The 115343-nt window shown below is 56.5% G+C and carries 102 protein-coding genes and 7 pseudogenes (1 of these 109 running past the window's edge); 47 read left to right on the top strand and 62 right to left on the bottom strand.

Annotation, left to right across the window (positions count from 1 at the left end; genetic code table 11):
- Positions 1-80: 80 nt before the first annotated feature.
- The 4 genes and pseudogenes from WA845_RS23795 to WA845_RS25330 form a co-directional block, all read left to right on the top strand.
- A pseudogene (locus WA845_RS23795) lies at positions 81-200 on the top strand (integrase core domain-containing protein); the annotation flags it as partial.
- Positions 201-252: 52 nt separating this feature from the next.
- Positions 253-450 (top strand): hypothetical protein, encoded by a 198-nt coding sequence (locus WA845_RS23790; protein ID WP_004446090.1) that lies wholly within the window; start codon positions 253-255, stop codon positions 448-450.
- A 29-nt stretch (positions 451-479) separates the two neighbouring features.
- Positions 480-971, top strand: a complete 492-nt coding sequence (locus tag WA845_RS23785; RefSeq protein WP_006700557.1) for a DUF4142 domain-containing protein — start codon at positions 480-482, stop codon at positions 969-971.
- 70 nt (positions 972-1041) lie between these two features.
- Positions 1042-1301 (top strand): annotated as a pseudogene (locus WA845_RS25330) (LysR family transcriptional regulator); the annotation flags it as partial.
- Positions 1302-1426: 125 nt separating this feature from the next.
- On the opposite strand, the gene WA845_RS23780 reads toward WA845_RS25330, so the two are convergent.
- From WA845_RS23780 to WA845_RS23755, 6 genes are all read right to left on the bottom strand, one after another.
- Complete coding sequence (locus tag WA845_RS23780; RefSeq protein ID WP_337322723.1) at positions 1427-2521, bottom strand: nucleotidyltransferase family protein; 1095 nt, start codon at positions 2519-2521, stop codon at positions 1427-1429.
- A 361-nt stretch (positions 2522-2882) separates the two neighbouring features.
- Positions 2883-3455, bottom strand: coding sequence for a hypothetical protein (locus tag WA845_RS23775; RefSeq protein WP_337322722.1), 573 nt, complete (start codon positions 3453-3455; stop codon positions 2883-2885).
- A 138-nt stretch (positions 3456-3593) separates the two neighbouring features.
- Positions 3594-4529, bottom strand: coding sequence for a pirin family protein (locus WA845_RS23770; RefSeq protein WP_337322721.1), 936 nt, complete (start codon positions 4527-4529; stop codon positions 3594-3596).
- Positions 4530-4675: 146 nt separating this feature from the next.
- Entirely contained in the window at positions 4676-5269 is a 594-nt protein-coding gene (locus tag WA845_RS23765; protein WP_337322720.1) for a hypothetical protein, read from the bottom strand.
- A gap of 26 nt (positions 5270-5295) precedes the next feature.
- A complete protein-coding gene (locus tag WA845_RS23760) occupies positions 5296-6336 on the bottom strand; it encodes an Atu2307/SP_0267 family LLM class monooxygenase (RefSeq protein ID WP_337322719.1) in 1041 nt (346 codons plus the stop codon).
- 169 nt (positions 6337-6505) lie between these two features.
- A complete protein-coding gene (locus WA845_RS23755) occupies positions 6506-7168 on the bottom strand; it encodes a hydrolase (RefSeq protein ID WP_337322718.1) in 663 nt (220 codons plus the stop codon).
- 142 nt (positions 7169-7310) lie between these two features.
- Here WA845_RS23755 and WA845_RS23750 point away from each other — a divergent pair, with 142 nt between their 5' ends.
- On the top strand, positions 7311-8183 hold the full coding sequence (locus WA845_RS23750) for a LysR family transcriptional regulator (RefSeq protein ID WP_337322717.1): 873 nt from the start codon (positions 7311-7313) through the stop codon (positions 8181-8183).
- Positions 8184-8208: 25 nt separating this feature from the next.
- Here the strand turns inward: WA845_RS23750 and WA845_RS23745 are convergent, their stop codons facing one another.
- Positions 8209-9126, bottom strand: a complete 918-nt coding sequence (locus tag WA845_RS23745; protein ID WP_337322716.1) for an alpha/beta hydrolase — start codon at positions 9124-9126, stop codon at positions 8209-8211.
- A gap of 283 nt (positions 9127-9409) precedes the next feature.
- Positions 9410-10435, bottom strand: coding sequence for a homoserine dehydrogenase (locus WA845_RS23740; protein ID WP_337322715.1), 1026 nt, complete (start codon positions 10433-10435; stop codon positions 9410-9412).
- A 767-nt stretch (positions 10436-11202) separates the two neighbouring features.
- On the opposite strand from WA845_RS23740, the gene WA845_RS23735 reads away from it, so the two are divergent.
- A complete protein-coding gene (locus WA845_RS23735; protein ID WP_337322714.1) occupies positions 11203-11943 on the top strand; it encodes an SDR family NAD(P)-dependent oxidoreductase in 741 nt (246 codons plus the stop codon).
- A gap of 1016 nt (positions 11944-12959) precedes the next feature.
- Here the strand turns inward: WA845_RS23735 and WA845_RS23730 are convergent.
- Both WA845_RS23730 and WA845_RS23725 read right to left on the bottom strand, forming a co-directional pair.
- The gene (locus WA845_RS23730) at positions 12960-13457 is read right to left on the bottom strand and encodes a nuclear transport factor 2 family protein (protein ID WP_337322713.1); all 498 of its coding nucleotides are present in this window, start codon (positions 13455-13457) and stop codon (positions 12960-12962) included.
- Between the two features lie 37 nt (positions 13458-13494).
- Positions 13495-14967, bottom strand: a complete 1473-nt coding sequence (locus WA845_RS23725; protein ID WP_337322712.1) for an aldehyde dehydrogenase family protein — start codon at positions 14965-14967, stop codon at positions 13495-13497.
- Positions 14968-15474: 507 nt separating this feature from the next.
- Here WA845_RS23725 and WA845_RS23720 point away from each other — a divergent pair.
- The gene (locus WA845_RS23720) at positions 15475-16359 is read left to right on the top strand and encodes a LysR family transcriptional regulator (protein WP_337322711.1); all 885 of its coding nucleotides are present in this window, start codon (positions 15475-15477) and stop codon (positions 16357-16359) included.
- Positions 16360-16523: 164 nt separating this feature from the next.
- Here WA845_RS23720 and WA845_RS23715 read toward each other — a convergent pair whose 3' ends face one another.
- On the bottom strand, positions 16524-16925 hold the full coding sequence (locus tag WA845_RS23715) for a RidA family protein (RefSeq protein WP_337322710.1): 402 nt from the start codon (positions 16923-16925) through the stop codon (positions 16524-16526).
- Positions 16926-18021: 1096 nt separating this feature from the next.
- On the opposite strand from WA845_RS23715, the gene WA845_RS23710 reads away from it, so the two are divergent.
- Complete coding sequence (locus tag WA845_RS23710) at positions 18022-18858, top strand: alpha/beta fold hydrolase (RefSeq protein WP_337322813.1); 837 nt, start codon at positions 18022-18024, stop codon at positions 18856-18858.
- Between the two features lie 291 nt (positions 18859-19149).
- Here the strand turns inward: WA845_RS23710 and WA845_RS23705 are convergent, their stop codons facing one another.
- The 3 genes from WA845_RS23705 to WA845_RS23695 form a co-directional block, all read right to left on the bottom strand.
- Positions 19150-19761, bottom strand: a complete 612-nt coding sequence (locus WA845_RS23705; RefSeq protein WP_337322709.1) for a hypothetical protein — start codon at positions 19759-19761, stop codon at positions 19150-19152.
- Between the two features lie 390 nt (positions 19762-20151).
- The gene (locus WA845_RS23700; RefSeq protein ID WP_337322708.1) at positions 20152-20481 is read right to left on the bottom strand and encodes a hypothetical protein; all 330 of its coding nucleotides are present in this window, start codon (positions 20479-20481) and stop codon (positions 20152-20154) included.
- Positions 20482-20563: 82 nt separating this feature from the next.
- The gene (locus tag WA845_RS23695; RefSeq protein WP_337322707.1) at positions 20564-22741 is read right to left on the bottom strand and encodes a prolyl oligopeptidase family serine peptidase; all 2178 of its coding nucleotides are present in this window, start codon (positions 22739-22741) and stop codon (positions 20564-20566) included.
- 183 nt (positions 22742-22924) lie between these two features.
- Here WA845_RS23695 and WA845_RS23690 point away from each other — a divergent pair, with 183 nt between their 5' ends.
- Positions 22925-23560 carry a TetR family transcriptional regulator gene (locus WA845_RS23690; RefSeq protein WP_337322706.1) on the top strand — a complete coding sequence of 212 codons (636 nt, stop codon included), beginning with the start codon at positions 22925-22927 and terminating at the stop codon, positions 23558-23560.
- 404 nt (positions 23561-23964) lie between these two features.
- On the opposite strand, the gene WA845_RS23685 is transcribed toward WA845_RS23690, so the two are convergent.
- From WA845_RS23685 to WA845_RS23660, 6 genes are all read right to left on the bottom strand, one after another.
- Complete coding sequence (locus WA845_RS23685; RefSeq protein WP_337322705.1) at positions 23965-24852, bottom strand: LysR family transcriptional regulator; 888 nt, start codon at positions 24850-24852, stop codon at positions 23965-23967.
- Between the two features lie 181 nt (positions 24853-25033).
- Positions 25034-26632, bottom strand: coding sequence for an MFS transporter (locus WA845_RS23680; RefSeq protein ID WP_337322704.1), 1599 nt, complete (start codon positions 26630-26632; stop codon positions 25034-25036).
- Entirely contained in the window at positions 26629-27033 is a 405-nt protein-coding gene (locus tag WA845_RS23675) for a DoxX family protein (RefSeq protein WP_337322703.1), read from the bottom strand. The genes WA845_RS23680 and WA845_RS23675 overlap by 4 nt, the downstream gene beginning before the upstream one ends.
- Positions 27034-27218: 185 nt before the next feature.
- A complete protein-coding gene (locus tag WA845_RS23670) occupies positions 27219-29201 on the bottom strand; it encodes an amidohydrolase (protein ID WP_337322702.1) in 1983 nt (660 codons plus the stop codon).
- Positions 29201-29491, bottom strand: a complete 291-nt coding sequence (locus WA845_RS23665) for a XapX domain-containing protein (protein WP_337322701.1) — start codon at positions 29489-29491, stop codon at positions 29201-29203. Before WA845_RS23665 ends, WA845_RS23670 begins: the two co-directional genes overlap by 1 nt.
- Before the next feature lie 64 nt (positions 29492-29555).
- Complete coding sequence (locus WA845_RS23660) at positions 29556-30245, bottom strand: hydrolase (RefSeq protein ID WP_337322700.1); 690 nt, start codon at positions 30243-30245, stop codon at positions 29556-29558.
- Between the two features lie 768 nt (positions 30246-31013).
- On the opposite strand from WA845_RS23660, the gene WA845_RS23655 reads away from it, so the two are divergent.
- Positions 31014-31898 (top strand): AraC family transcriptional regulator, encoded by an 885-nt coding sequence (locus WA845_RS23655; protein ID WP_337322699.1) that lies wholly within the window; start codon positions 31014-31016, stop codon positions 31896-31898.
- Between the two features lie 191 nt (positions 31899-32089).
- On the opposite strand, the gene WA845_RS23650 is transcribed toward WA845_RS23655, so the two are convergent.
- The 3 genes from WA845_RS23650 to WA845_RS23640 all read right to left on the bottom strand — a co-directional run bounded on the left by WA845_RS23650 (position 32090) and on the right by WA845_RS23640 (position 34994).
- Positions 32090-32920 carry an alpha/beta fold hydrolase gene (locus tag WA845_RS23650; protein WP_337322698.1) on the bottom strand — a complete coding sequence of 277 codons (831 nt, stop codon included), beginning with the start codon at positions 32918-32920 and terminating at the stop codon, positions 32090-32092.
- A 301-nt stretch (positions 32921-33221) separates the two neighbouring features.
- Positions 33222-33809, bottom strand: coding sequence for an NADPH-dependent FMN reductase (locus WA845_RS23645; protein WP_337322697.1), 588 nt, complete (start codon positions 33807-33809; stop codon positions 33222-33224).
- 288 nt (positions 33810-34097) lie between these two features.
- The gene (locus WA845_RS23640; protein WP_337322696.1) at positions 34098-34994 is read right to left on the bottom strand and encodes an AraC family transcriptional regulator; all 897 of its coding nucleotides are present in this window, start codon (positions 34992-34994) and stop codon (positions 34098-34100) included.
- A gap of 456 nt (positions 34995-35450) precedes the next feature.
- Here WA845_RS23640 and WA845_RS23635 point away from each other — a divergent pair, with 456 nt between their 5' ends.
- Both WA845_RS23635 and alaE read left to right on the top strand, forming a co-directional pair.
- Positions 35451-36362 carry an AraC family transcriptional regulator gene (locus WA845_RS23635; protein WP_337322695.1) on the top strand — a complete coding sequence of 304 codons (912 nt, stop codon included), beginning with the start codon at positions 35451-35453 and terminating at the stop codon, positions 36360-36362.
- A 184-nt stretch (positions 36363-36546) separates the two neighbouring features.
- Positions 36547-37011, top strand: a complete 465-nt coding sequence (gene alaE, locus WA845_RS23630; RefSeq protein ID WP_337322694.1) for an L-alanine exporter AlaE — start codon at positions 36547-36549, stop codon at positions 37009-37011.
- Between the two features lie 141 nt (positions 37012-37152).
- On the opposite strand, the pseudogene WA845_RS23625 reads toward alaE, so the two are convergent.
- Together WA845_RS23625 and WA845_RS23620 are read right to left on the bottom strand one after the other, a co-directional pair.
- Positions 37153-37707 (bottom strand): annotated as a pseudogene (locus WA845_RS23625) (TrbI/VirB10 family protein); the annotation flags it as partial.
- A gap of 278 nt (positions 37708-37985) precedes the next feature.
- The gene (locus WA845_RS23620) at positions 37986-38609 is read right to left on the bottom strand and encodes a TetR/AcrR family transcriptional regulator (protein ID WP_337322693.1); all 624 of its coding nucleotides are present in this window, start codon (positions 38607-38609) and stop codon (positions 37986-37988) included.
- A gap of 129 nt (positions 38610-38738) precedes the next feature.
- Here WA845_RS23620 and WA845_RS23615 point away from each other — a divergent pair, with 129 nt between their 5' ends.
- On the top strand, positions 38739-39596 hold the full coding sequence (locus WA845_RS23615) for an alpha/beta fold hydrolase (RefSeq protein WP_337322812.1): 858 nt from the start codon (positions 38739-38741) through the stop codon (positions 39594-39596).
- Positions 39597-39739: 143 nt separating this feature from the next.
- On the opposite strand, the gene WA845_RS23610 is transcribed toward WA845_RS23615, so the two are convergent.
- Complete coding sequence (locus WA845_RS23610) at positions 39740-40198, bottom strand: winged helix-turn-helix transcriptional regulator (protein ID WP_337322692.1); 459 nt, start codon at positions 40196-40198, stop codon at positions 39740-39742.
- A 134-nt stretch (positions 40199-40332) separates the two neighbouring features.
- On the opposite strand from WA845_RS23610, the gene WA845_RS23605 reads away from it, so the two are divergent.
- From WA845_RS23605 to WA845_RS23585, 5 genes are all read left to right on the top strand, one after another.
- On the top strand, positions 40333-41286 hold the full coding sequence (locus WA845_RS23605; RefSeq protein WP_337322691.1) for an NmrA/HSCARG family protein: 954 nt from the start codon (positions 40333-40335) through the stop codon (positions 41284-41286).
- Positions 41287-41413: 127 nt separating this feature from the next.
- Complete coding sequence (locus WA845_RS23600; RefSeq protein WP_337322690.1) at positions 41414-41812, top strand: nuclear transport factor 2 family protein; 399 nt, start codon at positions 41414-41416, stop codon at positions 41810-41812.
- Positions 41812-42207: an AraC family transcriptional regulator gene (locus WA845_RS23595; RefSeq protein WP_337322689.1), complete on the top strand. Its 396-nt coding sequence runs from the start codon at positions 41812-41814 to the stop codon at positions 42205-42207. Before WA845_RS23600 ends, WA845_RS23595 begins: the two co-directional genes overlap by 1 nt.
- 504 nt (positions 42208-42711) lie before the next feature.
- Positions 42712-43158 (top strand): hypothetical protein, encoded by a 447-nt coding sequence (locus WA845_RS23590; protein WP_337322688.1) that lies wholly within the window; start codon positions 42712-42714, stop codon positions 43156-43158.
- Entirely contained in the window at positions 43155-43790 is a 636-nt protein-coding gene (locus WA845_RS23585) for an OmpA family protein (RefSeq protein WP_337322687.1), read from the top strand. The genes WA845_RS23590 and WA845_RS23585 overlap by 4 nt, the downstream gene beginning before the upstream one ends.
- Before the next feature lie 383 nt (positions 43791-44173).
- Here the strand turns inward: WA845_RS23585 and WA845_RS23580 are convergent, their stop codons facing one another.
- The 3 genes and pseudogenes from WA845_RS23580 to WA845_RS23570 form a co-directional block, all read right to left on the bottom strand.
- On the bottom strand, positions 44174-44707 hold the full coding sequence (locus WA845_RS23580; RefSeq protein WP_337322686.1) for a lipocalin family protein: 534 nt from the start codon (positions 44705-44707) through the stop codon (positions 44174-44176).
- 202 nt (positions 44708-44909) lie between these two features.
- A pseudogene (locus WA845_RS23575) lies at positions 44910-45050 on the bottom strand (ethanolamine utilization protein); the annotation flags it as partial.
- Between the two features lie 80 nt (positions 45051-45130).
- Positions 45131-46105, bottom strand: coding sequence for a sensor histidine kinase (locus WA845_RS23570; protein WP_337322685.1), 975 nt, complete (start codon positions 46103-46105; stop codon positions 45131-45133).
- A 188-nt stretch (positions 46106-46293) separates the two neighbouring features.
- On the opposite strand from WA845_RS23570, the gene WA845_RS23565 reads away from it, so the two are divergent.
- Together WA845_RS23565 and WA845_RS23560 are read left to right on the top strand one after the other, a co-directional pair.
- Complete coding sequence (locus WA845_RS23565) at positions 46294-49446, top strand: hybrid sensor histidine kinase/response regulator (RefSeq protein ID WP_337322811.1); 3153 nt, start codon at positions 46294-46296, stop codon at positions 49444-49446.
- 862 nt (positions 49447-50308) lie between these two features.
- Positions 50309-50798 (top strand): annotated as a pseudogene (locus WA845_RS23560) (hypothetical protein); the annotation flags it as partial.
- Between the two features lie 105 nt (positions 50799-50903).
- On the opposite strand, the gene WA845_RS23555 reads toward WA845_RS23560, so the two are convergent.
- Positions 50904-51791, bottom strand: coding sequence for an aldo/keto reductase family oxidoreductase (locus WA845_RS23555; RefSeq protein WP_337322684.1), 888 nt, complete (start codon positions 51789-51791; stop codon positions 50904-50906).
- Positions 51792-51909: 118 nt separating this feature from the next.
- On the opposite strand from WA845_RS23555, the gene WA845_RS23550 reads away from it, so the two are divergent.
- On the top strand, positions 51910-52821 hold the full coding sequence (locus tag WA845_RS23550) for a LysR family transcriptional regulator (RefSeq protein ID WP_443111978.1): 912 nt from the start codon (positions 51910-51912) through the stop codon (positions 52819-52821).
- Between the two features lie 82 nt (positions 52822-52903).
- Here the strand turns inward: WA845_RS23550 and WA845_RS23545 are convergent.
- The 12 genes and pseudogenes from WA845_RS23545 to WA845_RS23490 form a co-directional block, all read right to left on the bottom strand.
- Positions 52904-53200, bottom strand: a pseudogene (locus WA845_RS23545) (type II toxin-antitoxin system RelE/ParE family toxin).
- Entirely contained in the window at positions 53194-53502 is a 309-nt protein-coding gene (locus WA845_RS23540; protein WP_144579055.1) for a type II toxin-antitoxin system RelB/DinJ family antitoxin, read from the bottom strand. The pseudogene WA845_RS23545 and the gene WA845_RS23540 overlap by 7 nt, the downstream one beginning before the upstream one ends.
- Positions 53503-53687: 185 nt before the next feature.
- Entirely contained in the window at positions 53688-54911 is a 1224-nt protein-coding gene (locus WA845_RS23535; RefSeq protein WP_337322682.1) for an ATP-binding protein, read from the bottom strand.
- A gap of 536 nt (positions 54912-55447) precedes the next feature.
- Positions 55448-56353: a 5-dehydro-4-deoxyglucarate dehydratase gene (gene kdgD / locus WA845_RS23530; protein ID WP_337322681.1), complete on the bottom strand. Its 906-nt coding sequence runs from the start codon at positions 56351-56353 to the stop codon at positions 55448-55450.
- Between the two features lie 74 nt (positions 56354-56427).
- Positions 56428-57633 carry a pyridoxal phosphate-dependent aminotransferase gene (locus WA845_RS23525; RefSeq protein WP_337322680.1) on the bottom strand — a complete coding sequence of 402 codons (1206 nt, stop codon included), beginning with the start codon at positions 57631-57633 and terminating at the stop codon, positions 56428-56430.
- A gap of 74 nt (positions 57634-57707) precedes the next feature.
- A complete protein-coding gene (locus WA845_RS23520) occupies positions 57708-59345 on the bottom strand; it encodes a hydantoinase B/oxoprolinase family protein (RefSeq protein ID WP_337322679.1) in 1638 nt (545 codons plus the stop codon).
- A gap of 16 nt (positions 59346-59361) precedes the next feature.
- Positions 59362-61452, bottom strand: coding sequence for a hydantoinase/oxoprolinase family protein (locus WA845_RS23515; RefSeq protein ID WP_337322678.1), 2091 nt, complete (start codon positions 61450-61452; stop codon positions 59362-59364).
- A gap of 173 nt (positions 61453-61625) precedes the next feature.
- Positions 61626-62471 (bottom strand): transporter substrate-binding domain-containing protein, encoded by an 846-nt coding sequence (locus WA845_RS23510; protein WP_337322677.1) that lies wholly within the window; start codon positions 62469-62471, stop codon positions 61626-61628.
- Between the two features lie 41 nt (positions 62472-62512).
- Positions 62513-63163: an amino acid ABC transporter permease gene (locus WA845_RS23505; protein ID WP_135856679.1), complete on the bottom strand. Its 651-nt coding sequence runs from the start codon at positions 63161-63163 to the stop codon at positions 62513-62515.
- A gap of 9 nt (positions 63164-63172) precedes the next feature.
- A complete protein-coding gene (locus WA845_RS23500) occupies positions 63173-63841 on the bottom strand; it encodes an amino acid ABC transporter permease (protein WP_337322676.1) in 669 nt (222 codons plus the stop codon).
- Positions 63842-63851: 10 nt separating this feature from the next.
- Positions 63852-64607: an ATP-binding cassette domain-containing protein gene (locus tag WA845_RS23495; RefSeq protein ID WP_003585314.1), complete on the bottom strand. Its 756-nt coding sequence runs from the start codon at positions 64605-64607 to the stop codon at positions 63852-63854.
- 18 nt (positions 64608-64625) lie between these two features.
- On the bottom strand, positions 64626-65099 hold the full coding sequence (locus WA845_RS23490; RefSeq protein WP_337322675.1) for a RidA family protein: 474 nt from the start codon (positions 65097-65099) through the stop codon (positions 64626-64628).
- A 436-nt stretch (positions 65100-65535) separates the two neighbouring features.
- On the opposite strand from WA845_RS23490, the gene WA845_RS23485 reads away from it, so the two are divergent.
- From WA845_RS23485 to WA845_RS23475, 3 genes are all read left to right on the top strand, one after another.
- Entirely contained in the window at positions 65536-66288 is a 753-nt protein-coding gene (locus tag WA845_RS23485) for a FadR/GntR family transcriptional regulator (RefSeq protein ID WP_337322674.1), read from the top strand.
- A gap of 170 nt (positions 66289-66458) precedes the next feature.
- Positions 66459-66659 carry a type II toxin-antitoxin system VapB family antitoxin gene (locus tag WA845_RS23480; protein WP_262622952.1) on the top strand — a complete coding sequence of 67 codons (201 nt, stop codon included), beginning with the start codon at positions 66459-66461 and terminating at the stop codon, positions 66657-66659.
- Complete coding sequence (locus tag WA845_RS23475) at positions 66656-67039, top strand: type II toxin-antitoxin system VapC family toxin (protein WP_337322673.1); 384 nt, start codon at positions 66656-66658, stop codon at positions 67037-67039. Before WA845_RS23480 ends, WA845_RS23475 begins: the two co-directional genes overlap by 4 nt.
- Positions 67040-67125: 86 nt before the next feature.
- On the opposite strand, the gene WA845_RS23470 is transcribed toward WA845_RS23475, so the two are convergent.
- Positions 67126-68232 (bottom strand): Fic family protein, encoded by a 1107-nt coding sequence (locus WA845_RS23470; RefSeq protein ID WP_337322672.1) that lies wholly within the window; start codon positions 68230-68232, stop codon positions 67126-67128.
- Positions 68233-68433: 201 nt separating this feature from the next.
- Between WA845_RS23470 and WA845_RS23465 the strand changes: the two genes are divergently transcribed.
- A complete protein-coding gene (locus tag WA845_RS23465; RefSeq protein WP_443111977.1) occupies positions 68434-70797 on the top strand; it encodes a hypothetical protein in 2364 nt (787 codons plus the stop codon).
- Positions 70798-71299: 502 nt separating this feature from the next.
- Here the strand turns inward: WA845_RS23465 and WA845_RS23460 are convergent.
- Positions 71300-72046, bottom strand: a complete 747-nt coding sequence (locus WA845_RS23460; RefSeq protein ID WP_113082199.1) for an SDR family NAD(P)-dependent oxidoreductase — start codon at positions 72044-72046, stop codon at positions 71300-71302.
- Positions 72047-72085: 39 nt separating this feature from the next.
- Positions 72086-72478: a DoxX family protein gene (locus tag WA845_RS23455; protein ID WP_337322671.1), complete on the bottom strand. Its 393-nt coding sequence runs from the start codon at positions 72476-72478 to the stop codon at positions 72086-72088.
- A gap of 138 nt (positions 72479-72616) precedes the next feature.
- Here WA845_RS23455 and WA845_RS23450 point away from each other — a divergent pair, with 138 nt between their 5' ends.
- Positions 72617-72991 carry a winged helix-turn-helix transcriptional regulator gene (locus tag WA845_RS23450; RefSeq protein ID WP_337322670.1) on the top strand — a complete coding sequence of 125 codons (375 nt, stop codon included), beginning with the start codon at positions 72617-72619 and terminating at the stop codon, positions 72989-72991.
- Between the two features lie 359 nt (positions 72992-73350).
- Here WA845_RS23450 and WA845_RS23445 read toward each other — a convergent pair whose 3' ends face one another.
- The 6 genes from WA845_RS23445 to WA845_RS23420 all read right to left on the bottom strand — a co-directional run bounded on the left by WA845_RS23445 (position 73351) and on the right by WA845_RS23420 (position 81669).
- Entirely contained in the window at positions 73351-74535 is a 1185-nt protein-coding gene (locus tag WA845_RS23445) for an alpha/beta hydrolase (RefSeq protein ID WP_337322669.1), read from the bottom strand.
- Positions 74525-77653, bottom strand: a complete 3129-nt coding sequence (locus WA845_RS23440) for an efflux RND transporter permease subunit (RefSeq protein WP_337322668.1) — start codon at positions 77651-77653, stop codon at positions 74525-74527. The genes WA845_RS23445 and WA845_RS23440 overlap by 11 nt, the downstream gene beginning before the upstream one ends.
- Positions 77653-78732, bottom strand: a complete 1080-nt coding sequence (locus tag WA845_RS23435; RefSeq protein ID WP_337322667.1) for an efflux RND transporter periplasmic adaptor subunit — start codon at positions 78730-78732, stop codon at positions 77653-77655. Before WA845_RS23435 ends, WA845_RS23440 begins: the two co-directional genes overlap by 1 nt.
- On the bottom strand, positions 78729-79346 hold the full coding sequence (locus tag WA845_RS23430; protein WP_337322666.1) for a TetR/AcrR family transcriptional regulator: 618 nt from the start codon (positions 79344-79346) through the stop codon (positions 78729-78731). The genes WA845_RS23435 and WA845_RS23430 overlap by 4 nt, the downstream gene beginning before the upstream one ends.
- A 533-nt stretch (positions 79347-79879) precedes the next feature.
- Positions 79880-81130: an ATP-binding protein gene (locus tag WA845_RS23425; RefSeq protein ID WP_337322665.1), complete on the bottom strand. Its 1251-nt coding sequence runs from the start codon at positions 81128-81130 to the stop codon at positions 79880-79882.
- A gap of 275 nt (positions 81131-81405) precedes the next feature.
- Entirely contained in the window at positions 81406-81669 is a 264-nt protein-coding gene (locus tag WA845_RS23420; RefSeq protein WP_337322664.1) for a hypothetical protein, read from the bottom strand.
- Positions 81670-82439: 770 nt separating this feature from the next.
- Between WA845_RS23420 and WA845_RS23415 the strand changes: the two genes are divergently transcribed.
- From WA845_RS23415 to WA845_RS23375, 9 genes are all read left to right on the top strand, one after another.
- The gene (locus tag WA845_RS23415; protein ID WP_144579075.1) at positions 82440-83390 is read left to right on the top strand and encodes a GlxA family transcriptional regulator; all 951 of its coding nucleotides are present in this window, start codon (positions 82440-82442) and stop codon (positions 83388-83390) included.
- 82 nt (positions 83391-83472) lie between these two features.
- Positions 83473-84288: an alpha/beta fold hydrolase gene (locus WA845_RS23410; protein ID WP_337322663.1), complete on the top strand. Its 816-nt coding sequence runs from the start codon at positions 83473-83475 to the stop codon at positions 84286-84288.
- 178 nt (positions 84289-84466) lie between these two features.
- On the top strand, positions 84467-85225 hold the full coding sequence (locus WA845_RS23405) for an SDR family oxidoreductase (protein ID WP_337322662.1): 759 nt from the start codon (positions 84467-84469) through the stop codon (positions 85223-85225).
- A 61-nt stretch (positions 85226-85286) separates the two neighbouring features.
- Positions 85287-86489 (top strand): MFS transporter, encoded by a 1203-nt coding sequence (locus WA845_RS23400; protein ID WP_337322661.1) that lies wholly within the window; start codon positions 85287-85289, stop codon positions 86487-86489.
- 92 nt (positions 86490-86581) lie between these two features.
- Positions 86582-87121, top strand: a complete 540-nt coding sequence (locus tag WA845_RS23395; protein ID WP_337322660.1) for a carboxymuconolactone decarboxylase family protein — start codon at positions 86582-86584, stop codon at positions 87119-87121.
- Between the two features lie 142 nt (positions 87122-87263).
- Positions 87264-88094 carry an alpha/beta fold hydrolase gene (locus tag WA845_RS23390; protein WP_337322659.1) on the top strand — a complete coding sequence of 277 codons (831 nt, stop codon included), beginning with the start codon at positions 87264-87266 and terminating at the stop codon, positions 88092-88094.
- A 36-nt stretch (positions 88095-88130) separates the two neighbouring features.
- Positions 88131-88850, top strand: a complete 720-nt coding sequence (locus WA845_RS23385) for a hypothetical protein (protein WP_337322658.1) — start codon at positions 88131-88133, stop codon at positions 88848-88850.
- A 179-nt stretch (positions 88851-89029) separates the two neighbouring features.
- Entirely contained in the window at positions 89030-89242 is a 213-nt protein-coding gene (locus WA845_RS23380; protein ID WP_337322657.1) for a heme-binding protein, read from the top strand.
- A gap of 177 nt (positions 89243-89419) precedes the next feature.
- On the top strand, positions 89420-90256 hold the full coding sequence (locus tag WA845_RS23375; protein WP_337322656.1) for an alpha/beta fold hydrolase: 837 nt from the start codon (positions 89420-89422) through the stop codon (positions 90254-90256).
- Positions 90257-90549: 293 nt separating this feature from the next.
- On the opposite strand, the gene WA845_RS23370 is transcribed toward WA845_RS23375, so the two are convergent.
- Entirely contained in the window at positions 90550-91920 is a 1371-nt protein-coding gene (locus WA845_RS23370; protein WP_337322655.1) for an aminotransferase-like domain-containing protein, read from the bottom strand.
- Between the two features lie 259 nt (positions 91921-92179).
- On the opposite strand from WA845_RS23370, the gene WA845_RS23365 reads away from it, so the two are divergent.
- The 8 genes from WA845_RS23365 (at position 92180) to WA845_RS23330 (ending at position 98698) form a co-directional block, all read left to right on the top strand.
- The gene (locus WA845_RS23365) at positions 92180-92662 is read left to right on the top strand and encodes an MSMEG_0572/Sll0783 family nitrogen starvation response protein (RefSeq protein ID WP_144579084.1); all 483 of its coding nucleotides are present in this window, start codon (positions 92180-92182) and stop codon (positions 92660-92662) included.
- A gap of 68 nt (positions 92663-92730) precedes the next feature.
- Positions 92731-93720, top strand: a complete 990-nt coding sequence (locus WA845_RS23360) for a Nit6803 family nitrilase (RefSeq protein WP_337322654.1) — start codon at positions 92731-92733, stop codon at positions 93718-93720.
- Positions 93713-94831, top strand: a complete 1119-nt coding sequence (locus tag WA845_RS23355; protein WP_337322653.1) for an MSMEG_0568 family radical SAM protein — start codon at positions 93713-93715, stop codon at positions 94829-94831. The genes WA845_RS23360 and WA845_RS23355 overlap by 8 nt, the downstream gene beginning before the upstream one ends.
- Positions 94828-95367 carry an MSMEG_0567/Sll0786 family nitrogen starvation N-acetyltransferase gene (locus tag WA845_RS23350; protein ID WP_337322652.1) on the top strand — a complete coding sequence of 180 codons (540 nt, stop codon included), beginning with the start codon at positions 94828-94830 and terminating at the stop codon, positions 95365-95367. Before WA845_RS23355 ends, WA845_RS23350 begins: the two co-directional genes overlap by 4 nt.
- A complete protein-coding gene (locus WA845_RS23345; protein ID WP_337322651.1) occupies positions 95367-96338 on the top strand; it encodes a sll0787 family AIR synthase-like protein in 972 nt (323 codons plus the stop codon). Before WA845_RS23350 ends, WA845_RS23345 begins: the two co-directional genes overlap by 1 nt.
- Positions 96331-96609, top strand: coding sequence for an MSMEG_0570 family nitrogen starvation response protein (locus tag WA845_RS23340; protein ID WP_337322650.1), 279 nt, complete (start codon positions 96331-96333; stop codon positions 96607-96609). The genes WA845_RS23345 and WA845_RS23340 overlap by 8 nt, the downstream gene beginning before the upstream one ends.
- An 11-nt stretch (positions 96610-96620) precedes the next feature.
- Positions 96621-97877 carry an MSMEG_0569 family flavin-dependent oxidoreductase gene (locus WA845_RS23335; protein WP_337322649.1) on the top strand — a complete coding sequence of 419 codons (1257 nt, stop codon included), beginning with the start codon at positions 96621-96623 and terminating at the stop codon, positions 97875-97877.
- Entirely contained in the window at positions 97874-98698 is an 825-nt protein-coding gene (locus WA845_RS23330) for a Pnap_2097 family protein (protein ID WP_337322648.1), read from the top strand. Before WA845_RS23335 ends, WA845_RS23330 begins: the two co-directional genes overlap by 4 nt.
- 291 nt (positions 98699-98989) lie before the next feature.
- Here the strand turns inward: WA845_RS23330 and WA845_RS23325 are convergent, their stop codons facing one another.
- The 5 genes and pseudogenes from WA845_RS23325 to WA845_RS23305 all read right to left on the bottom strand — a co-directional run.
- Positions 98990-100948, bottom strand: coding sequence for a DNA/RNA non-specific endonuclease (locus WA845_RS23325; protein ID WP_337322647.1), 1959 nt, complete (start codon positions 100946-100948; stop codon positions 98990-98992).
- Between the two features lie 10 nt (positions 100949-100958).
- Positions 100959-104138, bottom strand: a complete 3180-nt coding sequence (locus WA845_RS23320) for an AAA family ATPase (RefSeq protein WP_337322646.1) — start codon at positions 104136-104138, stop codon at positions 100959-100961.
- A complete protein-coding gene (locus WA845_RS23315) occupies positions 104135-105886 on the bottom strand; it encodes a trypsin-like serine peptidase (RefSeq protein ID WP_337322645.1) in 1752 nt (583 codons plus the stop codon). Before WA845_RS23315 ends, WA845_RS23320 begins: the two co-directional genes overlap by 4 nt.
- A 1185-nt stretch (positions 105887-107071) precedes the next feature.
- Positions 107072-107536, bottom strand: a complete 465-nt coding sequence (gene tnpA / locus WA845_RS25325; protein ID WP_443111976.1) for an IS66-like element accessory protein TnpA — start codon at positions 107534-107536, stop codon at positions 107072-107074.
- Between the two features lie 156 nt (positions 107537-107692).
- Positions 107693-107853 (bottom strand): annotated as a pseudogene (locus WA845_RS23305) (class 1b ribonucleoside-diphosphate reductase subunit beta); the annotation flags it as partial.
- 125 nt (positions 107854-107978) lie between these two features.
- Here WA845_RS23305 and WA845_RS25320 point away from each other — a divergent pair.
- Both WA845_RS25320 and WA845_RS23300 read left to right on the top strand, forming a co-directional pair.
- Entirely contained in the window at positions 107979-108170 is a 192-nt protein-coding gene (locus WA845_RS25320; RefSeq protein WP_443111983.1) for a site-specific integrase, read from the top strand.
- 102 nt (positions 108171-108272) lie between these two features.
- The gene (locus WA845_RS23300) at positions 108273-109391 is read left to right on the top strand and encodes an N-6 DNA methylase (RefSeq protein ID WP_337322644.1); all 1119 of its coding nucleotides are present in this window, start codon (positions 108273-108275) and stop codon (positions 109389-109391) included.
- Between the two features lie 21 nt (positions 109392-109412).
- Here WA845_RS23300 and WA845_RS23295 read toward each other — a convergent pair whose 3' ends face one another.
- The 4 genes from WA845_RS23295 to WA845_RS23280 all read right to left on the bottom strand — a co-directional run bounded on the left by WA845_RS23295 (position 109413) and on the right by WA845_RS23280 (position 113913).
- A complete protein-coding gene (locus WA845_RS23295) occupies positions 109413-110363 on the bottom strand; it encodes a hypothetical protein (RefSeq protein WP_337322643.1) in 951 nt (316 codons plus the stop codon).
- Positions 110347-112200 carry an ATP-binding protein gene (locus WA845_RS23290; protein ID WP_337322642.1) on the bottom strand — a complete coding sequence of 618 codons (1854 nt, stop codon included), beginning with the start codon at positions 112198-112200 and terminating at the stop codon, positions 110347-110349. The genes WA845_RS23295 and WA845_RS23290 overlap by 17 nt, the downstream gene beginning before the upstream one ends.
- On the bottom strand, positions 112197-113096 hold the full coding sequence (locus WA845_RS23285; RefSeq protein ID WP_337322641.1) for a phosphoribosyltransferase-like protein: 900 nt from the start codon (positions 113094-113096) through the stop codon (positions 112197-112199). Before WA845_RS23285 ends, WA845_RS23290 begins: the two co-directional genes overlap by 4 nt.
- Positions 113097-113481: 385 nt before the next feature.
- On the bottom strand, positions 113482-113913 hold the full coding sequence (locus WA845_RS23280; RefSeq protein ID WP_337322640.1) for a hypothetical protein: 432 nt from the start codon (positions 113911-113913) through the stop codon (positions 113482-113484).
- 273 nt (positions 113914-114186) lie between these two features.
- On the opposite strand from WA845_RS23280, the gene dut reads away from it, so the two are divergent.
- Both dut and WA845_RS23270 read left to right on the top strand, forming a co-directional pair.
- On the top strand, positions 114187-114639 hold the full coding sequence (gene dut, locus WA845_RS23275) for a dUTP diphosphatase (RefSeq protein ID WP_337322639.1): 453 nt from the start codon (positions 114187-114189) through the stop codon (positions 114637-114639).
- Positions 114640-114674: 35 nt separating this feature from the next.
- Positions 114675-115031, top strand: a complete 357-nt coding sequence (locus WA845_RS23270) for a hypothetical protein (protein WP_337322638.1) — start codon at positions 114675-114677, stop codon at positions 115029-115031.
- A gap of 9 nt (positions 115032-115040) precedes the next feature.
- Here WA845_RS23270 and WA845_RS23265 read toward each other — a convergent pair whose 3' ends face one another.
- Positions 115041-115343, bottom strand: the 3' portion of a protein-coding gene (locus tag WA845_RS23265; protein ID WP_337322637.1) for a MarR family transcriptional regulator. The gene runs 189 nt beyond the window's last position; only the last 303 of its 492 coding nucleotides appear in the window; the start codon falls outside the window, past its right edge; it ends in the stop codon at positions 115041-115043.

Below are 115343 nucleotides of genomic sequence, written 5' to 3'. Positions count from 1 at the left end.
CTGTGGTTCGTCGTGGCACCAACCTCATGAACTGACAGGACGGATTATGGCGGATGTATTTTGGCTGGTTGTTGTCGCTGGAGGCCCAAACAGCGCTCCGGCTCATCGACGGATGGATCGAGGACTACAACGAAATCCATCCCCATTCCGCGCTCAAGATGGCTTCCCCTCGGCAGTTCATCAGGGCTAAATCAATCTAGCCGACTTGTCCGGTGAAATGGGGTGCACTCCAAACCGGAAGCGGAGACTGATATGAACTATAGAACCATATGGCCCTTGGTAGGGGCTGCGGCTGTGGCTCTCGCGATGATCGTGGCCGTCTACTTCGTCAGGACGACTCCGGATACAGCACCGTCAAATTCACCAGACAGGGGGCAGACGGAAGACCAAGCACCTGCGGGGCCTGCTGACAGGAATGCGCTGCCGGGCAGCCAGAACACGACGCCCTGACCACAATAGTCATTGAGGGAGAGTTTAACATGAAGCCATTCCATGCCTGCTGCGCCGCTCTATGTCTTTCGATGTTAATGCCCGCTTTCTCGAACGCGCAATCACCCGCGGACTTCACTGCCGAGGCGGCTTCCTTCAATCAGTTTGAGGTGGAGGCGAGCAGGCTGGCGCTTAAAAGCGCGCAGGATGACGCGACGAAAATGTTCGCTAATGACATCATGCGCGACCATGAGAAAGCGCTCGTCGATCTCGGCGATGCTGCTAAAAAGGATGGTACCTCGGTCCCGACGGACCTGAGCGCCGAATATGCCGAGAAGATGAGAGCTTTAGAAACCGCTTCACAAAGTGAGTTTGACCAGGCTTACCTCTCGACGCAGGTTTCGGTCCTTGAAGATGCGAAGACGATGTTCGAAGCCTTCATCAAAACCGGAATTGCAGGCTCGCTACGTGCATACGCTGAAAATCAGCGCGGCACCGTACGAACCTATAATGTGCGTGTTCAGGGCCTGACAAATCCGTGAGTGGCCTACGAGGGCCCAGTTGAGCATACCATGAAATGAGATGCACTTATCGTCGCGGTATTTGTGTCGCTGGATCCCAATTCCGAATGCTGCTCCCTATCGAAGGGAGGTCGAGCAGGATAGCATAAACTTCGGGGTTGCGATCGAGCCGCAAATCACGACAAACGATCTGCATCTGGTGATCCGGACCGCGCTCGCTGGTGGAGGGATCACGTTTCGGCGTTGGATGTCTAGCTGCCGCCATTTTAAGGGTTATTTCTTGACTTCCCGAACCGCCGGAATATGGCGCCTGAGTTGCGAGCACGCATTGACCATGTCCGGGCATACAAAGATGACGTCTCTTCCCAGCGGCAGATGCCCCAGTCTAAGTATAAAAACAGACCGCTGTTGAGCAGATTGGACCCTGGCACACTGTTTGTCTGCGCCACTTCCAACGAAATCAGCAGCCCGGCTTTCTATTCGCCAAACGGAAGTTCAACATCTTCGCGGTTTTTCTTTGCGCCGTCGATTAGGACCGCTTTGAGCCGGTCCGCGTCTGGTTCCGGCAGCATCCCCGCCCCAACGCGGATAGCTTCTTGCCACGCCGGCCCACGCTCCCATGCTTCGTTGTAGACGAGGGCCAAGTCGGCGGATTGCCTTGTCTGCTGCAGTGCCTCAAAAAGCAGCGCGGCTTGGCGAAGGTCTTTCTCACGCTTCGCTGACCCCTGCCCGTCAGTGTGGCGGCGGCTGGCGACGATGAGCTTGTGGACCGCATATCGAGTTGGATCGGGGACAACGACTGGGATGCCGCTTCGGTGGAGCAATATTGTCCTTACGGGTTCCCTGATGAGAAAATCGAGAAAGCGTAGTGGATCCGCGCTGGCACCGCCAAGGGCGGGCATCTTTGCCGGCTGATCGACGTAGTCGTCCGAGCCGCGGTTCGATTTCAAGAATTCCACCCTGTAGCCGTCGACATTCTGAAATGCCGAAGAAGCCGCTGATCCCGATCTATGTGGAACGGGCCGGAAACTGGCGTCGACCTCCTGCAGCAACTCCATGATCGGAGGCAGACTATCTTCAACCTCTCGACTAATGGCATAATCCTGAGCGATGTCCGCATCACCGGTCAGTATGGCAGCCATAGGGAGGCGCACGCCGAGCAGCCCTGAATAGCATTGAAAGGCCACCGTGCCGATGAGAACGCCACGAAGTCGAAAAAGGCCCCCATTGGCGAGAGCTTCGACGATATCGCCCGACATCGCGTCGGGGGAAATCATCCCGCCTTCGCGAGTCAGGGTATTTACCAACCGCCTGCGAGCGCGTAGATCATCCTTGTCCCGCTTATGATCAGATACGCGCTGCGCTATATCCGGATCGTCATCAGGACCAACATAACGACGTTTCGTACCACCGTGTCCATCCGGGATGTCGAAATACCAGTACTTCCTTCCCTTGATGTTCGCCGGAGTGAATCTGCCCTCCGGCGGGAAATCGGCCGTCCAGGCAGCGTCAAGCGAGCGCTGACCCAGCTCGGCGAGCATAGTTTGGTACATCAGATCAACGATTTTCATTAGCTCGATTCCGGCGTTATACTGTTTTTCAAAAACAGTATAACTCTCAAGAGGAGAGCGCAAGGGACCTCGAAACCGCAATTCCGATCCGTTCCTTCACGGGCACGACACAGAGCCTGGGCTTGCTAGCAACACATCCCTGGATGAACGAACCCACCCGCTTTCTCTTGGAGGATGCTGACCTTCAAGCTCTATTGCAAAATCGTCGCGACCACGCCGGTTCTCATGGGTATGAACAGTGCTGAGCCAGGCCAACGTGCCTTGGCTGCGATGGAACCAGCGGGCGACGGGCAGATGCGCCGCAGCATCCAGATAATTGGTGCCTCCATCGCGAGCGGCTTCTCACCGCCGGATAGACAAACTAACGTTCTCTTCGTCCAGGCGAACGTGCGAGGGACGACACGTACAGCCTCGCTTCTTCCGTGAATCTGCGGTCGATCTCAGATGCTGGTTCAATATCTGCCTGGCGGGCATCTATCACCGCATTGATGCGGTCAACTATGTCCGGGTCTGAAACGCGTGCGTGAGCAATGAGAACGCGAACCGCTGTCTTCAATGCAAAATTATGGGCCGAAGTGGAAAGCTGTCGCTGTTCGCTTGCGTCCCGTTCAATGTCCTCTCGGCGATCCTTTTTCTTTCGTAATGTCGCCGGACGACCTCGCTCCCTTTCCCAATGGCGGGCGACAGCTCGCCCCATGTACAGGAATTTCCAAGCCGCGTCTGGATCTCCTCCTGTGTAATTTTCGGGATTTGCTCCGCAGACGCGCAGGAACATGCGACGAAGGACCGCGTCGGCGAAATAGTGGCCCGGCGACCTCCGCAAAACCGGTGATTGGACCTCAGGCTCAACGGTCTTAACGGCAACCTCGATGGCTTCATCGACAGCTGTCAGGAGAGCCTCTTCTGCTTTGCGAATCCGATCAAACTCTTCCATGCTACTCCTCCGCAACCGGCTCTTCGACCGTGTCTATCGCCGAAATGGCTTGCAGTTCTTGATGCCGCTCTATCTGCGTCTTGCACGAGCGCGCGGCCAATCGCTCTGGTAAAGCCAACAGTTCCTGTTACTGCGCGCTCACTCAGGCAGCGGGATGTGTTCGTCTCGGTCGCTGGCAGGTAGATCAAAACGACCTTTGCCCCAATCTTTTGCCCGCCACTCCGCCTTGGCTTCCTCAATGCGCTCCCTAGACGAAGCCACAAAGTTCCACCAGATGTATCGCGGTCCTGAGAACGTCGCACCACCAAGGATCATCAGCCTTGCGCCGCGGTCGCCCGCCGCGACGGTGATACGATCTCCGGGGCGAAACACCATCATTTGCGGCGCCTCGAAATCCTGGCCCGCGATAGAGATTGAGCCTTCGACGATATAGATGCCCCGGTCCTCATGGTCATCGGGCATGGGCAGGCGGGCACCCGCGGCTAAACCAACGTCCGCATAGAACGTCTCGGACAACATCTTCGCGGGCGCAGTTTTACCGTAGGCCGCACCAAGAATAAGCCTGACTGATAACCCATGGTCCTCGATCAGCGGCAGCGCGTGCTTTTCGTGGTGCTCAAACGAAGGCTCCATGTCTTCATGACTGTCCGGCAAGGCCAGCCAAGTCTGAATCCCGAAAAGGCTATGGGGACCAGTTCGCGCGGTCGCAGACGTCCGCTCGGAATGGGATACCCCCCGTCCGGCAACCATCCAGTTCAGTTCGCCAGGACGAATGATTTGGTCTGCCCCAGTGCTGTCTCGATGGTGAAAGTCACCGCGATACAGATATGTGACTGTGCCAAGGCCAATATGAGGATGCGGTCGAACATCGACGCCCTGCCCTGTCAATAATTCGGCCGGCCCCGCCTGATCGAAGAATATGAAGGGCCCGACCATCTGGCGCTTCGGCGCAGGCAGAGCCCGCCTGACCTCGAATCCGCCAAGGTCACGAGACCGCGGGACAATAAGCGTGTCGATAGCATCGACACCTACCTCATCGGGACATCCTGGTTCAAGTGCCGGGTTCCAACTCATTCTCGCTTGTCTCCTGTTGATCGCGTGTATCTACCTGATAATGGTCTTGATGGTGGGTAAATATCTTGTAGGGAGCGCAACAAGATTGCCGTGTCGCGATTACATTCTGAGGGTCCCGCACAAAGCGATTTCTCAGCTTCCAAACGTCACGGTTCATGCTGCTTTTGCATCGCGACAAGCCTGAAGCGGTCGCCGTAAGAACCGCTGCAGATGCGGTTGGTTTCTGCATTAACCTCCTCGTACTTGCAGAGGAGATCACTACCCCTATTCCTGAACTTTTCGGTTCGGCGCGATAAGCGTTGGAAATGGCTTCGATCCTTTGTTGAAGTCGCGGATGGACGATCGAATTGAAGGGGATCCGAAAAGAACGCTTTCATGACCGACAGAGCACCGGCAACGCTGGAATCGAGCTCTTGGCTGATTGCCTCAAAGGGGAGACCGGCGGTCGGGCCAAGGGAGGAGCGGCTGATGATGCAAAAAGAGCACTTAGTCCAGCGCCATCCGGTGCGTCTGATACTTCTTCGGCCCGTGTCGTGATGCCATCTGTTTTTGGTTACGCCAAATGCGATTAGGCTCATGCGCGCGCCGGAGGCGTCTTCTAGATCGCGCACCTCTTCCGCAAACACAGCGGTCCGAAAGACGTTATAACCTCTTGAGGCCAGACTTAGCGCCCTCTCCCGCCCCGGCAAGTGACAAGCAATGACGACCACAGCAGAGCGGTAGCAAGAAGTTGATACCATTTTTAGACTCCACAGTCAGCAGTAGGTCACGCCGTCGCCACGGCAGCCCTAACAGCAGGCGCGACCTCCTTGCCGAGTAACTCAATAGAACGGCGCATCGCTGCTGGTTCCAGAGACGCCGTGCTCATTTGGAAAGTGATGCGCGAAATGCCTCCGAGGACTTGGTCTGCTTGCAGGATCTTTGCCAAGACTGTTTTGGGATCTCCCACTAAAAATGCACCATCGGGACCGGCCATGGCCTCGAATTGCTGGCGGCTCGGAGGTGACCAACCACGCTCCCGACCAATAATCTCGGTCAGGTGCGCCCAACCTGGGAAAAACGTATCCCTTGCGTTGGTATCTGTGTCTCCTACAAATCCCATGGCATGCACACCGACCTTCAGCGATTTAAGACTGTGACCTGATCGAGTTCCCGCCTCGCGATAGAGATCGACCAATGGCCGGAACCGGTCAAAGCCGCCCCCGATAACGGCGACCATCAATGGTAGACCAAGTGCGCCAGCCCGCGCAAAAGATTCGGGACTTCCACCAACGCCGATCCATACCGGCAGGCGAAGCTGATGAGGCCGAGGAAACACCCCTTGCCCACGCAAGGCCGGACGAAAACGGCCTTCCCAAGAGATATGAGTACTGTCTGCAAGTTTTAAAAAAAGATCGAGCTTTTCCGCGAAAAGCGCATCATAGTCGCGCGTGTCGAGCCCAAACAACGGATAGGCCTCAACGAAAGAGCCTCGGCCGACGATGACCTCGGCTCGGCCCTGAGAAATAAGATCGAGAGTGGCGAATTCTTGAAAAACCCGAACCGGATCAGCAGCGCTTAGTATGGTCACGGCGCTAGTCAATTTAATCCGTTTGGTGCGTGCGGCGGCGGCAGCCAAAATCACAGCCGGTGCTGAATCAAGGAATTCGCCCCTATGATGCTCCCCAATTCCGAAGACGTCGATCCCCACTCGATCAGCGGTGCTGACCTCTTCAAGGAGTTCTGCCATTCGATCAACCGCAGTGGGATGTCGACCCGTTGCCGGATCGGTCATTATCGCCGCAAAACTGTCGATGCCGATTTCCATAAGACCTTCTTCGAAACAATTCGTTCTGACAGCGCCGTTCCCGCTGCTGACGGCGGAGATCCAGTTCTTAAGATGCCTAAAAACGGTAAGATTCAGCACGCATTTTAAAGGGGTGGCGCCCAGACAGAGCAGCCCAGGACCGTCCGCTCGACCGCCATCCCTGCCTTGCTTATACGCCGCTGCTAGAGGAGGTCGGTACCGGCGTATGAAGTAGCTGCTGCTCCCAGAGGTAAGCGATACCACTACCACCAACGTGTTGCACGATGACGTCGGTGACCTTCGCGGCCTGCTCTGCACGCGCCCAGTCACGCTGCCACTCCGCCGCGAGGGCTAGCCAGGTCATCACGTTGACACCAGCGGCTATCATGCGCTGAATCGCAACCTGGTGAGCTTCAATCGAGACGCCGCCGGACGCATCGGTGATGACCGTGACATCCCAACCTTCGCCCGCGGCTTGGATCGCCGGCATAGCCACACAGACCTCGGTCCAAAGACCCGCGATGATCAGTTGTTTGCGCCCAGTAGCTTTCACGACATCAACGACCTTCTGGTCCTGCCAGGTATTGATGAATGTCCGGTCGATGATCTCCTGGCCGGGAAACACATCGGCAATCTGAGGGAATAAGTTGCCGCCGCGCTCGGCGATAACAGTGGTAAGAACGGTAGGGACTTCGAAAGCTTTCGCAGCCTTGGCAAGGCCTACGGTGTTGTTGACCACCATGGTAGGCTCGTGGCTGTTAACGTTGGCAAGTTGGTATGGCTGGTGGTCAATCAAGACGAGAACGGAATCTTCCGGTCGGAGCAGCGAATTGAGGCCGTTACGAAAGGTCATGGATAACATCCTAGGTTGGCGGTTCGTTGAGGCAAATGGAGAGATGGTCATCGATTACCATCCTCAGACAGCGTCTCATTCTGCCTTGCGATGCGGTAGTCCCAGATTATGCTAAGCTGTGTCGCAGGATGGGGAACGCACAGTGGATATCGAAGATCTGAGGACATTTGTAGAAGTCGCCGATGCGGGTGGGGTAACGCCAGCCGCTTTCCGTCTCGGCATTTCAAAGTCGATGGTGAGCCGTCGCCTCGCGCGGCTAGAGGCAGATCTTGGCGCACAGCTCCTTTCGCGGACAACACGCGGTACTGCCTTAACCGAAGCCGGCACCACCTTCCGTGACTACGCGGCCAGAATTTCAGCCGAAATCGACGCCGCGCGCGAAACAATCCTTCCAGCGGGTACGTTGCGAGGTCGGTTACGAGTCGCTGCGCCGCTGTCTTTTGGACCGACGCATTTCGCACCTGTTCTTGCCAAGATGGCCCAAGACCATCCACAGCTCCATGTCCAGTCGTGTTATACAGATCGGATTGTAGACATTGTATCGGAAGGCTTCGACTGCGCCATAAGGGTGGGGTATTTGCAGGACTCAAGTCTCATTGCGAGGCGCGTGGGCCCAATCCACGGGAAACTCCTTGCGAGCCCAGACTACATCAAAATGTACGGCTCTCCGGAAACGCCGGATGAACTGCTGAACCATCAAGCTCTCCTGCACGATACAGAAACGTGGGACGTGACTGATGGCGACAGGATCATAACGACGCGTCCGCAGGGTCGTTTCAAGGCCGACAATGCCGTTGCTCTTGTAGCAGCCGCGCTGGCCGGGATAGGCATTGCCAGGGTCCCGGATGGGCTAGCAGACGACCATATAGCTTCCGGAGCCCTTGTGGAAGTTATGAAGCGCTATCCGCCGCCGCCCGGTGGCATCTTCATTATAAGGCCACCGGGCCAGCATCCGGCCAGGAAGGTGCGTGTCCTGATCGAAATGCTACTCGCCTGCTTCGATAGCGGCGAGTAGGTACCCAAATCCATTGCCTTGCCAACTATGTTCGAAGATGTTCCGAATAGAACAGCGCTAACCGCTCCACCGCCTGCTCGACATACGGGTTTTTATAATACATGTCGTAATGACCAGCTCCATCGACCGCGAGGAAGTGCTTGAACTTCGATTTCGAAAGGTCAAAAAGACGACGGCCAGATTCAAACTGACCCGTTGTCCCGCGACGACCCCCGACAATGACCTGGAGAGGCTGTGTCAGCAGGTCGGGTACGAGGCTGAAGGAATCAAAGCTCAAGATGCTGCCGTAACTAGTAAAAAGTATGCGGTTTGTGGAGTTAGGGTGGCGATATGAGGACTCGCGATAGAAGATTACTGCTTCCAACAGGTCGGGGTCGTCAATGCCAGCAGCCTTAGCTTCCTTCAGGGTGTCTGGGATCCACGGATCGCGTCGTGGACTGCCGCCTCGGGCTTCTGATGTCCGTTGTTGCGCAACCTCTTGTAGGGTTTTGCGGAAGTCAGGAAGCAGTCGCCGTAAAGCTTCGCCGATGTCATTGGCAACAACTGTGCCGACCGCCTTGAAGCGCCGCTCCGTGAGAGCCGCCTTTATGGCGTAACCGCCACCGGCGCATATACCCAGTAGTCCGACCCGATCTTCGTCCACGTTCGGCAACGTCATCATATAATCGACGGCGCAGTGAATGTCCTCGACGCGAGAAGCCGGATCTTCAAGATCCCGCGGTTGGCCGCCGCTTTCTCCCTGAAATGAAGGATCGAATGTAAGTGCGAGATATCCATGCGCTGCCAGGCGGCAAGCGTAGATCGCCCCGATCTGTTCCTTGACGCTGCTTCCGGGCGTCGCAAGGATGAGCGCCGGATATTTTCGGCTTCCATCGAATTGAGGGGGAAAATGGAGATTTCCAACAACGGTGATATCCCTATTCTTGAACGAAACGCGCTTCATCTCGCTTGCCTCCTTTGCCTGAGTTGAGCCGATGACGAACCGCCAGGAGGCTGCTTGGGTGATGGAACACTTGCCTAGCAAAGCGGCTATCGTGACCCGTTTGCATCAAGGGATCATCACGACCCGCCCAAGCGGCTTGGCTTTCTCTGCGTAGTCATGAGGCTCCGCCGCCCCCCCGAAGGGAGAAATTTCGAACAATGACTACTTCCAGTCGTTTCCCCCTGCCGGGACGGGCAGCTGATCGGTTGGTCAGACATTTAAACCGGGCTGAGGTGTCTCTCCGTCAAAGCTGCACGACCGATCGGGATTCCGCATGCCTCGCCTCCAAAATATGCTCCAGATCCTTCAGTGCGGCCGCCGCTGTCGCAACTGGTTCTTTTCCTGAGCTGATCGCAACTGTTGTGCCCATAACGTCGGTAGTGATGCGAATCGCCTTGTCTTTCCCTCGAACATTCGCGAAGGTATCGGAAAGAGGTACAGGCAGTATTCCCACTTGGGCCGCGAGTGTGTTGTTAACGAAGTTAAGGCGGCCGAGAAGTTTTGGGACTAGCTGCCGATGGCGCCATTCGTCGATTTGCTCTGCAGTGACTGACTGAAGACCAGCTACCTTGATATCGTCCATTTTGAGATTGGCGCCTAGGCCGAAATTGGCAATAAGCAGAAGCTTACAGGCAGTATCCCATCCTTCGGTGTCGTTGCGAGGATCGGCCTCGGCGAAGCCTCCTTCTTGTGCCTCGCGTAGGGCGATGTCAAAGCCGACCCCGCGGAGCACCATCGCATCGAGCAGATAATTGGTAGTGGCATTCAATATGCCTTCTATCTCCACGAATTGACAGCCTTTAAGACTGTGGTTCAGCATATCGATGGTAGGCAGGGCCGCCGCAGCTGCGCCGCTGAGTTTAAGCATTGCTCCGGAGTTCGTCGCCAAGTTACGCAACTCCGTGCCGCTATGCACAAGAGCGCCCTTCGAGACTACGATCGCGTCACGACCGACGGCCAACGCTGAACGAAGATAGGCAAGGCCCGGCCCTCCTGTACGAAAATCGCTTGGACCCGATTCAATTACTATATCCGCACCACTCTTTTCTATAAATTCGGGTCCTGCGAAACCTTCCTCCAGCGTGCCCAAGTCTTCTTCTTCCAAGCCACCGGTTTTAAACAAGCCAGCTTGTGATCCGCAGACTGCGACCAGTCTAACATCGGCGTCATACACCTTCCGGTATCGCATGCGGCGAGAGAGAAGCAGAGTCGCGGTCGCCCGTCCCACATTCCCAAATCCGGCTATAGCAATATTGAATGTCTTCATCATAAAGGCCTCGTAGCCTGGAATCAGCGTGGCCTAAAATCGCCAGGTTAATAGGTATGTTTGTTATTTCAACGTGAGTAGTGTCAACAAACGCAAAAGTCTGTCGCGCGAACAGGAACGCATCCCCGATCATCGCTCGCGTCCAACGGAATGCGTCTAGTAATGCCAGGGGCAGCAGGAGGCGTTCAGGGACTGTAGGTAGCCGCCATCAAAGACAGCAGAGCCGTAGCGATCGCTGCAATCCAACAAGAGCCGAGTGGAGAAGAACTTCATTAATACCTTGGCTCCGGTCCAACGACCTGCCCAGCCCTAACTGGCTCTTCTCGATGAGCCGCAGAAACGTTGCGCTTGTGGCGAGCAAAAGCGTCTGGGCAGTAGTTTTGATCGCTGCGGCATCCGAAACCAATGGCCCTCGCGTCCATACGCGGCCGAAGTAGATACCAGCCTCGGGCATGCACAAGTCAACTTCGCCAGTCGAAATTTTCTGGCAGCCAGGAAGCCTGTGACCGGAATCCTGGAGCCTGTACCGGCAATTTTGGTAGGATCAGGCAAATATTCGGAACAATCGGGAATGAAGACACCGTCTTTCCTGCTTATCCCTGCCCGTACCGTTCTACGTTCGACAGTGTTCCTCGTTTTGCGACATTGTTTCGCGTTTTCCGCCACTAGGAGATGGCCGCGAGGCGCACGAGATAAAGAACGAGCAAATAGGGCGGCGCAGTTATCTCTCGTGTCCGCCCGGTCGACAAATGTCTTGAAAGGGCAAATAGATGATTGAACTTATGGGTAAGAGAGCGCTTGTCACAGGCGGAGCTCGCGGTATCGGTGCGGCCATTGCCTTGGGACTCGCGGAAAATGGCGCCAATGTTGCGTTTACATATCAGCGCGCGAAAGAAAAAGCCGAGGAGCTGGTCAAGACAATTGAGACCCTCGGGCGTAAAGCTGTTGCCATTCAAGCCGACAGCGCCGATCCTGAAGCGATTGCGCGATCGGTTACCGAGGCAGTTTCGCAGCTTGGTGGAATTGATATACTCGTCAACAGCGCCGCGATCGGGCACATGGGTACGATTGTGGATCTCGACCTCGATGAGTATCAGACCCTTATGGATGTCAACGTGCGGGCACCCGTCTTGTTTGCCAAGCATGTCATCCCGCATCTCGGTAAAGGCGGGCGGATCATTACAATTGGTTCAGGACTTGGAGAAAAAGTACCATTTCCAGGCATAACGCCTTACGCCATGTCTAAAGCAGCGCTGACCTCATTCACACGCGGTCTCTCACGCGATCTCGGTCCGCAGGGTATCACAGTTAATCTCGTTCAGCCTGGATCGACGAACACAGATGCTAACCCGGCAGACGGTGCCGCTGCCGATTTCCAGCGCAGTATGACGTCCTTGGGACGCTATGGTGAGCCGCGTGAAGTCGCCAATGCCGTGGTGTTCCTTGCGAGCCCGGCGGCGAGCGTGATCACAGGCGCAATTCTGAACGCCGACGCGGGTGCACTAGCCTAAGTCCTTGTAGCGAAGGTCGCTGCTGGAATCTGTAGAGCAAGGACTTTTCGCCGGGCATAGACTTCGGCACCCACAAAGAGAGGCGAACCGTTATAGGCTCACCATTGCACCGTGACCGTCGATGAGATGGATTTCATTTAACGGGGGGCTGATTTAGCCCCCGGTGCTCCTACTTCTCCACGGTCTTCCGGCAGCAACTGCTGGCGGAAGACCGTGTTATTGCACCCAATCTTGGAGTTTTGACAAGACAAAGGAGCAGGAAGGGAGCGCGTTGCTTTTACGTTCGAGAATCTCGAAAAGGCGATCGAAAAATGCGAAGATGTCCCCACCATGCGCGTTCCACATTCTGGTTACAGAGCGCCTGTCGGGCTTCGGCTCTTAATGAAGCCACGCGAAACGCATTTCTGCCATCATCTTGCAAAACGGCAATGCCTACGGGTGTTTTAGCGACGGGTGGGGGCGCTGGCAAATTTGCTGGCGTAAGCCCACTCAACCATTTGGGGCGCGTGCCGCACGTCCCTGTCGCCAGACAATCCGTGATCCGCGTGTGGGACTGGCGCTGCTCCCGAGTTGCTCTGTCTTGATCGATATAAGCTCAGCAAAACGTAGATGCCCGGACTGGACACCGAATAAACTCAATCAAAATTGATCTATGATTATCGGAGCAACGTTCGCTCTATCCCGCCTACCAAGCTCATTTTTCCGGTGAACCACTCGTCATTTTTTGAAGTCTGGGGGACGGCATGATCCAGCCTTCTTCCCACCCCGTCCACTAGCCTACCAAAGTGATCTCTCCAAGCAAGAGCGGCACCTTCTCGACACCGGGCGCTTCGAGCTTGTGACCCACCGCCGCCAAGTCGCCAGTCGGATCCGTAACCTCGTGGAGCCAGCGGCTCCCACATGAGCAAGTGGCGGCTACTGACAGAGATGCTTACCTGACCGATATGCAGGCATGTCGTCACACATGCCTGCTTGATGCAGAATGACAGTGAAGTCACAGGGATGTAAAATTTGTCTTATACGGCGATAGGGGATCCGTCCGGGCTTGCCTTTATAATATATTCGCCGCCTTCCCTGAAGCTGCGGACGGTGGCGAACGTATCCTCCATGAACTGCACATACGAGAGCTTGCCGCGCTCGCCACGCGCGAGAACAGAAAATGGCGAAGTCACCGTTTTACCAAGAACGTTTGATGTGTAGGTAAACGTGCCGAAGATCGCTGCGCCGTTGCCGTTTTCGAAAGTATCCTGAATTTCGAAGTTATCCGTCGTCCAGTAACGTCCGACATCGATGAAGGTCTGAACCAGCCCTTTAGTACCTTCATTGGTACCAGCCCAAGGCATGATCCGCTTCAACTCTGGATGCTCGTAATTGAGCGACACATAGATAAAGTCATCTGTCGTGAATTGTTTGACGAACTCAAGGTCAGTCGGGTTCGACAAGATCGATTGCAAGATCGCCAAAGGCGACGTCGGGGACGCAGGCTCGGCTTTAGACAGACTGTTGATAGACATGTTATCTTCTCCTTTTAAGCAGCTTTGAATTAGGCTGTTAGCGTTGCGCCAAGCCCGGTTTGAGCGCGATGTGTTTGTGTTCGATAAAATCATCTAGGGCCGCGAGACCGTTGAGACGGCCAAGGCCAGACTGCTTGAATCCGCCCTCTTCCGTCCCGTCGTAAACCTTCGCCCAATCATTGATCCATACGGAGCCGGCTTCGAGCGCCTGCGCGACTCGTAAGGATCGATCGACATCGCGCGTCCAGATGCTGGCAGACAGTCCGTACTCATTGTCATTCGCAAGACGGATCGCTTCCGCCTCTTCGGAAAACCGCTGGATCGTCAGTACAGGGCCAAAGGTCTCCTCCTGAATGATGGCAAGCGTGTTATCGGAGACTTCCAGAAGCGCTGGCCGGAAAAAGGCTCCCCTCGCGAGTGGGCCATCGTTGATAGGGCCGCCACGTTCGATCACCAATGCGCCGGCTGAGATGGCGGCCTCGACGACCCCATCAACCCGCGCCATGTTTTCGCGGTCAATCAAGGGTCCCATATCGCTGGAGGGATCTGCGGCGGGGCCGACCTTGACTTTACGCAACCGCACAGCCAGTTCCTCGCGAACAGCTTCGTATATCCCATTCTGCACAAGCAACCGGGAACCCGTCATGCAGAACTGGCCGCTAAAGACCGTCAGTGCCTTTTCCAATACCGGCAAGGCCGCCTCGGTGTCTGCATCGTCGAAAACAATCATCGGCGTCTTTCCGCCAAGCTCCATGCCGAAGCGCTTGAGGTACTTTGCCCCGGTGCTGCTAATGGCACGCCCGGTGCGTGTCGATCCGGTAAAGCTGACGACTGGCACGTCCGGCGAAGCCACCAGATAGCCGGAGCCTTCCGGGCCGCTTTCGAAAAACAGATTGATCACGCCGTTCGGCAAATCCTCGGCTTCGGCCATGACCTCCGCCATAACGCTCGCGATCTGTGCCACTTGGGCGGGGAGCTTGATGACCGTGGTGCAACCGGCAGCAAGCGCGGGAGCAAGCGATCGAATTGTCAGGATAACCGGCGAGTTCCAAGGTGCGATCACAGCCCCAACACCCATTGGTTGGCGTAGAACGAGGGAGATGCTGCCGGGTTTTGGCGTTATCACCCTGCCACCTTCAACCAGCGCGGTCGCGGCCGAGTAGCGAAGCTTGCTCGGCACCATGTCCAGTTCGAATGCGGCTTCGCCCTTTACCTTGCCGTTTTCCAATGACAAGATATCGAGCAGCTTTTCACGATTGCGCTCGAAGGCACACGCCAGTTGTTCCAGCACTCGCGCCCGCAGTTCGTGGTCGTGAGCCCATATCGTTTCCCGGAATGCTTTGGACGCTGCTGCCACAGCCGCTTTTGCAGCCTCCAAACCGTTGTCTGGGTAGTAGCCGATCACGTTGTAGGTCGAGGGATCGATCGAAGCTCTTAACTCACCTTCCAGGCACTGAGACCCGTTGATCCAATTAAACGCTCTCCGGTTCGTTGCACTGTGGGATGCCATCTTCGTACCTCCGATATCAGTCAATTCCTGGTCTAAGGGGAAGGAGATCACGGCCTAGCGTTGGTTCGCCTCTGCAGGAGTGCCTCTTCGATTTTGCCGGCTGCTGTGCGGACTGCAGGCTCAGTTATGTTCGTAACGATCGGGACGATTATTATCGTCGCGCCCAGCACGCGATGCGGTAATTGCCAATCCTGCATCCAGTCGGCGGTAAGAGATACAACCAGTAGAACACTGGGATAGACGGCAAGCCAAACCATTAGCGTTCTTTTCAGGCGTTCAAGTACAATCTTCCGCACGTGCGTTATCCTGTAACCTTTATCCGTGACGGGGAGCCGACGGGGAGCAAACGAACAGGGTCGTTTGCATCCGAAGCTGGTCCTCCAGTTCGGCAAGGATCCGCGTCAGCGTTCCAGCAATCTGAATCTGAACGATGCCGGCCATTGACGGAATAGGGATATCCGTCGCATCATACCGGACATAATGTCTGCAATACTTTCGATAGAGTCGTTGAGCGGCCTCGTTGCCTTCTCGGTCGCCGTGGAAACAGGAAGTTTCGCGGCGGCGGGGAGAAAACTCGGTCTATCGGCATCTGCAGTTGGCAAGGCGGTGGAGAGGCTCGAAGCGCGCTTGGGTGTGCGTTTGCTGTATCGCACGACCCGATCGCTCGCTGTGACCGGCGAAGGCGACGTGCTCTACCGATACGTCACACGTATATTAAAAGATTTGCAAGATGCGGAAGCGGAGCTTCATCTTCTGCAAAAGGCGCCGCGCGGCCGTCTGAAGGTTAGCGTACCAACGGTTTTAGGGCGCAAGATCATTATGCCGGCTCTTCGTGACTTTCAGATCAGTTTTCCTGATATAACAACCGATATTAGTCTGGACGACGTGAAAGTGGATGTCGTCGAAGGTGGCTACGATGTTGTCCTGAGGCTCGGCGAACTAGACGACTCAACCTTGCGCGCGCGAAGGATTGGGCCGCACAAGTTCACCACGTGCGCATCGCCCACTTATCTTTCCCGGAAGGGGATTCCTTTAACTCCAGCAGATCTGCATCATCATTCATGCATCCATTATCGCTTTCCGACTACCGGTCGGCCGGAGATCTGGTCATTCAAAAATTCACAAGAAGCAAAGCCTATCAAGCCGACAATCGTCCTGAACGATGGCGAAGCATTAGCATCCGCTGCACTTGGCGGCCTGGGTATCATTCAGGCACCAAGCTATCTGGTGAGTGAGGACGTCGCTGCTGGCCGACTTCAAGCTGTTCTGGAGGATTACACAGAGGATCGCGGCAGCGTGTCACTCGTCTGGCCGCCGATGTCGGCAAGAGTTCCGAAAGTTCGCGCGTTCATTGACTTCATCGGCGAGCGGGTTTTCGAAGAGCTATACTAAGCACGTGCATCAGCGGGCCGTCCGTCAACATTGCGCTTTCGACGGCCCGAGAAAATCGATGACCCAACCCATCTGTCAGTTAGGACCAAATCCGGCTGCTCATTAAACTCGCTTGTGTGACGAGTCGCGGCAATGTCAGCCCCCTTCCTCAACTTCCTTCTGCGTTAATTCAGAATTGCCGTCACGCGGATTTCGATGCGCATTGTTGGCAGGCCGAGCGCTTCAACGCCCGTTTGTGTCCAGATCGGGGGGCGATCGGGCATGTACTTGCGGTAAAGCCTAGAAATTGTTTCGTTAACAACTGGGGGAAAGCCGCCAACGTGGTATGAATTTACATGCACGACATTTTTCCAACTTGCGCCTGCCGTCGCTAGTGTTCGCTCAACATTTTCGAAAGCCTGTTCGATCTCATCCTCGATGGCTTCGGGTATTTCCAAGTTGTCGTTCCATCCTCCTTGTCCCGAGATCTCAACACGATCACCAATTTTTACTGCCTGTGAGTAGTGCAGGAGGTCGCGGAGCTTCTCTCCGTAGCCCGGCGTAATGAACATTTCAGGTTTTGTCATGGTCAATGCCTCTTTGTGGTTACGTACCGTTAAAGTACGGATCGCATGTTAGATGTTGTCATACGCAGCGTATGTCAATGGCCGACCTGTAGGATGCATCTAGCGACCTTGCGACGACAGCAACGGACCTAGATTCACAGGAGGTGGGCGCTTGAATATGCCTCTGCATGCGGGGCAACAATTTCAAAAGCTGCTATCGCCTTCGTAAGCGTGGATGCAGGTTCCGAGCTCCCGGCAACCCAAAGGGCGGCCCTAAGTGCCGCCATTTAACAGCCGCACCACACCCTCTATGTCCACCTGTTTGATTGGCCACCCTTCGCGAGAACTTCTCGCTATAGTCTCCAGCAAGCAGCGGACTGCTTCGGCCGATAGGTAGCCGAGGAAATCTTCGGTGCGGACCGGGTTTCTTGCTTCCTAGAGCAATTTGCTCCTGGGATGAGAGTTTGCGATGTAAGCGGGGTATTTGGTTTTGGCGGCATCAGCAACAGTCTCATAGATGTCAGTCATTGCAATTGGCTGGTCTCGGGATGTCGCGACTAGTAACATGCCGGAGGGACCAACTATAATGTCTCCGCCCCGAAGGAAATCTCTTCGTGTGTCTGCAGACACCGGCAGAAGGTAAGCCCGTTTTTGAAAAAATTGGCCTTCGGGGAAAACTCCTCACATCAGTTGTGCATGCAAAGCCTTCGTAAAAATGCCTTTACCTTCAACGACAATCTCGGCCAATCACCGCATTCGCGGTCGACGCTGCATTGAGCATGAGAAAGCATTCGGCCAGCATAGATCACATAGCAACCCGAGCCAACCACGGCCTGCGTGGCATTGACACGGCCTGAGCCTGTTCGCGTTGCTCCTTTAGCGACACAGTTTCACGCCGGAAGCCACTATCATGTCCACCGCCCGGCTGGCAGGTTGCATGACGGGCGGCGGGTTCCTCGGCCGCGTTCCACGCCTTCCTCAAACCAAGCCAGCAAATGATCGGTCACGAGGTTGCTTGTTTCCACATCAGCGCTGGCAGCAACTTTTGGAGTTTCCAATTTATTCTGCCAAGGCTGCAATTCCCTTCCGCAAAGAAGCCTCGAAAGGAGATATCGAAATGGGTTTTGTAACAACCGATGATAACGTCCAGATATTCTACAAGGATTGGGGACCTAAGGATGCCCAGCCCATCGTCTTCCACCACGGCTGGCCGCTCAGCTCCGACGATTGGGACGCACAGATGTTATTCTTCTTGTCGAGGGGCTATCGGGTCATCGCCCACGACCGCCGCGGCCATGGGCGCTCCGAACAGGTGGATAGCGGACATGACATCGACCACTACGCAGCTGATGCTCTTGCGCTTGCCAATGCGCTAGACCTTCGCAACGCGGTCCACATCGGTCATTCCACGGGCGGTGGCGAAGTAGCTCGTTATGTCGCAGTGCACGGCGAGCCGGCGGGCCGCGTAGCCAAGGCTGTACTCGTTGCAGCTATACCGCCGCTGATGCTCAAAACCGCCGACAACCCAGAGGGCACTCCGATTGGCGTGTTCGACGGTTTCCGCTCGGCGCTTGCCGACAACCGAGCCCAGTTCTTCCGCGACGTGCCGGCAGGCCCCTTCTACGGCTTCAACCGCGCGGGTGCAGATGTATATGAAGGGGTGATCCAGAATTGGTGGCGCCAAGGCATGATGGGTAGCGCGAAGGCGCATTATGACGGCATCAAGGCCTTCTCCGAAACCGACCAAACAGAAGATCTCGAGAGGATCACCGTGCCCACACTGGTGCTGCATGGCGAAGACGACCAAGTGGTGCCGATCGCCGCATCGGCTGAAAAATCCGTCAAACTGCTCGTCAAGGGGACGCTAAAGACTTACCCCGGATTGTCGCACGGCATGCTGACGATCAATGCCGAATTGCTCAACGCCGACATACTGGCCTTCATCGAAGGTTAACCCTGAGCTGGAGCGGGCTCGAACCGCCCCAGCTTAACCGGCTCGACATCTTATCGATATGTGTCGGGCGAAGGACACAAGCATTGCGCGATCATCGACAAAAACATTGTACGTCTGCGAGATTCCCTTCCGCTGTCGGTGTGGTGTTGATTTTTTCTGACAATCTTGGAGGTGAAGCACATGACGAGGATCGTGTCTTCACCTTATGCTGCACGATTGAGCATCGAGCCGCGTAGATATCCATGCGTTACCAATTTAAGGACTCGCTGATAACGTGCAGTGGCTTTGCAATCATCGAATATTGCTGACCTGCTCTGTCCAGCTCGCCGCTGAGAAGAACGCCCCGTGCCTCGTCCGAAAGAATTCCGACGCTGGCTTGGAGTCTTTAAGTTGTGAGACGAACCAAGCGGTGGAGATACCTAAATAAGCCTGTACGCCACGGGTGCAGGTCAATGGGCCGCCTACCTCTGCGGAGTCACAGTCCGGCTTTCCAAGTATGTCATTATGGTTGGCACCCTTAACGAGGCCCTTTACCTTGAGCAAGCGATCGGGCGTTGCGTCGTAGTAAGCTGTGAGGGAATTGAGATCGGAGCCGATCCATTGCCTGTCGGGGGAAATGATGAAGTCGCGTGTCCCTCCGACGTAGAATATTGATCCCGTCGAAGCTGCTTGGAGTTCCTCCGTCAGCACGCAAAGGTCCGCGGGCGAACACCACCGTTGCTGTGGCAGCTGAAAAGCTACAGAGGTCCGAACCTTCCCGCTTGATTTCAACATGGCATTTATCGCTCCTGTTGCCCCTTGTGAATGCCCCGCCGCGCCGATGCGTTCGAAATTGACCCGATTGTAAAACATGCTGTTTTGATCATTGGTGATCCGGTGAAGATACGAGAGGGTATCGAGCACCGTGTCTCCATACCCGGTCCTAGGGTCACGGGTGGCGATAACGACGAAACCCCAACTTGCAATATGTGAGAGCAGGTAATCGTAGACCTCTGGCTCTACGGGTCCGTTCGCCGTCCCGTTGGCCCATAGTATTGCCGGGCGGGGCGCTCCTTGCCCTATGTCTGACGGATACCAAATGTCACAAAGATTGTCCTTGCGATCACAGGGCAAGCTGGAGGTCACACGGGAAGGTTTCGATGGGCCTCTATCAGTATACTGGCGCTCTAGGTCACTAAGAGGGACAATTTTATCCTCGTCGGGGTAATGACTGGCGAACTGTGAAATCAGCAACAGCGCCGTCACAAGCAGGACAAACCTAAGCATCGCTGGCCTTTCCCGCCTTCCAATAGACTAATGTCCGTCGGCTTTCCAGTAAGTATCTATGATTCCCTGGCCGTTGTTTACGATCCGCTGACCGATTTCAGGATCGCCGCCTTGCAACGTGTCGGCATCGCCGCCGCACAGGCGGACGAACGTCATCTGCTGCACGGCAAACATAAAATATTCCCTACTGGTCGGCTCGAGGTCCAGCCCCGCCTCTTTTAGTCCGTCGCCAACCTCGATAGCGGCGTCGTTGATGGCTCTGATGACTTTATCGAGCATATGGCGCTCCGCCGCCTGCTGGATTTCAACAAACTTTCGCTGGTCGGGCGACGGGATAGGGCAGGATGTTTTGGTCATCTCATTTTCCTTAGTCCAGGATTAGCAGGTCGAGATTTCGCGGTCGTTGTGAATTTTGGGTTCGTTTCAGGATTGAATATATTCACCGTTGTTCCGTATCCCCATCTGTGTCGGCGGACACGACCGAGCTAATTTTCAAGCCCGTCCAATGGGCGGCGAAAGCCCACATGTCGGCGTGCTGGGCAATGACCTTTTCGATCGGCATGCCTGCACCATGACCAGCTCTCGTCTCAATGCGGGCCAGACGCGGTTTCGACCCGAGGTCGGCGGCTTGCAAAGCAGCGATGTATTTAAACGTGTGCGCCGGCACGACCCGGTCGTCGGCTTCGGCAGTCGTCGCCAGGATTGCCGGGTAGTCCGCGCCCTGTCTGATCGTATGATAGGGAGAGTAGGTCACTATGGTGCGGAAATTCGGCTCTTGGGACGGATCGCCAAATTCGCTGATCCAGAACCCTCCAGCAGTGAACTTGGCAAAGCGAAGCATGTCCATCACACCGACGCCCGGCAGCGCGACGTCGAACAGATCGGGCCTTTGGTTCGTCACCGCCCCGACCAGAAGGCCGCCGTTGGATTCGCCCTGTACGGCAAGCCCGTTCGATGCGGTGATGCCGGTCTTTTTCAGGAATTCGCCAGCGGCGATGAAGTCGTCGAACGCATTCTGCTTTTTATCGAGCTGTCCGGCGCGATGCCAGGCTCTGCCATATTCCCCGCCCCCGCGGATGCCGGCGATCGCTAATACCCCGCCCTGCTCCACCCAGGCGAGTTGGATAGGATTGTAATAGGGAAGCTGAGGGATACCGAAGCCGCCATATCCATAGAGCAGCGTCGGGGCAGCTGTCGTGACGTCCTTACGGCGTACAATAAAAATCGGCACCTCGGTCCCGTCCTTCGACCGATAAAACCGTTGTTCGGCGGTGATATCGTTCGGATCAAGAGAAGCCTTTGGCTCCGCCCAAGGCTTAACGGTATTGGTCTGCGTGTCATATCGATAGATCGCGGTTGGCGCATCGAAGGCGGTAAAGCCGAAGAACGCCTCCGTGTCGCCCGGATGGCCCTGAAAGCCGCCCGCGGTACCGATACCGGACAACCCGACCGTCCCCTCGAAAGCGCCGCTCATGCTGAAGCGTCGAATTTCCGTTTTGGCATCGACGAGATAGGCGATGAAAAGTCCCTTACCCATCAGCGCGGCATCATTCAGAACCGCGTTGTCGGCATCTTCGGCGACGATCTCAACTGCGTGCGGATCGGGCACGGCCAGGTTAAGCGAGACGACGCGCCGGCGCTCGGCTCCGTCGGTGGTGACAAGAATGAGCTTGCTGCCGTCATTGCCGATGGCAGACCATTCAGCGTCCATATGCGGCACGATCGTCTTCGTCTTCCAATTCCTGGACGCGAGATCGACAACGGTGAGTGCATTTTCGTTCGTTCCCGGTGTCGAGGAGATAGCGAGATACCGTCCGCCTTCCGCGCGATCGGCGACATGCAGCAGGCCCGGTCGATCGGGCGACGAATAGATCAGGCGATCATTTGCCTGGGGCGTTCCGAGCTTATGGAAATAGACGGCATGATTGGCGATGGCCGCGCCTTCAGCACCTTGAACCGGCTCCGGCATGCGCGAATAGAAGAAGCCTGAATTATCCGGAGCCCAATTGATGCGCGTGAACCGGGCCCAGTCCACGACATCCCCAAGTTCCTTTCCGCTCTCGACATGGAGTACCCGGATGGTCCGCCAGTCGCTACCGCCCTTCTGCACGCTGAACGCCACGTAGCCGCCATCGTCTGAGACGCTCCATTCGCCGATCGCATCGGCGTTGTCGTCCGACCAAGAGTTGGGATCAAGCAAAAGACGAACGTTGCCGAAGGCACCATCGCGGACATACAAGGAAGGCTGGTTCTCAAGGCCTTTGTGCAAGGTGAAGAAATACCGGTCACCGCGCTTGCGAGGGACCGTATAGCGCTCGTAATCGAACAGGCGCGTCATCCGGTCTTTCAGGATATCGCGACCGGGAAGCATATCTAGATAGGCCCGCGTCACCTTGTTTTGCGTCTCGATCCAGGCAGCAACAGCCCGATCATTGGTGGCCTCATTTTCCAGCCAGCGGTAGGGATCCACGACGGTCCGGCCGAAGTGCTCCTCCGTTACATTGACGCGCTCCGTCTCCGGATAGGTGATCTTTGACATGTCGTTCTCCTGGGGTTGTGCACATACGCTGCTGAACTGGACGACCAGCGACACCGCGATGGCGGTAGTTGTTCTCATCGATGTTTCCTCGCGAATGGTGTCGACAAGCCCCCTGTTCCTGGCCCGAGTGAACCAATAGTGACACTTAGTGTCATTATTGTGATGCGATAAGTGGCGAGATCCGTGAGCGTATAAGCGCATTATTTTGGTGAAGTAGGCACATATTGCCATATTCTGGGTTTGCTTTAGGCGGAGATCGATATGAGCAGAACGATTCGGCAAGGCGCACACATCGACGTGGCACGCAGCGCCGCGCGTCTATTCCTCGAGAAAGGGGTTGCGGGCACCAGCGGCGACGAGATCGCTGGTGCGGCCGGTATCTCGAGGCGAACCCTCTGGCGTTATTTCCGCACGAAGGAAAGCTGCATCGAGCCGCTCTTTGCACTGACATCGCAACGCTTTGCCGAAAAGCTCAAGAACTGGCCCCTTGATATATCTGTAGAGCGGTTTCTGGAACTGGCCTACGACTTCAGCAAGATTGACGCCCAGGAAATAGAAGACGGAAGGTTGGTCGTGCACCTCATCGCGCGACTGGAGGACGAACCCGCCCTGCTCGAACCTTTTTTCATGGCGACACGAATGACGGAAATGACGATGGCAGGTGTGATTGCTTCGCGACTTGATCTTTCGCCAACGGATTTCGAGGTTCGATTGTGCGCCGCCACCGTGGCCGCAGCCATGCGGGTCATCGACGAAACGATCAGCAGGGCAGCGGTTAAATACGGACAAGTCCCGACCGTTGCCGAGACCAACGATCGCCTCGCGCAAGCGATCCGCCGCGCCAGCACCCTGCCGTTCTGCGATCCGGTGACGCCGCGTTCCTGCCGGAATTTATGACACTTGAGGACTACCAATCAGCTTCGGATGAGAGGCTTGCTCATCTGCCGGACTAACAACGATATTGCTGTTTGGCCGACAAAAATACACCCAGAGCATCATCACGCTCGTGAGCGAGTGGTCAACTTTCTCCGTTGGGGCAAGTCGAGCCATGGATTGACTCCGGATCTGGTCGAGAGTCATCATTCTGGAATTCGACCCAAACCTCGACCGCTCGGTCGTCGGGTAGGCAATTTTCAACCCACCAGCAAATTTCCTCAAGAGTTCGATGAAATTGTTCATCTGCAAAGTTGAACAGATCATTTTGTGGGGTAGTTTTGTTTGCCAATGCCTCCTCCTGTAAAGAAGTGGTCGCGGTAGTTTCCAATAAGCGATGGGCGTTCTTGCCAGCATTTGTGGCAGCATCAGGCATCAATCCTGTTATGCTTATCTTTAAGGAATGACTCGGCTAAATACTCTGAAAGAACGCGCACCTTTCGTGATGGATGCGGATTATTCGGTCGTACGACATGAACATCGGCTTCCGGTACCGCAAAATTATGCATCACTTGGACAAGTGCACCGCTCTCGATGAATCGATGAGTGACGCAGTTTGGGAGATAAGCTATACCCAGGCCAGCGACAGCTGCACTGGCGAGCGCCTCACTGTTGTCTGCTCTGAAGCACGCGTGCGGTCGCACAGTCACAATGTTTTCGCCATCTGCGAACCGCCAGGCTTCATTTCCGACTAAAGCTCGGTGTGAACTTAGATCATGCGGAATCTCCGGTGACCCAAACTGTTGTATGTAGCTTGGACTCGCCACGAGCTTACTGGAAATTCGGCCTACACGTCTCGTGATCAGGCTCGAGTCCTTTAATGAACCGACGCGGATCGCGCAGTCGAAACCCTCATTGATCAAATCCACGAGGCGGTCGCTATAGGAAGCATCGATCTGTAAATGGGGATGATGAAGTGCAATCCGATTAAGTACAGGAGCGAAGTGAACTGCCCCTGACGACAACGGGACAGCGACTTTCAGCCGCCCTCGAAGTACGTTTCCTTGAAAGATGGTCTCTTCGGCCAACTGGATTTCAGCGCTGGCTCGAGCAGCATGGTCTCTGAAGGCAACCCCTGCTTCCGTGAGCGAAGCTCCGCGCGTGGATCGCGCAAGGAGCTGGACACTCAGCTCCGACTCTAGCCTGATAAGCCGCCGGCTGACGATCGATTTGGATACACCCAGCCGGACGGCCGCGGCTGAAACGCCTCCTGCATCAGCTACTTCGACAAAAGTTCGTAGATCTTCAAGTTCCATCTTCAGCATTCCCTATGGCAGTAGTATTTCGCTCCGCGTTGGCCTCAGAGGCATCTACGTAGCCACCGATGACGCACAGAATCTGTGACAAGGAGAGCAGTCTGATCACCTCGTCTCCAACTTTTTGAACAAGTTCATCTGCGAGGCGGCGTATCTTCTTTGGGACCGTGATTTCCAGGGATCAGAGTTCACCTCGCCGGTTGATCGCTAGGAGGTGTCGGACAATGGGCTTGTCCGGTCCTGCATGGTAAGTGAGCACCTTTCCTTGTAGATCGGCATCGGCATTGGAAACTCGCCTGTGTTGGCGAAGGTGCTCCGCCCAGGATTCTACCATGAACCACTCGACGATCTTTTCGGTATCGGCTGGGTCTTCGGTGATGCCCCATCCATAGGCGCCGTCACGGCGGCGTTCCTGGGATAGATGATCAAGGTCATGTAGGAAGGCTGCACGATGGTGCTTTTCCACCTTGTACTCAATTAGGATCAGGACTGGTCCTCGGTCGTTGGCGATCGGTTCCGCAACAAGCGGCTCTGGCCAGTGATTGGACGGAACAAGGTCGGCCTCGCCTGCCGGGAGTTTGATGCGGTGCATGAGGAAACCGGCGACGACGAGACCGGCGGCGCCGATGATCAGGGTCGTCTGGATGCCCACACCCTCGCCGACTGCACCCCATCCAAGGCTGCCGGCGGTCATCGCACCATTAAACACGGTCAAGTAGATCGCGAGACCCCGCCCGCGCACCCAATTCGGCAGGACCGACTGGGCAGTACCATTGAGCGTCGTCAGGGCGGTAATCCAGGCAGCGCCAAGGAAGAGCAGCACGATGACCGCAACGACTTTTGGCGGTGCAAGCGCAAGCACACCCATGACGAGAGCGGTCACGATGGCAGCGGCAAGAAGCAGGCCGTCCGAACTCAAGCGTTCGCGCAACCTTGGCATCACCAGAGCTCCTCCGATCGCGCCGGCGCCGACAGCGCCCAGCAGGGTGCCGTAGAAGCTGGCGTCGCCGCCGAGCATCTGCCGGGCAACCAGAGGCAGTAGTGCCCAGACGGCACTGGCGAACGCGAAGAAGATGGCAGCACGCAGGAGCACCACATGTAGCGGCCTGCTGGAGCGGGTATAGCGGAGTCCCGCCCGGAATGCGCTGAAGAAGTTTTCTTGAAGCGCGTCACCCTCTTTCGCGGCCCGCGGCCACCAAAGAAGCGCTCCGATGACGACAATATAGCTGGCAACGTCGACACCGTAGGTGACACCGGCGCCGAATGCGGCCAGAAGTAGGCCCCCCGCAGCAGGTCCAATCGAGCGCGCAATGTTGATGCCGAGCGAGTTCAACGCCACGGCGCTCTTTACGTCCTCGCGCTTCACGAGTTCCGGCACGATCGCCTGCCAGGTCGGCCCCATCAGCGCGGCACCAACGCCACCGAGAAAGGTTAGGCCAATCAGTGCAGTGACCGAAAGCATAGATGTCTGTGCCAATATCATGAGCGTGATGCTTACGGATGCAAGAAGGATCTGTACGCCAATCAAAAATTTCCGCCTGTCGAGGATATCGGTCAGAACCCCGGCGGGAACGGCTAGTAGGAAGATCGGCAATGTACCCGCTGCTTGGACCATCGCGACGGCCGCAGGTGAGGCAGAAAGATCCGTCATTAGCCATGCACTCGCGACGTCGCGCATGAAGCTCCCGGTGTTGCCAAGGACTGTGGCGACCCAGAGGACTGCGAACACGGGCTGTGCGAGCGGTGCAAAGGTACTGCCGGATGAGTTCGCGGCGCTCACCGGCCCGCACCCCAGTCGAGATCCATTGCCGCGACAAGGACGAATGCACCAGCGAGCCCGATGTGCTCGAAGAAAGCGTTGGTCGCCATCATCCGCTCCATGCCTGGCGCCATTTCCCAAAAGCGCAGAGCAATGAAGGTTGCCAGCAGTGTGAAGCCTGAAAGGGCAAGCGCTCCTGCCCAGCGCAGGAAGCCTGAGATAACCATGGCCGAGGCCGTCAGCTCGAAAATGATAACAGCAGCGGCAAAGAAGGCGGTCGGATAGAGGTTGAAATGGGCCATCTCCGCCAAAGCGCCTTCGAAGTTGAAGATCTTGGTTATCGGACCTTGGATGTAAGCGGCGCAGAGGGCAAGGAGAGAGAGTTTACGGGTGAGCGACGCTGCGAGAAATCTGGGCGGCATTAAGCGAAGCTGCCTTTTGGATGTAATATGATTGATCATGTGCGCTCCTCCTTATTAGTCCTTCGAAAGGACCAAGTTGACAGCAAATCGATAGCGATATCTGCTGCGGCAGCGCGTGCGCAGCGGTTCCTTGGTGTCGGCTACGCGGGCAGCAATTCGGGCCGCCCCGCCAGGACTGCTGATGCTTATACCGCCCAGCAAGAGCAGCCCAGGGCACCGAAGAAGCCTTTGAGATCGGCAATCGGCAGCTTCGATGTCCAGGCACCAGCATGGTCATGGCCATGCACACCGCAATCGCTGGCGCAGCCGCAGGTGGAGATGGCCGTGCGGCGCAATGAGCGGGCGCCGGCGCCATCCGGTTCACCCCAGGCGGCGTAGCCGCCGAACTTGCGCACTGGCGACCAGTCTGGCATGGCCGGCGGAATATTGCTCTCGTCCAGTGCCTTGAAGTCACCGGCGCCATAGACGACCTTGCCACCCACCATCGTCAGTTCCGAGGTAAGGAAGGAGATTTCATCTTCCGCACAGGAGAAGAAGTCCTTGTCCGGCACCACGAGATCGGCGAACTGGCCTTTCTCGATGCGGCCCTTCTTTCCTTCTTCATTCGAGAACCAAGTCACTTTTTCCGTCCACATGCGCAGCGCCGTTTCGCGGTCGAGGCAATTGGCGCGCGGATAAAGCTGCATGCCGCCAACGGTCTTGCCGGTCACCATCCAGAACAGCGACACCCACGGATTATAGGAGGCGACGCGCGTTGCGTCCGTTCCAGCCGAAACGTTCACACCCTTATCGAGCATGCGCCGGATCGGTGGTGTGGCTTCGGCCACGCCCTGGCCATAACGCTCGACGAAATATTCGCCCTGATAGGCCATGCGGTGCTGCGTGGCGATGCCACCGCCAAGCGCGGCGATACGGTCGATGGAGCGGTCAGAGATGGTTTCTGCGTGGTCGAAGAACCAGTTAAGCCCTCCAAGCGGGATATCCTTGTTGACCTTTTCGAAGACGTCGAGCGCACGGCTGATTGTCTCATCATAGGTGGCGTGCAGCCGCCAGGGCCAACGATTCTCGGCAAGGATGCGAACCACGTCTTCGAGCTCGCCCTCCATTTCCGACGGCAAGTCTGGCCGTGGTTGACGGAAGTCCTCGAAATCTGCAGCTGACGCGACAAGGTTTTCTCCCGCTCCGTTATGGCGGAAGTAATCATTGCCCTGCTTGTATTTGACCGATTGCGTCCAGTTGAGGAAGTCATCCTTCTCCTGCTTCGCCTTCTGCGTGAAGAGGTTGTAGGCCAGCCGAACGGTCATCTGGTTCTCATCTGATAGCTTCTGGATCACCTCGTAATCATCCGGATAATTCTGGAAGCCGCCGCCGGCATCGATCACGCCGGTCACACCCAGCCGGTTCAGTTCGCGCATGAAATGGCGGGTGGAATTGACCTGATATTCAAATGGAAGCTTCGGTCCCTTTGCGAGCGTTGCATAAAGGATGGTAGCATTCGGCTTGGCTAGCAGCAGGCCGGTGGGATTGCCGTTGGCATCACGGGTGATTTCGCCACCGGGCGGGTTGGGCGTGTCCTTGGTATAACCGACGGCACGCAGCGCCGCGCCGTTCAGCAGCGCCCTGTCGTAAAGATGCAGAAGGAAGACCGGCGTATCCGGCGCGACCGCATTGATCTCCTCGATGGTCGGCAGGCGCTTTTCGACGAATTGGTGCTCGGTGAAACCGCCGACGACGCGCACCCATTGCGGGGCTGGCGTTATCGCGACCTGGCGTTTCAGCATGTCCATGGCATCGGCAAGCGAGCGCACGCCGTCCCAGCGCAGTTCCATATTGAAGTTCAGGCCCCCACGCACGACGTGGGTGTGGTTGTCGATCAGGCCCGGCAGAACCCGCTTGCCCCTGAGGTCGATGATCTTCGTTTCCGGCCCGGCAAGGGCCATGACCTCGGTATCGCTTCCCACCTCGAGAAACAGACCATCCTTGATGGCGACTGCCGTTGCATTCGGATTGCCGCGATCAAGTGTCGTGACGCGGCCATTGTGAAGGATGGTATCTGGATGCATGATCGCGGCTCCGGGTCTGACGGGATCTGCAGCGCGGACCGATGAAAAGAGCGAGGGAAAAGCAAGACTCGACGCCGCGCCGAGAAGGGTTCTACGCGTCGGCATCAGCTTCTCTCCTCTGCAGATGAGCCATGGCTGCGGGCCAGATGGATGGCCCGTTCACGGCCCTTAGGCAGATGGCCGAACACGTGCGGCTTGATCTGGTTAATCCATGAGATCGCCGCGGGCTCCTTGTTCCAAAAAGTTTTCGCAAGTGGGATAATCTGCTCGCCAACCAGAATGCCGAGCAGGCCGACGAGTGCGATGACTGGAGGGGCGGGAGAGCGGACGTTCAGAAGGCTGTAGACGACACCGACGAGCAGGCCTGCGCCGACAGAGAGAAGATAGACTTTCATGGGATATCCTCCACGATCGCGAAGAAGGTCGTTCCAAGAGTGTCAGGAGCGGCCGGATCAGACGTTACTGAGCTGGGTTCGGACCGATGCGCTTGCCGTGCTTCACGCGCTCTTCCGCGCCGTGAACCATCGTGTAGGCGTAGTCGATGCCCATGCCGTAAGCTCCTGAATGTTCCTTCACCAGCGAGGTGACGGCGTCATAGGTTTCCTTGCGGGCCCAGTCGCGCTGCCATTCCAGCAGCACCTGCTGCCAGGTGACGGGGATGACGCCCGCCTGCACCATGCGGTCCATGGCATATTTATGCGCGTCGACAGAGGTGCCGCCAGATGCATCCGCAACCATGTAGATTTCGTAATCGGCGACATCATGCAGAGCCGAGAGTGCGAAGGTGGTGTTGCACACTTCCGTCCAGAGGCCGGAAACAACGATCTTCTTGCGACCGTTGGCGGCATTCTTCGCCAGGGCATCGCGGACATTCTGGTCATCCCAGGAATTCATCGAGGTACGCTCGAGAATGTCGTTTTCCGGGTAGACTGCCAGCAGTTCCGGGAAGGTGTTGCCGGAGAAGCTTTCCGTTTCGACCGTGGTAATTGTCGTCGGAATGTTGAAGATCTTGGCGGCCTTGGCCAGGCCGACGACATTGTTCTTCAGGGTCTGGCGATCGATCGACTGGACACCGAAAGCCATTTGAGGCTGCTGGTCGATGAAGATGAGCTGGCTGTTCTCAGGCGTAAGGACTTCAAGCTTTGACATCGTTTTCCCTCTTTGCTCGTCGCACAAATGAATTCTCGACTTGCCAAATCGGGGCAGGTTTGCTCCTCGGAATAACGACTACCTATCGATCCCGCCTAATGAGGATCACATACTAGTCGTCGAGGGAAAATCCGCCCGCAACGGCTATATCTTCGTTTCATCAAACGGCCGCTGGGCCGTTGGAGACGGGATCAGCGGCGTTGTTGAGGTGAATGATAATGATCGTCATTATGCCGCGCGTTGCCTGGCTTGCTGCGAAAGCGCCACTCTTGCTGGTTTATCTTGCGTCCGTGGAGGGATCACATGGGGTATCAGGCAACTGAGGAGCTTGCTAAGCAAAAATGACACGGTTGCCCGACCTCAAGCGATTGACGCCGCTTGCGGAGCAGAAATGGTAAATGCATCATGCTTGCTCCGAAAACATAGCTCACTTTCCGTAGCGAGCAGTGAGCTAACAGAGGATAGCCAATCCCCACGTCAGGTGATATCAATGCGAAGATCGAACGGCTTCAATCCGGCTCATACCTATCGTTTGGTGTCGTCGGAAAGATATCACTATTTTTTGGTGTTCTGTCCGTAAAGGGTTATTCGGAATACGGCGGACGCGAAAGTAGACTTAAGACTGGCCAGAAGCCCGCGCGCCCCTCGACCGCCTGTAACGATACCATTTCTGCCACTGGCGCCCAGCATTTGACGGTGGAGAATGTCGCACGACGTATCCGCAATCTGTTCTCTTAGTCCTACGAATAAATGAAGTGGGGATTCGCGTTGAACCAGCCAGCGTACTCATCTTTTGCTCATTGGTACAGCGAGGGCCGTCTTGCCACCTATGTGCGATCAATGAAGTCTGCTGGCGGGATACTTAACCTGCTTGAGGCTGCTCAGCCTGCTGGAGATATGTCGGACCCTGCCGTTCCTGATCTTGTGTTATATCAGGATCTGCTTGGTGGCACACGGGTTAGCGGTGATCTCGGCGCAGGGCAGTTCGATGTCGTGAGTCAATCAGGCGGCTTCTTCCTGGCCGCGCCAGATTTTGCGAACACCGTGATAGTTGAGAAAGAGCATCAGCTCCGAAGCCTATCGTTTCCGGTTATCCGGTGGCAGAATATTCTCGATGAAGGTGCGGGTGGCGCATTTTCCTTTGATTCCCTTGTTCACAAAGGTACGTTTACATCATCAAGAATACGATCAACGATTTTGCACCTTTGGCAACTGTGTGACGAAGAAGGCGCCCCTTCAAGGCTTCTAGCGCAGGCTGCCGGATGCGAGATCTTGGCCGAGCTCTGCCGCTTGACGGGTTCTCCAATGCAGAACGTCCGAGGTGGTCTCCCCTCATGGGCAGAACGACGAACTGTTGAATTGCTTCGCACCCGACTAGCGGACGATATCAGCTTGGAAGATCTTGCCAAGGAGGCGGCACTGTCGACCTTTCACTTCTCCCGAATGTTTAAGCGGAGCTTCGGAGTTCCGCCAAGAGCTTACCTGGCACAGGTGAGAGTAGAAAAAGCATGCGAGCTGCTTGAACATTCCGACCTCCCTGTCACTGAAATCGCACTGGAAGTTGGTTACTCTTCAAGTCAAGTCCTCGCGCGCGTCTTCATGAGGCTGAAACGGTTGAGCCCAAGCGAGTATCGCAAGGCTGCCAGGGACTAAACGTTGACCTTGACTTCGCGTATGATGCGGCAACGGCGCTCTAAGCCCGGAAACCACAGGACCCACAACTTCAAGCTGAACTGGGTAAATCCAAGCCGTCTCACGGAAACGTACGCGTAGCGAATTTCATCCAACCCCGCCCAAGGCACATTTAACCGCGGCTTTGGTGAAGTGACTATCTTCCCGCAGCTTTATCTTAATACGAATTGCAGCAGATCCGCGTTAACGACATCAGGATGAGTGGCGCATAGACCATGCGGAAGCCCCAGATATGTCTTTAATGTCCCATCACTGACGAGGTTTATTGTCTTATATGCCGAATTCCTTGCAGAGACGACCTGATCGTCGTCGCCGTGCAGAATCAGCACAGGCACTTTAAGGGCAGTGAGGTCTTCTGTGAAATCGGTCTCAGAAAATGCTTTGATGCACTCGTATTGGGCTTTCGCACTGCCGGCCATGCCCTGACGCCACCAGTTCTGGATGAGCCCTTGACTCACGCGCGCGCCGCTTCGATCGAAACCATAAAATGGTCCCTCTGCCATATTGAGAAAAAACTGGGCTCTATTTGCGGAAAGAGCCGCGCGAAAGCCGTCAAAAATCTCGATTCCAATGCCGTCTGGGTTTCTGGCCGTTTTAACCATTAAAGGCGCGACCGCACCAATCAGGACGGCTTTTACCAGACGTCCGCGCTTTGCCTGACCCGCATATCGAAGGACTTCCCCGCCACCAACGGAATGCCCCACGTGGATGACCTCCCGTAAATCAAGGGCGTCGACGATTGCAGCGACATCGGAGGCGTAGGTATCGATCTCATGCCCATCACTGACTTGGTCAGAACGCCCGTGGCCACGCCGATCATGTGCAATAACGCGGAAACCGTGCGACAAAAAGAAGCGCATCTGATTATCCCACTCATCCGAGCTCACGGGCCACCCGTGATGAAACATGATTGGTTGAGCGTCTCTAGCGCCCCAATCCTTGTAGAAGAGCTGAGCACCGTCCAAAGCAGTGACTGTCGCCAAGGCCGTATCTCCTTTGTGTTGAGGTTCTGTCCAAGCCGCACGGGAAAAGGCGCGGCGAGAGCTTTTGCCTCGGAAACGTCGAGGATTCGAACGAGCGACAGCGCGCCTTTCCTGTTTTCCCGCTTGACACAATCGACAAAAATAGCGCCACATTGAAGCCTTATGTCATGGCCTGTCGCAAGACCTTTTTTGATGGTGCGTCCCTTTGGTCGTCAGATGCGCCGGATGTGATGAAGCTGCCGAGCCGTCAAGTTATCACTGCTGTATCAGCAACGCTCGAAGCGCTCCACGACCGGAGAACTCAGGCACTGTTGCGGGCGGCCATGGTCGCAGCAGCCCACCACGCCAATTCATTCAGCATGGAATCAAGAGGATGTGATAGGACTTGGTCTACCGCCGACATAGGCAGGTTCTGCCCCAAATGCGAGACCTTCAGAAATTCGCTTCCGCCAAGATGCACTGCGCCGCGCAGGGGAACCATCTGGAGCTCAATGCCGATCCCGCGCAGATGCTCGATAGCGCGCGAAGCTCCGACGCCGCCGTATCCCATCGCAGCCATTGGTTTGCGATTCCATTCCTTGTAGGCTTGATCCAGCGCGTTCTTGAGCGACCCAGGAATGGAGTGATTATATTCAGGTGTGAGGAAAATGTAGCCGTCAAACGTTGCGAGTTTGCTCTGCCAGGCCACGGCGCGGGGATCCTGTGACTGAGTCCACATGTTCGATGCGACCTCGTTGAAGAAAGGGAGATCAAACATCCGCAAATCAACTAGCTCGAAAGTCATATCCTCCCGCGCCTGACACTTCTCAAAAAGCCATGCGGCGGGCTTGTCTGCGAAGCGCGGGTCGCGGGTCGAACCTATGATTATGGCAATGTGGGGTTTGGCCATTTGTCGCTCCCTGTTTGAACGCCTGGGAAGCAATCGTTCTCCATCATACTTGGGACCGACTGCAAGTCTGCCTCTTCAGAGAGAGGCATTAACTTCTGCAACTCAACAATACGAAACGCTTTCATTAGCGACTAGCCCCGTGCAAGGGGACTCTGTGTCCGCATCTTTGGAACGCCTGATAATCGCTGGGCTACGTCAACGCCTGCAGCTTTCACAATGTACCCGCGCCTGCGGCAGCAATGCGAGGACATTCACATATATCCGGCACCCCGGAATGGCCGGCCGACGCTAACGCGCTTCACGATGTTCGCGGCGGTAGTTGCTCGGAGTGGTTTGCCGGTGTTTGAGAAACACTCGAGAAAGCACTTGGCTAGAGGAATATCCAACCTCTAATGCTATTTCCGTGACTGGCAGATTTGACGAGCTAAGTAGTTTGCAGGCTCTTTCCACTCGTAGTTCCGTTAAGAAAAGCCGTGGCGGAACGCCAACGCTTCTTTTGAACATCCTGGCAAAATGAAAGGGCGACATTTTCACTTCCGCTGCTAGCTCAACGAGGCTGATGTCTTCTGACAGGCGCATCCGCATAACTTCTACGCAATGCCGCACGGCCCAAGTCGACAGCCCCCCCGTAGCGGGGGCAAATGGGGCGCGGTGCAGACGACACAATTCTGCCAGGATCTCGCATCCTGCCGCTTGCGCTAGCATTTGCGACGGCGCGCCCTCTTCATCGCAAAGCTGCCACAGCCGACGAAACATTGAATGGATCGAAGGCGATCGAAAGCAGGTGCCGCTGTACAACTGCGGGTCGGAGAGCGAGAAATCGCGGTCTGCCGCGCAGTCAATCATTTTTTGCCAATACTCAATCGAGAACGCGAGTGCGCGAGTATGATGCTTCTCGTCCACCGTGAGCTTGTACCCAGCATTAGGAGGAGCGAGATAAAAGCCATCCTTGATCGTAGAACCTGCAAAAGGGCCGGCGCCGAAATCGCCGCACAAGAGTGTGCCGCCGGCCAGATCTTGATTAATCACCACGCTCGGGAGGGCCATCCGAGACAGATCTCCTCTTGGTCGAACCGCCTCCACCATGTGAAGTGTCGTGCCAGCCGATTTTAAAGTTAGAATATGAGGAGCAACGCTGCCCCGTTTGATCCAGTCAGCCCATGAGTCGTAGGTCACAGCGGTCATGACTGGTTCCTGGATTGGAGGACGGACTTGTTAGCCGGGGCAATAGCCAATCCGACACGGCTCAAAGGTGGGCCTGGTAGCAAGCCAGTCGCAGGGAAGCATACCTTCGCCAGTTAACCGTGCAGGAGAGATAAAGACATGAAAACACACATTGCCACTACTGAATATAACTCTATCTGTCGGGGCAATGCGGACAGAATGTCCCTAATCATGAACTGTTTTAGGCCAGGAAGCCGCGCTCTCACGCGTTGTTCTAATTGAAGCTCCCTCCGGCCGCAAAAACCTAGGCTGCGCTGCTATCAAGAAGTGAAGCATCGATTATCGGTTTCGATATTTGCGCAAGAACCGCAACGCAGAGCAAGCACTGCAACGCGAAAATGTTTTCTCCAAGTAGATTTCTTGTCTTGTCGCCGCCGATTCACCGCCTTGTCTGGATCGCATATCGGGATCAATAGAATGACTACATCGCAATATTCATCTTTCGCGCAGTGGTACAATGAAGGCCCCTGCGCGGCCTATGTGCACACGATGAGCTCTCCTGGCGGGATACTAAACCTTTATGGGTCGATGCAACCGCCTCAGGAGATGCAATATCCCGCCGTGCCGGACTTAGTCGTGCATCAGAACATGACGGTAGGCACTCATCTCAGTGCCAGTCTCGGAGCCGGAGCTTTCGCAGTTGCTATGGAGGTCGGCGGCTGTGTAGTAGCTGCTCCAAATTTCGCCATTGATACGCGCGTACCAAGCAACCATCAAGTTCGCAGTGTCGCATTTCCCGTGGCGCAGTGGGCAAACATACTCGACGAAGCCTCCGAAGGAAAATTGACGTTCGATATCCTCAGGATTTATCGCGGTGCCTTTGTCACTCCGACACTCCAAGGAAAACTTCGAAAGCTTTGGGCCGTCTGTGCAGAGCAGGGCGCCCCCTCGATTCTCTTAGCTCGAGCAGCGGGCTGCGAGATTCTCGCTGAACTGTGCCAGCTTAGCGATGCGGCGTTGCCAGTTGCTAGAGGGGGCTTGGCGCCTCGGGCGGTGCGGCGCTGCGTTGAGTTGATCCACGCACGGTTGTCAGACGAGATCAGCCTCGATGAGCTGGCATGCGAAGCAGGACTGTCGTCCTTTCATTTCGCTCGCATGTTTAAGCAGAGCCTTGGCGTACCGCCACGCGTTTATGTGACGCGCCTACGGATGGAAAGAGCTTGCGACCTCCTTGAGCAGACAGACATTCCGGTAAATGAGATTGCGCTGCAGGTCGGATACTCGTCTCACCAGGCTCTTGCCAAGGTATTTACCAAGAGCATGAACATCACCCCGTCGGATTATCGCCGCGTCGTTCGCGATGCCGCGCGCTCGATCCCGATGCCATAATGTCGTAATCGCCAAATGCAAACGACGGTTTTGAGGTCTGAAGCCAGTCCTTCAACGATCGATCCATATTGGCTTCGATCTCCTCATCGATTACGCGAAGCTGGATCGGTCAATAAAATAGGGAACACCAAATGTCGCCGCTCAAGAGTACCATACTGCTGCGATTCATGCTCGCCGTACCAAAATGACGGGACGCTTTTCTTTCCGCATACGTCCGACTCGCGCGTATCTCGCAGACACGATTGCCTTGATCATGTTTTTCACTGCGACAGGCATCATAAACGAACGTTTCATCGCAGGCATGAGTTGGGATGAAGTTTTGCAAGCCCGTCTGCTCGGCGCTGCTCTAATGGTGCCCGTAGCCCGCCCCTACGGCATTTGGCGGGACTGGATTATGATACGTGCCAAGCCAACCAAAACGTCCCGAATTATGTGGGACAGTTTCGCACTTCTGAGTTTTCAGGTGCCGATCTACGGTGCCATTATCGCACTCAGTGGGGCGACAGGGGGTGGTTTGTTGCGCGGTATACTGGGGGCTGCCGTGATGATGATCGTGCTCGGACGGCCTTACGGAGCATTCTTAAATTTTATCAGGCGACTTTTTGGCCTCCCGCCGGGAGACCAAAAACCGATGTCCTTGAAAGGGTAGCAGAGAGCAGGTCGTTTGCGCGAACGTCTGAGAACTTACGCTGCGCCTCAAATTGTTCGTCCAGAAGCGGTGAACGACGGCGTTTGGTAACTTGTCGTCAGCCCGAAGATGAATTTTCTACCATATCAAGTTCCTCTTCATTCATAGATATACCCCCGAAAACACGATGTTCCGATCTGCCAGAACATTGAACTCGTAGCCCGGCCGGATCTGAAACGTCGGCTGTACATCCATACTGCGTTGACTGTCCGGTCGGCCACTCGCCCGGAGGTCTCGGCGAAATCACGCCTTTCCGTATGGGATGCCGTATCCCGTGACGCCAGCGTCGAGTTCTCCGGAACCGGCATGTCGATGCCAATTCCGACCAGCTCGATAAATGATCGCCGATCCATAAGTTCTAAAATAGTCGTTGTTCACCTTGTCGTTGAAGCAACCGTACCCTTCAGCATCCGTGCCGGCCATGCCGCCGATCTGCAACGTCGATCCGTTCGCAATGATGATGTCTGAACAGACGACAAGTACGCGGCTTTGCCCGAACGACATTTTGCCATCGTAACGGCCCAAGAGTTTCGTGCCCCGCGGGATCAGCCGGCGATGATGGCCTGCCGTGGTGTCATAGACATTCTGGCTGACCTGCGCAGTGATCCGAAGATCGGAATCGATGCCTGTTATCAATCTTGCCGGAACGACTGAGCCCGGCATTGAAGAAATCTTCCTTTGAGCTCTGTCCTTCGGGCTCGACGCTTTAACCACCCAGACCGGTACGCAATGCGTCGGCGTAAGATCAGCGGCGTTTGCGATGGCGGCGGCTGTCGTCGGCCGGGTTCCGCGGCTCTCGCGTTTTCCGACCCCGCGCCCAGCTTGCCCCGATCGATGGCAAGCGGCGCAACGTAGGCACAGTCTCGCGCCTGCAACCGTTATCGGATTTTCAGACTGACCTAGCGGCGGTCACGCTTGCACGCACAACGCCGAATTTATGGATCTGCGCCAGCCCGAGCCGACCGTTGGCTCGAGGCATCAAGAGCTATAAGGCTAGTCTGGCCATTGTTACGTACGGCAGCATCTGCATCGCGGCGGCAAGCTTGGACGGCTCGCTCCATCGCGGCTTTTTCGCCAAAAACTGCAACAAGAAGCGTCGCGCCTTCAATTCGGGCGAGTGCGTCACTTGCCACAATCTCAGCCCGATCTGGAGACATAGCGGACGATAAAATAGAGACTAGTTGCGCCCGAAGCGTTGCGAAAAAATTCTGGACGGCTTCTGTTGCGGCAGGAGTTTCTTCGCTGACGCCATAAGCAAGGTGAAGACCCACGCACCGCTTTCGCTCCGCCAGGTCTCCCGCGATAGCCCTGAGTGCGTTCTCATATGTCACCTGCCAAGGGCCCCCACCGGGGCCCGCGTTTGCTTGTGTGAGCGTTTCGTGCAGGAGAGCGTCGAGCACTTCAGGGACTATGGCCTCCTTGTTCGAAAATCGCATGTAAAGGGATGCTTTCTTCAAACCTATTCTGTCGGCAAGGTCCTGCATGGAAGCACCCGCATACCCTTTTTCGCGGAACAGTTCACGCGCTGCCGCTATGATCTCATCTCTCGTGACCTTCATGCCTTTGCCTTCTCAACAAACCATCTTGAACATAGTACGTCAGCCTCCTATTTACAAACGACCGATCGGTAGTATTTGTGTGTCAGGTCCGGCGGATTACCGGCAATGGCAAAATTGAAGGAGTACAAAATGACTGTGAGTTACAAACGCCAGCAAGTGGGCGACGTCGAGGTCTTTTATCGCGAAGCCGGAACGCGAACAGCTCCTGTTCTCCTGCTACTGCATGGCTTTCCCTCGTCCAGCCACATGTTCCGTGATCTTATACCGCTCCTTGCGGATAGGTATCGCGTGATCGCCCCAGATCTCCCGGGCTTCGGGTACACGCGTGCACCTGAGCGCGGGAAATTCGACTACACGTTTGACAATCTCGCGAAGATTATGGAGGGCTTCACTGAGGCGCTGGGTCTGGAACGTTACGCTCTTTACGTGTTCGACTATGGAGCTCCGACCGGCTTCCGCCTTGCCCTATCACATCCCGAGCGCATCACGGCAATCATTAGCCAGAATGGTAACGCGTATCTCGATGGTTTCAGCGACGAGTGGGGGCCTTGGCAGGCCTATTGGCGCGACCCAACTCCGGAAACCAGAGAGGCCTGCCGGGCTTCACTTTCTCCCGAGGTGATCGAGAACTGGCAGTATCGCACTGGCGCTGATCCCAAACGTCTCGGACCGGACGGTTACATGCTCGATATCGCTTTGATGCGTCGCCCGGCTGCTGAGGAAATTCAGCTCGATCTCATTCTGGATTACCGAACGAACCTTGAGCGCTACCCCGATTTCCAACACTACTTCCGTACGCACCGGCCCCCTCTCCTGGCCGTCTGGGGTCGCCATGATCCAGCATTTATTCCAGCAGGGGCAGAAGCTTATAAGCGGGATCTCCCTGACGCGCATGTCCACTTCCTCGATACGGGCCACTTCGCCCTTGAAACCCATGCGCGCGAGATCGCACAGCTAATGCGAGGATTTCTCGAAGAGCACCTCTAAAAGAGTTTGCACCGTCATCGTCACCCATGATTTCAGTGTCGATGACGGGGCCCGCATTCATTGCAGCGGTGCATAATTCGCCGGAATAGAAGCGACACAGATAGTCGGAGGATGCTGCTAACCCGCCGCAGCCCTTTGGAAAATTATGGCCTTTCCTTAGAGAGCACCTCATTAGCAACGGCCCAGCGATCCGGCTGAGCCATGGAAGCCGTCCGAGACCGCGGTCTACAGTTCCCTGTCTCGCAGGTAATACCATGCATTGCCTGCAGGCTTTCTCCCCATTCGCACATGCTGACCAGCAGAGGCTCCAACGAGAACCCGAGCTCCGTCAGCTCATATTCCACCTTGGGAGGGACTTCCGGATAAATGATCCGGCGGATAATGCCGTCGGCCTCGAGTTCCCTCAGTTGAAGCGTGATCATCCGCGGTGTCGCTGCGGGAACGAGGCGACAGATCGCGTTAAATCTCAACCTGCCATCAAGCAATTGGAAGAGAATGACGGGTTTCCAGACGCCACCAATAACCGAGATCGTCGCCTCGACTGCGCATCCGGTCTTAGTCGCTGTACGACGTCCCCGCGCCGGGGGGGCACTATCATTCATGATACTACATGCTCTCTTTGTACGTACTTACTGCAAAGGCAGATTAATATTATTTAAGTCGAATGCAAAGACGGCCGCATCGTCATTCTGGCGCTTATTTCTGATGGCTGAACTAATACGAGGATATGAATTATATGTCTGAAAACCAAAGACCACTGATTGCGGTGGTAGGCGCAACCAGCAAACAGGGGCGCAGCGTTGCGACGACCTTGCTGGAAAGCAATCAATATCGGGTCCGCGCCCTGACCAGGAACCGCGATTCAGCGGGAGCCCGTGCGTTAGCCGACCTAGGTGCAGAGATTGTTGCCGCGCCGCTTGGGCTCGGTCATCAAAAGGATCTTGTGTCAGCATTCCAGAATGCCGACGGCGCCTATCTGATGACCCCTCAGCTTGAACCGCAAGACAATGCCGAATTTGTGCTCGGCAAAAAGCTTGCCGACGCTGCGGTGGAGGCGGGCGTCGGCCACATCGTCTTTTCGACCTTGAACAATGTCGACAAAATCACCGATGGTAGGAAATACGCCCCGCATTTCACCGACAAGGCTCTGGTCGCCGACTATATCCGCACCTTGCCTGTAACGTATTCCTTCGTGTCGCTCGCATTCTTCTACACGAACCTGCTCGAATATTACGTTCCCCAGATGAAGGGGGATACGCTTCTTATGCCGATCTACCTTCCCGAAGACTTCCGCGCACCATTTGTTGACCCCACGACCGCAACGGGACCCGCTGTGCTCTCCGTTTTGTCCGATCCTGACACCTTCAGGGGAAAGACCCTGCCGATCGTCGGCGAGATGATTTCGCCGCGTGAGATCGTCGACACGTTTCAGACTGTCACGGGCATCAAGGCCGAATATCGCAGCGCCTACAGCCGCGAAGAGCTCCTACATTACTTTCCAGGGTTCGCCGCCAATGATCTCCTCGTGCAGGAGTTGATCGGCATGGTCGAATATGCCGTCGAATACGGCTATTTCGGCTGGGAACAGGATCTGGATTGGAGCCGGCGCTTGAACCCGGACACGCTCACTTGGGAGAAGTTCCTTAAGAGCTCGGGCTGGCGCGGCGCAAAGCATCAGTTCGGGCTGTGACAAGGCCGGCCGCCTTGGGGCAGATTTAATTCCCCCTCCTCTAAACTCCTGCCCCCGCCGCAATTCCCACCGCCGGCCGGACTTTCTTAAGCCTGCAATGCAACCCGAACCAAGATTGTGGACCCAAATGAGCGTTGAAGACAACAAGCGCCTCGTGCGCGCATTTTGCGACCAGTTCAAAACCTCGAATGCCGATGGCCTGATCGATGCTATGACAGACGATGCAACCTGGTGGGTTAATGGCAAGCCTCACCTCTTTCCCTCATCGGGAACAAAGACCAGAGATGAGGCGGCTCGAATGGTCCGCACCATGCTGTCAGCCTATACCAACGGCCTCGATATGCAGATCGTAAGCATCATCGGCGAGGGCAACATGGTCGCAGTCGAATCCCGTTCGCAAGCGACGACCAAATCCGGAAAAACCTATCAAAACGAGTATGCGCTGCATTTCACCATCCAAGACGGCAAGATAGCAAAGCTGCGCGAGTACACGGACTTACTCCACGTTCTTGAAGTGTTTGGGTGATGGCCGGGTTGCCTAGAGAAACATCTTCTTTAGCCAAGGGAGGCCTCGCTCCTTGGGCTAAGCGCAACTGTTTGGAGCTTATGCACGCGAGGCTTTCAGAGCACCTGAGTTTGGACCAATTAGCCGCAGAGGCTGGGCTTTCTCTGTCTCATTTTGCCCGGATGTTCAAACGCAGCGTTGGCGTTCCACCGCGTGTCTACCTAATGCATATTCGGATCGAGAAAGCTTGTGAACTTTTGGAGAGGACGGATATGTCTGTAACCGGAATCGCGCTTGAAGTTGGCTACTCCTCCAACCAGACGTTTGGCAGGGCATTCTTGAAACGAGTTCACGTCACTCCCGGGGACTACCGCCGCGCCTTGCGAGATCAGGCCGTGTTGGCCGCGGCAAGTTAGCGTCAGCGGGGCCAACACTAACTTTGGCCATTGCTCAGACAGATGAAACACTCAACCTCAGCGGAAGTTAGGCCTGGTTGGCATCCGACTAGGTCCGCTGACCAGATAAATCTTGATTGAATCCTTCGCGAGACGTCCACAAGCCCATTCATCTTCAGCGACTGCTGCCAGATGGCAGAATCCAATGCCGCTGAAGCAGAGGGCGACCGCGTTAAACTGATTGCCGCACGAAAATCTTACCATCTCGACAGATTCCACGTCTAAATTGATTGTCGCATCTCGACCAGCGACCGATACGCGGGAGCGATCTCTCCTCGACGGCGAGACCCGTTGTTTGCCACTACTGACGCAACAGGTACTTTCGTAGGCCGACGGCGTTTTCGAGCGCGCTTACTTTTTGCCACAAATATTTCGATAAAAGATTGAAATGCTTTTTCCAGCACCTTTAATGGTCGCAGGCATCGCTCGCTTTGATATCTGTTTATACCTCGGAGGGGACTTTTGTTGAGAAAACTGGCTTTCGTTACGGCGCTGCTTGCAGCGGGGACCGCCCACGCTGCAGATCAGACCTATACCGTCATAGGTGGACAAGTGAGTGTTCCAGTAGGTCTTACTGTGCAGGTCAAAACCGTCACTGTTGGCGACGTCTCAACGAAGGTGCGGTTACTTGCAAGTTTCGACAGTCATCAAACGCTCTCTGTCAACATGAACGACGGCGAAAACGCTTATCTTTCGTGGGGTGAAGGCGAGCAGGATCGGCTGCATATGCGTCAGATTACCGATAACAAGTGGATGCGCATTTCCAATGGAAAGACGATGGAAGGTGACCTTGTCTTCCCCGGCGTTATTCCTCCCGATGTGAAGAAGGTATCGCTCGTCTTCAATCCTGGCAAATCCGGTGATGATACGAGTGCTCCTGGCGTGACGGTGCCCTTGGAACTCAAACAATGAGATGGGCGATTATCCTGTCGATTCTACTCACAGGTCCGGCTGCCGCATCGCAATACTCCGTCACTTTGACGTCCACGCATTCAGATGAGCAGTTATCGACTTTCCGCGAGGTTGGCTTTGCGGCATCTACCTTCAACGAACGTGCCGAGCAAAGCGGTGGCTCCTTCTCGTCTGAGACATCATCCTTTGGCTTGCAGGACATGGACGACACTACGCGAATGAAGACGGAGGGCACGCTCGTCAAACTCAATGCAAAGCAGGTTAATGGCCGCATTCTGGTGAGCCTGCCGAGCGATGTTTTGTTTGACTTTGACAAATCCAACATCCGGCCAGACGCTGAAGCCACACTCCTCCAACTGTCCGAGGTGTTGATCACAATGCATGACAGTCGCGTTGAAATTACGGGTCACACGGATTCAAAAGGGAGCGATGAATACAACGACAAGCTTTCGATCCGTAGAGCCAATTCGGTCAAGGCCTGGCTCGAAGAAAATGGCGTCACCTCAAAGATGACCGCCGCAGGCAAGGGCGAGCGGTCCCCCGTCGCCCCCAACCAAACGGCGTCGGGCGCGGACGATCCTAACGGGCGTCAGAAAAACCGTCGTGTTGAATTGGTAATCGGAGAGAATTGATATGGCGCTTATTGTTTGTCCGGAATGCGAGGGCCGGGTATCTGACAAAGCGTTTGCCTGCCCTGCATGCGGTTATCCAGTGCGCAGTCAGAATAGCAAAAGCGGGTGGCCTCGCGTTATCGGGGGTGTTGCTGGCACTTATATTTCAGCTCAAGCGCTCATCGCGATCATCGTTGGCTGCGTCATGGTTTTATCTTTCGCCGCAATCATGATAGCGGCGATACTTAGTTGATCGAGCGAGATCCATGCTGACTGGGTGCTGTGACAGGCTGAACTGAAAGTGAAATACCATCGAGCGCTTCAGGATGTCACCGATTACGCCGAGCTGATCGCTATTTCCGCAGGGAGTTTCTGTGGCGAAGCGGTGACCATTCATAAAGCGTCTAATGCTGCGTCCACCGCAGCATGTTGACATCGTACCCGAGCGCCTTGACCCTCTCGACGAGCATGTTGCGGATTTTTTTTGTGGGTTTGGGTGCCCGCGTCAAAATCCACAAGTATCGGCCCGAAGGTTCGCCGACAATCGACCAAGAATAATCCGCGGCGTGATCAAGGATCCAGTAATCACCGTAGAACGGACCGAAGAAAGACACCTTTAACTTGGCGTTGCCGCTGTCCGGCACAGTTTTTGCTCTGCCTTCGGATTCTTTGCGCTTACCGGTTATTCCGCCTTCCCGGCAGGTGTTAAGCACGCGGACCATACCGTCTTTGCGAAGTGAGTAGTCAGCAGTAACTGCCTCGCAATCACGCTCGAACTGGTTCTCATAGCGGGCCAACTCGAACCAGTGACCGATGTATCGGTCGATTTCGACGAATTTAACTGGCTGAGGTACAGACGGATTGCCTGAGCGTCCAGCAGGGCTGCAGGCTGCCAGCACGGCGCCTAACATCGTTATGATTGCAATATTGAGTTTCATGCCGTCAGAATGCACTGGGTCACCGAAAGTTCCAGCCGCTCGTTCGCTATGGAGGTTGCGCCCTGCTGTCGCGGAGATATAAAAGTGGCACGTTTGTCAAATCAGGAACTCTTCTCGCGTTTCGGTGCCGACTGCGTCAGAGATGGGTAGAACGGGCGCTCCCGAACATAGGCCGTTTGGCTCCCGTTCAGCCATTGTGGAATTAAGCCCAGTGGGGATTATTGACATAGGCTGTGAGAGCACCCTCGCCCTGTGTGGTGATCGTGACGGACGGCCCCTTCGGCATGTAAACGATGTCTCCAGGTCCCGCGGTCACTGTGCCGTCACTCGTTGACACTGAAAGACTCCTCACAGCCTGAGAGCTGACCAGGATCGATGCGGCAGCCGCCGCGTTGTCGCTGTAGCAACCTGTAATCTCGCTCTTTAGCCGGAAAGATGGCTTTCTTTTATCCTCAATGTCACGACGACGCCGCCCTCGACCCAGTTATAGTCGATGGAACCTCCGAGTTGTCCGGAGACTGTCCTGTGCAACAACTTGCTCCCGTAACCGTCTACCGATCTCGGCGACGGGTCAGCGTCGCCTCCGTGCTCGCTCCAAACAATCTCAACCTCTTCTTCAATCACGGAGCCGGAGATATCGAGCAGCCCTGCATCATTCGACAAAGCACCGTACTTCAGCGAATTCGTTGCTAGCTCGTGGATCACGAGGGCCAGACTGGTTGCGGCCTTCTCTCCGAGACCCATGCGCGGAACAGCGACGCGGATGCGACCGGCAAAAGCGCCGACGTCGTCGTAAGGGGCAAGGAGCACAGCAAAGAGGTCTCCGAGCAGCGCCGCCCTCCCTTGACCATCCGGCAGCGGGCGGACCAGTTCGTGTGCACGGCCAAGGGCCGTGAGCCGCTGGGTCAACTGCTTCGCCATTTCCTCTTTCGTCTCGGTGGTCCGCGAGGTGATGTTTGTCAATCCGGACGCCAGAGCCAGAATATTTTTGACGCGATGGCTCATCTCGCCTGCAAGGAGCTCATGGCCTTCCTCCGCCTGCTTGCGGCCCGTGACGTCGAGAAAGATGCCTGTCATTTTTTCGGTGGCGGCGTCTCCCTCGTTGCCCTGACCCCGGGCAGAAATCCAACGAACGTCGGAAGCGTTCGTCAGAATACGGAAATCGATTTCAAACGGCCCATCAATCGCGCGGGTTGCGACGAACGCCGCTCTGACGCGGTCCCGGTCGGCGGGATGGATTTTTGCGGAAAGATGCTCGAAGGTGAGGTTCGTCTCGCTGGGAATGTCCCAGAGTTCGTAAGCCTTGGCATCCATTACAAACGTGTCGTCATCGACGATCCAGGTCCAGAGTGCCACCCCGGCCGACCGAATGGCGCGCCTGAGTTCCCTGTACTCCATTCGGGTTGCGACGTTCGTTTGCTCAATTTCAAATGTCTCCCGCCCTATACAAAAACTGCCGTCGATCTAGAACTAGCTGGCCAGCGAAGCGTTATCAATGATCTAGGTAGGATCTGCTTTATTGGGATGGAAGTGGAATGGCGTTGGTTTCGGACCGATATCGGGACATATTTGTTGGTGAAGGGGAAATGGCGCAGATGATGCGGCGCCATGATTGGACGAATAGTTCGCTCGGTTGCCCGGACGAATGGCCGCAAGCGCTGAAGGTTGCGATCCGGCTGCTGCTCACCTCGAAATTCGAAATGTGGCTCGGCTGGGGCCCAGACATCGCATTTTTTTATAACGACGCCTATCGTCCGACACTGGGCAACAAGCACCCCAACGCGCTTGCTGTGCCGACGAAGGTATTATGGTCTGAAATCTGGAGTGATATCAAAGGGCGCCTGGAAACCGTTTACTCAAGCGGAGAGGCGACATGGGACCGGGCATTACTCCTGTTGCTCGAACGCGACGGGTACCCGGAGGAGACGTATCACACCTTCTCGTACAGTCCGCTGATCGGAGATAGCGGCAAGGTCGAGGGCGTTTTCTGCGCGGTCACGGAAGAAACCGAGCGGGTCATCAGCGAGCGCCGACTGGCAACGATGCGCACCCTGGCGTCTGGCCTTGCCGTGGCAGACACCGAGGTCGACGTCTTCAACGCGTCACGTGAAGCACTTAAAGAAAACCCGCAGGATCTTCCCTTCTGCGCACTTTACGTTTTTGACGACAAAGGCAATGCGAAGCGCCGGTGGGTGTGTGGTGCAGCCGAAGACGACGTTTTGTTGCCAGTAACTATAACCCGCGGCGCGGGTATCTGGAACCTTGAGCGCGCTTGGCAAAAGCAGGATGTGGAACTGGTAAGTTTGGCCGCTTCTGACGTCGTGCCCTCGGGTCCCTGGCCGAAAGCCCCGTCTCAGGCTGCGATCATTCCTCTGGTCGGGCAAGCAAGCGAGCAACCCAAGGGCGTTTTGATCAGCGGGCTGAATGCACATCGGGCCGTCAGCGACGATTACCTCGATTTCCTCAAATTGATTGCCGGCCAGATCACGTCGCGATTGGCGAGCGCGGAAGCGTTCGAAACAGAGCGTCGACGGGCAGCGGCGCTAGCAGAGGCTGCCGCAATCCGGGAAAAAGCAGCGCTCGCGCTTGAGCATCTCAACCGTCAACTCTCATCAGAAGTGGAACTTCGGACCGCCGAGCGGGACCGGATGCGGGCCCTGTTCCAGCAGGCACCAAGTTTCATGTGCATCCTCAGCGGGCTTGAACACACTTTCGAGTTGGTCAACGATGCCTACATGCAACTTGTCGGTCACCGCAAGCTCGTCGGCCTCAGCGTCAGAGAAGCCCTTCCCGAGATCGCCGGACAGGGTTTCTTCGAATTGCTAGACGGCGTTTTCCAATCGGGCAAACCATATATAGGCCGTTATGTGCCGGTGCTTCTGGAACGGAATGGCAAAAAGCAACCCGATCAGCGCTTCGTACATCTGATCTACCAGCCAATCTTTGACCTCAACGGATCGGTGACCGGGATTTTCGTGGATGGTTTTGATGTCACGGACCAGAAGCGGGCTGAGGATCAGCTTCAGAGCCTCAATCACACGCTTGAAGAAAAAGTCGAGCAGCGCACTCTCGAGCTGAGAACCGCACTTCTGGAGCTTGAGAAAGAAACGATCGAGCGCGAAACCGCACAGACCGCTTTGAGGCAGGCGCAAAAAATGGAAGCTCTGGGCAACTTGACTGGCGGCGTGGCTCACGACTTTAACAATCTTCTTCAGGTTGTGAGCGGCAACCTGCAGCTTCTCGCCAAGGACATCGACGGCAACAGTCGGGCAGAACAACGCCTTCAAAACGCACTCGCCGGTGTCGCCCGCGGGGCAAAGCTGGCATCGCAGCTTTTGGCCTTCGGCCGACGGCAGCCGCTCGAGCCGAAGGTCGTCAATGTCAGGAAGCTCATCCAGAATATGGACGACATGCTGCGCCGGGCGTTGGGCGAGGAAGTCGAACTCGAAACCGTTGTTTCCGGCGGCCTTTGGAACACGCTGATCGATCCAAGCCTGTTGGAAAACGCCATCCTGAACCTCGCAATCAATTCGAGGGACGCGATGGAAGGTCGCGGGCGCTTGACCATCGAGACCGGAAATGCGGTCCTCGACGACGATTACGCCCTTTCCCACGACGATGTCCGCCCAGGGCAATATGTGCTCGTCGCGGTGACCGACACGGGCTCAGGAATATCGCCTGATATCATCGAGCATGTCCTTGAACCGTTCTTCAGCACCAAAACGGATGGGAAGGGAACCGGCCTCGGTCTGTCAATGGTTTACGGTTTCCTCAAGCAGTCCGGAGGCCACCTCAAAATTTATAGCGAAGTGGGGCATGGGACCACCATGAAGCTTTACATGCCGCGCACGATGCAGGCCGAAGACAGCCTGGGCGATCAAAAGGCCATTCCCGTGACGGGCGGCACGGAAACTGTTCTCGTGGTCGAGGACGATGACGGCGTGAGGGAAACATCGGTCGCACTGCTGACTGACCTCGGTTACCGCGTCCTCAAGGCGCACGATGCACAGTCCGCGTTCGCCATCGTCAGCAGTGGTGTCCAGATCGACCTGCTGTTTACTGACGTCGTCATGCCGGGCCCGATGCGCAGCACAGAACTTGCGAGGAAAGCCAAGGCCCAGTTTCCCGGGATCGCTGTGCTGTTTACCTCGGGATACACTGAAAACTCGATCGTTCACGGCGGTCGCCTCGACGCTGGTGTTGATTTGCTGTCCAAACCCTACACCCGAGAGGCACTGGCCCGTAAAGTCCGCCACGTTCTAAACAACGCGCAGCAACAAAGGATTGCCTTGCAACGGATGGAGCGCCAGGAGCTGGCGACTGCATCCGAGCCGGTGGCGGAACAGGAAAAGAAACAGGTTGAAATCCACCCAACGGTCTCCGGAAAACCGCATGTTCTGATCGTGGAGGATGAGCCGCTCATCCTGATGTCGACGGTCGACATGGTAGAAGAACTGGGCCACACGGTGCATGAGGCAAACTCGGCGGAACATGCCCTTGGCGTGCTCGAGACAAACAGGATCGACACGTTGCTGACAGATGTCGGCCTGCCGGGCATGTCTGGAATAGAACTCGCACGAGAGGTGCGGCAACGCTGGCCAAACGTGCGGATCATCTTTGCAAGCGGCGACGACAGCGCGAAAATTACCTCAGGCATTGCAGATGCACATCAATTATCCAAGCCCTTCACCATTGATAGCCTGTGTAAGGTGTTGGGTGAGAGCGACCCGACCGCGTAATCTCAACTTTATGTGCGAAGAACAATGGGCGAGCGCGGCATTCGCCTTGCCCAATGAGCTCCTGTAGCGAAAGAATAATTTGCAACAGGGTTGGAAATCTCAATGCGCGTTGCCCTGTACGGTTCCAACGCCAGCGGGTCCAAATATTATAAAGATAGGACATACGGCCAGCTGAAGGTGTCGAGACCTAAGAAATTCGGGGCAACTTTTAAAAGACGGCGTCTTCGTGAAGTGCAGCGATACCTTCTCTCAAAACAGTGAAGACAACGTTTGTGCGCGCCGAACTCTCGACCTTGTCGTTGATCCGACTGCAGGGCTATGTCGCCTATTGCTTGGGAAGCTCGGAGCTTCATTTTCAGCGAAAAATTTCAAAATTCTGGGAGCTTCGCATCGCTTCAATCTCATCCAGGCGGGCGTTGGAGAATAGACCAGTTTGATCATCTACCGGAAATCGCCCCCGCGTCTGAATGGCCATATCGACTGGACGATGATCAGTCAGGCCTATTGGATTGAAGCCGAGCTGACGGCAGAACTGAAAAGCCGGCTCCGGCCAAGCCTAGATGCAATCATCCGCTGGCTCGGCGCACCTCCAGAGGCCGAAGAACGACGACCGCAAAAGTCGACAGTTAGCTCGGGCAAAATGGCGCCCGCGAGGAAGGCAGCTTCGGTATCCTCAACCAAAGCCGCAATGCGCGGCGAGCGACGGTACCCTTGCCCGGTATGCGTCGACACAGCGCGGGCCTGCGCAAAGAGCGATAAGCCCTTTCCCAGAACCACTATTTGAAGCGACAGAAGATCTGGCGAGCTTTCAGGACGCACTGGTCTGCCATATGCGTCGGTTCGACGACACATATTGGCAGCTCTCGTCCCATCCTTCAAAAACTCGGGCTCCTCCTTCTTCGGACTGAAGCCAATCCGGTTGATTTTGCCCGACCTGCTTGATCTCTGCAAATACCTCGACGCTTATATTGACAGGCATCGTGGAGTTCTGCTCGACGGGGCCAAATATCCCCAAACGCTATTCGTCAAGACGGTGAAGACGACCGGTATTGATGCTGCTTACAATTCGACCACATTCTGGGAGGCATGGCGGACCGTCATCCAACGTTACGGCATCTATAATCCCTATACCGGACAGGGTGCGATCAAGCGCCTCCTACCGCATGGTCCGCATAACCTTCGGGACATTCTGGCGACGCATATTCTGAAGCAGACCGGATCCTACGAGCAGGCGAGCTATGCCATTCAAGATACGCCCGATGTCGTGCAGCAGCACTACGGTCGCTTCCTTCCGCAAGACAAAGCCGCGCTGGCCGCAAAAGATCCTAAATCAGGTTTGGGAAGCTGCGTAAGATCGAACGAGATACTCGGCTCGGATAGTGATGACAGTCTACGTCCGAGCCGACCTCTTCGTTTCGCTCTTGGAAGGAATTGAACCATCAACCTCGACAGGTCCGTTAGATTTGCACAAGCGGGGACCAAGCAGCAACATTATCCAGCTCCCACAGTACCTCCGAGGGAAGCTCTATTGTCGCCGCTGCGAGATTCTCCCGCAGATGGCCTCGTGATGACGTGCCGGGGATCAGGAGAATGTTCGGCGATCGCTGGAGAAGCCATGCAAGCGCCACCTGCATGGGCGTGGCGTTGAGCCGGAGGGCGATGCTCGACAGGGTCGAGGATTGCAGCGGCGAGAAGCCGCCAAGAGGAAAGAATGGGACATAAGACACGCCTCGAGAGGCGAGCGTGTCGATTAAGGCCTCGTCTTTGCGATGCGCAAGATTGTACTGGTTCTGCACACAGACTATCTCGGTGATATTGCTGGCTTCCTCGACCTGCTTGGCCGTGACATTCGACAGTCCGATATGCCGGATCAGGCCTTGGTGCTTCAACTCCGCGAGAACCTGAAGCGGCTCTTCCAACGAACCTTCGGCGGGACCATGCACGTCGAACATGGCGCGGAGGTTGACCACGTCGAGCACATCGAGCCCGAGATTGCGGAGGTTGTCATGAATGGCCTGCGTCAGGTCCGCGCGCGAAAAGGCCGGGTTCCACGAGGCGTCTGCGCCCCTAACCGCGCCGACCTTGGTGACGATCAGAAGATCGCTGTCATAGGGATGCAAGGCCTCGCGTATGATCTCGTTGGTAACATGCGGGCCGTAGAAGTCGCTGGTGTCGATGTGATTGACACCGCTTTCCACCGCCTCGCGCAGTACGGCAATGGCCTCCGGGCGATCGCGCGGAGGCCCGAAAACGCCCTCGCCCGCAAGCTGCATCGCGCCATAACCCAACCGGCGCACTAAATGGTCGCCAAGCTTGTAGGTTCCTGAATTTTCGATAGTGCTCATGGCTGTATCTCCTTGTCGTCCTCAAAAATAGATGTCTGGCATATGCGGCACAAGAATATATAATACGGACAGGTTGTCCGCTTAGACGGACAATCAGTCCCTCAGGTTGGAGAATCGGGTGCCTGACATTACCGACGTCAATGCGTTTCTGCTGGTAGCTCGATCCAGAGGTTTTCGGCAGGCCGCGCGCGAAACTGGCATCAGCTCCTCGGCGTTGAGCGATGCGGTGAAACGCCTGGAGGAAGACCTTGGGGTGAGACTATTCAATCGCACCACCCGCAGCGTACTCCCGACGGAGGCTGGACGTCTCTTGCTGGAGCGCACCGGACCTGCCTTTGCAGAGGTCGCATCCGCAATCGACGAGGTAAAAAGCAGCCGCGGCCGCACCTCGGGGGAGCTCAGGCTAAATGTCCCGATGAGTGCGGCAAGGCTGGTACTGCCTTCGATCGTGCCGGCGTTCTTAGCGGCCTATCCTGACATAAGACTGGAAATCGTGACCGACGAGAATTTCGTCGACATCATAAAAAGCGGCTGCGATGCTGGCATCCGTTATGACGAACGGCTCGAGCAGGATATGGTGGCTTTGCCGATCGGCCCGCGTCAGCAGCGCTACGCCCTTGCCGCATCGTCGCGCTATCTCGCAAGAAGAGGTCGACCGCAACATCCACGAGACCTGCTTTCGCATGATTGTATTCTAGGGCGGTTTTCGGGGCGTGCACTCCCCTCTTGGGAATTCGAATGCGATGGGGAGGAAGTCATCATAAATCCGAAAGGTAACCTCTTGGTCCAATTCGGCGGCGGCACCGATCTTGGCATCGACGCAGCCATTGCCGATTCTGGCATGATTTATATTTTCGAGGACTGGCTAAGGCCACATTTCGATCGAGGAAGCCTGGTGCCGGTGATGGAAGAATGGTGGCTGCAATTTTCGGGCCCGTTCCTCTATTACCCTGGCCGACGCCTTGTGCCCGCGCCATTGCGCGCATTTATCGATTTCGTGAAGCAATCGCACAAGGTCGGAGTAGAATGAGCGGACGCTTCGGTTTGATCTTGAAGATTGGTCCTCGCCTTGATGGGGATCGAACCATCGGCCCCCACACAAACGTGGTCGATCAGCTTAACGGCAGATTTTCTGGCCATTCTTGCGAGCCATGGAGTACGCGAAGAATTCGAACCGTCGTCTCGGCAACGGCGTAAGCGGCAATATATGGCGTGCCATTGATGACGAGTTCGCGTGTCCCGGCAATTCGACCCACGCGCCCGCTGGCAGGAAAATCGAGCTAGCGACGGGCGGCAGCGACTATCCGTTCATCGATCAACACGGCAGCGGCGGGATTATCTGCCTCGATGTATGTGAAGATGGCGTCACGATCCGATAACGCAAATGCAGACCAAGTAAGTTTTACGATTCTGGCACACCCGCTTTAAGGCGGGCCGCCACTCGACGTTTGGCAAAGTGCGCCTCGGCCTCGTCGTCCGATAAATCCGGTCGAGTATCGTTTAACGCTTCGAGCACCTTGGTCCGAAACCAAGCGTCATGCGCCTCACTGCCGGATAAAAGTTCAAGAGGCAGAGCGCCCTCGTTAGCAGTCCGGGTGAGCATGATACGAACCGCATCAGATACCGTGAGGCCCATGCTTTCAAGGACGGCAGAAGCACGATCCCGGACTTCGGAATCAATACGTGTTTGTACAAGAGCGTTTGCGGCCATGGCTGTCTCCAACTTCGAGGAGAATGTAATGCAATTGAATGACGCATTCTAGCTGAAAATTCACGCCGTCATTTCCCGTTCACGGATTTCTTAAGCTCTTGAAGGGAATCGAACCTGAGTCCCATTTTTTCGCCGGACTTCCAGGACCGCTCGCGCGTCTGGAGCCTAGTGAGAATTCCCAGGCGCTAATGCCACAACGCCGAAATTGGAACCGCCGATAATCGTTCTCCAAATGGAATTACCTTGTGGTGGTCGTAAAGGACCATGCCTGATACGAACCGCTCTCCGCATTCTTCGGCCAAAATTCGTAAGCCAGAGAAATCGGAACTTGTGACGGATGCTGCGGCTTTTATCTCGATGCCCACAATCCGCCCTCGCCTGTCTTCAACGACAATATCGACTTCATTCTGCTGCTTGTCACGGAAATGCGAAAACTGAAGTCGTGTATGTGCGGCACTGGCGAGTTTGAGTATCTCCCCAAAAACGAAAGTCTCAAGCAACGCTCCGAACTGCCCTCTGTCGTCCCGCATTCTCTCGAGAGATAGGTCACGAAGAGATGCGAGCAGACCGGAATCGAGGAAATGTATTTTAGGGGTTTTGGTCAAGCGCTTTAGTTTGTTGGAAAACCAAGGTTGAACGGTTCGGGCGAGGAACAGGCTCTCGAATATACCGACGTATTTCTGGGTTGTGACGTGGTTCATCCCGATGGGGGCGCCAATTCTGGAGTAGTTCACGAGTTGTCCCGAATGCTCAGCTAGAATGCGCAGCAAGCGCGGCATTTGCGCAATCTGCTCGATTTGGGCAACATCACGAACGTCGCGTTGAACAATCGCTTGGATATAGTCCGCATACCAGTCGTGTTTGCGGCTCAACGTTTTGCGGCTCAATGCCTCGGGATATCCACCGGCGAGGACCGCAGCCATCAAGTCGTCACCGATGACGGGTTCTCCAGACTTTGGTTCATTTTGAAAGGCGTCGCTCAGGAAGCTGCTGCCCGCGGTTCTGATCTCGCTCTGCGCAAGCGGCAGCAATCGAACGACCTCCATGCGTCCTGCGAGCGAGTCCGCCACGCGTGGCAGCGTCATTATATTAGCTGAACCGGTAAGGAGGAAACGTCCCGGCCGCTGGTCGATATCCACACTTTCTTTGATTGCGAGCAACAGCTCGGGGGCGCGTTGAATTTCATCGATGACGGCGCGATCTATACGCCTTACGAAGCCAACTGGATCCTGTCGCGCTGCATCCAGGGTTGTCGCATTGTCGAGAGTGTAATACTCCATGGCCTCTTTGGCTATCTTCTTTGCCAGTGTCGTTTTTCCTGATTGTCGGGGACCGACGATCATAATCACCCTTGTGTCTAACATGGCATCGGCAACACGTTGCTCGACGAGTCTTGGATAGAGCATCACGGCCTTGTTCCTCTCGATGACCGTTTGAAAATGCATTACTGACTAATTGAAAGTCAAGGTTTGACCATTTGAAATTCATTTGGCGGCTGATTGAAAATAGTGGTCCGAACTCGGTGGCACGAGGTAGGCGAGAGGTACGCAGGCACCGCCTCTCGCTAATCAATTACCCGAACTGATTTAGCTGAAACGCGCCGAGAGGATGGTCAAGAATGATGAGGAAGACAGTTGTGTTTACGCTGAACACGATGCTGAGCCTTACAATGGAAGAATCCAACGCCTTGAGGGAATAGAACCCTCGACCGGGGCATTTTGCGGCATGGCAAAAGCGAACCATCTTAAGTTCTCGGGATCTCTGGTTTTCGCGGCAGGCAATCCAGCGATCCATGTGCGCCGGTTCATTTCATCGACAATTTTCAGATGAGTTGAATTCAGGCGGCGTGGCCTCTTGCTGTCGGGAACTTGCCGATCGACTACTAATTGATTTTCAAAGCATGGGTGGTGCTGCAAGTGGCAGCACCGCTGTTCGACGCTGAACATCAGCGTTTGTGTTTGCAGATCAACATTTCCATCATCGCCATCTCTTCGGCCGATAGATCTTGCAACGGCGCCCTTACCGGACCTGCATCGAAGCCCTGGAGACGAACACCAGCTTTGACCGCGGATACGGCATACCCCTTGGATCGATTGCGTATCGCCATGAACGGGTAGAAAAATTCGTTCAAAATAACTTCGCAACGGCCTCGTTCACCGGCGCGCAGGGCCTTGTAGAAATCGATCGCGAGGCCCGGCACGAAATTGAAGACGGCCGAGGAATAGGTGGTGAAGCCGGCACCGAGATAGGCTTCGGCAAACAGTTCAGCCGTCGGCATGCCGCCGAGGTAGGTGAGCCGATCGCCTATCTTCGCGGTGATCTGGCGCACCAGGCCGATGTCACCGGTACCATCCTTGAAGCCGACGAGGTTCGAGCATTCATCGCAAAGCCTTGCGAGCGTATCGGCCTGCAGCACCGAGTTGTCGCGGTTATAGACCATGACGCCCATGCTGGTTGACTGGCAGACCGCCTTGATATGGCGATAGAGACCTTCCTGGGGAGCGTCGATGAGGTAATGCGGCAGAAGCAGAATGCCATCGGCACCGGCTTTTTCGACCGATCGGGCAATGCCGACGGCGATATCGGTGCCATAACCGCAGCCGGATACGATCGGTGTCTTTCCAGCGGCCTCCTTGGCGACGCGGACGATCTGCGGAATTTCCTCCGGCGTCAGCGAAAAGAACTCGCCCGTCCCGCCGGCGGCAAACAGCGTGGCGGCCTCGTAGCCTGAAAGCCAGTTGACGTGTTCGGCATAGCTCTTGGCGTTGAATTTGCCCTCGCCGTCAAAATGCGTGACGGGGAAAGACAAAAGGCCGGCGCCCAGCACCTGTTTCAACTCCTCGGTCTTCATCATGTACCTCCTTGTCTGCGAGATGCGCTGATCCGGCATCTCTTTCGTTATTTTCCGTTGCGGGGATTGGCGTCTCAGGGCTTCAGCGAGCGAACCATATCGGCCAGTCGTTCGCAGGCCTTCGCGAGTTCGGCTTCGGATGCGGCAATCGACAGGCGGATGAAGCCCGGCGCAGCAAACGCAGCCCCCGGTACGCTCGACAGGCCGAATGTCTGCAACAGATGCGCCGCAAACGCGGTATCGTCACCGAGGACTTCTCCATCGGCGGTCTTGCGGCCAATCAGTCGCTGCACGCCGATGAAGGCGTAGAAAGCTCCATCCGGTGCGATGAAATCGATCCCCTCGATCTCCGCCAACCGGCCGGCCACGATCTTCGCGCGCCCGGCAAATGTTCGGGCACCCTTTGCCACAAAAGCCTGATCTCCGGTCAAGGCCGCGATTGCCGCCGCTTGAGCGACCGGCGACACGCATGAGACGCTTTGAGACTGCATCTTGTTGAGCGTCGAAATCAGCGCTTTCGGGCCGGCCGCATAACCCAGCCGCCAACCCGTCATTGCGTAAGCCTTGGAGACCCCGTTGACGATCAAGGTACGGTCCCGCAATTGCGGGCAGACCTCGCCGAAGGAGACGAAGGGCGTGTCGTTCAACAGCACATGTTCGTAGATCTCGTCGGAGACGACGAGCACACGCGGATGGCGCGCCAGCACCTCCGCAAGTTTGTGATACTCCTGGGCAGAATAGATCGCCCCCGTTGGGTTGGACGGAGAATTCAGCATCAGCCATCTGGTTTTAGGCGTGATCGCTGCTTCGAGCTGCTCGGCCGATAGCTTGAAACCGGCATCAGCACAGCAGGTCAGATAGACCGGTGTGCCTCCATGCAGCGAGACGATGTCGCCGTAAGATACCCAGCAAGGCGTGGGGATGATGACTTCATCACCCGCTTCCAGCGTTGCGAGGAACACATCGAACAGGATCTGCTTTGCACCGTTGGCAACCATTACCTCGTCGGTGGAATAATCCAGGCCGTTTTCCGTCTTGAACTTCCTGACGATGGCCTGACGCAGGCTTTCCATTCCCGCGGGCGCGCCATAGCGGATACCGCCCTTGCGGATCGCTTCTACGGCCGCTTCCGCAACATGCGGCGGCGGTTCGAAATCCGGCTCGCCCAGCGACAGGTCGATAATGTCGTGGCCTTCCGATGCCAGTTTCTTTGCCGCCATGGCGATCGCCATGCTCGGAGACGACTTGATACCCGCGGCACGGTGGTTCTCGAAACTCATTTTCGGCTTCCCTGGAGATTTTACTTGATCGAAGCCGGGCGAGGCCTCTGCCTCGCCCGACACTCTTGGGAGAGTTATCTCGAAGCGACGTAGTCGAAGGCGATATCGCGTTCTGCCGCAGCGACATCCCGTTTGTCAGCCGCCCCGTAACCGCCGCCGCCCGGAAGCTGCAGGATCAGCCGGCGTCCGGCCGGAACATGCTGGCGTCCCTTGGAAGCAAGACGGGTTCCGTCATCTAGCAGCACGGCACCGGCAGCGCCGTTTTCGCCACCTTCACGACCACGCGGCGGGTGATCGACACGGTCGAACATGGCGTTGAAATGCATCTCGTGACCTTCTGTCGGCGAGATTTCCACCACCTGGCCAAGACCGCCGCGGAACTGGCCCGCACCGCCCGACCCGTCGCGCAATTCCTTGCGCCAGAAGATGACCGGACCGACATGCTCGGTTGCCTCGATCGACATCGAATGCACGCCGCTCGGAAATGCCGTGGCGCTCATGCCGTCAAGCGTCGGGCGTGCGCCGGAACCGCCACTGTTGAACAGCAAAACCTCTGCGCGCTGGCCGCCATCGGCAGGAGCCTTATCGCCCTGAAGCGGACGAACGCTGACATGCAGGTTCCACAGCGCGCCCGCGCCCTCGGCCGGGATCTTGCCGGGCAGCATCTTGTGAACCGCACCGAGAACGGCGTCGGGAACCAGATGGCCAAGCACGTGACGCACCGACACCGGCGCCGGATGCTGGGCATTCAGGATGCAATTCTTCGGAGCAGCGACGCGGAATGGCAGGAGCGAATAGTGGTTATTTGGAATATCGGGTGCGATCGCGACCTTCATGCCGTAGCAGGCATAAGCCGCCGAATAGATGATCGGGCAATTAATGCCCTTCGGGCTCGGCCCCGAAGTACCGTCGAAGTCAGCAAGGATATGATCCTCGCCTACATCGAGGCGCACGGCGATATCGATCGGCGAGCCGTAGCCATCAACCCGCATCGTGTTGGAATAGGAACCCTTCGGAAGTGCGGCAATCCGTTCGATCGTCGCGTCATAGCTGCGCTTGAAGATGAATTCGCCGAGCGTCTCCAGATCGTCGAGCTGGAACTCTTCCATCATATCCATCAGGCGGCGATGGCCGATCTCGTTGCAGGCCGCCAACGAATAGACGTCACCAACGACCTGATGGCTCTCGCGCACATTATTGTGCAGGATGTTGACGAGGTCCTTGTTGACCTTGCCACGCTCGGCAAACTTCATGATCGGAACGAAGATGCCCTCTTCATAGACCTCGTTCGCATCCGGCCCAAAACCGCGGCCACCGACATCGACCACGTGTGCCGTGCAGGCGAAATATCCGACAAGCGCGCCGTTGCGGAAGCTCGGCGAAACGACGGTGAAGTCGTGCAGGTGGCCGGTGCCTTTCCACGGATCGTTGGTGATATAGACATCACCTTCGAAGATGTTCTCCGGCCCGATATCGCGGATGAAGTGACCGACGGCTTCCGCCATGGCGTTGACATGGCCGGGCGTACCGGTGACCGCCTGGGCGATCATCAGACCGCCGCGATTGAAGACGCCGGCGGACAAGTCGCCCGATTCACGTACGCTGGTAGAGAAAGCCGTGCGGATGAGAGTGACGGCCTGCTCTTCGACGACGGAGATCAGCCGGTTCCACATGATCTGCATGTGAACGTCGGAAAGTGCATTGGTTTTCATGGATAGGATCCTCCGTTCAAGCGCTCTGCTTGACGCGTACGAGCAGGCAGCCATCGGCCTGCATGATTACTTCGCGGCTGGCGGTAATGATGGTCGAGGTTTCGCGTTCGGTGATGACGGCAGGCCCGGAGACGAAATCGCCCGGTTTCATGTCTGCGCGGTCGACGATCGATGCGGTCTGGAAGCTGCCTTCCTGCACGTCGAAGATCTCGCGCGTGCCACGAACCTTTGCTTCGCCGACCTTTGCCGTCTTGCCGATCCGCTCCGGCGGCGCGACCTTTGAGGTGGCCCGCAGTGACCAGCTGACGATCTCGACATCGAGCCCGTCGATGACGCGGCCGAAGAAGTGTTCGTATTGCTCGTCGAAGAGCTTGCGGAACAGATCGCCATCGGCATCCGCATAGTCACGAACCTCGATCGTCACCGGCACTTCCCAGCCCTGCCCGACGTAACGCATGTAGGCGATGCATTCGAGATCCGGATCGGCATCCGGCGCGCCTGAGCGCACGAAGGATGTCGCTTCCGCGATCAGGTCCGAAACGGTCTGGTTGATCGCGGTCGCATCGAAGCGGCTGAGGCGGCTATAGGCGCTGCGGACACTCTCGAAACCGAAGGGTGCACGCAGGAAGCCGATGGCCGAGCCGACGCCGGCACCCGGCGGGATCAGAAGTTCGGCCATGCCGAGCTTTTCGCAAAGGCGCGCTGCATGGATGGGGGCCGCACCTCCGAAGGCAATCATGGTGAACTCGGAGAGTTCCTTGCCGTTTTCCACGGCGTGCATGCGCGCCGCGTTGCTCATGTTTTCGTCGACCACTTCGCTGAGGCCATAGGCGGCCGTCGCGATATCCGTATCGAGCTTGGATGCAAGATCCGTATCCATCGCCTTGTCCGAGGCCGTGCGGTCGAGCTTCATCGCGCCGCCGGCAAACTCGTCCGGATCGAGACGTCCCAGGATCAGGTCGGCATCGGTGACTGTCGGGTTTGCGCCGCCGCGACCGTAGCAGGCGGGACCCGGCTCTGAACCGGCGCTGTGAGGCCCGACTCGGATCTGGCGCATGCTGTCGATCGTGGCGATCGAGCCGCCGCCGGCGCCAATTTCCACCATCTCGATGACCGGGATGGAGATCGGCATGCCGCTGCCCTTCTTGAAACGCCAGGTGCGTGCCACTTCGAAGGTTTTTGAGGTTTTCGGCGTTTGCTTTTCGATCAGGCAGATTTTTGCCGTCGTGCCGCCCATGTCGTAAGAGAGCACCTGATCGAGGCCATAGCTGCTGGCAATATGCGCCGCAAAGATCGCGCCGCCGGCCGGGCCGGATTCAAGCAGGCGCACCGGAAACTCGATGGCGCTTTCGACGCTGATGATGCCGCCACCGGAATGGATCATGAAGACCGGGCAACGCGTGCCTTCCTGCGTCAGACGAGCAACGAGGCGGTTAAGATAGGATGCCATCAGCGGCTTGACGAAAGCATTGGCGCAGACAGTGTTGAAACGCTGGAACTCGCGCATCTGCGGCGAGACTTCCGAAGAGATAGAAACCGAAATGTCTGCCTTCTTGGCGAGAAGACGGTCTCTCACGATCTTCTCGTGCATGCCGTTCAGGTAGGAGTGGATGAAGCCGATCGCGACGCTCTGATAGCCGGCGGCGATGATGTGATCGCACAAGGTATCGACCTCATCGAGGTCGAGCGGCTTCAGCACGAGACCATCGGCGCCGATACGTTCATCAATGACAAACCGTTCGTTGCGCGGCACGAGCGGCGCCGGCAGAACGATATCGAGATCATACTGCTCGAAGCGGCTTTCGGTGCGCATCTCGATGACGTCCCGAAAACCCTTGGTGGTAATGAAGGCGGTGCGCGCGCCACGCCGCTCGATCAGCGCATTCGTGGCGAGCGTCGTGCCATGAATGATCGTGTCGATTTCGGAAAGTTCGACATTGGCAACCTCCGCCACCTGCCGGATACCCTTGACGATCGCATTTTCGGGATAGGAATAGTCGGTCAGCACTTTGATCGAATGGAGCGTGATGCCTACCTCCATTGCAACGTCGGTGAAGGTGCCACCGATATCGACACCGACCCTGATCTGCTTGCCATCTTTCGCCATTGTCTGTCTCATGCTCCATAAGCGAGCTGTTGTTGCGGCTGCCCGAAAACCCGGTTTTCGGCGTGCAGCGACCTGTCCCCGCCCGCGCGAACAGGCGGGGGCCAAGAGCTCTTCAGTTGTTGATGTTTTCTGTCCGGCGCGGCGGCCTTCGGCCGTCGCGCTGGATCGGGATGTTACTGCTTGCCTGTAAAGTCGACGCCCGGCACCGTGGTCGGGAGTTTTGCGCGGTCGACGCCGATCCATTTCTTGTAGAGCGCGTCGAGAGTGCCGTCATCGGTATGACGGGTCACGAAATCAGTGAGGAAGGCGAGCATTTCCTTGTCGCCCTTGCGAACCGCCATGCCCTGGAAGTTGTCGGCAACCTTGTACTTGCGCTCGAACTGAGCGTCATAGCCCGCCTGCTTGATGACGAGGCCGTAGGTGATGCTGCCGACGATTGCGTCGACCTGGCCGGACAGCAGCGACTGAACAGTCGTCGCATCATCATCGAAACGCTTGATCTGCGTGTTCGGCGGGGCGACCTTGACGAGAAGCGGGTCGAAGGCGCTGCCGCGGTTGACGCCGATCACGTATTTGCCAAGATCTTCGTTCGCCTTGATGGCAGCGTCCTTCTTGCCCCAGACGGTGATGTCGTTCGACGAGTAGGGAATGACATACTGGATGACCTTGGCGCGCTCCTCGGTGATCGTCATGGACGGCACGAGGAAATCGACATTGCCGTTGACCAGCAGCGGAATACGGTTCTGGCCGGTGATGCGCTCGAACTTCACCTTGACGCCGAGTTCCTTGCCAATCAGCTTGGCGATCTCGATGTCAAATCCGTCGTTCTGGCCCTTGGGATCGATGAAGCCCCACGGAAACTGATCCATCTGCACGCCGACCGTGGCTGTACCCTTGGCCTTGATCTCTTCCGGCGTCACGGCGAAAGCCGTGGTGGCAAAGAAGGTCGCTGCCAGAAGCACGGCGGCAAACCCGCCCATGACTTTCGAACGCGAAAGGGTCAATGCTGTATTGAACATGTGGTCACCTCTGGTTGGTTTCTTTTTCATCCGTTCTTGTTTTACCGAGCGGCGTTGAGGCGCCTTTCGATCCTTGCGCTGCAATAGGTCAGGGGTACGCAGACGATGAAGTAGATCAGTGCGACCGCCCCGTAGACCTGCAGCGGCTGAAAGGTGATGTTGGCCATCAGCTGCCCCGAGCGGGTAAGCTCGGTGAGGCCAAGCAGGGCGGCGAGCGCCGTGCCCTTGATCAGGTTGACGAGAAAGCTGATGGTCGCCGGCAAGCCGATGCGGAAGGCTTGCGGAAGAACCACATCAATCATCCGGTGCATGTAACCGATGCCAAGCGCCCGAGCCGCCTCGCTTTGACCATCCGGGACCGCCTGGATGCTGCCGCGCCAGATTTCGCCGAGAAATGCGCTCGTATGCAATGACAATCCGATCGTCAGCGCCATCCAGACATCGACCTTGAGCCCCAGAAGCGGCAGACCGAAATAGACGAAGAACAGCTGGATCAGTAGAGGCGTGCCCTGGAAGATCTGGATATAAATCGCCATCAGGATGCGCAGCCATGCCCATTTGCTGGTCCGGCCCAGCGCCACGGCAAGCCCAAGCGCGCCGCCAAAGGTGAAGGCGAGCAGCGAAAGGACAACTGTCCAGCGTGCGCCTTCGAGCAGAAAGAGGAACTCACCCCAACCGAATTGACGGATCATCTCGCTGCCTCACTTTGCCGGATAGGAGAAATAGACCCGGCCGATCATGCCGAGAGCGATGGACAAGAACTGCGACAGCGCCAGATAGATGACGCCGAGCGTCAGATAGATCTCGAAGCTGCGGAAAGTCTGGGCATCGAGCGTCTGGGCGAAATAGGTCAGTTCTTCCGCCGAAACCGAGGACATCAGGCTGGAGTTCAGCATCATCAGAATGAACTGGCTGCACAGGGCCGGGTAGACCGCGCGGATCGCCGGACGAAACACGATGAAGCGGTAGATATCGACCGTGTGCATGCCGAGCGCCCTGCCCGCCTCGATTTGGCCGGGGCGAATGGACTGGACGCCGCCGCGGACGATTTCCGCCGCATAGGCGGCGCAGTTGAGCGTCATCGCAAGGATTGCGGCCTGCTCGCCGCTCAGGCGAATGCCGATCGCCGGCATGCCGAAGAAGACGAAAAACACCTGCACGAGGATCGGCGTGTTGCGGATCATCTCGATATAGCCGACGGCAATAGCTTTTAGCGCCGGCTGCTCACTCATCCGCATCATCATGAAAACGATGCCGAGCGACAGGCCGAAGATCATCGATAGCGACGACATCTTCAACGTGCCGATCACGCCATCGAGAAGCGACGGCCAGGCAGCAAAAACGGGGGCGAAGTCGAATGTATAATTCATCAGTCGCTACTCAGTGATTGAGGATCTGGCTGAGGAAGGTCTTGGTGCGCTCATGGCTCGGATTGCTGAAGAACACATCCGGCTTGGCGCTTTCGATGATCTCGCCGCGATCCATGAAGATGACACGGTGCGCCACGGCGCGGGCGAAGCCCATTTCATGCGTCACGCAGATCATCGTGATACCGTCGTCGGCAAGCGAGATCATCGTGTCGAGCACTTCCTTGACCATCTCAGGATCGAGCGCCGATGTAGGCTCGTCGAACAGCATGATCTGGGGATCCATGCACAGCGCCCGGGCAATTGCCACGCGCTGCTGCTGACCACCGGAAAGCTGGGCCGGATATTTCTGCGCCTGCTCGGCGATATGGACCCGCTCCAGATGGCGCATCGCCTTGTCCTTCGCCTCAGCGACCGAGGTCTTGCGTACACGGCGCTGCGCCAGCATGCAGTTCTGCAATACCGTCAGATGTGGGAAGAGATTGAACTGCTGGAACACCATGCCGACATCGCGGCGGATATGGTCGGCATTGGAGCCCTTCTGGCTGAGCGTCGTGCCGTTGACCGCGATGCTGCCCTCCTGGATTTCCTCCAGATGATTGATGCAGCGGATCAGCGTCGACTTGCCGGATCCGGAAGGACCGCAAAGCACGATATGTTCACCGCGCCCGACTTCGAGATTGATCCCCTTAAGCACCTGCAGGTGGCCGTACCACTTGTTGACGCCGCTCATGGAGATGGCTTTTTCCGAAATGCTGGTCCCGTTCATGGCCAGTTCCCCTTTTTGTCAGGCTTTAGGTAGGATTTCGAAGATCGCATCGACTTCGACGGATGACCCGCGCGGCAACGAACCAGCGCCGAGTGCCGTGCGCACATGACGACCCTTGTCACCGAAAATCTCCACGAGAAGATCGGACGCACCATCGATGACTGCGGGATGCCCCTTGAAGTCCGCCGGCGCATTAACGAAACCGCGCAACTGCACGCAGGCAACAACGCGATCAAGGTCGCCTTCAAGCGCGGCATGGACGCGCGCCACGATGTTCAGCACGCAAAGCCGGGCAGCCTTGTAGCCATCCTCGGGTGAAATATCCCTGCCGACGACACCGGCATAATGCTCGACTCCATCGATCCTCGGTATCTGGCCCGATACGAAGAGAAGGCTTCCAACGATGCGATGCGATATGTAATTCCCAGAGGCTGGCGCGATCGTAGGCAATACGATGCCGAGCTCTGAGAGGCGTGCGGAGACGACACCCATAGCGACTTTCCATCCGATTTCTAAAGATGCGCCAGAAGCGCAACCATGTTCCCGGAGCAGGTCGTCATAGGCTTGAAGGCCTAGCTGATCGCCTGCTCACTTCTTATCATTTGAGATTATTGAAATACTATCTCTTGTCAATAAGAAAATTAGTGATGCTATCACTCGGCAATTTTTGTCTCGCTATCAAACCTAAACACATGATTTATATGAACATAAATGTGATCATACGACATGAAGGTCACACTATTTAACGCATTTCTCGGATTCTCTTTTAGGGCTATCGAAGTGATCGCGGTGCAAATAAAAATCCAGTGTGCGCACTCCATCAAACAAAAGACGCATCAAAGAGATAGCATCACCGCGATAGGTCGTGCTATCTTGCTTCCCATCAAGACATGCGCAAACCGCCAGCGCCTCACAAAACGGGTGATTTTTGGACACTTTGACGGGCCGAACCATACAGGCACTGAAAACACATATCAGCGAAAACCAACTTTCGGCCGGCATAAAGCTCGGCTCGCTCAACGAGCTGTCACAGCAATTCGGAGTGAGCAGGACCGTTATCCGAGAGGCGGTATCGGCGCTGCGTTCCGAAGGTGTCGTTGAAGCGCGACATGGCGTCGGCGTGTTCGTCCGCGATACCCCACGTGCCGGCGCCGAGGAACCGGGTACATTCGATGCCGATGTCGCCCTCGCCCCCCTATCGCGCCTCAAGACATCCTTCATGGATCTTCTCGAACTCAGGATGGCATTCGAGGTGCACGCGGCAGGCCTTGCCGCAGTTCGGCGCTCCTGGGCACAGGAATCCAACATATGGAATGCCGCGCGTCAGTTCGAGGCTTCACTGGATGACGAGGCGGCACTCGATCATCTCGATTTCGTCTTCCACCGTTCCATTGCGGAAGCGACGAACAACGGCGCCTTCATCGAATTTTTCAGCCTAATGAGCCTGCAGATCCTGCCGCAACCGGCTTTTTCGAAACAATTGAACCCGGCACTGATTACGCCGGACTACGTACAAAACACCGTGGTGGAGCACAGGGCAATCTGCGAGGCCATCAGTACCGGAAACTCGGAAAAGGCACGCGAAGCCATGCGCGCACATCTCAACCGTAGCCACCTGCGTTATCGTGGGTTTGCTGATGGAACCAGTTCACCGCTTAGCAATGTTGCTCGAGAGGAGTAGACGACAACAACTTTGTCTGTGTGGTGGGGAAAGATACCAAACCTGTACTCCTCATGCCTTGAAGAGATTCGAACCGGCGACTGCAATAGGCATAAAGCAACGCGGGCTTGATGGGCGTAGATTTCCGCACCAATTGGTGCTATTTGCATATCAACGTTTTGGAGCTAGTTATGCGATCAACCATCAATCTCGACGACAGCCTTATGGAAAGAGCAAAGTCCCTAACGGGCACGAAGGAAACGGCGGCTCTTGTGCGTCAAGCACTGGAGACTTTGGTGCGAGTCGAGTCTGGCAAGCGGCTAATCGCTCTTGGAGGCACTATGCCTGAGGCTGAGGCAGCGCCTCGCCGCCGGAGCGGAGTTAGGAAGTGATTCTTGTCGACAGTTCAATCTGGATTGATCATTTCCGACACGTCGAGCCGGAGCTAGTCAAAATCATCGGAGATGATCGGCTGCTTTGCCACCCTTTCGTTGTAGGTGAACTGGCCTTGGGTAGTCTGCGGGAACGGGATGCGGTATTAGCGTTTCTCACAGCTCAGCGTGAAGCAGTAGTTGCAACCCATGCAGAAGTGATGACAGTCATTGATCGCCATTCGATATTCAGCATGGGGATCGGCTATACTGATGCACATTTGTTGACTTCAACTCTCCTGGACCGGCGATCCAGCTTATGGACGAGGGATAAGCGCCTGGCGGCCGCCGCTCGGAAGGCTGGCGCGGCGCTTTATCTCTCTCCGCATATTCCTCATTAGAAATGAAGTTGCGAACCCTTGAGTGCAATTCCGCTCTTGAGCGGAATCGAACAGCCATTCACCTAGTGCTTTTGCCTAGCACCAATTCATTTCTTCAGCGACAGCGTGTACCGGGTATGCCGACGTTCGCCTGTGCGCGTCAGTGCGCCGATCTCTACGAGCTGCTGAAGGTCGCGTGTTGCTGTAGCACGGGATGTGTCTGTGATCGAAATGTAGTTTTCGGCGTTTAGCCCCCCCTTGAAGCCTGCCGTGCCCTCTTTGAAAATGCGCGCGACTACCTTTTCCTGCCGCTCGTTCAACTGACCTCGAAAACGATCATAGAACTTTGCTTTCTGAATGAAGAAATCGATGCGCTCAAGCGTCGCCCGTTGAGCATCCAGGATAGTTTCTGCAAAGAAACTGATCCAGCCGTTGATATCGAGCGTACGCTGGTGCCGCTCAAGCTCGGAGTAGTAGGCCTTCCGGCGCTTCTCGATTGTGAAGGCGAGTGAAATGAGGCTTGGCTGCCCTATGTTTTGTGCTAGGGATTTCTCAGCGAGCGCGCGCCCAATTCGGCCGTTGCCATCCTCAAACGGATGTATGCTTTCAAAGTACAGATGGCCTACTGCTGCACGCGTCAAAGCCTGTAGCGGGGTTGGGCTATCCGGCCCGGATTGATTGAACCATGCGATGAAAGTCTCCATCTCACCGGTAACCTGGCGAGACGGGGGAGCCTCGAAGTGGATGGTGGGCTTGTCCAATCGACCCGACACGATCTGCATGGCGTCTTCATGCTTGCGGTAAGCACCAACTGTTTCAATATATCGGTTTCCGGCCATTAGCATTGAATGCCAGTGGAACAGGCCCTCATGATGCAGCGGCTTATGCCAGCTTCGATAGACATCCGCCATCATCTCAGCGATCCCCCGCTCTTGGGGGCGAATCTGTCTATCATCAGCGTCGAGCCCGAACTGCCGACGAAGTGATGACTGGACGCTCATTCGGTCCAGAAATTCCCCCTCGATCTCTGAGGTCTTGACCGCTTCGTCGCTCAGCAACTCAATGCGAAGTTGGTTGCTGTCGTCCTCGTTGAAATGCCGGAAAGCACCGATAACCTCGCCGGCGGACTGCAAGAATCTTTGCTCCAACGGGACCAGGCTTGCGGTGTCGTACCTGAAGTTTTGCCAATCCGTGTTTTGCCAGTTCCATTTCATGAGTTATAGAACCCCTCTCTATAGCTCATAATTATTGCCATATATGAGCTATTGCAAGTCCGTCTATCGCTCAGCACCACAAGTTGCGGCTCTCCACTAAAGACGCAGCGATCGACAGATAACCTCTTGCCCTAAACATATTTTGTTAACGGGCGCCCCCTATTTCCGCTCGCCCTCGGCATTGGTGTCGAGAGAAACGGAATGAGCATGACCAAACACGACCTTTCATCACGTCATTTTCAGAGAAAAATTTCGGAATTCTGCGAGCTTCGCATCGCTCCGATCGCATCCAGGCGCGTGTTGGAAAATATAAGGCCTTATCTGGCCAGTTTGATTGTCTACCGGAAATCGCCACCGCTGTTGAATGGCCACATCGACTGGGCGGCGATAGGCCAGAATTGTGGGATCGAAGCTGAAATGACGGTAGAACTGAAAAAGCAGCTCCGGCCTGCTCTGGATGCCATCATCCGATGGCTCGGCGCACCACCGGCAGCCGAAGAGCGACAGCCACCAAAGTCAAAGGCTCGCCCTACCAAAATCGTTCCCGCCAGGAAGGCAGCTTCCGCATCCTCGACCAGAAAGCCGCAATGCGCGGCGACCGACTGCACCTTTGCCCGCTCTGCGTCAACATCGCGCGGCCCTGCACCAAAACCGATAAGCCCTTTCCCAGAAGCACTATTTGAAGCGACAGAAGATCCGGCGAGCTTTCAGGACGCATTGATCTATCATATGCGGCGGTTCGGTGACACCTACTGGCAGCTCTATCGCGCCGTCGTTCATCTGAATGAGACCTTTGACAACAAGACGCTGCTATCTTGGATCCAGGGCGAGCGTGTGCCACGATCTGTAACGAGTTTCGACATCCTGCTCCGCATCGAGCGACGCTACCGACTTCCCGAGGGATATTTCAAAGAGAAACTGCCGCATCAGGCGCGCTCGCTATATGGTCACGAGCTCGGAGATATCAGCCCGGCTGAGCGGCGCAGGATCTCGTTGCATCTGCCGGATGATTTCAGCAGCCTTCCCTTCACCAAACGTGAAGAAATCCTGCATTGGGTGCGCCGTGTGATAATTTCCGGATCGACCGAATATCGTCGATACCAGGCGGCGGCCAGCAAGCAACGCTATGCCATTCGCTTTCCTGGCGTCACCTATGGTGGCAGTGCCTTGCCCTCTCGACCATTGGCCTCAATGGCCGGGGCTAATTCAAACCTCGCGGCAGATTTAGACGATCCAGATCTACTGTCCGGCGTTGTCGACGCGCCGCCAAGGCTTGCCATGGAAATGGCTGACCTCATCCGTTTCAAAACCTCAACACTGACCGCAATTGGTTTCCAACGAAACGGCGTCTGGGGTGAGGAAACGGCCTCTCAGAAGATCGAGCACCTCGGATTGATGTTCGGTGCGCTTGCTGCCGCGCCAAACGGTGTCGTGAAGGGTTTTGGTCTACCAGTCAGCAAGTTGAGCTTCGGCCTTCTCGTCTTCCCCGGTGTTTGGGACTGGTATCTGCAGTGGCGGGAACAGCGACGCGGTTTCTATACCAAGTGGGAAGAAGACATGCTGATGGTCGCCCAGGCTCTTACTCGTGCAGACGTCGGCTGGATACGGCAGCATCCTGAGCTGCTCCGAAATGTCAGGCCCATTGCGGGCTTGCTTGAGCAGGAAGAAATCGATTTCGCGGCTCGCGACTGGCATGGCGCCTGTGACGCTTTCCACCGACATGCCGCTAACCGTTCCAAGGAAATTCAGCGTGTCATGCGCGTGCATCGCGATCCATTCGAGCCGATCATGTGCGTCCTTGAGGCAGAGAGTCCGTTGGCGGAATATCGCAAGATTACGGAAGAGATCTTGAGACGTATGCCGGATGAGAACAGATATCCCCGGCCGGCGGCCGAAGCCGTCAGATCATTCCTGCTGCTTCGGCTTGGCCTGCACCTTGGGCTGCGGCAGAAGAACCTTCGCCAGTTACGCGTCTGCCCGCGCGGACATTATCCGACCTCAGAACGCCGACTTGAAGACATGAAGTGCGGAGAGTTGCGCTGGAGCGACCGCGATCATGGGTGGGAGGTTCTTATCCCATCGGTCGCCTTCAAAAACTCGGGCTCCTCCTTCTTCGGACAGAAGCCATTCCGGTTGATTTTGCCCGACCTTCTTGATCTCTACAAATACCTCGACGCGTATATCGACAGGCATCGTGGAGTTCTGCTCGGCGGCGCGAAAGATCCCCAAACGCTATTCGTCAAGACGGTGAAAACGACCAGCATTGATGCTGCTTACAATTCGACCACATTCTACGAGGCTTGGCGGACTGTCATCCAACGTTACGGCATCTATAACCCCTATACCGGGCGAGGTGCGATCAAGGGCCTCCTGCCACATGGACCGCATAACCTGCGGGACATTCTTGCGACGCATATTCTGAAACAGACCGGATCCTACGAGCAGGCAAGCTATGCCATTCAGGATACGCCCGATGTCGTGCAGCAGCACTACGGGCGTTTCCTGCCGCAAGACAAGGCGGCCCTGGCTGCTAAAATCCTCAACCAGGTTTGGGAAGCTGCGTAAGATCGAATGAGATACTCGGCTCGGATAGCGATAACAGTCTCCGTCCGAGCCGACCTCTTCGTTTCGCTCTTTATGAGATTCGAACCTGTGGCCAACCGGATCGGTCATCGCAGTGTAGCAAACCGGCGGAAGCTCGAACTTCTCAACAAACTTTGCCCCGAGGGCAACCAGTCGATCCGTCTCACCATCGAGATCCAGGTTGAAAAGTCGGCATGGACACGGATGCGCTGCGTGGGCAGGTCCGCAATCTTCTAAAACAGGATCAACGGTGTCGATCCCGTAGGCAGCAGCATGACATTGTCGCCGTAGTCGCCGCCGATCGGAACGTCCACAACCTATGACTACCAAGCGGTCAGTGCTTTCGATTTTCGCAGTCGAACGTAATGGCGTGGAGATCCATGAGAGCGGCCCTTCAGGATTGTTGATTGAAGCGTTTTGTAACCGCGGCGCTTTGGTCGGCGCGCCGAGGCATGTTGTATTAGCTGTGCAAGAACCGAGGCACCTATCGTGCGCTGTCGATGATCATGCCGCCATCGGGAGCGAGACTGTAACCGGTGATGAACTGCGCATCACTGCTGGCAAGGAACAGGACGGCAGGCGCGATGTCGTCTTCAGGTGAACCGAACCGCGAAAGAGCGTTGGGCGGTGGCGGTGCCTTGGCCTCGGCCGCGCCCCAGGTATCGGCAACCGGCAGCACATTGTTGACAGTGATATTGTCCGGGCCCCATTCCTTCGCGGCAGTACGGGTCAGTGCCCTCACCGCTTCCTTGGCCATGCCATAGGGGCCATAGGGCAGGATCGTGACGACGCCCGCAGCTGAACCGAAATTGATGACGCGGCCGTGCCCATGGGCCTTTAGATGCGGGTAGCACGCTTGCATCGTTCGAAGATAGGCAATGGGGCCCATGTCGAAATTTCGCTGCAACTGTTCCACAGACAGGTCGATGATAGATGACATGACTGCCGAAGGGTCAAAGGCGTTATTGACCAAGATGTCGATACGGCCCCAAGTGGCGACAACCTTATCGACTGCTGCAGTGATCTGGTTCGCGTCGCCGAGATCACACGGCACGCCGATCGCGGTCCCGCCTGCGGCTTCGATGTCGGCAACGACTGCCTCGACATTGGCTGGCGTGATCGAGACAACCGCGACCTTCGCGCCCTCGTTTGCGAACAACTTGGCGGTGGCCCGGCCTATGCCGCGGCCCGCACCTGTGACAATGGCAACTTTTCCATCAAGACGACCCATAATTTTCTCCATTTCTCAGTTTGATTTTTGGTGTGGTTGTCAGAAACCCAAACCTTGCAGGTACGCTGAAGGGACGGCGCGCACGGCGTTCTGAGTGAGGAAAGAGGCGAACAGCAATACCAGCCCGATCACCGCAGGTATGGCACCCGCAGGTTTGCGAACGCCCAGATGTGCCATTCCCGACAACAGCAAGTGATAGAACATTCCGGCATAGGCCAGATCGCTCAGCGGCACGTTGATGCGCGAGAGGATCGCCAATGGGCCGAGGATTTTGACCACGATCATGAACGGAACGAGGTGAGAGGCGGAATAGCCAAGATCGACTTGCGCCTTCCTAACGAAATCCCGCTTCGTCAGATACATGAAGGCTGAGCCAAAGTAGAGCAGTGTCAACAGTGCCGTACTGATCCAATAGATATATGTTGAAACCATGCAGAAACCATCCCGCTGCTAGGCAGCGCCTTTTTTAAAAACGATGAATTAAGAGGTTTTTACGCTCCGCTGATGCACTTTTGTAAATTGTTGTCTAAGATTGTTTCTTGCAAGTAGGATGAATTAAGACACCATAGTATGGAAATACATACCTTGACTGATAGAACGCCGACGATGCAAGACGAGATGCGCCGTGCCTTCAGCATGCTTTCTGGAAAATGGAAGCTTGAAATCATGTGGCTGCTCAACGAACGGGTCTATCGCTTTGGAGAGCTTCGCAAGGCCATACCCGGGATTACCCAGCACATGCTGACTGCGCAGCTCAGAGAGCTGGAAGCAGACGGCTTGATATCGCGAACCATATTCGCCGAGGTGCCGCCGCGGGTCGAGTACGAGATGACTGAAAAAGCGCGTGGGCTTGGCCCCACGATGCAGGCGTTAGCGGCATGGTGGGGTGAGTATGGAAAGACTGTGCCCGTCAGGCCTTCAACACGAGGCCGCAAACCCTTGTGAAGACATATTGGCGAGAGCTGACACAGTGTAACACAACAGAATATTTGGTGATTGGGACTGTTGCCGCGCTGAGTAGCATTTTGCCGCTTGGTCGCTTTCACCGCAAAAACTTGAAACCAACAGGCCTAATCTTGAGTTGTGCCGGTACGTCTCCCAGGCAGATTCCCATATCCGGCCGTGCTGTACTACTTTTCCTGACCATTCCGCCTTGAATGGATCAGAACCGCCAGCACTAAACGCCTTCCTCAGATTTCAATAATTTGGAGCCTGCAAACAGCATTGGTTTGTATGGACGCCGCTGGGTTCATCGTCTAACTGCCATCTGCATGTCGGTAATCAAGCAGCGGTCGTACCCCTCACTAGCCAGACTGCAGAAGACGAACAGGTGAAGCGATGGTCGAGCGGACAACGCTTGCCCCGGTGCGTGCAATCCGCAGCCCCAGTCCCGCATCGTCGGTGTCAATCCGCTGGTTGGAAAGCCGGGCTGCCAACGCCTTGAGCATATCTGAATTCTCCGCAAAGGCTGTGTGTCCGAGTATGTCCTTCTGCTGAACGTCCGTTGCGTCGATGACACTGATGCCCTCGCGTGCCAGTTCGGCCTTATACGGCCTCAAGTCGATATAACCGAGCCTGCCGACATCCCCGGCGATGAAGGTGGATGCCGCCAGCGCCATATCGTTGCGCGAGGCATAAACCGTGAAGCGCGGCCGTTTCGTGCCCATCTCGATGACCTGCCGCTTGAACACGTCGACATCGATATCGGGTGACGCCAGCACCACATTGCGCACTTTCGGCGAGACACGCCCGGACTTCATCGCCACGTCACGCAGCGCCTCCATGGTCAACCATGTGCCCATCGAGTGAGCAAGCACGGTGATTTCGGCCACATCGGGGCTGCTGATCGCCTTCTCAAGCACGGCCACCAGCCCGAAGCGGGAGTAGATCGTGCTTTCCCTGTCATAGACATAGTCGAGCGTACTGCCGCGCGATGGCCACGTGAAGAGAACGGGTGCTGCATCGGCGTGAATATCATGGGTAATCTGGGCAAAGCGGAACACGGCATCGGCATAAGTGGTGTTGAAGCCATGAACGAAGATCAGAACCCGCCGCTTGCCGCCGCTGGCGCGCCTGAACCAGTCCATCGCGCCGTCTTCCGTCATCTCCTTGGCTTTCGACACGACAAAGGCGGTTTTCGGGTCGGGCCGGGCACTGCTTGGCCACTGGATCTCGCCGGGCTTGCGGCGATCCGCCGGCGGTATTGAAACGACGATGTTGTCGAGGCGGACATCCTCGCCACGCTCACCAGAATAGCGCAGTGCGCTGTTTCTGGAGGGTGCACGCGTTGTCGCAACCAGCATGTCCACCTTGCCGACGGTCGGATCGCTAACCTCCATCGGCTTCAGGACATCCGGCCGGTGACCGCAGGCGGTCAGGACAAAAACCAGCCCCAGCAGGACGGCCAGACGCGGCCAGCCAGCCGTGGAAGACCGCGCAACCGGCGCGGTTCCCCTTGCATACGCGTTCTGCACCGGATCAATGAGCATGCGCCGCAGTTCCTTCTGCACTTGGCCCTTCAACGCTTGCCTCATCGTCGGCAATCGTCTTGCCCTGTTCGACCGAAAGCAGCCAGAGCAACAGGCAGGGCAGCAGCGTCAGCGTCAGCACGGTTGCGGCGGCAAGTCCGCCGATGATGGCATAGGCCATCGGCCCCCAGAAGATCTGGACGGCGATTGGGATCATGCCGAGGATGGCCGCAAGCGCGGTCAACAGGATCGGGCGCGAGCGATGAACGGCAGCATGCACAATGGCCCCACGAATCGGCTCGTCTCTGGCTACATTCTGATCCACCTCCTGGATCAGAATGACGGCATTGCGGATGATCATGCCGCAGAGCGCGATCACGCCGAGCTGCGCGACGAAGCCCATCGGCGTGCCGGTGGGCAGCATCGCCGCCACCACGCCGATGAGGCCGAACGGCGCCATGGCAACGGCAAGACCCATGCGCGAGAAGCTCTGCAACTGGACCATGAGCAGCGTGATGATGACGATCAACATGATCGGGAGCACTGCGAAGACAGACGCATTGCCCTTTGCCGCCTCTTCGGTGATGCCGCCGGACTCGATTGCATAGCCAATCGGCAGGGTTTGGCGCAGCGCTTCCAGTGACGCATTGACTTCACCGGCGACGGTTGCCGGCTGCATGCCCTTGGGAACGTCGGACTGGACAATGATCATCGGGCGGCCCTGGCGGTGCCAGATGACGGGCTCTTCCATGCCGTATTCGATCGTCGCAACCTGGCGCAGCGGCACCGCGCGGCCATCGCCGCCGCGTAGACTGATGTTGCCAATGGTCGCAATCGAGGTCCGGTCAGCCTCTATGCCCTTGACGACCACATTCACAAGCCGGTCGCCGTCCCGCACGCTCGTCACCGTGGACCCGGCAAAGATTGCCGCAATCTCGCTTGCGACGGATTCCGAGCTCATGCCCAGCGCCCGCGCCTCGACCTGGTTGACGACAACGGTCACACGCCGCTGCGGTTCACCGGCCGTCAGATTGACGTCGCGGGTGTTGGGGTTTTCACCGACGATATTGGCGACTTTAAGCGCAAGTTCCCGCACGGTCTTGTAGTCGTCGCCGGTGACACGATACTTCAGCGGCCAGCCGACGGGCGGCCCGAGTTCGAGCGGCGAAACACGGGTGGTCACGTCGGCGAAGTCGCGTCGCATGGCTTCTTCGAGGCGCGCGCGCACCGCATCGCGTTCCTCGATGCCCTTGGTGACGACAACGGTCTCGCTGACATTGTCGTTTTCGAGCAGCAGATCCATCGGAAGATAGAAGCGGACCGAACCGGCGCCGACATAGGTGGTGAAGTGGGCGACATCCTCGTCTGCCTTCAACAACGCTTCCAGCTTGCGGGCGCGTTCTTCGGTGGCCTGACGCGATGCATTCTGCGGCAGGTTCAGGCTGACGAGCAATTCCGGGCGATCCGAAGATGGGAAGAACTGCTCTTCGAGCTTCGACCCGCCAAAGACAGACACGACGAGCAGGCCGAGTGCCGTTGCCAGCGTCAGCCAGCGATGGCTAAGCGACCAGTTGAGCACCCGCTTGTAGGCCTTCATCACGCGACCGTCCTGATCGGAGTGACGCGGCATGGTCTTGGGCAGGATCCACGTGCCGAGCAGCGGCGAGAACAGCACTGCGACAATCCAGGAGGCCACCAGCGAGATCAGCACCACCATGAACAGCGAGAAGGTATACTCACCCGCACTCGATGCTGCGAACCCGACCGGGATGAAGCCCGCTATCATGACCAGCGTGCCGGTCAGCATCGGGAAGGCCGTGGTTTCATAGGCGTGGCTTGCCGCAACAGACCGGTCCTTTCCGTTTTCCAGGCTGGAGACCATGGTTTCCACGGTGATCATCGCATCGTCGACGAGCAGGCCAAGCGCGATGATCAGTGCGCCCAGCGAAATCCGCTGCAAGCCGATACCGGCGAGTTCCATTCCGAAGAAGGTCATGGCAAGCACGAGCGGGATCGACGCAGTGATGACGAGACCCGCGCGGCTGCCGAGGGAGAGGAAGGAGACGGCCAGCACGATCACGATCGCCTCGATCAGCACCTTGACGAAGCCGCCGACGGCGTCTTTGACCACGGTGGTCTGGTCGGCCACCTGAACCATTTCGATCCCGTGTGGCAGTTCTGCTGCAATCTCGGCCGTGCGGGCCTTCAGCGCATCGCCGAATTCGAGCAGGTTGCCGCCTTCGGACATGGAAATGGCAAGGCCGATGGCCGGCTCGCCATTGACCCGGAAGGCAGGCGCCGGCGGATCCACAAGGCGGCGCGCTATGGTGGCTATGTCCTCAAGACGCACAAACCTGTCGCCGAGTCGGAAGGTCAGATCGTGCAGGCTCTTCTCGGATACGAAAGCACCGCTGACGCGCAGCGAGATGTTTTCCTTGTCGGTGCGCATGGTGCCCGTCGGCGTGATCGCGTTCTGCGCACGGATGGCTTCTATGGCTGCCGCCGGGTCGACACCCAGACCGGCAAGCTTGGCGGCGGAGAACTCGATGACGATCTCCTCCTCCTGAACGCCCAGCACATTAACCTTGCCGATGTTCTTGATCGACAGCAGTTCGGCACGAACGTCCTCGACGCGGTCGCGCAGTTCACGATTGGAAAATCCCTCCGCCTGGAAGGCGTAGATGCTGCCATAGGTATCGCCGAACTCGTCGTCGAAGAACGGACCCTGGACGCCCTGCGGAAGCGACGGCGCCAGATCGGTAATCTTCTTGCGCACCTGATACCAGACGTCCGTCACCTTTTCGGGCGGCGCGTCGTCGCGCAGGTTGACGAAAATGAATGCCTGCCCAGCACGAGAATAGCTTTGTGTATAGTCCAGATATGGGGTTTCGGAGAGCTTCTTTTCAAGTTTGTCGGTCAGCAGATTGACCGTGTCCGTGGTCGAGGCGCCTGGCCACATGGCCGATATTACCATGGTCTTGATGGTGAAGGGTGGATCCTCGTTGCGTGACAGGCGCTGATAGCTCCAGATGCCAGTAATCATCGTCATGATCATCAGGAAAATGACCAGCGACTGATGCTGCAGGGCCCAGGTCGAGAGATTGAATTTTTTGCGCTGCGGCTGGGACGGTGCAGACATCACTTGCTCTCCCCTTCCCGCAGCTTAACCACTTCGCCGTCGCGCAACTTGCTGACGCCGGCCGTGGCAACGATATCGCCGTTGTGAAGCCCTGACCCGACGTAGAGGGTCTGGTCGTCATATCGTTCGACGGAAATCAGACGGTAGGACAGCTTGCTCGTTAATGTGTCAAATACGAAGACGGCAGTCGCGCCGTTGTGATTGGTCAGCGCCGAAGCGGGAAGCTCGACCAGATGCTTGGGTGATAGGGTAATCGTGCCAAGAATGGCCGCACCAAACGGCATGCGACTGGCATGCTCGTCCAGCGAGACCTTCACCCGAAAGGTGCGGGTGATCGGATCAGCCGAAGGTGTTACTTCACGGACCTTGCCGGTCGCGACGATGGACGGATCAGAAATCAGGCTGACCTTGACGTCGGGCGTATCGCCACCCGTCATTATCAGACGTTCCGGCACATCGAAAACCGCGTCCTTGTCATGGTTCGAAATCAGCGTGACAATCTGCTGGCCGGCCTGGACGACCTGGCCGAGATTGGCGCTGACGGCAGAGATTATGCCATCGCGCGGGGCCTTGATTTCGGTATAGGTTAGTGTTTCCTCGGCCGTCGACAAGGCCGTTGTAGCCGCTTCGAGGCGCGCCTCTGCGGCCTTCAGGTTTGCCTCGGCCTCCTGCGATTGCGCCCGCGAGATGGCATTTTTTGCCAAGAGTTCGCGGTTTCGCTCGGCCGTCAGCGTTGCGAATTCAAGCGCCGACTGGGCGGTCGTCAATTCGGCGCTTGCAGTGCGAACATTGTTCTGCGAGGGCACCTTGTCGATGCGTGCAAGCACTTCCCCTTGCCTGACCTCGGCGCCGTTCTCAACCCTGAACGTGAGCTGGCCATTGAGACGGAAACCCATTGGAGTTTCATAACGCGGACGGACCTCTCCGGTCTGGCTGACATCTTCGCCAATCGGGCGGATCTGCGTGACGACCGACTTGATCGGTCGCGGCGCCTTGGCTTCCGGCTCGGCCTCGCTGCATCCGGCGAGCAGTCCGAGCACACCCGCAAATGCTGAGTATTTGAGAATGCTGGTCTTCATTGTGCGGCTCCTTGCGGGCGAAGCCCGTTGATGAGCAGTTCGATCATCTCGGCGACGAGCTGATCGACATCTCCAAAGTCGAAATCGTTGAAGGTCGAACACAGGGTGACGATGCCATGTACGCCAGCCCAGATGATCTGCGTGGAGCGTTCACTGTCAGCGGTGACGATAAGGCCCGCAGCCGCAGCCCGTGCCACTTGCTCGGCGAGCTGCCGATAGGGCAGCATTGTCTCCTCGTCCTCCATCAGCGGCGAGGTTAGCCCCTGATCATTTTCGAGGAACAGCATGCGGAAACGGTCGCTATCCTCTAGTCCGAAACGGGCGTAGGCCTTCATCATGGACCGGATGGCAGACAGCGGATCATCAATTGTGCCGTTAATCTCGTCGAACCTGTCTCTCAGATCGGTTATCGCGTCACGGCAGAAATCGATGATCAGGTCCTGCTTGCTCGGATAGTAGCGGTAGAGAGCGCCCGCCGTCATGCCGAGACTGACCGCAAGTCCACGCATGGACAGCTGGCCCAGACCCTCTCGACCGACGATCTTGGCGGCGGCCCCCATGATCGTCTTTCGGAAGCGTCGAATATCGTCATCGCTCAAAGCAGCTCTTGGCATCATCTCACCACACTAAAATTTAAATTACGCGTTCAGTAAACGCGTTCATTAAACATGTCAAGCTTAGATGGAGTGGTTTAGGAATGAAGTTTCGACGTAAAATTTGAACAGACGTGAGGCGTTGAATCTTAGCTGATTTGTGGCTTGCACCGCCATTCGTCACCAGAGGACGGTCGCACAAGCTGCGATCTCCGAAGGGCTGTGCACCTAAATCGAATGTATCGGGGGATGTGTTCCCGGAACAGCTTCAGCAGCAAACGATACCTTGGGGGCCACGGTGGGAGCTGTCATACTCGCACGGGCTGTTGATTATCATCAAATGAAGGCGAATTGCGCGCTCAGACGCGCGCTTAGATGAATGCAAAGGCAGGTTAAATCATGCGATTGAGAAACCGCGAATTCAAAACGATCGGTCAAAGAACAAGAATACAGGTTGGGAAACCATCATTGCGCGTCAACCGCAACAGCAGTCAGCCAGCTCTGGATGAGCGTCTTCGCCTTGAGCGGATTCGAACTGAATTCCTGCCCTTGCCTTAATCGCCCCAGAGACAAGATAGCGGTATCGCCGCAAGGTTATCGCCAAATGGCAAGACCTTATCGCCGTCGTACAGCACCCAGCCTGCCTTGAAGTTGCGCCCCGTGGCTACGGCCACTTTGCGTAAGCCTTTGAAATCTGCTGCGGTCACCGTTGCCGCGGCCTTGACTTCAAGTCCAACCATATTGCCAGCTTCGTCTTCAAGAAGAATATCTACTTCGTCCTGATCCTTATCCCGATAGTGATGGAAGGTTGAGTGGACTTCGCTCCAGGTCGCAAGCCGGAGGATTTCGCCTGCGACAAACGTCTCCAGCAATGAACCAAATAGTCCTCGGTCACTTGAGATTCGATCGAACGTCATTCCGACAAACGCAGCTAAGAGACCGCTATCAAGAAACAGGAGCTTTGGTGTTTTAATAAGACGCTTCAAAGGGTTTCGAAACCAGGGCTCGATGCGACGAACTAAGAACAGCTGTTCAAAGAGTCCGATATATCGTCGGGCGGTCTTGTCATCGATGCCAACCTGGCCGGCCAACTGGGTGAAATTGAGCAACTGTCCTGAATGGTGCGCGAGCGCCCGAAGGAGCTGCGGCATTTGGTCCAGGCGTTCGACGTCGGCGATTTCGCGCACATCTCGTTCAACAATGGCTCGTATGTATTCTCTAGCCCATGCGGATCGACGGCGGGCATCGCCACGACTGACCATCTCAGGATATCCGCCGATGAGCACTCGCTCCATCAGGTCGTTTCCGACCGTTGGATTGCGAGGGACTATGACCGTTCCGGCAAAAGCGGAATCGAGAAAGTTCGACTGGTTGCGTCGAATTTCGGACTGAGCCAGGGGCAACAAGGTAACGAGTTCCATCCGCCCAGCCAAACTATCGGAAATCGTTGGGAGTGCTAGAATGTTTGCTGAGCCAGTTAACAAAAATCGCCCCGGCCGCCGATCGTTGTCTACAGCCTGTTTTATGGCGCGCAGCAACTCCGGTGCACGCTGCACCTCGTCTATGATGGCGGTATCAACCTGACGAACGAAGCCGACTGGATCGGTCTTTGCGGATAGTAAGGTCGTTTCGTCATCTAACGTGAAATACGGACGATCTGTCTGAAGCAGGGTTCGAGCCAACGTTGTCTTGCCACACTGCCGCGGTCCGTTCACAAGTACGACCGGCGTATCTTCGAGCGCGACCCTAATTCGCTCGGCTGCGCCTCTCGGATAGAGGAGGTCAGAGGGATTTTGCCCTTTCAATCTATCTTTCCTCCTGCTCTCTACCAAATCCTAGGGTGGCGGATGCGTCCAGGTCGGAGTTTACACGCGTCCAATTCGGATTGCAACTTCGTCCAATCCGGAACTTGCAGTCGTCGATTTCGGAAATTGATTGGATATGGGCCAGCTATCGAGAAGAGTGAGCGGAGGCGTGTTGGAGTGAGGATTCAAATCGTACTGCTCGTGACCGGGATACGAACCGCTGTAACCTAAATTTTGACCGCAAGAAACCGACAGACATGTCGAACGTTGCCAATTCACCACCATTTGAAACTAGTATTCAGGAATTTACTGCCCTTGATCACATCGCGGAACACGAGAAGCTGCGGACAGAGCTCTATAGGCTGAAGACTCTCTGCGGCTTTGAAAGCGGTGGGGTAGCTGAATCCCGCTGCCGACAGCGCAGGCGCACTCTCCACCGAATACAGTGCGTGAAGAACGATGCGCGCGCCGCGAAGGTTCACTGCAGTCTTAGGAATGAGTACGGTCCATGGCACCGCGAGCACGTAATCCTGTGGCACGACGATTCTCCACGTCCTCTGGCATGGGCGGAGCGGCCTGCAGAGCGGACAGCGGAACATTGTATAACGCGTCGACCTCGCCTACCCGGAACGCCGCCAGAAGATCCTCGGTCGTGTCTGATCCCGGTTTCCGAGCGGTCGGCAACGGCTTCGCGATATAGCAGTTGACCGGGACTATCCACACCAATCAAACAAGACGAAAGGGAGCTCAATAATCTTCAAGGCGCTGCCGACCTCCAAGAAAAGCGACAAGACGTTGACGAGCCTCGTCGATTTCAAGGATGAGGACCTAATGCTCGGAGACGTGATCGTGGCAGTGGACTACTCTGCTGTGAACTACAAGGACGCGGGCGCCATCACCGGCCGGATGGATGTCATTAACGCTCGCGGGGATTGACACTGTAAACGCTCCCAAAGCCGTGCGGGCGAGGCATGGTCGCGACTTGCCCGGAATCTCGACTTAAAAAGCTGGCGCGCACAGCATCAGTAATCGGTCTTGGCGATGTGCTGGATGCAGCAGTCCGATTGTTAAAAGAAGGTATCCAGGGCCGTACTGTCGTCGATGTCAACGCCTGACAACGCAGGATACGAGGCTTTGCGTTGGCTGGCACGGAGCGTGCCAGAAACGTGCTGCGGCTAGCCTTCAAGGCGGAAATTATCCATTCGCGCTGCCGTCCAACAAACGACATTTCTTGTCTTCGATGTGAATAGCGTTTGTTCGATGAATGCGGTCGAATTAGTCTGAACCGTCAATTCGGGAAGGAAAGAAAATGCGACAGGTCGGTCTGGTCCTTGAAGACGGGTTCCAGCTCATGGGACTGGCAGCCCTTGCGGCTTTCGAACTCGCCAATGCCCAACTCGGGGAGGAAGGCTATCAGTTGACCGTCCTGTCGGAGAATGGCGGTACGGTCAGGTCCTCAATGAATACGGGCATCGAGACGGTGGCCCTTGGTGTGATGCCCGACACGCTGATGGTCGCGGGCGAACTCGTTCCTTCTCCCGTTTCTCCTGGGCTGCGTGGCTACTTGGCGCTAGCCGGAAGGGAAGCTCGCCGTGTTGCCGGAGTCTGCACGGGCGCATTCGTCCTCGCCGAGGCCGGTCTGCTGGACGGGCGCATGGCCACCACCCATTGGGCACACGCATCCACCCTCAGGTCTCGATTTCCAAGGGTCAACGTGGACGAGGATCGGATTTTTATCCGCGATGGCAATATATGGACCTCAGCCGGAATGTCCTCGGCCATCGACCTGACACTGGCGCTGATCGAGGACGATCATGGCCCGGCACTGTCGCGATCTATCGCCCGCAAGCTGGTCGTATATCATCGCCGCCCGGGCGGCCAGTCGCAATTCTCGGCGCTACTGGAACTGGAGCCGCGCTCCGACAGGGTAAAGCGCGCCCTGTCCTATGCCCGTGAAAACTTGCGAAATGCACTGTCGGTCGAGGAACTGGCAGAAGCCGCCAGCCTGTCACCCCGGCAGTTCAGCCGGGTTTTTCGTGAGGAAACCGGTCAGTCGCCCGCGAAGGCCATCGAGATGCTTCGCTTGGAGGCCGCGCGCGTGATGCTTGAAGAGGGCCGACATCCGATGGACATCGTTGCCCGCGACACCGGATTTGCCGACCGTGACCGAATGCGCCGTGCTTTCCTTCGCAGCTACGGGCAGCCGCCAGCGAGCTTGAAGCGCAGCCTCAAACTGATGGAAGACAGCACGGCAGCGTGACTGCATTCACCGCCTCTATGTCATTTCAGCCAACCATAGCCCACGCTAACCTGCCGCCATTCCCACGGAATGGAGAAGCAACATGGAGAAGATTTCACGTAACGGCTGGCTGGATACAAGCCACGGCCGCGTTGCCATCAGGCAGGACGGACCCTATGGCGGCATCCCCTTAATCCTGCTGCAGCGGTTTCGCGGCACAATGGACGATTGGGATCCGGCCTTCATCAGGTCCATATCCGCCGATCGGCGCGTCATCCGCTTTGACAGCGCAGGTATTGGCCGATCCGAAGGACGCGTGCCCGAGACGATTGCGGGAATGGCTGCGGTTGCGGCTGAGGTGATCGTCCGGCTGGGATTCAACCAAGCGGATGTTCTTGGTTGGTCGCTCGGCGGTGTCGTGGCGCAGCAACTGGCTCTTGATGCCCCTCACCTCATCCGCCGACTGATCGTAGCCGGGTCCAGCCCGGGCGGCATCACCGATGGACCCCAGCCACATCCGCGCGTGCCACAGGTCATGACAAGTAGTGTCAACGACGAACCGGATTTCCTCTTCCTTTTCTATCCCGAAACGGAAACCGCCGTTTCCTGCGGTAAGGCGTCGATCGCCCGGATTGCGGCGCAGCTCGACCCCGGGCCGGCAGTTACCGCCGAGGCCTTCATGGCGCAGATCAAGGCGATCTCCAGTTGGCCGGGGACCCTGGCCCGCGCGAAGGATCTACGCATGCCGATCTTGGTCGCCAACGGTGCCCATGATGTGATGCTCCCCGCCTACCGCTCCTTCGTTCTTTCACAGCAGGCGCCTGACGCCAGGCTGATCCTTTATCCGGATGCAGGCCATGCCTTCCTGTTTCAGGAGATCGATGATTTCGCGACACAGATCGATCTATTCCTCGCCTGAAGCCACAGCAACGTGAGAGCAGATTCAGACAATACCCGGCCACCGCGCCGGGTCTTTTATGTCCTCATTAAAGTCCATGTCCTGAATTGCCGTTTATACGACATTTGAGACTAGAGATCTGGCAAGCATATTGGGCTCACCGAAAGCGCCACGGTGGCGCAGCAGAAAGGACGATCCCATGCAAATGACCGGCAACACAATCTTCATTACCGGCGGGACCTCAGGCATTGGCCGGGCGCTCGCCGAGGCCTTCCATCGGCTCGGCAACAAGGTCATCATCGCCGGCCGGCGAAAGGCGTTGCTTGACGAGGTGGGCTCCGCCCATCCCGGCATTGACGGTGTGGAGCTCGATATCTCCGATGCGGCCGACATCGACCGTGTCGCCGCGCAACTGATCCGCGACTACCCCACCTTGAACGTCCTGATCAACAATGCCGGTATCATGCCGTTCGACGATCCTGCGAACCGCATTGATGATGCCACATCGCGCCGCATTCTGGACACAAACCTGCTCGGTCCGATCCGCTTGACGTCCGCGTTGATCGAGCATCTCAAGGCTCAGCCGCGAGCGACGATCATCCACAACACCTCGGTCCTCGCCTATGTGCCGATCGCCACCAATGCAGTCTATTCGGCATCGAAAGCCGCACTGCATTCCTACGCCCTGTCGCAGCGCTTCATGCTGAGGGATACAAGTGTGACGGTGCAGGAAATCGCGCCGCCCTGGGTGGATACCGATCTTATCAAGAAGAGCGGCGATCCGCGCGCCATGCCGCTGGATGCCTTCATCGCAGAAACCATGAATGGTCTTGCGACCGAGGCGCCGGAAGTCTTCGTGGAGGGTATCCGCGCCCTGCGAGACAATCCCGGCCTTAATGAACATGTGCTGGTAAACGGCTTCAACGCCCAGATTGCCGCAAACCCGATCCCCGTTTGACATCTGTCGTAGCACCGGAGCCTGAGCGAATTTTAGGCTCCGCTTCAGAAAGATTTCCCTAATGTCCCTGTCGCTCACCCAAACATCCCATGCCGCACTGGTTCCGGCAGGGTTCCTTGCACTTGGGACCTTCGCCATCGGTACCGAGGGCTTCATGATTGCGCCCCTGCTGCCGGTCATGGCTGAAGATTTCCGGATGGCTGTACCGACGGTGGCCCTCTTGGTTGTCGTGTTCACCTTGGTACTGGCCGTATCCTCACCGATCACCACCGTTACAACCGGCAGGCTGCGGCGGCGAAAGGTACTGCTGATCGCTATGTCGATCTTTGCCATCGGCAACCTCGTTGCGGCGATCTCGTCTTCCTTCGCCGTGCTGATGGGCGCGCGGATTCTTATGGCCATCGGTGCGGGCCTCTATGTGCCAGCCGCAAATGGTCTTGCCGGCGTCATCGTGGCCCCGGAAATGCGCGGTCGGGCGCTCGCCATCGTCAGTGCTGGCCAGACCTTGGCCATCGCACTTGGCTTGCCGCTGGGCGGTCTGATCGGCCATGCTTTTGGATGGCGGGCAACCTTCCTGCTGGTGGGCGCCATGAGCGTCAGCGCGATTGCCGGCATCCTTGGAGGGATTTCGCGCGAGGCCGGCCAAGGAATAGGGGTTGCAAGCCTGAGGGATCGTGTCCTCGTGATCCGTCAGCGTCCGGTTCTGCGACTGCTGGCCATCAGCCTCTTCTGGTCAATCGGTGCTTTTGCCGCCTATCCCTATATCGCCGAATATCTCATCGCCGTGCTCTCCTTCGGGCCGATGGCAATTACCGCGACTGTTTCACTCTGGGGACTGTCAGCCGCAGCCGGCGTGATGACCGGAGGGATCCTGAACGACCGCTTCGGCGCGAACCGCGTTGTGCACTGGTCGCTCGGTCTGTTGGGACTGTCCTTCTTGGTACTCGCAATAGCTTCTGGCCTGCCGCCAACATTCTCGCTGATCCCCGTGCTCAGTGCCGTTGTTCTCTGGGGCTTTACCGTCTGGTCGTTCTTTCCGGCACAAATGTCGCGGCTGATCGGAGCCGGACCACCATCTCAAGCGCCCGTCGCCTTGGCACTCAATACATCGACAATGTACTTCGGGTTCTCCGTCGGAAGCGCGCTCGGCGCGACCGTACTCGGCATGGGCGCCATCTGGGGCATCGGCGCGCTGGCTGCGGCAGCAGAACTGATCGCTGTAGCCCTGAACGCCTCGGCCTCCCAAAAAACCAATCCGCAATAGGCGCTACCGCTCCGGCCACGCCCAATTCACTGAATCATCCTCTTCCAACCGCGATTGATCGCCTCGGAAACCAACTCAATAGGAGCAACCAAATGCCCTCTCGTATCGATACACCCGCCGCCGCCGCTGCCTCCGGCGAAACGGCCGAAGTCTTTGCGGCGATCCGCAAATCCGTCGGCATGGTGCCTAATGCCTATGCCGCCATCGGCGCCCTGAATACGCCAGCCCTGCAGGCAATGCTCTCAGCCGACGCTGCACTTGCGCGCGGCGCGCTGTCAGCCCAGGACCGCGAAACTGTCAAGCTCGTGGTCAGCACGATTGCCGGCTGCGATTATTGTGTGGCGGCCCATAGCCTTGCCGGGAGGGCGTCCGGCATTCCCGTCGACACGGTGCGCGCAATCCGGGCGCTGGAACCGACGGGTGATGCACGCCGCGATGCACTGGTCCGGTTTGTCCGTGTCGTTCAGGAGAGCAGCGGAACAATTGACCAGGCTGAGCTCCATGCGTTACGCGCCGCTGGCTTTCCGGACGAGGCCGTTGTCGAAATCGCCCTGGCGATTGCCATCATCACTTTCACCAACGTCTTCAACCGCGTCAACGACACCACTGTCGATTTTCCGGCCCTCAAGTGATGCTCCCTGCCCCTCCACATGGCACCGTCATATCGAGGGGCGTCCCGAACGCCGTCTTCTCATTTCGAACGGCTCTGCCCAACGCTATCGTCCCCCCAACCATCCATGCCTCGGTCGCGGATGACCGCAGAAGGACCAGATCATGAGCACAACCCTCCAGACCGCGCCGACCCTCTATGTTGAAACAGGCGGCATCCGTTTCGCCTATCGCAAGCTCGGACCCGAAAGCGGTATCCCGCTGGTCTTCCTCCAGCATTTTACCGGCACCATGGACGCCTGGGATCCACGCGTCGTCAAAGCACTGGCCGCGGACCGCCCGGTCATCCTATTCAACAATGCGGGCGTCGGTACATCGACTGGCACCGTGCCCGATACCATCGAGCAGATGTCCGCCGATGCGGAGAACTTCATGGTGGCGCTTGGCCTGAGCGAAGTCGATCTTCTCGGGTTCTCGCTCGGCGGCTTTCTCGCTCAGGTGATCGCCACCCGTTCGGTGGTCAAGGTCCGCAAGCTCATCGTCGCCGGCTCTGCCCCCAGAGGCGGAGAGGAACATCTCCTTGAGGTGGTGGGAGAGGCATTCTCGAAGAACGCCCGCGACGTGCGCCTTCCTCTCTTCTTCACGCCAAGCGAGGCAAGTCAGGAAGCCGGGGCAGCCTTTGTCGACCGGACAATCGCGCGAATACAAAACCGGGACCCGGAAAGCGGTGAAGCCGTCAGCAATCCGCAGGCGGCTGCGATCATCGCATGGTGCGCAAACAAGGATGACGGACATGCAACACTGAGGGCAATTCGTCAGCCCACCCTCATCGTTCATGGCAGCGACGACACCATGTTTCCTTCAATCAACGCCTACGAGATGTTCAAGCATATGAGCAGCGGTACGCTGATCATCTATCCCGACTCCGGCCATGGCGCCCTGTTCCAGTATGCCGACACCTTCGTTGCTCACGTCCGGACCTTCCTCGACGCTTGAACGGACGCCCGCACCAGATTCCAAAGGACCTCGTCTATGATTACCCTCGCGCAGAAAATCATCGATGCCCATGGCGGCCTTGACACATGGAAGACATTCTCCAGCCTGACCGCTCATCTAAAGCAGGGTGGTGCGCTCTGGCACCTCAAGGGCCAGGGCGGCAAGCTCGACGAGACCGATGTCACGGTCGGGCTCGGCGATGAATGGGCTTCACACCATCCGTTCGGCGCCGACGGCAACGTCACTTTTTTCCGGCCCGACAAGGTCGAGATCAAGGACAGCACGGGCCGGGTGCTTGAGGAACTCGATGCGCCGCGTGACTCCTTCGCCGGCCACACGCTCGAGACGCCGTGGACGGAGCCGCAGCTTGCCTATTTTGCCGGGATTGCGATGTGGACCTATCTTAACATACCGTTCCTGCTGGCCGCACCCGGCGTCGTTAGCGAGCAGCTGGCAGACTGGGACGAAAATGGCGAGACCTGGCAGCGCCTGAAGGTGACCTTCCCGAAGGAGATCGCGACCCACAGCGCCCTACAGACACTTTATGTCGATGTGGACGGCTTGCTGAAGCGCCACGACTATGATGTCGAAATCGCCGGTAACACGCCCGGCGCGCACTACATCGCCGGCTATACGACGGTTTCGGGAATCAGATTCCCAACCGAGCGGCGCATCTTTCCGCGCCAGCCCGACGGTCAATCGCGTCCCGAGCCTCTCGTCGTGTCGATCGACCTTTCCGACATCAAGCTGCGTTGAGCGCCAGCCTACAATAGCAATGCTCTCCGTCCTCTGAGAAAACAGCGATGTATGTTCCCCAAGTAAGTTTGACGCCGCCAAGGCAGCCATCATGGCAGCAGCAATCAAGGCGGCCGAGATCGGCATCCGTGCGACCATCGTCGTGCTCGATCGGGGTGGAGAGCAGATCACCAGGGCGCATGGATCAAGCCTGGCCTGGCGCCTTTGATCTGGCGCGGGGCGAGGCTGAGACGGCCCGGTCGTTTCATGCACCCTCCGCCGCATTTGTCCCGTTGATCCAACCGCGCGCCAGTCTATTTGCGGTCGGGAATGTCGGCGCCGGCAAGTATGCCATTCTTCCCGGCGGCCTTGCCATCGAGCGGGAAGGACACGTCACTGGAGCTGCCGGTTAAATCGGCGGCTTTGGTGAACAGGACGCACTGATAGCTGCAACTGCACTCGAAACAGCCGTCTCTGAGCAACAGGAAAAACCGTAATCAGCTGACACTGGCGACCACCACAATGATCTGGTCGTCCGCAATGACGGAAGCGACCGTATGGGGTTCGCATATCGAAAAGGGACATCCGTTATGACTACTCACATGTTGATGCCGAAAGATGCTTCGTTCACTGAGATCGGTGGCTTGAAAATCCGAATGGTACGATTCGCTTCGCAGGACGGACTACCGATACTTATGACGGCGCCCTGGCCAGAAAGCATTTATGCATTCAATGTCCTGTGGCCGCGGATCTGTGGCATAGGTCCCGTCACCGCCGTCGATCTTCCAGGCTTTGGCATGTCCGAGAGTCGTCCGGATCTTATGTCGCCCGAGGCAATGGGCCGATTCCTCATCCGGACGATGGACGAACTGGGCATCGAGCGAGCGCATGTCATTGCGCCCGATGTCGGCACGCTTGCCGCGCTCTTCGCTGCGAGCAGCAATCCGGAACGGTTTGAAAGTATCCTCGGTGGTAGCGGCGGCATTAGTATGGATCTTCTGGGCGAGCCCTTGCGGCAGATTGTTGAGTCCTCGCGGGACGACTTCGCTGGCTCCGATGGCGGTGAACAAGTATATCAGCTTGTGAAGACCATGGCGCGGACGACAATTCCCGAGATCATTCTGCAGGATTACCGAGCGTCATCCAAAGGACAGCGCTGGAACGAGGTTGCGGATTTTGTCCGCGCCTATCCTCGCGACCTTCCCCGTCTCGCCGAGTTGCTGCCCACAATAGGGACGCCGACCCTGGTGGTTTCGGGAAAAGACGATCCATTCGTTCCACCTTCGAACGGGCAGTTTCTGGCGGAAAGCATGCCGCATTGCCGAGCCGTTGTAGTGAGGGCCGGCCACTTCGTCTGGGAAGATGCTGCTGAGACCTATTCTTCGCTGATTTCCAGTTGGATCTCCCGGGACTATCGCGATATCTGATGCGGACTGGGTGACTGTGCCTTCACTACAAGCCATCCATCACTCCGGGGAGCAGCGTTAGTTGAATGCTACGCCCTATCGACAGCGCAGACGCTTTTATCCTTTGAAAGGCCCGCCTAAAAAGCCAAAACCAACATCGACGAATGTTCTATTGCCTACAGGATCGGCGGCGTATCTCGGCACGATGTGACGAGGTTGCAGTCAACTTTTCCTCAGCCGCCGCTTTCGCCGCAATCAATCTGCTGGGAGAATTTGATCGAGGCTTCGCCCTGTGACGATGGTGCGAGCCTGGTTCAGCCCATCCAACCAGCGTCGGAGAGCGAGTTTGCCATGAACAGCAGTCCGGCGCGCAGCTGTTCACGGTTGACGATGCCCCCCAGACACACTCTGACATGCTCGTCAGGCGCGCCAAGCACGGTAAATGCGTCTGATGGCATCAACCCGACATGACGACCGGCCATCCGTCCCATGAGTTCGGCCCTGCTGAAACCCTTGGGCAGCTTTAGCCATATGCTGAAAGCCTCAGGTTCGCCTCTGACATCTAAGTCAGGAAGCGCTTCGATGGCGATCTTATGTCGGGCTGAGCTTTCCGCACGGACAAACCGGCGAATGGCATCGGCCGTACCATCCTCGATCCACCGCGTCGCCAGTGCCATGCATATTGGCGACGGCATGACAGCGCTGGCCCGTAATGCCTGGGCCAGTGAATAGGCGGCTCTGGCGTTAGGGGAAACTGTGTAGGCAAGGCGCAGACCTGCTCCAAGGCATTTCGCGAGGCCGCCGATATGCCAGGTGAGGTCGGGAGCAAGCGTAGCAAAAGGTACGGGCGCCGTTGCGGGAATGAAGCCGTATGCATCATCCTCTATCAAAGGCAGTTTATGCCGCAGGACAACCTCGGCGATCTCCATTCGCCGCTCGCGTGGAATGGTCAGCGTCGTTGGATTATGGACCGTAGGATTGAGATACAACGCTTTCGGTTGATGCAAGTGGATGGCGGCGTCAAGCGCGTCCGGCAGAATGCCGGAAGCGTCCGTCGAAATTCCGACGAGTTGCAATCCCATGCGCGCTGCGATCGCCCGCAAACCGGGATACGTCACCGCCTCGCACAGGATGACATCGCCAGGTCTCGTCATCGTCGAAAAAAGCGCTGTCATCGTCGCGTGCGCTCCCGGGGTGATCGCGATCCGCTCGAGACTTGGCACCATCCCCCTCTTCGACAGCCAGGACGATGCCGCGGCTTTATCTTGTTCTCCGCCGGTCGTCGACTGGTAGCGGAGAAGGGAAATAAGGTTTGCGGAAACAGTCTGCAGTCCTTCTTGCATTCTCGCGACGAGCTCCGGATCCTGTGGCTCTGGAGGCATGTTCATCGACAGATCCTCGTCCCCGGCGCGGCGCGGATCGATACGATGCTCCTCTTTCGGGCGGCCGAGTGCAAAGGTACCTCTTCCGACGTGGCTTTCCACGAGACGTCTGGAATGCGCTTCGGCGTAGGCGCGGCTGACTGTCGTGAAGTCTATCTTGAGACGCTCGGCGAGCCTGCGTTGTGGCGGCAATCGATCACCAGCGGCGATATCGCCTCGCTTGATCGCCAATTCGATCGCGTCAGCAATCTGGAGATAACGAGGCTTGCCGTCACGACGAAGTTCAGGGAGCCACTTCAACATTTCATCTTACCTCAAATATTGATTGTTTCACATTGTATGGATAGCATGAGGCGGATTCAAGTGTTGATTTGGCGACGAACCTGAGATCATAAATTGGGCATAAACGCCGATTTTAGAGCTATTAATTGAGCAAAGCGTATGTTCCGTATGCAGAATTACGGTTCATCAAAGAAATATTGTATGCACAATGAACTGCTTATTGATTCATACAATTTCGTTCGTATCGTTTCTGTATCAACCCGCGTAAGGAGATGCAGATATGCCTGAAGTAACGCAGCCGCCGCATAAGGATGGTGATTTCTTTGTCGATTACGAGTCCAAGGTTTTCGAGGATGTTAAGGCCGATCCCGGTGATAAGGCGCTCGTAACCTTCCATACGGTGGCGTTCGAAGGCTCCATCGGGCTTGTGAACATTCTCAATGCCATTCGCCTGCAGCGGAAAGGCTACGAGACTTCTATCCTTCTCTACGGTCCGGGCGTGACATTGGGGATCCAGCGAGGTTTTCCCAAACTCGGCGACGAGGCCTTTCCCGGTCACCTGAACTTTAACAAGAACCTCGAGCGCTTCATGAAGGAAGGCGGCAAGGTCTACGCCTGTCGCTTCGCGCTTCAGGCTCTTTATGGGCACGGCGAACCGGCTCTGATCCCCGGCATCATCCCGATCCTACCTCAGGACGTGCTGGACTGCGTGCTTCTGCACAAGAAAGCCAACGCCCTGATCATCGATACATGGACCGTCTGATTTGACCTTGGCACCCCGCTCGACAGCGAACGGGGTGCACTGTTCCGTGTTACTCAAAGGAGCCAGTCATGCCCAAAACAGTACGTGCCGCCGCCGTCCAGATAGCACCCGACCTCACGTCGCGGGCCGGCACCGTCGAGCGGGTCTTGAATGCGATCGCCGAAGCCGCTGACAAAGGCGCGGAGCTGATCGTATTTCCCGAGACGTTCGTGCCCTGGTATCCCTATTTCAGCTTCGTTTTGCCACCCGTTCAGCAAGGCCCAGAGCACCTGCGGCTTTATGAGGAGGCGGTCACGGTACCATCTGCGGAAACGCGGGCTGTCGCTGACGCCGCGCGCAAGCGCAATGCCGTCATCGTTCTTGGCGTGAACGAACGGGACCACGGCTCGCTTTACAATACCCAGCTGATCTTCGACGCGGATGGCAGCCTGAAACTCAAGCGCCGCAAGATCACGCCGACCTATCACGAGCGGATGATCTGGGGCCAGGGCGATGGCGCCGGTCTGAAGGTTGTCGACACTACCGTCGGTCGCATGGGTGCCTTGGCATGCTGGGAGCATTACAATCCTCTGGCGCGCTATACGCTGATGGCCCAGCATGAGGAAATTCACGCCTCTCATTTCCCAGGCTCGCTGGTCGGCCCGATATTCGGCGAGCAGATCGAAGTCACGATGCGCCACCACGCGCTGGAATCGGCCTGTTTCGTCGTCAATGCCACCGGCTGGCTGAGCGAGGAGCAGATCGCCTCCATTCACCCCGACCCCTCCTTGCAGAAGGGGCTGCGCGATGGCTGCATGACCTGCATCATCACCCCGGAAGGCCGCCATGTCGTGCCACCGCTGACCTCGGGCGAAGGCATCCTGATCGGCGATCTGGACATGCGGCTCATTACCAAGCGCAAGCGGATGATGGATTCGGTCGGACACTACGCACGGCCCGAACTGCTGCACCTTGTCCATGACACGAGGCCCGCACGCGCACGCGAGCAGATCGGCCTTTCAGACGATTTTTCCGAGGCAGAGCAAAGCGAGCCATTTGAGGAGGCTCAGGATGCGTGAATTACAATCCATAGATCCGGAACTCATCAACGATCTCCAGACACGTGGAATGCGTCTCGTCGATCCGCGCGCCGGCCACGAGAGCAGGCGCGGTGGCGCAGGACCCTCGGATCACAAGGCAGTCAATTTCGGCGACACAACCGTCATGGTGCCGGTCCATACCGCACCTGCATTCGACAGTCCCTATCTGGTGGAGGCACCTGATGCCGATGGCCGCGCGCGCATCACCAGGGAAGGCTCCGAAATCGCCCGAATTCGGTTCCCCAATCGCCCGCGATTTTACGATCTGACGACGAGTGATGGCATCCCCTACAACAAGATCGCAGTTCTTCATTCGCGCGACGTTCTTGCCACGACCATTCTGCAAACCTGCATCCGTTACGAAAGCCGCAAGAAGACCTGTCAGTTCTGTTCGATCGGCCAAAGCTTGGCAGCCGGCCGGACCGTTGCGCACAAGACGCCGGCACAGCTTGCGGAAGTGGCGAAAGCAGCCGTCGAACTCGACGGCGTCAAGCACATGGTGATGACCACCGGCACCCCGCCGGGCAAAGATCGTGGCGCTGCCGTGCTGGCGGAGAGTGCCCGCGCCGTGAAGGCGGTCGTGGATCTCCCCATACAGGTTCAGTGTGAGCCTCCGGAAGACGATATCTGGCATGAGCGAATGAAGAACGCCGGTGCAGATGCATTGGGGATGCACCTTGAAGCGGTGACGCCTGAAGTCCGCGAGCGGATCATGCCGGGCAAAGCGAGCGTTCCACTCGAAAAATACTTCTCCAGCTTCGAGGCCGCAGTCAAAGTGTTTGGGCGAGGACAGGTCTCCACCTATGTCCTCGCGGGTCTCGGTGATACGCGTGAAGCCATCCTCGACATGTCGACGCGGCTCGTGGCCATGGGCGTCTATCCATTCGTCGTCCCCTTCGTCCCCATCTCCGGCACTCCCCTCGAAAGCCATCCCGCACCAAAGGCCGATTTCATGGCCTCCATTCTTGCGCCCTTGTCTCAGATCGTCATCGACGGTGGGCTGAAGGCGTCCGACATCAAGGCGGGCTGCGGCAAGTGCGGCGCCTGCTCGGCCCTCTCGACCTATGAGAAACTGAGGATCCCCGTATGAGCCTGATGGATCACTCCGCCTTCATAAGCCCGGAGTTCCTGATCCGGGCAGCATCCGAGCCTTGGGAACTTCAGGGTGTATCTCGTCTGCGGCACCGGGTGTTTGTCGACGAGCAGCGCATATTCGTCGGCGATGACCGCGACGAAATCGACAAGACAGCGATCCCGCTCGTGGCAATCTCCACATTGGCGGCTGAGCCTGCGGAGGTCGTGGGCACTGTCAGGATCCATGAACCAGCACCCCGCATCTGGTGGGGTTCGCGCCTTGCGGTCGCTCCCGCATATCGCAAAGTCGGAAGGCTGGGTGGGGAGCTGATCCGGTTGGCGGTGAGTACCGCGAATGGCCTCGGGTGCACTGAGTTTCACGCCCATGTCCAGCTTCAGAATGTACCCCTATTTCGACGCCTGCATTGGGAGCCGCAAGGAGAGATCGACCTGCATGGCGTGCGCCACATGCACATGCTGGCTTCACTCGATCACTATCCCCCAATATGCGACCCAGCCATCGGCTGGTCAGCAAGAGCACAGAGGTCGTAATGGACCCCTCCGCCCTGGCGACAGCACTCGCAGCCCACCCCTCGATCCGCAGCAAACTTGACATAGCAGGCACGACGCGAGCGCTTTCGATATCAGCCGGAACGGTGGGAATGCCTGGCGACGACGCCGCGGCAATTCCAGCCGTGGACGGCACCTGGGATCTGCTGGCGGGGGAAGGTTTCATGCCCCAGTTCGTGCAAGACGATCCGTGGTTCGCCGGGTGGTGCGGCGTGATGGTCAATCTATCCGATATCGCTGCCATGGGAGGGCGTGCGACCGCGCTGCTCGATGCCGTGTGGGCACCGGACGCGGCGTCTGCCGAGCCCCTGCTTACCGGGCTACGGGATGCCGCCATGGCCTACGGCGTGCCGATTGTCGGTGGCCACACGAACCTCCGAAGCAAAGATCTGAATCTCGCCGTTTCGGTGATGGGACGTGCAAAGAAGCTGATTTCCAGCTTTGCAGCCGCCCCTGGAGATCTGCTTATCGCGGCCATCGATCATCGCGGGCAGTATCGGCCAAGTTTCGACAACTGGTGCGCCGCCCTTGATGCGCCCCATGAACGGCTGCGCCGCGACTACGAGATCCTGCCGGAGCTTGCCGAGGCCGGTCTGGTGGACGCCGGAAAGGACATCAGTCAGGGCGGGATTGTCGGCACAGCCCTGATGCTGGCGGAATCTTCCCGTTGCGGCTTCGAGATCGAGTTGGCTGACATCCCGCTTCCGGAAGGTGTTGCAGTCGACCGCTGGCTGCGCAGCTTTCCGAGCTTCGGCTTTCTCCTTTCGGTCCGGCCGGAACGGGCAGACGACGTCTGCTCAATATTTGCTGCCCGGGGCATCAGCGCCGCTGCCATCGGTCATGCAACGGACAGTTCCCGGGTCGATCTAACGAGCGGTGGCACCCGGGCAACGTTCTGGGACTACGCGGCAGCCCCCTATATCGCGCTCGCAAAGGAGATCGCCCATGCCTGAAGTACGCTTCACCATTAGATGGCCTGATGGGACGGAGGAGAGCTGCTACTCGCCTTCGACCGCCATTACGCGCCATCTCGAAGCTGGATGCACCTATCCCCTGACCGAATTTGTCGAACGTGCCCGCACTGGTCTGAATGAGGCATCGGACCGCGTCGCAGCGAAATTCGGCTTCGCCTGCTCCTCAGCACTCGATCAGCTCGCACAGATCGAAGCCACGGCCACCAACCAGCCTGCCGATTCTCAAGTCACCTGTCTCTCGATGTCATGAAAGGGTTCGTTATGACCGACACCATCGTACCGCACGTACCAGTTCTCATCATCGGGGGCGGCCAGGCTGGCCTTTCGGTCAGTTGGTATCTGATGAAGGAAGGAATCGAACACATCGTTCTCGAGCGCCACCGTAAGTTCGAAAGCTGGCGCAACAATCGCTGGGACAGTTTCTGTCTGGTCACACCGAATTGGCAATGCCGCCTGCCTGGCTGGCACTATAAAGGCACGGATCCCGATGGTTTCATGCTCAGGCAAGAGATCGTAGACTATCTGGATGGCTTTGCAGAAAGCTTCAACCCGCCGGTCCGTGAAGGGGTGGACGTCACGCATGTCTCCCCTCGCGAAGGCGGCGGATACTGGATCGAGACCAGCTCTGGCACCTTGACTGCAGATCAGGTTGTGGTTGCGACAGGCGGGTATGACAATCCAATCGTGCCGTCCTACGCGGCAGATCTGGACGCCTCTATCCTACAGATGCACTCGCGCGATTACCGGCGTCCGTCGCAACTGCCAGATGGCGGAACCTTGATTGTAGGCACAGGGCAATCTGGCGTGCAGATAATGGACGATTTCCATCTGGAAGGTCGTCCAGTGCACCTGGCAGTAGGGCCCGCTCCGCGCAGCCCGCGCAAATACCGCGGGCGCGACGCAACCGACTGGCTTTACGATGCAGGAACGTATGCCGTCACGATCGATACCCATCCCGATCCCATTAAAGCCTTGACCCAGACCAACCATTACATGTCCGGGCGCGATGGCGGCAAGGAGATCGATCTGCGCAAATATGCACTGGAGGGCGTGCGGCTGTACGGATCTGTCGCGGGTGCCTCGGGCACGATGATGACATTCCTGCCCGACCTCGAAAAGAACCTCGATGACGCTGACCGGAGCTATCTGGGTATACGCAAGCAGATTGATGCCTGGATCGCCGCGCAGGCAATCGATGTTCCAGAGGAACCGCCTTTCGAAAAGGTCTGGCGTCCCGCTCAAGAAATCACCGAAGTTGATCTGGCGGAGGCGGGCATAACGTCGATCATCTGGGCGATCGGATTCCGGCCCGATTATTCGTGGCTCAAGGTCGATTGTTCCGACGAACGCGGCAAACCGCTTTTCAATCGGGGCGTCACCAAAGTGCCCGGCCTGTACTTCATCGGTCTTGGGTGGCTGAACACTTGGGGATCTGGACGCTTTCTGGGCATTGATGAGGACAGTCGCTATCTGTCCGAGCAGATCGTTGGCCATCAGAAGAACAAGCTGGCGGCATGAGCACCCTTACTGTCTCACGCTCTCAGACGTCCGGTCTTGAAGAAAGACATGTCCTCGGAATGGCGGAAATGGGCTATCGCGGCCTGTCGGAGCAATGGCTCAAGCGACGGGCCGGCGATTTGCACTGGCAGCTTATCGCACGAGCTGCGGGGCAGCGGGAGGCTGTCTTTACCTGCTCAGATGGCGAGCCGCTTTATGCAGCTTTCTGCGCAACCAGCGTCAAACTCGCAAGGCCCGAGCTACCTCGTCTCGGCGGGGAGCTGACCCTATCTGCAGACCTCTACCGCGTCGGTCATGGGCGCTTGTCGTCCCTTCTCACAATCAGCGCAGATGGCGTCGAGGTGGGGCGGATGGTTTTAGTCTCGATGTTCGTGGGGCGCACAGCGCCAGGCGTTAATCGCTCGGTCGTCCGCCGTAGCCCACGGGCGTTGGCGATGCCGCCAGAGGCCCCTCTCGCAATTCGCCGCGTTGCGGAGCATTCGTCAGTCGTCGCGCGCGAGATCCGTAACCAGGTCTTCATGCGTGCCAGCCTGCCGGAAAGGCAGCGTGTTCTCCCGTGTCCGGCGACGGATTTCAATGCTGCCGGCCTTCTCTATTTTCCAAGCTACAGCGCTTTGGCAGATCGCGCGTTGTTTCAAGCGGGCGAGAAGCACATCGGTATGCTTGCGTCACGACATGTAATCTATCTTGGAAATGTGGAGCCGGGAGAGTGGACAGATATTAGTTTTCGAAGGCGACCGTTGGGTTATGATGTCGCTCTGTTCGGCTCGGACGAAAGACCACTCGCTCTGATGCGGGTCCGTTTTCGTCACAACAGATAGATCGACCTTCCCCTCAAATGCCGGATAGCAAGCGGGCAACATCTAGCCTTGAAAGGATTCGAACCGGCGGCCAGCTGATCGGATTTGTTAAGTGTCTGATAATACGAACTTTGTAGCGTAGCATCAACTAGGCAGCAATTCCCTTGAAGGGTGAAACAGCTAAATGCTCGCTTTATGAAAGGAACCGGCCATCCTGTTCATGAAGGGACGCTTTCGCAATTGGGAGGCGATTTTCTGGACGGCAATGCGGATTAGACATACTAGCTGTTTCCGCGTTAAGCCGCTTTCTCATCAGATAATGGCATCTGAAAGATGTTGCAAAGAGATGTACGGACGCATCGTTTCCTTTTCCTCGACTTCTTTGGCCAAGGCATCAAATTTTCTGAGGTCGCCAAAGCTCAATCCGGTTTCCGTTTCCAGTGCCTCGACGGTGATTTGAAATGTCCGATATGCACCAAAAACAAAACCTTCAGCTGCCTCGCTGGCGTTCCGTGCCGCCATGATCTTCTGGATAAGCTCTCCCTGGCTTAAAATATATGCGGTGACATGGGGAACATAGGCGCCGCCATCCGTTGGTGTGGGCATGACCACCACTTTCCAATACTCACGAGGCAGCAGCAGACGCGTGTCTTCAAATGCTTCCAGGTCGTCGGATAAAATTGGCCCTGTAAACACGCAAGCTCGGAAGCCGTGCGTCCGCGCATTCTCCAGGATGTAGTCCTCAAGTCCACGCCACGTCGAGATATCTCGATTGAACCCTGCATGTTGAGGCGAACAGTTTGGAAAATGAAACGTATCGAAATTCGCGCGCGTGGGAGAATCTCCAACGCCCCAGTTAGGGTCCTCCCTTTTCACCATGTGCCCGCGATCAAGGCCAGCCTCCGAATAGATATCGCTGCCGATCTGAAAGTCCTTGGGAATACGCAGGTCGTAGAACCAGCGGTCGCCGCTCCGCTTGATCCGCACGGATTTTCCTCCGTCGATGTTAACGGCAGCGACAACGGGGCTGCGCATGTTTTCGCAATAGAGCACACCGAAGTTGGTATATTTCAGCTCGTGCGGACGGTCCTCGGTGGCGTCGGTCGGTGTCGCCAAGCGAATGCCAGCTACGCCTTGTGTGTTGGGTAGTGACACCGTGAATGCCTCGAGAAAGTGCGGATTGTAGCCACCGCGATCGGCAAGATCAGTTTGTTGATGCGTGCCGTCCCGTGCTTCATCGTCTCCCTCGATCGCAGTGCCCGGGATCACAGTCTTGTTTCCCTCAAGAATCCGCTTTAGCGTGCTGACACGGACGGCACTGTTGCCAACCCCATATCGGCCAGCAAAATGCAAGCCGACCACTTTCTTTTGCTTAAGGCCGATGAGCGGACAACCGGAGCTACCGCCAAGTGTCGTGGCATCGTGGCTCAAGCGAGTGCTTGAGCTCGCAACACGAAGGAAGCCTGGGGAGAAACGCTTCACGTCGTAAAGGCCCTTGAAGTATTTCTCCATTTGAGTGGCATCGTTCCGGCTGTCGCGAGTCGGATAACCAATCGCGGCCACCAACTCCCCGTTCTCACCATCAGCGTCAGCTAGCGGAAGTGCACCAATACCGAACTCCGGCGGGACCTTGGCGATACGGGCTATAGCCACGTCGGCCTCGTCGTCGGCCGCCAGATAGGTGAAGCTCAAGAGCTTCACTGAACGGGCTAAGTCAGGCGTCGCATCGACCTCTTCATTGAAATCGATCGCGGCACCATATCGGCCTCCACCGCCGGGCGCGTACATAAAGACACCCGCCCCGCTCTGGGTGCGGCGGGCAACGATCTCGGCTACATGGCGGTTGGTAGCCACCAGGAGTTCACCGTCCTTGCTTTTCAGCACCCAGCCGGTACCGCCCCAGTCCATGTCATGGTTCACGAACTCGATCCGGCCCACTGAACCCAGCATCGGTTCGACGGCACGAACCCAAGTATCGAACTCAGGAGGAAACTCGCTCCTCGGCCAATCGGTGAGATCCACCTTTCCATTTCGGATTGTCATCGGAGGCCGATTGACCAGCCGGACGATCGCCTCCAGTTCGGCTGCCTGGCTGCCCCCGCGTGCCTCCAACTCTCCGCGCTTCGCATCTATGTCCGCAGCCGAAATTCCATCAAGCCCCGCTTGCCGCAACAGTTCGTTGCCATCCGTCAGAGCTTGTTTGACGCTATTCCAATCCCGCTCGCGGAACGACCCGAGCCGTTTTACATTCTCGGCAAATTGATCAGACATTTCCCCCTCCTTAATAGAAACGACTTCGAACTTCCGGGCCGGCAACTATCCTGAACGCCCTTATGAATTCGTCGTCGGGCGTGTACCCATCGCCAGCGTCCATCGCCAGAATTGTCAACGGAACCGCGATGCTTCTCGCGACCCCGGTCCGCTGCATTTCCCGCAGGCAACCAAGGTGGCCATTCGCCCTTCCCAATCCGAAGCCGGCCCGTTTTCCTTGCGACATGGCGCGTAAGATACGCGCCTGGGCGCGTTCACCAATCTCAGGGAGATATGCCTCCGCACTCAGCCAGCTCGCACTTGGCGACCACCGACCCGCGGAAGCCCAAAACAGGAATTGCCTTGCCGCCTCCTGCACTGCTTCTCGATGACCAACCGCCTTTTCGAGCCATTGGTACATGCCACGGTCGAGTTCCTCCGATTGCTCACGCCATTCGCTCGGCCGCCGGCCACCAAAAGTCCATGATCCTGCAGCGGCCTTGCGCCACCGCTCCGCTCGCCGCGCGAGCATTGGGACGTGTGCTGTGGAGTGGAAAAAGCTGAAAGCACCCAACCAGTCCGCGGTAGCTCCAGCTGCGGCTAGATAGTCTATGCCCTGCGTCGGGTCGCTCAGGAGACGGGCCTTGGGGCCTCCCTGTTCGCCGACGTTGAAGGCAGATTCCATCACCTGATCGAAATTGGTCATGATCCCATTGAGGTAATCATGCATGCGAGGGCTACGCTTCAGCGCAAATAGGGTACCAATGGGCCGCGAATAGGGGTTTAGCACGGCTGCGTAATCGTGGGGCTGTGTATGCGGCAGCGTTTCAATGCCATATCGCTCTCTCAGGGCCAGCATATCGGAGCGGGCAAAGTCAGTGAGCGAGGCATCGTCAAGGCCGGTTGCGGCAGCACCAATGCGATCACGCCTATCCTTGGAGGTGTAACGGGAACCATCAGCGGCAAGCATGGCAAAGGCCAGAGGTCCGTCGTTCAATCGGCGTCCTTGCGCCTCCCCATACGTCGATTGCGCGTCGAGGAGGAGTTGTCCGTCAAGGGACATTTCCCTGGCAAGTTCCTCGAAGCCGAACTCAGCCCGCATTTCCAAAGCTACAAGTCGATAGAGAGACGAATGGCCTTCCCCTTCGAGCTTGAAGCCAAGTTCTGTCAGTTGCTTGAATTGCTTGCTTGCCGACGACCATCGTCCGCTCAGCCAGCGGTGACACAAGGCAACAGCACCAGCAGGCGATGTCAGGTCACCTGTCTCGCTAAACGCCGCTTCGTATAGGCGATCAGCTTCCGTCAAGTCGCCCTGTTCCAGCAGGAGCTCAAGATCACGCACCATCGTTCTATCTGGAGACTGCGGGGCGCCAGCAACCGGTCGATTGTCCGACACATCGCGCGAATGCGTCTGGCTGAGGCCAGTGATTGAACGTTGGCCACGTGCCAACCGTACGGCATCCGCGGCAACAGCAGGCAGCTCTTCGATCATGGCGTCGTCGAATAACAAGGCGAGCGGCGATGGCACATTCACCAGCGGTTCGCCGGCGCGAACGAGCTGAAGCTGGTGATAGAGCTGCAGTTCCGGCACAAGGCCTTCGAAGAATTTTGCAGCCAGGCGGTTGATCTCAGCGGTCTTCGATGGGGCGTCCTCATAGATCATGGGTAACATCGCCTGACGCATATCTGATCGGTGCCTAACCCAACCGCTCTGAACATCATCGACAACCAGCCAGTGGTTGGTGCGCAAATCCGTCAAAAGCGCATCCGCCTGGTCTGTGCTTAACTGCATTTGTACAGCCGGCGCGATGATCTTCCTGATGGTGTCAGCGTTGACCTGCCGCAGAACGAGACCAAAGTTTGCGACGTCACGAACGCCGTCGTCTTCAATGCGCGAGAGAATGGCGCGATAGAGGTAGGCTCCGGCCAATTCAGGCCGATCACCCGCCTGCCAGTCCAGGGTCAGGCCTTCACTGTCCAAGGCAAGCTTGGCGCCCAAACGTAGCAGCAGCGGATTACCCCGCGCGCGGTCGACAATGGCTTGAATGCTCTGGAATGGAACGTTCAAGCCGATGAGAAGCTGGGCCGAAGTGGGATCATCCAGCCCGGTTAATGATCTGGTTTCCCCGACCCGGAATGGATCGAGTGGGGCAAGCGCATCTCCACGCCCCGCGGCAATGATCGACATCGGTCCGATCTCGCTGCGTATGAACTGGTCAATATATGAGAATAGCCGTGCCGGATGGGTCTCGCCATATCCACGCAAGACCTCGAGCGTATCTAGCACGAGCAATACCGGACGCCCACTTTGTTGTACTGCCATCCTCATCGCCTCGGCGAAACCGGTCGGTAGTTCGAGCGAGCCACTGCGACGGTAGCGACCGGCTGCCTCTTTGGAGAGCTCGACGCGAAGCTCTGATAATCTCGACGCGTGCTGCGGTAGCTCATCGGACACTTGCCGCGCAAGCTCAAGGGTAAGACTGTCAGTGTCCAGCAGATTGAGACCCCGCCGGTCGAAATCAAGCGTCAGCACAACAGGATTCTTGCGGGCACGCGCTTCCTGTATAGCTTTCGCCAGCAGAAACGATTTACCGACCCCGGGCAGGCCACCGATGTAGAAGGCGCGGGCCATGCGCTCGGGCGGAGGATGATCGATCCAATCGGCAAGCTCTTCGCGGAGTCCATTGTGCCCGAAGAAGCCAGTTGCCAGCTGACTATGTGATTGGAGCGCGCCTTCAGCCCGATTGAATGCGCTTCTAAGTTCAGGGATTCGATTGTAAAGCTCCGTGGCACGACCAAGCTGGCTAAGCGTGCCCAACAGTTTTCCCAACTGCTCAGGAGCGTCAAAAGGGTTTGCAACCAGTCGGTTCAGGAGTTCGCGAATTGGCCCGCTGTCGCCGAGATAGGTGTCACGGAGGAAAACCGAAGCTTCGTCTCCCGGTAAAGCCGTATTGAGCCCATCGAGCGCAACGCTCCGCTCGGTTGCAAGAAGAGTTTTTTCTCGTGGCGAGGGGCGCATGACCCAAAACCCGGGTTCGGAGGTGACGCAGTCAGCCTGGAGCTTTGCAAGGAGAATGGCGGCCGTGGAAGCTTCGTACTTTTCGGCTCCCAATGCGGCACGGACCGCATCCAGCGGCTTGAACGAAACCGATAACGCAGCAAAGCGACGCGCTGTACCTATCAACCGTTCGAGATCGCCTCCCTTCATCATACTGCACCTACCCGCGGTGAGATTAGATCGGCCAGCTTGGTTGAGACAATTCCAAGCTTGGCGGAACTGTATACTCCAAACTCGTGAGGAACGCCTGCAAGAGATTGATCGACTATAAACTCGACAACGCCATCATTCAAATCGGGAGCGAGGTCGTCACGAATTGCGGTGACTGTGATGCGAACATCTTCGCGACCGAAGTCGCCAACATAGTCGAGCAACAGGCCTGCCCTGCCCGCGTCCACGTCAGGCAGAGACTGATGGGTCATGACCGGGAGATTGTAGCTCTCCAGCCGGCTCAGCACCACTTTGATATTGCGTGCGCGCTCCAGCCTCGCAATCAGCTGTTCCAGCTGATACTGGGTCCGTCGACTGAACTCCTGATTTGGCCCCTCCAGATAAAGCCAAAGCGGAGCATCGCGTCGGTCGAGATTTGAAACGAGTGCATCGGCTCGGTCGCGCTCGTATGCAGACATTGTCGTCTCATCCAAGCGTACGCCTGGACGGGCTTGTAGCATGAATGGATCGCCGCCAGCGAGCCTCAACGTCAGTTCCAGGAGATCTTCACCATCAGTGGGGATGTCGATCCGAACGGCCTTAGCGCTGGGCGAGCGTAACTTGAGGAAATTCTCCAGCATACGATAAGCAAAAGCCAGTCCAGCCTCATCCTTTTGAGGGTCAAGACGTTTAATCCAGATTCCGAACAGCGACTGGCTCCCTTCGACCAAGGCTGTCAGCCCGCTGAAAAATAGCTGGCGGCCTATAATCAGATGCGCATCAAGCGATCCGTTCAAAGACCAAAGATAAGTTGGCTTGGTGTCAGAGCCGATACAGGCTCTAAACTCATTATCGTTGACGTAACGACTAGCCGGCACCAATCTCCGTTGGTTGCCTATCCTGCCTTGGTGAAGGCCGATGAACTGAAATCCGTTTGAGAACGCCGCTCCACCTGACGATCCCGCCGCGGTCGGGACGGTGTGTTCGTAGCGCGGTTTGTCGCCGCCATACATGACTTCTCCAAGGGTAAAACCGCGGTCCTGTCCGTCCGGGTAATGGACAAGCATGCAACTGGTATTGCCAGCCCATACGTAGGACTCTGTGGGAAGAGCAAGATGACCTAGCGAATAGCCGATCGGCTCTACTAGGCGCAAAAGAACAAAGTCGCTATGCGCTGCGAGGTCCGCGTCGTCGGCAATTGCGCCTGTCCATTCTGACGGATGGCAATCGGAATACGGGCCAGCAAACCTGGCGCGATAGCGCTTACCATCACTTGCGATTACGGCGATCTGCGGAGAGGCGGTCCACGGCTTTTCTTCATTTACGACATGCCACGCCGTGAGGACCAATCGGTGCGAGACAAGCACGCCACTGCCCCTGATTTCGTTATCAATCAAAATCCGGCATCGATATGCTGAGGCGCTATGGCAGAACGATTGCATGTCGTCAGGGTCAAAGCTTGCCGCCGCTATTGGATCCAAAGCGAGGGCCTCGGCATCGCTTGACACTTCCCGGCCCAACCGCTGCAAAACAGCGATGAACCGCTCGGTCATGATGTTTTTGTCCAGGTAGTCGATTAGGGCGTCGGCGATGTCGAGTGGAGGTGTGTTACCCATCCCTGCCAACTCGATCAGTTCAAGCGACATCGGTGTCTCACCACCTTGATGGATGAGCTTTATCGCCTTGTCGACCAGCTCACGCTCGTTGTCGATAATAGTCTCTATTTTCAGGCGAGAGATTATCCTAGGCATCGTGCGGTGCCTGGAGTGGGCGATGCGCCGCGCTTAGCAACGCCGAGAGCGCGAGACTGGTCACTCGCCTTGCTGTTCGAACATGATTATGAAATCCCCACACGCAAGGCTCTGGCGGGAGTACCCATTCCAGCCAGAGAAAGACCGCAAAAACCAGCATTGCAGGCAAGTAACCGGAGGCAAGCCCAGTGACCAGCTCCTGGAGCTGATCTGCGATACCCATAACACCCCAAACACTTTCGGACGGTTGACGATCGGGCATCTATATTTCCAAGTTATGTGAACTTCGACTCCCGGGATAGTTACAAGTCGCAGAGAAACATGCAACTCTAAAGATCGTTGGTTAGCTCGGTTTACGCGCGGCTTTTCCTTCATCGTCAATGCACTTTGATCTCGGCCGCTGGCTCGTGTTCCGAAGCCAGAAGTCCTCCTGCGGAAATGCTCAGCTTCGCGAGAAAATCTCCATCCGATTGAGCTGGGCGGAAAAGCTGATGGCTCCCTGAGACCGAACGTATTTTAAACGTGAGCTTGATTAATAGTTCAGTTTGCGACTACCCGAAAAGTGCAAAAATTGAAGGAGCTTCTGTACTATCGCTACCCTCGGCCAGCCGGATTCAGAGGCCTTCTTGGAGATCCTCAAGGGTCTAGGCGGGGGATATGAAGAGGCCCGAGATCTTGCCGGCAATTTCCCAGTGATATGGCGGGCCGTATTACCGGCAGGTGAGGAGCTGCAGGCAGCCATAGCCGTTTGATTCAGCGGCAAGAAAAGAGTAATCAGCGACCGTTTCGGCTACAATCGGCTCTTTGCGAACTTGAACTTCGCTCGCCCCACCCAGTCTTACCAAAGGACAGCAGATATCAAACCCGCGGCCTCGAGGTTGTGAGGCCAATTGGTACAGTTGCAAACTTAGGGAGAAAACAGCCTATTCAGATAAACCTCGCGATCAATATTCGCGGGTTGGCAGGATGCAACATCGACCAACGCCATTATAACAGAGCGTGCCAGCCGGCGCGCCCGACGGCGCTCTTCGCTCGATATTGGTGCCATTGATCGGCCATGAACATAAGCGCTCCTTAGATCGAACAGCGATTCATATTCGCCACCGAATTTCGGATCGGCTAACAAGTTTTGTACTCTTGTCCGCATCACCTCCGTCACCTTTAACCCTTTGCGGGGATCGGTCTTCAGCTTTTCCCGTAGTCGGAGTGCAGACCCAAGGCCGCTTCAATGACCGTCAGGTGGGCGATAAACTCATCAATTCCCGCGGAGTGGACCGCCCTAATGAAAAAGTGTCGAACGGGTGTTTCGAATAAGGTGGTCGTCAGCACCGCGCTCAGCTTGGATGCATGAGATCGCTTGCCGACCGGCTCCACATTCGTCGGTGGACCGCTGGCAGAAGACGACTGCATATCCGTAGCTATCTGAACCGGAACGAACGTAGATACCGCAGGTAAAGCACTATCTTCTTTGGCTCTCTTTACCCACTTGCGAACGAGATTGGCGTTGACGCCGTGCTCCAGAGCTAGACGCGAAACCGAAACGCCAGGCTCTAAACACGCTGCGACAAGCCGATCTCGGGAGGCAGGGTCATATCGACGGCGGCCGTCGCGGCCAACAAGCCGCACCTGCAGTTTAGGAGTATCGTCCATGATTTGGTGTCCACCTGTTTTGGTGGACACTTCATGCATCAGAGCACTGCGCTTCAGAAGGTGCACAGAAATTCGCGCTTACTGAAGGGGGTCGAACCTGCGACCCCTCGTTTGATTTGATGCTCGATCAATGAATTATTCAGCTTCTACAAAAGCTTAGAAATCCCAATCCTCATCCTCCGCCCCACCGCCTTGCCAATAACATAAGACGAGCCCGAGCCGGAGAAGAAGTTATGGTTTTCGTCGGCGTTGGGTGAAAGCGCCGAGAGGATCGCCGGATTGACCTTGCAGGCTTCTGCCGGGAACAGGGTGTTGAATTTTGGCAGGGTTTGATCCGCTTTTTCGTTTCGCGATCTTCCACGAGGTCCGTGCTAACCGGCTGTCCGGAAGAGATTTTCCTCATTTCAATCGGCTCACGGTGAAATGGAAAAGTGGTTCAAATATGTTTGAAAATCCACACTTCCATAATCACTGCGCGTTTGCCGGAGGCCTCAGCAACAACACCATCGACGCCTATCGGAAGGATTTGGAGGAGTACCTGCGATTCCTACGGCGAAATGAGAGTCACGCGACGCATTACAAAAAGGTCATTCTCCGATACCACTTGCGCGTTTACACCTTTTCCTTACAGTAACCGTGGTGCGGCGGTAGATTGGTTTTTAGCTTGCAAGTTTTCGATGACGAGGGCCGAGATCCACTCTGCCGGTTTTACTCTTTGCCCTATGTTGGAGATTTGTTGGTCCAGACCATAGCCGGAACCAATGTGACTTCAATTGTCGATCTGGGTGCTGGGGGCGGTACTCTTTCTGATGCAGCCGCACGTCATTGGAGCAATTTATCTGTTACGACTGTAGATGTTGACACCAACTGCGAAGTCGCAAAGCGCTTTCGCGCGGGTGCAAAAAACCATTCCCACTACACGCTTGACGCCCTCGATCCTGACATCGTCTTGAAAGTGGCGGAAGCGGGCCTTTTTGATGCGGCTGTGTGCAATCCTCCTTTCAAGCGCCTAGTCTGGCATGAGAGTTACGATCGCGTCTTGGCCGAAGCTGGTTTAGACCAATGCCTATCACGAAATAACAGCGAACTGGCAGCCGAAGCGCTCTTTCTCGCCCAAAACATCCGCCTTGTTCGCCCTGGCGGTAGCGTCGGGCTTGTGGTGTCGGACAGCTTCATTTCGGGTAAGGCGGCCGCGCCTCTTCGCAATAAACTGGTTCAACGCCACTCGATTAGAGCTGTGGTTCAACTGCCTAGGCGTGCCTTCTCTGGGACAGAGGCGAACTCCTTCCTTCTTGCTTTCAAAAATAAGGTAATGTCTTCAGAGAAAATCAGCCTTTTTAAATATACAATGGAAGGCGGTTTGAGCGAGGCGGTTACGATAGATCGCGATGCAGCGGAGCGTCGCCTGGACTTCGACTTCCACTCGCTTCCGAAAGAGTCATGTGACCTCCCCACACTTTCATCGCTTGGCGCATTGATTACCCGTGGAAGCATCTCCACAACCGAGGTTAGAACGGCGCCAGACTTTGTCTTCCATACGTCTGACTTCTCGAGATGGGAAAATGGTGAGGTCTATGCGCCGTCCACTGAACACCCAAAGGTCAAAGTCGGAGACATTTTAATAGCCCGCGTAGATCGGAATTTGGAGTATAAGGTAGTCATCGTACGCGAGGGAGCATTCCGAGTCTCTGATTGCGTATTTGTCGTCCGCCTCCCCCCCGAGCACCAGAATCATGTATTTAAAGCCCTGAGATCTGATGCAGGGCGACGGAAGCTCAAGTCAATCAGTCGGGGTGTGGGAGCTCGCCATATCAGCAAAGGTGAGCTGCTAAATTACAAGATTTCCGAAATGTAGAGGGCGATATCGCGACATTTGTTAATGTCCGACCTCCCAGTATCTTGTCACGTCATACAAGTGGCATTTGCCAACACCCTGAGTTCGCCCCATCTTCTTGACGGGGTGATCATAGAGAATTTCTGATGACGCATCGCGTAGGGCGAACAATAAAGCGCCCAAAGCGTGGGGCTTCGTTCCGATCGTTGCAATTTTAAAAAACTTATCTGGTGCCGCTATACGCAGTGTTTCAAACCATTTCAGCAGCGAGAACGGACACGATGCATCGACGAAATCAACCCGCTGCCACGCTCTTGTGACCTTCAATGCATCAGCGTTCCCTTCGTAAGTATGGAACGGATAGTCGATCTCAAAGCCTGGAACGCCTATTATTGGAAAAATGTCACGATCGTTGGGCTCGACTGTTTCTATCAAGTACTTCAGTCGAACCCCTTCAAATCCCAGAAGAGGGATTAAGAGCGCTTGGCTCCTCGAGCGTGACGGCAACTTTGCAAGGCTTGGAATTGGGCGAAATCCCATGACTCTTTCGCTGAGGTCGTAGAACTCTCCCGGCCGAGGATTGGCACTCGGAGTATAGCGACCAGGCTCAGTGTACAGGCACATGATGCCTTTACCGCTTTCTAGCACGATCCGAACCAACGGCATCCAAACACCGTGGCTCAATCCCGTGATGTCGAGATAGATCATGGAGCAGCCCAGCGATCCTACCCACTCGCGAAGAGGAGTACTCTGTCTTAGGGAGAACACCCGATTGGGAAGGCCGTCGATTGTTATCTGACCGAATTCGTCTTGCTCGTTGATACGATGGACATCGGGGCTACCAAATTGCGCAAGCCATTCCTTCGGAAGCTGAGTCCGGTCCTCGAAGCCGCCGTAGATTAACGCTGCTCCTGAGGCGAACTTTACATCTTCGCGAACAGCAAACACCTTATGAGGTGGAGCGCATAGACCACTGTCAGCGAAAGTACTCATCAAACATACTCATCTGGGCTGGAAGTGCCTCATCTGCCAAATGGAAACGACGACCAAGGATCTTTTTGATAGTGTCTTGCGGCTGGTAGGTCAGAGATATCAGATCATCTTCTGAAACCGACATTTTACGCTTCCTACGATGGCTGAATCCAAAATAAGGAGCGAAGATAGGATGGGGAGCGTAGTCCCAAGATCGTATGTCAGTTTCCGTAGTCAACTTTGTGCCTGGTGTACGTGTCAACGCCAAGTGCATTACAGCTTCTGTCAGTAGCGCTTCAGCCTGATGTTCGGAGGCACCTAGGCCTGGCTTGCTCGTCAGCTCAAATTGATTGCATTCTGGCTTACCTCCAACTGGGTTCGAAGCAAGTAACTGGAATACGCGTCCCAGTCCTAGCAGCAATTTCGCCAATGAACCGCCTTGCGTAGAAACCCCTTCGAGTTCCCGTAAATAGCTTAATCCAACTTTACGAGCCGCAGTAGTCTGGAGGTGCGGATCGATTGGTTCCGAAATCGTCTTACCTGCGGAGATCTGTTCTCTAATGCACTCGTTGACCAACTGCATGTAGAACCTAATGTTTTGGTGCGTTATCTTGGCAAGCACCGCGTGACCGCAATACATCTTCGGGATAGGTGCGCCTTTTCCCGAAATCGAAAAAAGAAATGAGTAGGCGTAATTCTCATACCTTTGCTTCGCAGTCGCAGTTCCAGCTGCGAACTGTTTGAGATCTTTGATCGCGACCGCGAAGTCATGATTGCACATCTCCAAAAATACGAAGAGTTCGTGATCGTGCAGTTCAAGAATTGCGCTTAACTTTGGGTCGCCCGCGATATGGCGTTTAAAATCGGCTACGCGCTTGGAAACCCCCAGCAGCAGAGACTCCTCTTTGATCGAGAGACCGGGTAGCAACATGTCCACTCCAATGGGAGGTCCAAAGCTCTTCAAGTCGACAGCCTGAAGCCGCGCCTCACAGACCCGCCTAGCGAAGGAGGGAAACTCCTTTTCAAGTGTCTCCTCAATCCTAATCCGTTCGTAGTCGGCAGGACTTATCAGAACCTCTGCCGGGTTCAACGTGGCCCGCTCTCGCCATCCCAGCTCGCGGACTCCGATCTTGAAATAATAGTTCCCCCCAGCATGTTTAATCAGCGTATTTACGAGCCGCTGCTGGTAATCAAGTAGGTTCTCGTATTCATCAAGTATGATGAAGAAGTTAGTCTTTGCATGCCCCGTCAACTTACGGAGCTCTCGCATAACTAGGTCGATCGGAGTTTGTAGGGGCGAAAAAGTTGGAGCCTTCTCATCAAAGTTGTTGATATAGATTTCCAACTCAATTCGTGCAGATTCAATTTCATCGATGAACTGATCAAGGTTTTGACACTGAGCTACGCCCAGTGCGCGGCTGAGCTGGCGATAGTTTATGGATTTGTCAAAATCAAAACGGTCGGAATCCTGCTTCAACCAACGAATGTACGCGGCCGCCTCCTCGCAGATTACGAGATTGATGAAATGACCGAATACCCTGTTCCAAGTGGCGTCAGGAAGCTCTGCACCACTGAACGATGCGACCGTGTTTGTATTGATCCTCGAATACAGTCCAACGTAGGACGGACTGCTGAAATCGTTTGTCTTTAGTGCTGCTTGTCCCTCATAAGACAGGCATTTCAACGCCGTTGTCTTGCCAGAACCACGGCCTCCTAAAAGCACGCAAGACTTCGGTGCCGCAAGGTAATAGAAATACTCGGGCTCATTGAACAATTTATAGATATCATCGTGCAGCGATTCCGCACGAAAGCTCCCGAAAAGTTGTTCGAGATTCTGGGCGACGCTCTGAGAATTCACGGTGCTCTCCTCATCAACGGCCGCCAACCGTTTCTCTCTGAGAAAAATATAGGCAGACTTGCGTCCGGGATGCCATGCTCGAACCCTAGTGTAAGACCCAACTTGTGAAAACCATGCCAGGCATCTTGACCGCCGTCATCTTTGTCGTAACCCGCCCGCTCGGAAATTGCACGCAAGACATCGATAGCTGCCTGCGCCTCGCTCGTTTCCATTCCATGCCAGACACGTGATGAAGAACTGGTCGCATTATGATCCGGCACCAGCACATGCGCTGGATACAATGACACTTGTGGGAAAACCGGCGCTATCCGTGTGTATTGTGCGTAGCTCGTCGCGACGCATGGACAATACGAAACGGTATGCTTGTTGTCAGCCAACAGCGCAGAAAAGGATTCGTATGGCTTTACAGATGAATGCTTGCGGCACAATGTATCCAAAAACTGGTTTCCGCTGCCAACGAAATCGTCGACAAAAACAAAATGGCGGAAAAGTCCCGCAGTTCGCAAAGCTTCCAAGGGAGCCATTATATTTTTGTCAGGAATGCGGAGCTCATCTCGCAGCTTTCGCGCAAATAAATTTCCACTGTCAGTAGCTCGGGGATCCTCCCCCTCGCACTTAACAAAGCAGACATCGCCGGTATTCAATGCAGCCGGGGGCTCCGGAAAGCCTCCTCTGTCCCACGCAGCAGAAAGAAACTTTTGAATGGAATGCCGCATCAAAGCGCCGGTCATAGGCTTATTAAAGTAGGTAAAACTGCTCAAAAGCCTCTTAGCTATATACATTTCCGAGTTATCGAAATTTTGAAGCCAGCTTTCGACGTTGAAGTCCTGCTGGCGCGGCCAAACAGAGAAGTCCCGAAAATGATCAGATCTCTCGGAGATCAATGCTATCGACATGCACATTCCAACGAATCACGCGCCACTTCTCAGGTCACAATGACCTGTTTTACTCAAAGTTGCTCTCGCGATTGTTCGTTTCCACAGCAATATTTTACAGTAGAAATGCGCTACGTGGGCGCCAAGGTATGTATTCCAACGAAACCGGACGGGGATTCCGATCTTTAGCCGGACGCTTATTCCAGCGTTTTACCTAACGCGGCTCCGGGGCGAGGTCGGACAGTGCAGAGCGTCGCTGGGTCTGAGTTAATAATTGTCGGTGAATATCGGGCTTGGTCAAGCGTGAGTTGCATCCTCGGCTGACAGGTTTCCATCTTTGCGCAGGCTCTCACCGGAAAGTTCGATGCGGTATCGGCAGCTTCTTGCCGGAATAGTCGACGAACACCTAATCGCCAGCAGTATGGACTTGCCGCATCGTTGGCGTCAGACGCCGCTCAAAGCCGCGGAACAGGTCGCAGAACCGGCTGAACCCGTAGCCATCAGGATAAATGGTACGATATTCCTCCCACAGGATCGTTAGGGTCACGCCGGGCTTCTTCAGCTCGACCGCAATGACGCTCCAATCCGGCTCTGGCAGTCGCCGAACCCCTCGTTTGGTGCCTTGCCTGGCGAAAAGCTTGCCTTCCAGGACGTCGTCAGTTAGATCGGCAGGCAAAGGCCAGGACAGCCTTGCCGTCGCAGCTCGCCCGATCCCGTCCTGCACCGTGCTGCGGGCAATCCCGAGCAGATCGGCAATATCGCGAACGCTTACGCCGTCTGATCGCAGTCGAGGCAAATGTCGTAGTTGTCTCATGGTCAGCTTTCGTCTGTTCGACATGCCATCTCCTACGTTCAAAAGGAAATACATGCCAAGGTTGCTGACCCAGGGCACTGCTTACGTTGAAAAACTGTCCGGTATCAAATCGGAATCGCGTCCAGTAAATCATCGGAATCTACAGGCCAAGGGGTTGCGCTATAATTATACCGATTTTGTTCTAAAGCCATGAACTGAGAAGCTAATATCTTGTTTTCAGATCCACAAAGGTGAAAACATCATATCCTTAACGCTGGAACTCGTAGCGTGCTATTAGTGAATCAACGCGAGGGTAAAATGTCAAAAGATATGCGGGTTAAGATCGCCTTTTTACACGCTCAAGCGAAGCTACCCGAATTCAAAACGCCGGGCGCGGTTGGAGCTGATATCTTCGCAGCATTTGACGGTCCACCTATAACGCTTGCCCCATGGGGACGAGCAAAAATACCCACAGGGCTAGCCCTTTACGTGCCTGATGGCCTGGAAGCACAAATACGGTCGAGATCCGGTCTAGCTTTTCACGAGGGCGTCATTGTTATGAACTCTCCGGGCACAATCGATCGAGACTATCGTGGAGAAGTAGGCGTAATTCTTATAAATACTTCCCAAACTTCCTACGACGTCCTTTCTGGCGATCGAATCGCTCAGATGGTGATCGCGCCGGTCCTTAAAGCCGAGTTCGAAATCGCTGTAGAACTGGGCTCGACCGCGCGGGGCGAGGACGGCTTTGGAAGTACGGGAATGAGGTAAGCTGTGATTAAGCGTACTGAAATGACCCCATCAACGTGAGAAATAACAAGGCGTTACCGTGCGGATCGGCATCGGGACACCCTGCCGATTTACATCCCGAGGTTGCCGATGACGCGGTCCCCGATCTCGAATCGGGAGACATCGTCACGGTCGCGCATCAGACACCGCGCACGCGTGATGACTTTGCGATCCGGGATGCTGTCCGCGCTCGGCTTGCGGTTGTTGAGACGGCGGCCTTGGATGTCGTCCGCGAGAAGGTGTCGGAGGGATTCACGCTGGCGGAGATCGATAGCTTGTATGCGGTCGAGCTGCCGTTGCTGTTTGGGTATCGGATTGAGAACGGAAGGATCCGGGCGGCTTATGATGGGCAGATCGTGGAGCGGTCTCCCTAATCCTCGAAATCAGAATGGTGGGTCTTCTGGGAACTCTACCGAATTCTCTCGAGACCAGAATTCGTCAAATCGTGAAGGCTTGCCTTCCATCTCGCGCTGCTGATCAATAACTTGCAATCTGCGAGAGATTACAGTTTCAACATGCTGTATAGTGCCAGAGATTAGAAATCCATTGGCCCCACCTGCTTTCTGCCCTACGTAGACGCGTTTTATGTAGCCCTTCTCCTCCAAGCTAGAGATTGTTCTCTGTACTTGCCGCTGGCTGAGCCGTGTCCTTTTAGAAATTAGGGATTTGCTTACCGCAGGTATCTG

Source organism: Agrobacterium sp. CMT1 (assembly GCF_037203725.1).
GTDB lineage: Bacteria > Pseudomonadota > Alphaproteobacteria > Rhizobiales > Rhizobiaceae > Agrobacterium > Agrobacterium pusense.
This window is presented reverse-complemented; position numbering and strand designations above follow the sequence as displayed.

Coding starts and splice junctions, on each gene's coding strand:
- WA845_RS23330 (WP_337322648.1), top strand. CDS start 97,874: ATGAGCACCCTTACTGTCTCACGCTCTCAGACGTCCGGTCTTGAAGAA.
- WA845_RS23375 (WP_337322656.1), top strand. CDS start 89,420: ATGACTACTCACATGTTGATGCCGAAAGATGCTTCGTTCACTGAGATC.
- WA845_RS23685 (WP_337322705.1), bottom strand. CDS start 24,852: ATGGAACTTGAAGATCTACGAACTTTTGTCGAAGTAGCTGATGCAGGA.
- WA845_RS23285 (WP_337322641.1), bottom strand. CDS start 113,096: ATGTCGATAGCATTGATCTCCGAGAGATCTGATCATTTTCGGGACTTC.
- WA845_RS23770 (WP_337322721.1), bottom strand. CDS start 4,529: ATGAGTTGGAACCCGGCACTTGAACCAGGATGTCCCGATGAGGTAGGT.
- WA845_RS23450 (WP_337322670.1), top strand. CDS start 72,617: ATGGAAATACATACCTTGACTGATAGAACGCCGACGATGCAAGACGAG.
- WA845_RS23555 (WP_337322684.1), bottom strand. CDS start 51,791: ATGAGCACTATCGAAAATTCAGGAACCTACAAGCTTGGCGACCATTTA.
- WA845_RS23460 (WP_113082199.1), bottom strand. CDS start 72,046: ATGGGTCGTCTTGATGGAAAAGTTGCCATTGTCACAGGTGCGGGCCGC.
- WA845_RS23325 (WP_337322647.1), bottom strand. CDS start 100,948: ATGTCTGATCAATTTGCCGAGAATGTAAAACGGCTCGGGTCGTTCCGC.
- WA845_RS23430 (WP_337322666.1), bottom strand. CDS start 79,346: ATGCCAAGAGCTGCTTTGAGCGATGACGATATTCGACGCTTCCGAAAG.
- WA845_RS23395 (WP_337322660.1), top strand. CDS start 86,582: ATGCCCTCTCGTATCGATACACCCGCCGCCGCCGCTGCCTCCGGCGAA.
- WA845_RS23700 (WP_337322708.1), bottom strand. CDS start 20,481: ATGACCAAAACATCCTGCCCTATCCCGTCGCCCGACCAGCGAAAGTTT.
- alaE (WP_337322694.1), top strand. CDS start 36,547: ATGACGGGACGCTTTTCTTTCCGCATACGTCCGACTCGCGCGTATCTC.
- WA845_RS23540 (WP_144579055.1), bottom strand. CDS start 53,502: ATGGCCGCAAACGCTCTTGTACAAACACGTATTGATTCCGAAGTCCGG.
- WA845_RS23610 (WP_337322692.1), bottom strand. CDS start 40,198: ATGAATGATAGTGCCCCCCCGGCGCGGGGACGTCGTACAGCGACTAAG.
- WA845_RS23730 (WP_337322713.1), bottom strand. CDS start 13,457: ATGTCTATCAACAGTCTGTCTAAAGCCGAGCCTGCGTCCCCGACGTCG.
- WA845_RS23455 (WP_337322671.1), bottom strand. CDS start 72,478: ATGGTTTCAACATATATCTATTGGATCAGTACGGCACTGTTGACACTG.
- WA845_RS23520 (WP_337322679.1), bottom strand. CDS start 59,345: ATGAAAACCAATGCACTTTCCGACGTTCACATGCAGATCATGTGGAAC.
- WA845_RS23495 (WP_003585314.1), bottom strand. CDS start 64,607: ATGAACGGGACCAGCATTTCGGAAAAAGCCATCTCCATGAGCGGCGTC.
- WA845_RS23525 (WP_337322680.1), bottom strand. CDS start 57,633: ATGAGTTTCGAGAACCACCGTGCCGCGGGTATCAAGTCGTCTCCGAGC.
- WA845_RS23360 (WP_337322654.1), top strand. CDS start 92,731: ATGCCCAAAACAGTACGTGCCGCCGCCGTCCAGATAGCACCCGACCTC.
- WA845_RS23595 (WP_337322689.1), top strand. CDS start 41,812: ATGGCCGGGTTGCCTAGAGAAACATCTTCTTTAGCCAAGGGAGGCCTC.
- WA845_RS23745 (WP_337322716.1), bottom strand. CDS start 9,126: ATGAAGCGCGTTTCGTTCAAGAATAGGGATATCACCGTTGTTGGAAAT.
- WA845_RS23435 (WP_337322667.1), bottom strand. CDS start 78,732: ATGAAGACCAGCATTCTCAAATACTCAGCATTTGCGGGTGTGCTCGGA.
- WA845_RS23665 (WP_337322701.1), bottom strand. CDS start 29,491: ATGAAAGTCTATCTTCTCTCTGTCGGCGCAGGCCTGCTCGTCGGTGTC.
- WA845_RS23280 (WP_337322640.1), bottom strand. CDS start 113,913: ATGTCGAACAGACGAAAGCTGACCATGAGACAACTACGACATTTGCCT.
- WA845_RS23695 (WP_337322707.1), bottom strand. CDS start 22,741: ATGAGAACAACTACCGCCATCGCGGTGTCGCTGGTCGTCCAGTTCAGC.
- WA845_RS23740 (WP_337322715.1), bottom strand. CDS start 10,435: ATGATGAAGACATTCAATATTGCTATAGCCGGATTTGGGAATGTGGGA.
- WA845_RS23445 (WP_337322669.1), bottom strand. CDS start 74,535: ATGCTCATTGATCCGGTGCAGAACGCGTATGCAAGGGGAACCGCGCCG.
- WA845_RS23715 (WP_337322710.1), bottom strand. CDS start 16,925: ATGACAAAACCTGAAATGTTCATTACGCCGGGCTACGGAGAGAAGCTC.
- WA845_RS23505 (WP_135856679.1), bottom strand. CDS start 63,163: ATGATCCGTCAATTCGGTTGGGGTGAGTTCCTCTTTCTGCTCGAAGGC.
- WA845_RS23775 (WP_337322722.1), bottom strand. CDS start 3,455: ATGGAAGAGTTTGATCGGATTCGCAAAGCAGAAGAGGCTCTCCTGACA.
- WA845_RS23350 (WP_337322652.1), top strand. CDS start 94,828: ATGAGCCTGATGGATCACTCCGCCTTCATAAGCCCGGAGTTCCTGATC.
- WA845_RS23635 (WP_337322695.1), top strand. CDS start 35,451: ATGACTACATCGCAATATTCATCTTTCGCGCAGTGGTACAATGAAGGC.
- WA845_RS23790 (WP_004446090.1), top strand. CDS start 253: ATGAACTATAGAACCATATGGCCCTTGGTAGGGGCTGCGGCTGTGGCT.
- kdgD (WP_337322681.1), bottom strand. CDS start 56,353: ATGAAGACCGAGGAGTTGAAACAGGTGCTGGGCGCCGGCCTTTTGTCT.
- WA845_RS23415 (WP_144579075.1), top strand. CDS start 82,440: ATGCGACAGGTCGGTCTGGTCCTTGAAGACGGGTTCCAGCTCATGGGA.
- WA845_RS23515 (WP_337322678.1), bottom strand. CDS start 61,452: ATGGCGAAAGATGGCAAGCAGATCAGGGTCGGTGTCGATATCGGTGGC.
- WA845_RS23565 (WP_337322811.1), top strand. CDS start 46,294: ATGGCGCAGATGATGCGGCGCCATGATTGGACGAATAGTTCGCTCGGT.
- WA845_RS23370 (WP_337322655.1), bottom strand. CDS start 91,920: ATGTTGAAGTGGCTCCCTGAACTTCGTCGTGACGGCAAGCCTCGTTAT.
- WA845_RS23760 (WP_337322719.1), bottom strand. CDS start 6,336: ATGGAAATCGGCATCGACAGTTTTGCGGCGATAATGACCGATCCGGCA.
- WA845_RS23500 (WP_337322676.1), bottom strand. CDS start 63,841: ATGAATTATACATTCGACTTCGCCCCCGTTTTTGCTGCCTGGCCGTCG.
- WA845_RS23510 (WP_337322677.1), bottom strand. CDS start 62,471: ATGTTCAATACAGCATTGACCCTTTCGCGTTCGAAAGTCATGGGCGGG.
- WA845_RS23725 (WP_337322712.1), bottom strand. CDS start 14,967: ATGGCATCCCACAGTGCAACGAACCGGAGAGCGTTTAATTGGATCAAC.
- WA845_RS23570 (WP_337322685.1), bottom strand. CDS start 46,105: ATGGAGTACAGGGAACTCAGGCGCGCCATTCGGTCGGCCGGGGTGGCA.
- WA845_RS23660 (WP_337322700.1), bottom strand. CDS start 30,245: ATGTCAAAGCTTGAAGTCCTTACGCCTGAGAACAGCCAGCTCATCTTC.
- WA845_RS23355 (WP_337322653.1), top strand. CDS start 93,713: ATGCGTGAATTACAATCCATAGATCCGGAACTCATCAACGATCTCCAG.
- WA845_RS23320 (WP_337322646.1), bottom strand. CDS start 104,138: ATGATGAAGGGAGGCGATCTCGAACGGTTGATAGGTACAGCGCGTCGC.
- WA845_RS23580 (WP_337322686.1), bottom strand. CDS start 44,707: ATGAAACTCAATATTGCAATCATAACGATGTTAGGCGCCGTGCTGGCA.
- WA845_RS23410 (WP_337322663.1), top strand. CDS start 83,473: ATGGAGAAGATTTCACGTAACGGCTGGCTGGATACAAGCCACGGCCGC.
- WA845_RS23470 (WP_337322672.1), bottom strand. CDS start 68,232: ATGAAATGGAACTGGCAAAACACGGATTGGCAAAACTTCAGGTACGAC.
- WA845_RS23670 (WP_337322702.1), bottom strand. CDS start 29,201: ATGCCGACGCGTAGAACCCTTCTCGGCGCGGCGTCGAGTCTTGCTTTT.
- WA845_RS23490 (WP_337322675.1), bottom strand. CDS start 65,099: ATGGGTGTCGTCTCCGCACGCCTCTCAGAGCTCGGCATCGTATTGCCT.
- WA845_RS23465 (WP_443111977.1), top strand. CDS start 68,434: ATGAGCATGACCAAACACGACCTTTCATCACGTCATTTTCAGAGAAAA.
- WA845_RS23605 (WP_337322691.1), top strand. CDS start 40,333: ATGTCTGAAAACCAAAGACCACTGATTGCGGTGGTAGGCGCAACCAGC.
- WA845_RS23345 (WP_337322651.1), top strand. CDS start 95,367: ATGGACCCCTCCGCCCTGGCGACAGCACTCGCAGCCCACCCCTCGATC.
- WA845_RS23365 (WP_144579084.1), top strand. CDS start 92,180: ATGCCTGAAGTAACGCAGCCGCCGCATAAGGATGGTGATTTCTTTGTC.
- WA845_RS23295 (WP_337322643.1), bottom strand. CDS start 110,363: ATGAGTACTTTCGCTGACAGTGGTCTATGCGCTCCACCTCATAAGGTG.
- WA845_RS23385 (WP_337322658.1), top strand. CDS start 88,131: ATGATTACCCTCGCGCAGAAAATCATCGATGCCCATGGCGGCCTTGAC.
- WA845_RS23645 (WP_337322697.1), bottom strand. CDS start 33,809: ATGGCCAAACCCCACATTGCCATAATCATAGGTTCGACCCGCGACCCG.
- WA845_RS23390 (WP_337322659.1), top strand. CDS start 87,264: ATGAGCACAACCCTCCAGACCGCGCCGACCCTCTATGTTGAAACAGGC.
- WA845_RS23710 (WP_337322813.1), top strand. CDS start 18,022: ATGGGTTTTGTAACAACCGATGATAACGTCCAGATATTCTACAAGGAT.
- WA845_RS23480 (WP_262622952.1), top strand. CDS start 66,459: ATGCGATCAACCATCAATCTCGACGACAGCCTTATGGAAAGAGCAAAG.
- WA845_RS23400 (WP_337322661.1), top strand. CDS start 85,287: ATGTCCCTGTCGCTCACCCAAACATCCCATGCCGCACTGGTTCCGGCA.
- WA845_RS25320 (WP_443111983.1), top strand. CDS start 107,979: ATGTTTGAAAATCCACACTTCCATAATCACTGCGCGTTTGCCGGAGGC.
- WA845_RS23690 (WP_337322706.1), top strand. CDS start 22,925: ATGAGCAGAACGATTCGGCAAGGCGCACACATCGACGTGGCACGCAGC.
- WA845_RS23640 (WP_337322696.1), bottom strand. CDS start 34,994: ATGACCGCTGTGACCTACGACTCATGGGCTGACTGGATCAAACGGGGC.
- WA845_RS23780 (WP_337322723.1), bottom strand. CDS start 2,521: ATGAAAATCGTTGATCTGATGTACCAAACTATGCTCGCCGAGCTGGGT.
- WA845_RS23600 (WP_337322690.1), top strand. CDS start 41,414: ATGAGCGTTGAAGACAACAAGCGCCTCGTGCGCGCATTTTGCGACCAG.
- tnpA (WP_443111976.1), bottom strand. CDS start 107,536: ATGGACGATACTCCTAAACTGCAGGTGCGGCTTGTTGGCCGCGACGGC.
- WA845_RS23380 (WP_337322657.1), top strand. CDS start 89,030: ATGGATCAAGCCTGGCCTGGCGCCTTTGATCTGGCGCGGGGCGAGGCT.
- WA845_RS23440 (WP_337322668.1), bottom strand. CDS start 77,653: ATGTCTGCACCGTCCCAGCCGCAGCGCAAAAAATTCAATCTCTCGACC.
- WA845_RS23620 (WP_337322693.1), bottom strand. CDS start 38,609: ATGAAGGTCACGAGAGATGAGATCATAGCGGCAGCGCGTGAACTGTTC.
- WA845_RS23340 (WP_337322650.1), top strand. CDS start 96,331: ATGCCTGAAGTACGCTTCACCATTAGATGGCCTGATGGGACGGAGGAG.
- WA845_RS23315 (WP_337322645.1), bottom strand. CDS start 105,886: ATGCCTAGGATAATCTCTCGCCTGAAAATAGAGACTATTATCGACAAC.
- WA845_RS23735 (WP_337322714.1), top strand. CDS start 11,203: ATGATTGAACTTATGGGTAAGAGAGCGCTTGTCACAGGCGGAGCTCGC.
- WA845_RS23755 (WP_337322718.1), bottom strand. CDS start 7,168: ATGACCTTTCGTAACGGCCTCAATTCGCTGCTCCGACCGGAAGATTCC.
- dut (WP_337322639.1), top strand. CDS start 114,187: ATGTCAAAAGATATGCGGGTTAAGATCGCCTTTTTACACGCTCAAGCG.
- WA845_RS23765 (WP_337322720.1), bottom strand. CDS start 5,269: ATGGTATCAACTTCTTGCTACCGCTCTGCTGTGGTCGTCATTGCTTGT.
- WA845_RS23335 (WP_337322649.1), top strand. CDS start 96,621: ATGACCGACACCATCGTACCGCACGTACCAGTTCTCATCATCGGGGGC.
- WA845_RS23405 (WP_337322662.1), top strand. CDS start 84,467: ATGCAAATGACCGGCAACACAATCTTCATTACCGGCGGGACCTCAGGC.
- WA845_RS23615 (WP_337322812.1), top strand. CDS start 38,739: ATGACTGTGAGTTACAAACGCCAGCAAGTGGGCGACGTCGAGGTCTTT.
- WA845_RS23675 (WP_337322703.1), bottom strand. CDS start 27,033: ATGCCGCCCAGATTTCTCGCAGCGTCGCTCACCCGTAAACTCTCTCTC.
- WA845_RS23785 (WP_006700557.1), top strand. CDS start 480: ATGAAGCCATTCCATGCCTGCTGCGCCGCTCTATGTCTTTCGATGTTA.
- WA845_RS23585 (WP_337322687.1), top strand. CDS start 43,155: ATGAGATGGGCGATTATCCTGTCGATTCTACTCACAGGTCCGGCTGCC.